The following is an 80,894-nucleotide window of genomic DNA, read 5'->3' as shown; positions in this document are numbered from 1 at the left end:
GCGCTTCGGGTAAGGTAGCCGGATCGAGCTTTAGGCGTATAAGCGCAACGTCCCTTAATCGATCAATTTGTATGACGTGACCATCGATGGCATTTTGGGATTCGCCCTTAAGGGACACAGAGATTTCTTTCCTGTTAGAATCCGGCACCACATGGGACGCCGTGACCACATACCCCTGAGAAGACACGATAAATCCAGTTCCATCATAGATGGTCGGCGAACCCTCTTCATCGACAGAGGACACCGTAATCCGCACGGTGCTGGCTAAGAGAGAGTCAGCAAGAATAGTGGCGTCCAAGGCGGCGGTTGCTTGTCTCGCAATCTTGGGGTCAGAGGAACCCGCAAGTTGCCTGAGTGCGTCTACAGAGGCCGCGCTGGCAAAGTTTTGAGCAAGCTCGGTCGCCAATTTTCCATCACCCAATGAAGCTATTGAGAGCAATGCTCCTTTTTGTTCGCGGCCTTCTCGGGAAACTAAGTGAGGAAAAAACTTCTGAACTATTTCTACTCTTCTTACTTGAATACTTGCTTCCTGGTCGGCGCGTTGTGACGCCAATTCGCGATTGTTGTAAGTTGCAGTTGCGAAGATTCCGATCAGTCCAATCAAAAGCCCTGATATCAGAGTTGCTGAAGCAGAAATTTTGTCCCAGAAGTCTTTCTTCTTTGCGACTGTTCGGGACTGAATTTCTGAAATTGCCGAAATGATATGGTTTTGTTTCCCACGCTGGTCCTCCTCAAACGCTTGATGCAATTGACAATATACTTTGCTTGGCAAAGCCTCATTCTCACACCGAAGTGCATTAGTATCGTGGAAAAAGCATCTGGGCATTATTCACACAAAATTTGTTTTGAAACTCAAACACATTGTAACAGGCTGTATCCTGCCCGTCGCCATAATATTCGAGCCGCCTATGAGGTGGCGGCCCAAAGGAGACATCCAGCACCCAATCGAGATGCTGCGGTCGCAGCCCGCATTGCCGCCATTCGCCGCACTAGCGAGAAAGGAGGCCTGTCGAACTCGGAGTGAATACTGGGACGCTGGGCGACCAAACCGAAGAGTCAAGCAACTAAATCGACCAACCTCATTCGAATTTCACCAGAACCTGGCAACTGACGCTACACAGTAGCGTCAGTGTCGATTGGCAAGACTCCCTCTATCCCTTTGGTTTGCCGATACAAGCTACGTCGAATGCGGGCTTTCGAATAGCCTGTAGAAACCGTCGATTTGGGCTCGTTGCAGACCTCGAAGCAGAAGCAGCACAAGCCCCTACCCCTTTTCCACGACCTATCCAACGGCCCATAGCTGCCGTCCACCCCACATTAAACTGCTGCGGCCGTAGCTCGGATTGCGGACAATCGGCGCAGCGCAGATTCATAGTCGTGCACGAACTCGCGGTCTGCGGGACTGTCCGGACTATTGCACCTACCGCTCTCACTCGGGCAACAAATACGGGCTACTGTAAAACACGTTATGCTCGGAGCGGGGGCATGTGTTGAACCGGTCTTGAGGTTCCGTGCTGTCTCTCGGGCACCTGTCATAGCGCATGCGGGAAAGGACAAACGCCGGTGTAAATCAAAAGGGCCGCACAATAGCGCCTGGTCCAGCAGTCGGATGGTGAAGAGAAGGGAGCGGTGATCTGATCTTTCGCTATCCAACCTTTCGACCCTGGCTCCAAACCCCGCGCAGCAAGGGCGTTTGGGCGACCGTGCGCACACGCAGGATATCACCGCGCAGTCCTGTCTGCAGCGCTCCCCGGTCAGCCAGTCGCGCGGCCTTGGCGGGGTTGGCGGACACCGTGGACATGGCGCGGGGCAGGTCATCCCAGAGACGGGCCAGATGGAAGGCCGACAAAAGCAGAGCTGACGGAACGTAGTCGGACGACACGATGTCCAGAAGATCGGCCTTGGCCAGCTCTTCCGCCGCAACATTGCCGGAATGCGAGCCGCCCCGGATCAGGTTTGGCGCGCCCATCATCACCGCAATGTCGTGATTGCGGCAGGCTTCGGCCGCCTCAAGCGTCGTTGGGAATTCCGCAAAGCCGGCACCGTTCTCAGAAGAGGTTGCGACATGTTCGGCGGTTGTATCGTCGTGGCTTGCCAGCACAGCGCCAAGACGGCCCGCCTCGGCGACGGCCCCGGCTTCGTGCTTCTCTCCAAAACGGTCCTGAAGGCGCAGCAGGTTTTCGACATGATCGGAAAACTCCGCATCATTCATACCGCGCTTTTTGGCGACATAGGTCTTCAGCGCGGACAGATCCCGGAACTGGCGCTGGCCGGGCGTGTGATCCATCAGGCTGACAATGCCAACCCTGTCTTCCGGGTCAAAAGCGGCCAGTTCGTCCAACAAAGAGTCCGAACAAATCTCGGCCCGCAGGTGCAGGAAATGACTGATCTTGAACAGCCCTTCGGCGCGCGCGGCCAGCAGCTCATCGGCAAGTTTACGGGCGTAGTCGATGTAACGCCCTTTGCCAGAGTGGATCGAGCCCACGCGCATGGCGTCGAACACGGTTGTGATCCCAGTCGAGGCCAGCTCGGCATCATGAGCGATCAGAGCAGGCAGATGCGGCCAGTCCACTTCCGGGCGCGGTTCGATATGGCGCTCGACGTTGTCGGTGTGAAGCTCGACCAAGCCGGGGATCACCAGATCGCCTCCGCAATCCACAGCGCCTGTTGGGACGCGGTCGCCTTCCGTAATCTGCGAGATCACACCATGTTCGATTGTTATGGACCCGACAACCACCCGATCCGGCAACACAAGTTGCGCATTGGCAAGGCAAAGATCACCTGACATGTCGTTGTCACAAGACGTCGTCAAAGTGGACGCGGAGAAAGGGGAATTCATGTCATATTCTCGATTTGCGATTTACTAGGTGCCGCCGCACGGACCGTTGGCCGAGTTCGGCGCGGCCTGGCTGGGCTAGGATATTGCGCGGGGCGTTGAGGTCCCTCAGCCCGATCTGCCTGATTTGCATGACATCACGATGACACCGCGCAAATACGGGTTTCACGGCACGTTGAAGCCGCCCTTTCGATTGAAGGCGGGCAAGACGTTTGACGCTCTGGAAACGGCCACATCGGACCTCGCCACATCGCTTGCTCCGGCCTGTTGTGATGGGCTGGAGTTGACGCGGCTGGGCCGGTTTCTGGCATTGACTCCGAGTGGTGATTTGGGGCCGTTGCAGCGGGTGGCCACGGCTTGCGTCCGTGAGCTTGATGGGTTCCGCGCCCCCGCCTCGGAGGCCGAGCTTGCCCGCCGTCGCAAGGCCGGGCTTAGGTCCCGGCAAGACGAGCTGTTGGTGCAATGGGGCTACCCCTATGTGATGGAGGAGTTCCGGTTTCACCTGACCCTGTCGGGCCGGTTGTCCGAAGACGCGCTTCCGCAATGGAGTGAAACACTGCGGCGGCATCTGCCGGATCTGCCCACGCCCTTTGAGATGGATCAGATCGCGCTGTGCGGCGAGCGGGGCGACGGGCGGTTCGAGCTTATCCATCGCTACACGCTTGCCGGTTGAAGCTGTGCCACGCCACGCGCAACCGTCTGTGATAGCGATCCGTCGTTGCAAAGATGGATCACCTCAAGGCCCGTCGGCAAAGGTTTTGAGGCCTGCGCAAGGCGCGCTGTGATCTCGTCTTCCGTCTCGCGCCCGCGGGCTGCAAGGCGCTGCGCTAAAGTTTCGGGCTTTGCGGTGATGTTCAGAATGATCAGCCCCGGAAAAGCGTCCGCACCTGCCAAGAGTGCCTTCCGCGAGAAATTCGCAAGACAATGCGTTCCTTTGTTCAACTGATAGCGCACGTTTTGCGGGATGCCGTAGTAAAGACCGTGCGCACCCCAATGGACGGCAAAGGCGCCGTTCGCGGCCATGTCCTGAAACTCGGGCACGGACACAGCGTCATAATCCTCGCCGCCCTGATCTGGAGCGCGGGTGATCACGCGCCGCACGAGGTGCGTGTCAGGCATAACGTCGTGAATGCCGCGCATCACACTGTCTTTTCCCACACCCGATGGGCCGACAACGGCGATGAGGCGCCCTTGGGTCATGCGGCGATCCCTGGGGTAAAGTGGCTGACGTCAATCTCGCGATCGCAGACGCGGGCCCGGGCGGCTTCGTCATGAAAGATGCCAATGATCACCGCGCCGCGCGCTTTGGCCTGTTCGATAAGGGTCAGAACGACCTCGCGGTTGGCGGCATCCAGGCTTGCGGTGGGTTCATCCAGCAGCATCGCGGGATAGGAGAAGGCAAAGCCGCGCGCGATATTCACCCGCTGTTGTTCCCCGCCGGAGAAGGTCGTGGGCGAAAGGGACCACAGACGCTGCGGTATGTTAAGTTGTGTCAGAAGCGCTTTGGCCCGCTCTGCCGCCGCATCTGTCGAGGCCCCTGTAGCGCGCAGCGGTTCGGCCACCACATCAAGCGTGGGCACCCGTGGAACAACGCGCAGGAACTGGCTGACATATCCCAGCACCTTGCGGCGCAGGGCGATGATGTCGCGCGGTTCGGCTTGTGCGATGTCGGTATCACCGATGCGGATCTGGCCCGCCTGTGTCAGGTAGTTGCCATAGATCATCCGCATCAGGGTCGACTTGCCGGCACCCGAGGCGCCCGTCAGCGCCACGCATTCGCCCCTGGCGACAGCAAAGGACACATCGTTGACCACTTCGATCACAGCACTGCCCTGATTGTGCAATGTGAAGGTTTTTTTGACGTTTTTAAGTTCAATCATCGCTCAGACCTGCAAAACGGAACTGACAAGAAGCTGGCTATAGGCGTGCTGGGGGTCATCGAGTACCTGATCGGTCAGCCCTGCTTCGATCACGCGGCCCGATTTCATCACCATCAGGCGGTCGGCCAGCAGGCGCACCACAGCGAGGTCGTGCGTCACGATGATCGCCGAGAGCCCCATGTCGCGCACGAGGCCCCGCAGCAGATCAAGCAGACGCGCCTGCACGGAAACATCGAGCCCCCCGGTCGGTTCGTCCATGAACACCAGCCGTGGGCCGGTCACAAGGTTGCGGGCAATCTGCAGGCGTTGCTGCATCCCGCCTGAGAACGTGGTGGGCCGGTCATCGACGCGGGTTGCGTCAATCTCGACCCGCTCCAGCCAATCGATGGCCTGGTCGCGGATATCGCCGTAGTGGCGCTCGCCCACAGCCATCAGCCGCTCACCCACATTGCCACCCGCAGAGACGCCCATGCGAAGCCCGTCTCGGGCATGCTGATGAACAAAGGCCCAATCGGTGCGTGACAGCATCCGGCGCTCTGGTTCGGACATGGTAACGGTATCGCGCGGCCCATCCATGCGGGTGTCGAAAACCACCTCTCCCACATCCGGGGCAAGATGCCCGGCCATGCAGTTCAGCAGCGTTGATTTCCCTGACCCGCTTTCACCCACGATGCCCATAACCTCGCCGGGGTAGAGATCAAAACTGACGTCAGCACAGCCAATATAAGAGCCATAGTGTTTGGTGACGCCCTGAACGGACAACAAAGGTGTCATGCCGCGTCCTTTCCCTTGTGGCCCGCCGCCCGACGTGCCTCGCAATAATCCGTGTCAGAGCAGACAAACATCCGCCCGCCAGCGTCATCGATGATCACCTCGTCAAGATAGCTGTCTTGCGCCCCGCATAGCCCGCAACAATGCGCCGCTTTGGAGGCCTCGAACGGGTGATCTTCAAAATCCAGGCTAACCACCTGCGTGTAAGGAGGCAGAGCATAGATACGCTGTTCCCGGCCCGCGCCAAACAGTTGGATCGCGGCCATGTCGCCCAGTTTTGGGTTATCGAATTTCGGGATCGGCGAGGGATCCATCACATAGCGCCCCTCAACCCTGACCGGATAGGCGTAGGAGGTGGCGATATGGCCATGGCGGCTGATATCCTCGTAGAGTTTCACATGCATAAGCCCGTATTCTTCAAGGCTGTGCATCTTGCGCGTCTCGCTTTCGCGGGGCTCAAGAAACCGCAGCGGCTCGGGGATGGGCACCTGATAGACAACGATCTGACCCTTGCTCAGCGGTTCTTCGGGAATGCGGTGACGGGTTTGGATCACGCTTGCCTCGGCCGTGGCCGTGGTTGTCTCGACCCTGGCTGTCCGCTCAAAGAACGTGCGGATTGAGACCGCGTTTGTTGTGTCATCCGCCCCCTGGTCGATCACCTTGAAGCAATCCTCGGGCGTCAGAACGGCGGCCGACACCTGAACGCCCCCCGTCCCCCAGCCATAGGGCATCGGCATTTCGCGGCTGGCAAAAGGCACTTGATAGCCCGGAATGGCGAGCCCCTTGAGGATCGCGCGACGGATCATCCGCTTGGTTTGCTCGTCCAGATAGGCAAAGTTGTAACTCTGATCAGTCATAGCATCCCCCGTTGCTGCAGATCGGCTTCAAGCCGTTGTGGCGACGTGAAATGAATGCCATCCATCCCCACAGCGCAGGCCCCCGTCACATTGCCCAAACTGTCATCAACGAAGATGCATTGCTCCGGGGCCACGCCCGCGCGCTCGCACAGAATGTGGAAGATGCGCGCCTCAGGTTTGAGCACGCCTTCGCGCCCCGAGATAACCAGCGTATCGAAGGCGTCTTCCAACTCGGGCTGTGCCTTCAACCCTTCGGGCCAGGTTTCTGCCGACCAGTTGGTGATCGCATGAACGGGCACAGATTCCGATCTCAGGCGATGCATCAGCGCCCAGCTGCCGTCGATCTTGTCGGTTACGGTTCGGGCATACTGCGGCACGTATTGCGCAAACAACGCCCGATCCTCGTTATCCGCCAGTTCAGCGGCAAGATCGGCAAACCGCGCGCCACCATCTGCGCGCAAGTTGCGCGCTTTGAAGTCCGTGCGCGCCATAAAGGCCTCGGCCTCGGCTTGCGACCCCAAGGCATCCACCCAGGCCAAATGCGGTTTCCACGTCACCAACACACCGCCAATGTCAAATATCACGTGCCGCTCTGTCATTCCGCGGCCTCCTGAACCTGATCCGCGCCCGCCTCGTGACGCAGTTTACGGACCAGTTCCAGCTCGGACTGGAAATCCACGTAATGGGGCAGCTTGATGTGTTCGAGGAACCCCGTCGCCTGAATGTTATCGGCGTGATAAAGAACGAATTCCGCGTCCTGCGCGGGCGCGCCTTCAAAATCCTCGCCAAGTTCTTCCCAACGCAATGCCCGATCGACCAAGGCCATGGAGATCGCCTTGCGCTCGGTCTGGCCAAAGACAAGGCCGTAACCGCGGGTGAATTGCGGGGGTTCGGTTTTCGAGCCTTTGAACTGGTTGATTGTCTCGCATTCGGTCAGCACCACCTCGCCGATCTCGACGGCAAACCCCAGTTCCGGGATGTCCATCTCGACAGGCACAGACCCGATCCGCAATTCGCCCACGAACGCATGGTTGCGGGCATATCCGCGCTGTGTGGAATAGGCGAGACCAAGTGTGAACCCCTCATCTGAACGCGTCAGAGCCTGCAGACGCAGAGCCCGCTCAGCAGGCATTTCAAGCGGTTCGCGGGTCAGGTCAGGCGGTGGTGTGTCGTCATGTGGGGCCTCTTCGATCAGCCCCTCGCGGTTCAGAAAGTCGGTCACATGAGGCACATCGCCCGGCTCGGTCGGCTGCGACGGGGCTTCGGGCACCTCGCCGTCAGCGGCCAGTTTGAAATCGAGCAAGCGATGTGTGTAGTCAAATGTCGGGCCCAGCACTTGCCCGCCTGGCAGGTCCTTGAACGTGGCAGAGATGCGCCGGTCACAAGCCATGGCTCCGGTATCAACAGGTTCGGACACGCCAAAGCGTGGCAGCGTCGTGCGATAGGCGCGGATCAGGAAGATCGCTTCAATCAGGTCGCCGCGTGCCTGTTTGATCGCCAGTGCCGCAAGGTCAGGATCATAGAGAGAGCCTTCGGCCATGACACGGTTCACCGCCAGGCTGAGCTGTTCGCGGATCTGCGCGACACTGAGTTCTGCAACATCCCTGTCGCCCCGGCGTTCTTCGGCAAGCCAGGAATGGGCGTTTTCAATCGCGCGCTCGCCGCCTTTGACAGCAACATACATCAAGACACCTGTGTCGTTCTGGGCAGCGCTGCGAGTTGGTTGCCGCTGGTAAAGATGAAATCAAGCCCCAAGGGAAAAAGGGCGCTATTGGCCTGGAGGGCCTCTGTCTCTGGAAGCGACAGATACGCATAGTCCTTGATGCCGGGGCCTTGGAGCGTTGCACCGGACGGGGCGAGCTTTGCCTGCTCCACGATCAATGTCGCCGAACGGTCCGGGTATTCGGAGGTGCCGATGGGATAGGCCGAGAGAGGCATCAGGGCCTCCCAGCTGCCGACCGCGAACATAGAATGCGACGGCCCGGTCAGTGGCGCACCAGAATGGAATGCCAACCATGCGCGCACCGCATCGCAATCCACCTCACCGGCCAGATAAACCGGCGTCTCGGTATCGCATAGCGTCAGAAGAACCGCACCTGCGGCCTTGGACAAGGGGGCTGGCGGCGCGGCGCCGCCAATGTCCTGGATCGTGCCGGGGCGGGCCATCGCCTCCATCACGCTGCGAAAGGCATGGGCCGATTGGACAGCCGGATCGGCAAAGCCGCCGGATAGGGTTTCAGCCTGCATCAGTCTTCTCCCCTGACCATTGTGAAGAAATCAACCTTGGTCGCGGCAGCCTTTGCGCCGCGCGCCGCCTTCGCGACCCTCTGTTCGTCTTCCAGCGGCTCCAGCACAGTTTTGCGCAGGGTGACCGCCGCATCTGTTTGCATCAGCGCATCGACAAGTGCTGCGGCTTCGGCATCCCCTTTGCGGCGGCCCTGAATGTAGGCATGACCCACCTCCCCGGTCGCCAATGTCAGCGCACAGCGGGTCACTGTCATCTCGCCCAGATTGAACGGTGCACCGGTGCCGCCTGCGCGGCCACGCACCATGGTGCTGCCGATCTCGGGGGCGCGCAGCCATGTAAAGCTGGGGGGGGTCACAGTCGCATCCAGCAAAGCAGCGACCCTGCCGTCTGGAGCCTTGGCCATCAGGCTCATCCAGGCTCGGCGAGGGGCGGTTTCGTCGAAAACATCTTTCATCTCGACAACTTTTCCATATACTATACAACTATACACATCTTATCAGATTTGCGCCCCCACGACAGAGGATTTTTGTGAAACTTGCGTGACAAATCCGCCAAAACTCCCGTCTGGAAGGCTATTGCCGATGCCCTGCGCGGTGATCTGGCCGAAGGGCGCTACATCCCCGGTGACAAGCTGCCCACCGAAGCTGCCTTGGCAGAGCGCTTTGGCGTCAATCGCCACACGGTGCGTCATGGTATTTCCACCCTGGTCGACGAAGGGTTGATCCGTACGCGCCGTGGTGCCGGTGCCTTTGTTGCCGCAACCCCGACCGATTATCCCATCGGACAACGGGTGCGGTTTCACAAAAACCTGATCGCCGCAGGCCGAAGGCCGGAAAAGCGCGTGCTGGATGTGGAACAGCGTGCGGCGACAACGGGCGAAGCCAAGGCCCTGGATATCGCAAGCGGCGACACGGTCTGCGCCTATCACGGGCTGTCCTTGGCCGATGGGCAGCCCATCGCCCTGTTTGAAAGCCTGTTTCCACTCGCATACCTCCCGGATATCCGTGCCGCGCTTGGCAACACCAGCAGAGTCACCGAGGCATTGCACGCGGCTGGTGTGTCTGACTATACCCGCGCCTCCACCCGTTTGACCGCCGTGCGCGCCACGGCCACCCAGGCACTGCATCTGCAACTGGCCGAAGGTGACCCGCTGCTCAGATCGTCCAGCGTCAATGTGGATGAGACAGGCCAACCGGTGGAATACGGCCGCACGTGGTTTGCCGGGGACCGGGTGACACTGACTTTGGAGACGTGAGCGCCCTGAATGTCGGGAATACTGCTTTGCGGGACTTAGCGGACCTTGGTCTTCGCAACACCAATGGCTGCTTTTAGATGCCCGACTTTCGCTGCATGTGAGGACGCTCTCAGTGCTTCATGAAATAGGAGAGCTAATGCAACGTGCAATGTGTCTAAAAATTTAATTGCTGTCAGAAAGTTGCCAGATGGTTTGATTTCCAAATCCACGGATTGCCTTTTCTCCGATGCTCTTAAGATCAAACGTGTCCTTGAGAACGTTTGCTACATCATCTTGCACCGTGATCTGCATGGGATCTGCAAATTCTTGAAGACGAGAGGCGAGATTAACAGCTGGGCCGAAAATGTCATAAACGTACTTCTGGATACCCACAACGGAACCAACAACTGAACCGGTAGACAGACCAATACGACACTGCCACTCATGTGGATGGCTTAGGTTGCGTCGCGTTAAATATCGCACAAAGCGGATGGCCGTGTTGGCGATTGCTTTGGCGTGATCTGGCGTTGGATCGGGCAAACCTGCGACAGTAATATAGGCATCTCCAATGGTTTTGATGCGCTCACAACCGAATTGTTCGCCGATGCGGTCAAACGCGCTGTAAATGTCGTTCAGCTCGGTGACGGTCACACTAGGGTCTTGGGACGCGACCATGTCAGTAAAACCAACAAAGTCGAGCATCAGGACAGACACAGGGTCATACATCTGCGGCGTTACCACACCGAAAGTTTTGAACTCCTCATAAACGGAACGGGGCATGATGTTGAGCAGCAGTTTTTCAACCTGCTCTTTCTCCCGCTTGATCTCGCGCGTGTTGCGTTCAACCATCATCGAGTAGGAATCAATCATTGATTCCAGCTCTTTAATGCGGGTGATGTTCTGACAGACCAGAACAAGCAGGTCTTCTTCCGCCGCCGTAAAATCAAGAGCAACCACCAGCGTTCGACGCTTCTTTTTGAATCTGATTTCGGACGTAAATCGCCCGGCATTTGTCAGGTCCGCTTGCATCGCATTTACGTCAAGATCGGGAAAAAGTTGCTGGAGTTGGGTCTGCTGTGCATCGCCACCGAACCATTCATCAAACGTATCGTTTCGGAAACCGAATTGGAGCGTTTGACGGTCCAGCAATGCAACACCAACACCAATGGCACGGAGAAGTTGTTCGTTTATTGCTTCAATAGTCATAGGTCACCTAACAATGAGTGGGCGGCGTTTCTCAAACTCTGCAATCACTACTTCGATGTCCTCGGCTGTCATGCCATGCTGAGACAGAGTGCCTCTAAGCACCTCTTCAAGTTCATCGAAATGCGCGTCGGTGATGGAGAGATGAGAATGCAATTGGCGCAGTTGATTGTCCGTGTAAGACGCAGGACCACCCAGTAGCGATGCCATAAACTTGGTTTGATGATCGACAATCCGAGACATATCAACGTCATCAAAAAAAGGGCCGATCTCATCATTGTCCAGAAGCGTGTCGTAAAAGGAAAGTACGATCCTACTGATCTGCGAAAACCCTCCGTACTTTTCGTAGAGTGTGCCTTCAGCCATCTTCATTTCCTTTCGACCAGAGTTAGAGCAAAGATGCGCCCCCTCAGTTTGAGACTACAAACCCTCTCTGGACAAGTTAAGCCTATCTATCGCCAACAGCTTAGTTGCCCTTCCGGCTGGGAAGCCAGAAGGGATTAAGGATACGTATCAGTGATTTAGTGGCGTTTGATTATTACTTCGACATATTCAGAAGAGATGCTCAGGGAACCATTGGTTGAGGTGTCGAATTTTTCAACAAGCGCCAAGATGTCGCTGCGCAGTGCGGCTTGTCCGACTTCATCCAAAGCATCAAAAGCCTTTTGCATCGGGCCATAGAAGGTGCGGAAGTAGTCCAAGAAGTGTTCAGCAGACCGGTAGCGGAACAGAAAGTTCTTGGGCTGGAACGATGCGATATCGCCCATGGTGCCAAATGTCTCATCCACCCACTCCCGGCTGCCCCACAATACTGGAGAGCTGACCCCGGCAGGCGGTGGCACATGCTTTGCGATAGTTTTAAAAAGCTGGCCGATGAAGCTTTCTGGTGTCCAGTTGGCCATGCCGATCTTGCCACCAGGCCTCACCACGCGTTGCAGTTCCGCAGCCGATTGCTGTTGGTTTGGCGTGAACATAACCCCGAAAGTGGACACGACCGCGTCAAACGACTGATCTTCGAACGGCAGGCTCTCTGCGTCAGCGACCTTGTAGTTCACAAACAGACCTTCTGCTTTGGCCCGATTGCCACTGGCTTCAAGCAACTCGGCGACATAGTCCGTCGATGTCACGTTGCTAAAGCGCCGTGCAAAAGCCAGCGTCGCGTTGCCGTTTCCGGCTGCCACATCAAGGATTGTGGCGTCAGCAGGCATATCCATGGCTTCGGCAAGCTCTTCGCCCGTAATTTGCAGGGTTACTCCCACTTTGCTGTAGTCCCCGGACCCCCAGGCGACGTTCTGTTTTGCCTTGATCGCTGTGTAGTCGGTTACCGGATTGATTGTTGTATGCGCGCCCATGATATTTCTCCTTTGGGTGTTTTGCTGGTCCATCACCAGCGGTTTCTTAGAGTGTTGCATTCAAGGAATGCGGTCGTGTTATGCAGCCACCAGACTTGGCCAGCTACAGGTTGCGGTTGGCCGCTCAGCGCTGGCCACATGCTCGAAAATGCGTGAGTTGACCCACTCTGGCTGGAAGATCGGTGCCATATGACCGAGCTCAGGCAGCAGTGCGATACGCGCCGCAGGGAGTGCTTTTGCTATAGCGACAGCTACGTGCTGGGTCAGTTCCGGGGATTCCAGACCTGTCATCACCAGTGCAGGCATCTTCAATATAGAGAGATCAGCCAACTCCCAAGTTTCCGCGAACCCGTTGGCAAAGTCAGCCCGGATTGAAGAGATCGCACCGGCAAACGTCTGTTTGGAGGCAAGTAAGAGACGATCCCAAAACCCTGCACCATTCCAGAAGTCCAGGAAGCGCTCTAGGCCTGCAGATGTATCATCGTCCTCTGCGGCCGCTGTCACCAGCGCTGCAACCTTCTGGATCTGTTGAAACAGAGATTTATCCGTGCTGTCCCCGTTCTCCAGAAAATGGAACGTCGCGGGTTCGTAGAGTGCCAGGCTTTTGACAAGGTCAGGGCGCGTCAGTGCGACCTTTATAGCAACTCCACCGCCGTTTGAGTGGCCCACGAGATGAACAGCGCGCCCGAACTTTTCGATCTCCCGGATCACTGGGGCTGCGGAACACGCAGCACCGTTCAGAGAGGCGTCACCGGTCAAAGGTGCGCGGCCACAGCCCGGCAGATCAAATGCGTAGACATCAAATCGACCATCAAAGTCCGCTTTCAATTGGCTCCATTGGCCACTGTTTGATACAGAGGAGTGCAAGGCGACAATCGGTGCATTGCTGTGTTCTATTGGTCGAGATGAAAAAGTCATGTGCTAATCCAAAGTGCGTTGGCGATGAACAATAACTGGCCCTTCAATGTTTCAGCGGGATGTCGGATTCGGGTGCACAGTGTTTCAGTTGTTGCGCAGCGTGTTTCCGCCTCGGTTCTGCTAACTGCCTTCCAAACATGACAATTTTCAGTCGTGTCTGGCTTGAGGTATGCGCCTGTGAAACAATTGAAACACAAGAAGGCGATTTTGAAATGGCATTGAAACAATGCTGCCTTAGACAATCGGGATGACGATGGACATGGCCAACGATCGTGAAGAAATCAAACGAGCGCAGGACCTCCTGCGTGATGCAATTGAATCTCTCAAAGAAGGGTTCGCCCTATACGATGACAACCGCTGCCTTGTAATGTTCAATCAAAAATACGCTGAAATGAACAAAAGCGTTGCCCATCTTCTGAAACCTGGTCTGGATTGGGAAATCCTAATGCGCGAAACCGCGCGCAAGGGCCTATATGCCGACGCTGTGGGTAACGAAGAAAAGTGGGTGTCTGACAGGTTGGCTGGAGGCATCGAGTTCATTCAGGACTTTGAACTGACCGAAACAGACGGCCGCACCTACTTGATTTCTGTTCATCCCACACGATTAGGTGGCTTTGTCGTTACCCGAGAAGACATCACAGCCAAGAAACAAGCGGAGGTCGAAGAGCGCGACGGAGACCTTCTGATTAGAAAGGTGCTGGATGCCAGTGCCGCCATTGTGACTATGGCCCGGATTGGGGATGGCCAAATACTCTACCGAACCCCTGCGGCACTTCAGATGTTTGGACCCGCAAAATCTGCGCGAGAGCATTATGTCAATCCAGAACAGCGTGCGGATTTCATCACGCAGCTTTTGGTCGATGGGCGCGTAGATGATTTCAAAGTCGATCTTCTCAATGCCGACGCGAAAGTCTTTCCAGCATCCATCTCTTCGCAACTGATCGATTTTAAGGGCGAGGAAGTCATCGTCACCAGTATAATTGACCTGACCGTCCAAAAGGAAGCTGACGCTCTGATTAGACAGGTCATGGAAGCGTACCCGGCGGCTATTAACATGACCAAAGCAGACACAGGGGAGGTTCTTTTTGCAACGCCAGACCTTGAAGCGCTGTTTGGCCCTGCAAAAAATTCTGGATCGTACTACGCGAACCCGGCGGATCGCGAACGCTATTTGGCGGACCTTCGACAAGCCGGGGCTCTCAAAGATCGACGCATTGAATTTGTTGATGCGAAGGGACGGAAATTCTGGGGGGCGGATTCGTCACGCCTCATCGAATTTAATGGTGAAGAAGTCATTGTTTCCAACACCCGCGATTTGACTGAGGAATTGGCGCTCTCTGACGAGCTGGCCAAACAAAAGGAACTGCTGTTTCAGAATGAAAAAATGTCAGCACTTGGGGAACTGCTTGCTGGTGTAGCCCATGAACTCAACAACCCGCTCTCTGTTGTTGTCGGTCATTCGCTGATGCTGAAAGAAGAGATCGCAGATCCTGACGTGATGGTTCGGATTGATAAGATCAGCGCCGCTGCAGAGCGATGTGCCAAGATCGTCAAGACATTCCTAGCGATGGCACGGCAACAACCCAGTAAGATTGAACAGGTCGATGTTGCCAGCGTAATTGAAACAGCGGCAGATGTTGTGGGCTATGGCAGTAAGTCAGGGGACATCAGCATCATGCAGGATATTCCTGACAATATGCCGCTCATTGCCGCTGACGCAGATCAAATCACGCAGGTCATCATCAATTTGATCATCAATGCCGAGCAGGCGCTAACGTCGTCTGGTTGTGGCGACCATATCAAAGTGTCGGCCAGATCACAGCCTGACGCAGGGATGGTTGAAATCACCATCCAAGACAACGGTCCTGGTATTCCTGCCGCCATTCGCCCCCGCATTTTTGAACCGTTCTTCACCACCAAGGAAGTAGGTGAAGGCACGGGGATTGGTCTCGCATTCTGCCACCGGATCATTCTTTCGCATGGCGGACAGATCCGCCTCGATCAGACTGATGGTTCCGGCACATGTTTTCGCATCACGCTACCCAGTGCTCTCGGTCAGCGATCAAAACAGGACGAGCCCACTCAACCGGTCAGTACGCCTGAAAGCCACAGAGCGTTGATTGTGGATGATGAGGTAGAAGTCGGCGAATTGAACGCAGAAATTCTTAGAAAAGAAGGCTTTGAAGTTGATTTCGTCACCTCAGGGGAAGAAGCGATCAGCCGTCTCGGCTCAATCCACTACGATGTTTTTCTCAGCGATCTTAACATGCCGGGTGTCGATGGGCGCCAAATATACGACGCTTTGGTGACTCACTTCCCAAAGATGTTGAGCAGGACTGCCTATATTACTGGTGACACGATGGGACAAAGCTCTCTGGGGTTGCTCAGCGAGTCTGGCCTTCCTTATCTCGAAAAACCGGTTTCACCAGCGGAACTCAGAGATCTTGTAGGCAAGCTGCTCGCCGACCAGAAGGAACGATCAGATGGATAGTCAGAATGCTCACATCTTGGTGTGCGATGATGAAGTCGACCTCCGCGAGATGCTGCAGGAGTATCTGGGCAAACGAGGATACAAGGTATCGGGCGCCTCTGGCGGCAACGAACTTCGCGAAATTCTGACCGTCCATAGCGTCGATGTCATCATTATGGACATCAATATGCCAAAGGAAGATGGTCTTTCAATTCTAAGATCCCTTCGTCCAGAAGACACGACACCTGTCATAATGCTCACCGCAGCCGGTGACGTCGTTGATCGGATCATTGGCCTTGAAATGGGGGCCGATGACTATCTTGGCAAACCTGTCGACTTGCGAGAGCTCGAAGCTAGGATAAAGGCAATTCTTCGGCGCGAAGCAATCAGCGGTTCGACGAAGGTAGAAAAAAATACTACGAACCGCGCTTTGTTTGGCGACTTCGTTTTGGACAAAGACGCAGCAAAGCTATTTGCGGCTGATGGATCCGAAGTCCAATTGACAGCCATGGAATACAGCCTGCTAAAGGTTTTTTCAGAAAACAAGGGGCGCGTCCTGAACAGGGACCAACTCTTAGAGCAGGCGCACGACCGCTCTTGGGACCCATTCGACCGTAGTATCGATATCAGAATCTCCCGATTGCGCCGGAAACTTGAAGCCAATCCTGGAAAGCCGGAAATCATCAGAACAGTGCGTGGCATCGGTTACTTGTACGATCCAGCTTAAAGTAATTTCAGATGGCTAAATCGTGCACAGGTGGCAGCTCTCCTCATCGCAAGTAGGTATCAACAAATGTCCACTAAAGGCCGCGATTTCTAGGCACTGCCCTCCCGCTTCCCAAGAACGGACATTCGCTGCGGGACAGAGCGTCGGGAATTGGGCTCAGAGCGGACATCAAATGCCGTGCAAACAGCCAGACTCTGACTAGCCCCCGTACCGCTCCAGAAACGCTTCGGCCTCAAGCGCGCGGAAATCCTCGAGGGCCAGTCGAAGCGCGTCGTGGGGCCAATCCCACCAGGCCAGCGCGATCAGGCGATCCGCGATCTCGCGCGGCTGGCGCAGGCGAAGGGGCTGCGCTGGCGTGCCGGCGACGATGGTATAGGGATCGACGTCCTTTGTTACGACGGCACCGGCGGCCACCACCGCGCCATGGCCCAATGTCACGTCCGGCTTGATCATCGCGGCCGCGCCAATCCATATGTCATGGCCGATATGAGTGATCCGGGATTTTCTATGAGCAAAGAACTCTTCGTCATGCACGGCATCGTCCCAGTAATCCCCCGAGCGATAGAGAAAATGGTGGCAGGATGCCGTGTGCAACGGGTGATCCGACGCGCCGATGCGCGACAGGGCCGCGATATTGGCGAATTTGCCGATCTGCGCATTGGCGATATCAGCATGGCGATCGCAATAGCTGTAATCGCCGAACACCGAATGGGTCACGCGACTGCCTTTGCCGATCTCCACATAGGCGCCGAATGTGCTGTCGGTAATCTGGCAATCGGGGTGGATAACGGGGGTGTCCTTGGAAAGCCGCGCCATCAGTCTTTCCGCCCGATCAGCTTGCCGCGCAGCCAGCCCGAGAACCAGTCCATGAACATCACCATGACCACAATCAGAACAATGTAATAGGCAACTTCCTCCCAGTCCTTTTGCGTCTGGATCGCCTGGGTCAGCATCAGGCCGATGCCGCCGCCTGTGATCGCGCCGATGATGGTGGCGGACCGGGTATTGGATTCGAGGAAATAGAGGATTTGCGCCAACAGCACCGGCACCACCTGCGGGATCACGCCAAAGCGATACCGTTGCAGCGGCTTGGCCCCGGTGGACGCCACCCCCTCGATCTGTTTCTGGTCGACGTTTTCCAGCGCCTCGGAAAAGATTTTGCCGAATGTGCCGGTGTCGGTGATCAATATAGCCAGCGCGCCAGTCAATGGGCCGGGCCCGAACGCGCGGGCCAGCACCACCGTCCAGATCAACGCATCCACCCCCCGGACAAAATCAAACAGGCGGCGTGTGGCGGCGCGGATCAACATGATGGGCGAGAAGCGTTTGGCGGCGAGGAAGGCCAAGGGCAATGCGATGATCGCCGCCCCCATTGTCCCCAGGAACGCCATCAGAATGGTTTCGCCAATCGCCCAGGCCACATCTTTGTGCCGCCACATCGCGTTGTTCCACCAGTCCGAAACGGCCCCCACGATGTTTGAGCGGGTCGGGTCCAGCCGCTCGCCAAACAGGATCGTTCCGACACCTTGCCCATGGTACGGGCTATCGAGGGTGAACCAAAACAGCTCCCATCCTGGAAAATAGTTGAACACCTCGGTGCGCGCACCGGTCAGCGTGATGCGCCCTTCGGATGTGGTGATGCCGATGCGCCGGTCCGAGGCCGAGATCCAGTCAGGCAAATCCTCGGGAAGGTTGCTTGTCAGGCTGCGCCCCTCGGCTTGGACTTCGATCATTGGGAAGCCGGGGATCTCGATCTCGGTCCGGTTGTCAGGCAGGTAGCGCACGATGTGATCGCCACCAAGGTCGATGGTCAGCACCTCGTCCCCACTCACCCAATCGGGGCGCATACCCTCGGGGTACATGCCTTTGCGCTCTCCTTCGACGGCATAGGAAATCTCGCCCGAGCGATTATCACGCGTGACATGGACCTTGTGCGACCAGCTGTCGGAGGCCAGCGTAACCGCGTTGTCCAGATTGGCCCGCTGCGCAAGACCCGGCAGGTCGAATGCGAAGAAGATATAGACAAGGTAGAGGGCGATCACTGCTGGAATGCCGAACCCGATAAGGCGTTTGCGCTGGAACAGCTTTTCGGCGGCCAGTTTGGTGTCACTCAAATCCATGGCGGTCATTGGCCTTGCCCCTCGGTCAGTCGGTTGCGATAGCGGCTGGAGACCTGATCGAAAAAGACGATGGTGCCAAACAGCAGAATGAAAATTGCGCCTGCCTCATCAAAGCGACCAGGCCCCCAGGCCATGGCGTTACGCAGTTCGTAACCAATGCCACCGGCGCCGACAAACCCCAGGATGGCAGACGCGCGGATGTTGATCTCGAACCGCAGCAACGTGTAGCTCACGTAGTTCGGAGCAACCTGCGGCAGCACGCCGAGGAGCATGCGTTGCGACCATGTCGCCCCGGTGGAGGCGAGCCCCTCGACAGGTTTGATATCCGTATTCTCTGCGACTTCCGAGAACATCTTGCCAAGCGCGCCCGCGGTGTGAATGGCAATGGCGATCATTGCAGGCACCGGGCCGCCACCCAGCACGAAAATCAGAACCAGCGCGATCACGATTTCCGGCACCGCGCGCATAATGTCCGAGATCCGGCGAAACAGCGGGATCAGACGCGGCCATTTGGCAAGACCGCGCGTCCCCAGCAGCGACAGCAATACGCCGCCAATTGTTCCGAGCAGGGTCGAGACAGCGGCGATGTTGATGGTTTCTACCAGTGCGGGGAAATACTTGGCGATAAGGGCAGGCAGGTCCGCCCGCTTCGCCCAGGCCTCGGACAAGACGTCAGCGGGATAGTCGCCAATGTTATGCAATCCTTCCCAGAAGCCGCCGGCGTTGCGCTCATCCGCAATGTTGAAACCCGACACCATAAGAACGACGAAGATCAGCAGTGTCAGCCCACCATAGAGCCTGCGACGCTGGACCTGTGCCATATAGCTGGATTGAAGGCTGTCCACGCTTTGCGGCGCAGTGTTGAGCGATATGTCTGCCATTCCGACCCCCAAGCAAAGAAATACCGGCAGCCCCCAAGGGCTACCGGACACGTCATGAAAATGGCTTAGCCGCCGATTTTGGCTTTGCGGGCGTCGATTACGGACAGGTAAGTGTCATGGGTCACCGGCTGGAAGCCGAGCGTGTCGCCAGCCGCGACGCCATAGGCGCAGTCCGGGTCTTTTTCGAAAAGACCGTCGACCAGAGCGGTCATCGTGGTCTTAACATCGGCAGGCAGGGCCTTGCGCAGAACGATGGGACCTTCGGGGATGACGTTAGACTTCCAAATTTGCACCATGTCGTTCATGTCGACCAAGCCTGCGTCAACTGCTTTGCGCAGCGCGCCAGAGTTGTAGCCGTCTTCCCAGTTGCCCTGCCCGTCAGCCCAGGTCACGCCGCCGTCAATGTCGCCATTGTTCACGGCAACGATGGTTTGTTCATGACCGCCGGTAAATTTGACTTCACCGAAATACTCGCCGGATTCCATGGTGATCCCGTCTTTATACTGGGGAATTTCAATGGAGGGGATCAGGTAGCCCGAGGTCGAGTTCGGATCGCCAAAACCAAACACTTTGCCTTCCATTGCGTCCAGGCTGTCGATGCCGCTGTCTTTACGGGCAAAGCCGATCGAGTGATACCCGATCGAACCGTCTACATTTACCTTGACCAGGACCGGCTCGACTGCCTCTGCATCCTGCAGATAGGTGGCCGCATAGGACGACGCGCCCAACCAGGCCATGTCGATGGTGCCACCCAGCAGGCCCTGGATCACACCATTGTAGTCGGCAGGGGCAAACATCTTGGTTTCAACACCCAGAGCTTCGGACGTGTAGTCGGCCAAGCATTGATAGGAATTCATACGGTCCTGTGCGTTCTCGCCGCCCAAGATGCCAATGCGGAATTCGGTGATGTCTTCGGCAAATGCGCCGGTGCTGAGGGCGGTGGTGGCGGCAAGCGCCAATGCGAGGGTCTTTTTCATCGTTGTCTCCCTTGGGTTTGATGAAGATGGCCCGCGCGATGCGCGGGTGGATACTGGCTCAGACGTAGGCTTCCGCTTCGCGGACCTCGGGCCTGTCCAGTGTTTCGATTTCGGTTGATGTGGCCGCTTCGGAAAAATCAGCACCCGCGCCATAGATGTCGCGTGCCACGCCAGTGGTCAGTTGGGCGGGCGTTCCATCGAAGACGATCCGGCCGTCGCGCATTCCTATGACCCGGTCGCAATAGCGCCGCGCCGTATCCAGCGTGTGCAGATTGGCGATAACCATGCGGCCATCTTCTTCGTGGATCGTGCGCAACGATTGCATAACCACTTGCGCATTCATCGGATCAAGCGAGGCGATGGGCTCATCGGCCAGAATGATCTTGGGATCCTGCATCAAAGCACGGGCAATGGCGACCCGTTGCTGTTGGCCGCCAGACAGCGCTTCGGCACGTTTGGAGGCCTGTTCGGCGATCCCCAGACGATCAAGAATTTCAATGGCTTTGTGAATGTCGGATTGCGGATAGAGGTTGAACATCGTCGCGAAGGTCGAGCGCCTGTTCAGCGTACCGTGCAGCACGTTCGACACCACGTCCATTCGGGGCACCAGGTTGAACTGCTGAAAGATCATGGCACATCGAGATTGCCAGTTGCGCCTGGCCGCACCACGAAGTGCTGTGACATCCTCGCCCTCAAAGGTGATCGTGCCGGATGTCGCATCGCTGAGACGATTGACCATGCGCAGCAATGTGGATTTGCCCGCTCCGGATCGCCCGATGATCCCAATCATGGTTGGTTTGTCGATTGATACATTCGCGGTAACTACGGCTATCTTGTCACCAAACCGCTTGGTCAGTTTGTCAATTTGCAGCATATCGCCCCCATGTCTGAGAGGCGGATAGGCAACCAAGACGACAGCCTTATGACCGTTTTGATTCAGTTTTCTGACAACTGCACTGCAGAAATGTGACACTGATCCAAACGCGGTGATCGCCCCGATGCGTGTCACTTTAATCAAGCGATTAGAACGAGTTATCCACAGGCCGTCTTAAAGTTGTTACATTTTAAGTTCACAGCAGATAGGCTTGGGACATGGTCAATCGTTTTGCCTTTCTTCTCTGCGCCAGCGTTGCGCTGCCGACCTTCACACATGCACATATGTCGGAAGTCAGCTGTGATGACAGCGCGCGAATGACCAAAACACTGAAAGAAGTTATGGGGGCCGAGCGTCAGGGTATGGGCTTGCGCGATCCGGAAACGATGCTTGAAATCTGGGTGACCGCCCGAAACGGCGATTGGTTGATCGTGCAGAATTACGCAAATGGCACCTCCTGCATCGTCGCTATGGGGGCGCATTGGGAGGGCTTGCACGCGAACCCGGCATAGACGGTTTGGGAATAGTCCTGAAGCGCTGCTTACGAGGAGACGCTTCGGGTGTCTTTGTGGGTATCTGAGTGCGCGTGTTACTCAGCCGCCACGGGTTTGGCCCAGTCATCCCAAGCGGTGCCAGCGGTGAATATCGGCCCATCCCAGGCAAATGGAATTTCATGAATGGTCGTGGTGTTGTCGCGCGCGATGATCACCGAATAAGACGGGGCCATCGGAGCCCCCTGCAACAGGTCCTGCTCGGACAGGTCAGGCAGGGATTGATTGCCGGTGGAGCGGACAGAGGCAAAGGATATACCGCAATAGGTTCCGTGGACCGGTGCGTGGACGTGCCCGAAATGGATATAGTCAATGCGGGCGCGATACGCGGTCAATAGATCGGCCAGCGGCGCGCGGTCCTCGGCAACCAGGGCAATCTTGTCCTCTGCAGGCAGGCCAATCGGCATCGCGTTGTGGTGCATGAAAATCCGCGCGCGGGTGCTGGCCTCAAGCTCGCCTGCCAACCAGGTGCGACGCGCGGCACAGAAATGCCCGGCATGAGTGCGTGGGCTGGTGGTATCGAGATAGATCAGGCGGGTGCCCTCGACTGTTTCGGCGTAGTTGATGAACCCGTTGGGGTCTTTTGGATGCGCCGGGAAGGCGGTCAAGAAATTCGCACGGCTGTCGTGGTTGCCGATCAGCAGACGCACCGGACAACGCAGATTGCCCAAGGCACTCTGCAGCGCGGCATAGGCTGCGGGTTCGCCCCAATGGGCCAGATCGCCGGTGATGATGATCCGCGTGGCATCGCCGTGATGGGCGCGCACATCGTCAAGGGCTTGTGCAAAACGCCGGTGGGGGTTGAGCCCGCCCATACGTTCGCCGGGAACGGTCAGGTGAATATCTGAGATATGGACAAGTTTCATTGAAGGTCTTTCTTCGCAAAAGTCTGGCCGCCCCAACACGGGGCGGCCAGCACGGGGCCTCAGCCGTTGGGCAGAAGGTCGGCAACTTCTTCGACCAGTTCCTGCTGCAGCTCTTTCATATCGGTGGCGTCGCCAGTGACGATGCGTTCGATTCCGTCATAGATCACCTGCGTGATGGCCAGACCGTTGTCACCGGGATAGGCCAGCCAATCGCGCAACAGCGGCAGTTGGTCCAAAGCCGTTTGCTTGTTCGGGTTCTGCTCATAAAAATCAGCCAGAATGATTTCATTCGCAGCCTTGTTCGGCGGCATGTAGCCCGTGGTCTTGGCCACTTCCGCAGCGCCATCACCCGAGGTGATGTATTTCAGCCAGGTCCAGGCCGCGTCACGTACCTTCGGGTCATCCGACGTCGACGTCAGCATCGCCGCGTTGCCACCAGCAGGCAGGCCCATCGGTGTGCCATCCAGACCCGGGAACGGGCCGGTGACCAGTTCGAACTCGCCCTGGCTGCGCTCGACCGCGCCCAAGGCCGAGGTGGACCAGAACATCATGCCGATGTCGCCCGCCGAGAAAGACGCCAGCGCCGCCTTCCATTCCAGGTTCTGCATCTGGCACTCGGTGAAGATCTCTTGCATCTGCTCAAGCGCCACAAGTGCCTCGGAACTGTCCAGCGTGACACGACCGTCTTCAACGATGGCCTTGTCCTGGCTCCAAAGCAGGGCTTGCACAAACCAATTGCCGGTGATGTTCCACCCCCAGAAGATCGGGTTGTCGATGCCGTTGGCTTTCATCGTCTGACAGGCCGCGATCACGTCGTCCCATGTCTGGGGCAATTCTTGGATGCCGCCTGCGCGCAGGACATCCATGTTGTAGTAACCAACCGGCAAAGAGATGGAGAACGGCAAGCCATAGACCGTGTCATCGAAAGTCGACAGCGACAGCATGGCCTGGTGGTAGCCGTCTTTCTCGAAATCCGCCTCGGCGTTGATGAAGGGCTCCAGCGATTGCGCAATGCCTTTGTCAATCAGGGGGGCCTGACGATTGAGGCCCTGCATCGTCACATCTGGCAGATTGCCCGCCACTGCCTCGCGCAGAACGGTGTTTGTGGCGTCCTCATAGGATTCATAGGTGGCGCGGAACTTCACTTCGATATTTGGATGTGCCTCTTTAAAGGCGGGCATCATCGCCTCATAGGTAACGTCAAAGAGGTGGCTGTAGGGATAGGCGAACTCGATCGTTACCTTTTCCTCGGCAAAAACGGCACTGGCAGACAAAGCCAAGACCATAGCAGATGTGGTCAGTTTCATTAGGTTTGCTCCTGTTGTCGAGGACGTGCGGTTTCCAGATTGGCAGGCCCCGGTGATTGTCCCCTTGCGGGGCTATGGGTAGGGCGGGAGCGATCCCGCCTTACTTCATTCCAGACAATGTGATCCCCTCGATAAAGCGGCGCTGTGCGATCAGAAACGCGACGATCAGCGGTGTGACAATGATGGTGGCGGTAGCCATCATCGGACCAAAAAACGACCCGTCCCCGTCACCCTTGAATTCGCGCAGGCCCAAGGGGGGCGTGAACAGATCTCGGTTCCCGGTCACCACGATGCGCGGCCAGAAATAGTCGTTCCAATGGGCGACGATGCTGAAGATCGCAAAGGCCAGTAGCGCCGGGATGGCCGTGGGCAGCATGACGCGCCAGACAATGGCAAGCTCGCTCATTCCATCCATGCGCGCCGCATCAATCAGGTCATCCGGCACGGTCATAAAAAACTGGCGCATCAGGAAGATGCCAAAGACCGAGATCGTCCAGGGCACCACCAGTGCCGCATAGGTGTTGGTCAGTCCCAGCTTGGCCAGCATGATGTAAAGCGGCAAGGCAATGGCGTGAACCGGGATCAGCAGGCAGAACAGCACCAGCCCAAACACCGCCTCGCGGCCCCAGAACCTGAGCTTGGCAAGCGCATAGGCGGCAGGCAGGGCCACGACAATCTGGATCAGAAAGATCGAGACTGTGACAATCACGCCGTTCAACAGATAGCGCATCAGGGGCGCCTCGGTGAAGGCCTTGGTGTAGTTGAACACAACCGGGCGCATCGAGCATGCGGTCTCGGTCTCGGCCTGCAGAGCGGCCTGAATGCCCGCATCATCCTGTCCGGGAAAGCGCGCCCGCGCCGCATCGATATCCGCGCGGTCCGGCTGGCGCAGCGCCACGCAGCGCGGATCAACCATCATCTCTTGCCGACCAAAGAAGCCGCCGACCCCCCGGTCAATCTCGCCCGGACTTTTGAGCGAATAGCTGAGCATCATATAGAACGGTGCCAGCACGATAATCGCGCCGAGGATCAGCACCATATGTTTCCACCAGCCCCGTGTCATCCGTAATGCACCTTTCGTTCCACCAGCCAACGCTGGATCAGGGTCAGGAACATCACGAAGACCAGAAACAGCATGGTGATGGCTGACCCGATCCCGATCAGGTTCTGTTGCACGCCTTTCTCGAAGATGGCGAACATCATCACATAGGCAGATTTGTTGGGCCCACCGCCTTGCGGCCAGAAGGCCTCGATCGTGTCAAAGACCTGAAAGGCGCGGATGCACGAGATGGTGACCACGAAGACGGTCGTGGGCCCCAGCGCAGGCCAGGTGACCAGCCAAAACTTCTCCCAACCTGACTTTGCACCATCCATTTCGGCGGCGTGGTAAAGCTCGCGATGCACCGAGGTAAGCCCGGCCAGATACAGCACCATGTTGAACCCGAACCCTTGCCAGATGCCGATGAAACACACGACCCAGATGGCGTAATCGCGATCGCCCAGCCAGAGCGGGAAGCCCTCCGCGCAGCCATTGGCAAAGAAGGGGATCACCTCGAACCACGTCCCACAGGCCATGGCCAGCGTGCGGTTCACCATGCCAATCGTCGGGTGCAGCATGAATTCCCAGGCAATTGCCATGGCAAGAAGCGTCGCCATGACCGGCAGGAAATAGATTGTCTTGTAAATATCCCCTATCCGGCCCAGCGAATGCACAAGCAACGCTGCGCCCAACCCCAAACCAACCGAAATCGGGACAACCGTCACCACATAGGTGAATGTCGCGATGAACATCTTTTCATAGGTCGAGCGGGTGAAAAGCCGCTCGTAATTCTGCGTGCCGATCCAATCGAAACCGGGATTGCCCAGTGAGTAATTGGTGAAGGACAGAATGCCGGCGACAATCACCGGGACCAGCAGGATCGATACCATCAAGGCAAGCGCCGGGGCCGTCAGCCCCCATGCCGTCCGCGCCTGCCTGTTTTCCGGCTTGGCGGGGAGAGCCGCGACTGCGTCACTCACGGCCATATCACGCGACCTCGCTTGTCACGCCAGCCATGGCTTCGATCTTGCGCAGTCGCTTTCCGTCGGCGTCAAAAGCCATTGCGGACCGCGTGTCGAAGGCCAAACCGACTTCAGCGCCAAGCCCCAGCATCTGCCGTTCCGCGGGCGTTGCGCGCAACGTGACCCGCATCGCGTCGTCTTCTAGCGCGATCTGGGCAAACACTTCCGAGCCGAGGTTTTCGAAATGCGCAACCCGGCCCCGCAGACGCGGCGCGCTTTGCGTCAGATGCAGCGCCTCGGGCCGCAGGCCAAGCTGCATGACCTGAGGGCTGTCCTGCGTTACGTGCCAATCCAAGGACCTGCCAAAAAGAGAGAGGTCCGAGCCGTATCGCTCAAGCGGAAGGATATTGATCTTGGGCGAGCCGATGAACTCGGCCACGCGAATATCGTCCGGGTCTTCGTAGATGATCTCGGGCGCGGCACATTGCAGGATTTCCCCGCCCATCATAACGGCGATCCGGTCAGACATGGTCATCGCCTCAACCTGATCATGTGTCACATAGATAAACGTCGCGTTCAGGGCGCGATGAAGCTCGGCAATCTCGGCACGTGTTTGAACGCGGAGTTTCGCATCAAGATTTGACAGCGGCTCGTCCAGCAGGAATGCAGCCGGGTCACGCACCAACGCCCGCCCCAAGGCCACGCGTTGACGCTGGCCACCGGATAGCTGTCCCGGTTTGCGATTCAAAAGCCCACCAATCTCAAGCCTGTCGGCAGCGCGTGCCACAGAGGTTGCGATGCTTTGCTTCTGGCCCCGCGCGCCGGGCATGAGACCGCCAATAACCGGCAGGCGCTGCAGACCGGTCACCTCGCGCATGCGTAAGGGTACAGCAATGTTTTCCGCCACTGACAGATGCGGGTAGAGCGCATAGGACTGAAACACCATGGACAGGTTGCGATCCGCAGCCTGCATTCCTGTGACATCCATGTCGCCAATTGCGACAGTGCCGCCTGTCGGCGCTTCAAGGCCGGCGATAATCCGAAGCAGGGTGGATTTGCCACAGCCCGATGGTCCGACCAGTGACACGAACTCGCCATCCGCGATATCCAGCGTTATGCCTTTGAGAACGGGCGTTTCGCCAAACTGCTTCGTAACCGATGTTACCTTTAGATTTGCCATCTGATCCCCCCTCGGCACTGGGAAGAGATAGGCGGGCCGCACTTAACTTTTGTGACGTCATATTAGTGAAACCGATAGGCCCTATGGGTGGCGTGAAAGGAACAATCATGCACCCGAACCACCATCAGTTCGAAGCTTTCGCCTATGTCGTCCGAGAAGGCAGCTTCTCGGCAGCTGCCGCCCGGCTTGGCGTGACGCAGTCCACAATCACTCAGCATATTGCCAAACTTGAAAAGACCGTTGGCACGCTGTTGCTCTTACGCGGCCGTGACGGGGTCGAGTTCACGCCCACCGGGCAGGAGTTTTATGATCTTGCCGATCGTATGGTCGCCCTGGACGCGGAAGTCTCGGAACGGTTGGAAGGCTACAACGCCATGCGAGAGGGCAGACTCAAAATCATCGGCAATGCGCCACAACCCGCCTTAAAGATCATTGCCCGGTTCCGGCAACACTTTCCTGATATCCGTGTTGATTTCGGCCTGCATGACTGGACAACCGCCACAACGATGATCCGCAACAGGTTGGCCGATGTCGGCCTGATCACCGATGCGCCGGAACACGATGCGTGGGATCGCATCCATATCGAGCAAGCGCAATATGTGCTTTACTGTCCCGCGGATCACTGGCTTGCGCAGCAGGGCGAGGTATCGTTGAGCGATCTGCAACAGGAGACGCTGATCGTGCCGGAAAAAGGTTCGCTGACACAGCGTTTGCTTAGTCAGACATGCAAGAGTCATGGGATTGCGCTGACCCGAACTGTCACCATGACAACCTTTCCTCTGATGTGCGAAGCCGTGCTTCAGGGCATTGGTGTGGCCTTGTTTCTGCGCAACAGCAGCCTGATTCAGGACAACATCGCCCAGGTCGCCATTCGCGAGATGCCGGACGCCCAGGATACATATCTGATTGCAACCAAGGACCGCACCCGTTTGAAACTGGTGGCGGAATTCATCAACGCTGCTGTTGCGTGAAAGAATGGCGACTTGATCGCTGCGGGCCAGCAAGAAGACTCGCGCCCTTGCGCCGATCTTTGCGCTGCGCGCCCATGCGGCAAAGGTTTTCGACCTACGGTTTGGGCTCATTGCCGATCTTGGAGATACCGCTGCATCATCTGATAACATGATCGGCGACCGCTCAATGTCCACTTTGTCGTCGGCTACTATGTTTTTCGCAACTGCAGCGAACGACAGCTTTCCGCCCATTTTCTAGAAAAGCAAAGTGTTCTGGCCAAAAAAGTAAAGGCGCAGCCAGCTCCGCCGCACTTGTTTTGGGGCCAGCGGGATTTGGACAAGCCAAACGCCCCTGGCCATCAGGGGTAAGACGCTGCCTTCCCCCTCGGGCAACCCTATTAGACAACACCGTGTCCTCGGCTGCGCCTGCGGGTCGCACCACTATTGTCGAATAGCATTGCCTCGCCCCATCCGCGTTCGCCACTTGGCAGATTAGCAGGAACAGGCGCCTTCGGCGTCTGATCTGCAAATCAGCCCTGATTTTCCCAATAGGGAAGTCAGGATCATTGAAATCGGTCTAGGTGCTGGATGAAGGAAGTGAGGCGAAAATGGCAAGGTTCTGTCGCTGGTGGCAGAACTATGTGTCGCCTGCCAAGGGTTGTGGGGCGACACATAGTTTTGCCATTCCCTCGCATATAAGGCATTGATTTCAAACACACGAGATTTTCTTTGATGCACAAGACTTGCCATTTGCGACTCAAAGCCCTTCCATCCCATCAGACGATACAGACAGGCATCTCTGACTTGTGAACCATAAAGTGCGACTGCGAATTCTTCTCGAGCCTAGCTGCAGAGCACAGCATTTGTAGTGATCGTCTGAGTTGGAAAAGGTCGCTTCGACTGAAACATTTTGACGCTGATGACCCCTCGGTCATCGTTAGGATAAAGGAGGCATTCTTGGTGATCTCAGTCATCGGCAAGGATTTGTCGCAGCTATTAACCGTCTTTGCAGCCCCGTTCCTGACTGCTGTCTTCACCATTAGTGCCAGGTCCGAAACGGTTGTGCCGCGTTATTCTGACCGATGACGTCGTTGAACGAGTTGAAACCCTACGGACGACCGATGCGGCTATCGCTTCGGACTACAAAGCGTTGCTTGCAGCCGCTGAGGCTTATTTGGATAGACCCACGATTGTGGAGGCGCTCAGAACAAATGAAACCAATTTGCAAAACGGGCTTGTTGGGTTTGATCAGAAGCCGGTTGAACGCCTGACAACGCTTGGCATGGCGTGGCGACTAACCCGTGACAAGCGATATGCAGATCGAACCAAATTGGAACTCCTGCAACTTGCAGACCTGGAAACTTGGCATCCGGAGCACTTTCTGGGCTTAAGCAGAGTGACGTTGGCGGTTGCGCTCGGCTACAGTTGGATCGGTGAAACACTTGACGAAAACGAACACTCCGCAATCAGATCGGCCCTTATCAACAAAGCGCTGAACGAGGCCAATAGGATCTATGAGCTGGACAAGGTCTATTTCGACAAGGGATGGGTTGTACCGCAGCGTTGGGTGCATCCGACGCCGGTTCCAACAACGTTGCCGGATGGTACTGCAACTGCAGATATCACTTGGCCAGTCGCGTCGTTTAATTGGAATATCATCTGCAATACCGGAATGATCGTCGCAGCCCTTGCGGTCTCTGAAGCTGAGCCAGAGCTTGCGACACAGATTATCGAAAGTGCTCAGACCTCTCTCCGAAATGGGTTTGCCATGTTCGCTCCGGATGGGGCGTGGCCAGAAGGACCCATGTATGGCGCGTTGTCTGCGCGGGATGCGGCCATAGCGATTACGTCTTTGGAAACTGTCCTTGGGCACGATTTTGATTTGTCTAAAACAGACGGAATTGCGAATTTTGGTGACTATCTTACACATGCGACGGGGCCGACCGGCATGTTGTTCAACTACGGCGACAGCGACACAAACACGGATCTGGTTGCTTTGACATGGCTTGCATCGCATTTTAACCGGTCTGACTACAACCTTCGTGTCGCCGGCTCCAAACCTTCTTCACACATTGCGCTGGATTTGATCTGGCGGCAGAATTCCAAGCCTAAGCCGGTCGACGGACGGCAACATTCATTCTGGTTTGGTGGGCTAGGACTTGTGACGATGAGGACGGCTTGGGATGACCGGCAGGCAACCTATGTCGGCTTCAAGGCGGGGCCACTGCGCAGTCACCACAATAACCTCGATGCGGGAACATTCGTTCTTGAAGCCGATGGCGTGCGATGGGCGGTTGATCTTGGGATCGGAAACTATCACTTACCGGGTTACTTCACCGACAAGCGATTTGACTATTATCGCACCGCCACCATCGGTCAAAACACACTGACCTTTAGCTCTGCTAATCAGCAGACGACCGGTCGCGCCCAGATCGAAGAGTTTGGGCAGTTTCCTGATTTCACCTTTGCAATCGCAGACCTTTCAGAACCGTATGCCCAGCCCGTGGGTGCAGTTAGACGCGGCATTGCCTTGATCGAAGGAAAAACGGTCTTGGTTCAGGACGAAATTAAAGGAGGCCATAGTGAACCTGTATCCTGGACCATGCATACCGATGCGCAGATACATGTTGATGGGCAGACTGCTATCCTGCGTAAGGATGGCAAAGAGCTATTGGCGCGCATTCTTTCTCCAACAGAGGGCCGTTTTACTTTGCGTTCAGCGGATCCTTGCAAAACACCGTACAACTCGGATTGTGCCGATCAGAACCCCAATACCGGTGTCAGCAGATTAATGATCGATTTAGGTGTTCAAAACGCCGACACCCTTCAAACGATCGCCGTTACGTTTGAAAGCATCAAGAGCGCAACTGACAAGACAATTGTCCCGCTTAGCGAGTGGCGGTTGCAGGCGACTCTGTCGAGATCCGACCCGAGCGAATAGCGCTGTTTTCAGGTGCCGGGCATCATCTGATCATTCGGTTCGGCTGGAGTGGCTACACACCCAGTTTCCAAGCGTCACATGTGTTTGGCACGAGGTCTCAGGCGGACCAGATACTCTCTAAGCGCCTGAAACGCGGCGTACAAAACCGGGATCATCAATAGTCCCAGCGTACTGTCGAGTATCATGCCGAACAGGACGGGATAGCCAATCGAAACCCGTGCCGCTGCACCTGCCCCGCTGGACAACACCAGTGGAAGAACCCCGACAATAAAACACAAGCCAGTCATTGTGACAGGCCGGAACCGGATCTCTGCTGCTTTTAGGGCCGCATCACGAATGCTTGCGCCGGACAGGCGCTGCTGGTTTGCGAACTCAACAACCATGATGGCTTTCTTAGCGGCCAAACCAATGAGCAACACCATTCCCACTTGGGCAAAGATATTGCTGGTCAAAAACGGAAACAGGGCCAGAGGTATCAGCGCGCCCAACAACGCAAAGACTGTCGATGTAATGATCGATAAAGGCAGAACCCAGCTTTCGTACAAAACCACCAAAAACAGGTAAGCCAGCACAAGGGCAGAGAGCATAATGTAGGGCACCAAATTCTGAGACTTCACTTCCTCTTGCGTGACACCCGACCATTCGATCCGGAACCCGTCGGGAAGTGTTTTGTCAGCTATTCTCTGCATCGCTGCAATTCCTGCACCCGAGCTAATATCCTCTGCAAGTTGCGCACTGATCGACGCTGCTGTGAAAAGGTTGTAGCGGGGGATCGCATCTGGCGCGAGGACCGGTTCGCTGCTTACGAAATTTCGAAGTTGCAGTGAGTCGCCCGCGCTGTTTTTGACATAGATATTGCCCACGTCATCCAGCGTTTGCCGATATTGGGCATCAGCCGAGATAACTACCCAATAAACCCGCTCGGACAGAATGAAGTTATCGACAAAATACGTGCTGAGATTGGCCTGCAACGCTGTGAATATATCTGAAACGTTAACGCCCAGCGCCTCGGCCCGATCCCGATCCAGCGAGAGCCGGTATTGCGGCGTCTGCCCTGAAAAACTGCCATGTGCCCGGACAAATTCTGGAGCAGCATTCAATGCTGTTACAAAAGCACTCATCACCGATTCCAGCTTTTCACCATCGCCTTTTTCAAGGTCCAGAAGTTCGACTGAAATACCGCCTGTTGACCCCAAGCCGTGAATGGTGGGAAACGGAAAAACATAGCTTTCGGCCTCGGGCAACGTGGCAAGTTGCTGGTCCAAATCCTGCATTATGGCATTCCAATGCAGGTTCGGGTTTTTTCGTTGATGCCAGGGTTTGAGTGTCACAATCGCCATACCAGCGTTTGAGCGGCCACCAGCCAGCATACTTGCACCGGACACTGTGGTCACTGTGTCCACTCCCGCAGTCTTTTCGATAATAGCGCCAGCCTTTGCCATGAAAGCCTGAGTGCGCTGGAGCGACGCACCTTCGGGCAATGCCATAGCCGCCAGCAAGACACCGTTGTCCTCTTGTGGGATTAAACCGGTTGGGACGGTTTTGAAGAGATATATCGTTCCGCCAACGGCTGCTGCAAAAACAAACAGCGAGATCGCGAGGTATCGCAGCATGAGCACTACGAGACGCATATATTGCGTTCTGATCCATAAAATCACTGCAGGAACAAAACGTAGCAAGCCAATCGGCTTGGCCCCAGACTTCAAGACCATGGCACACAGCACCGGAGCAAGGGTCAGCGCATTCACAGCGGACAGCACAAACGCGAAGATAATTGTCGCAGCAAACTGATAGTAGATCGTTCCGGTTACTCCGGGAAAGAAGCATACCGGCACGAACACAGCGGCAAGAACAAAGGTGGTTGCGATGATAGGCCGGTTAACCTGCGACATCGCCTTCAAGGTGGCCTCGCGTGGGTCCAGGCCATCTTCGTTCAGGATGCGTTCGGCGTTTTCAATGATTATGATCGCGTCGTCCACCACCAGCGTGATGGCGAGCACCAATGCAAACAGCGTAATCATATTTGCGCTGAACCCGATGGCATAGATCAGAGCAATGGCACCAAGCAGTGACACCGGGATCGCAATGGCAGGGACGATGGTTGCTCGAAAACTCGCCAAAAAGAAGAACGTCACTGCGATCACCAAACCCGCTGTGAGCGCAAGGGTTTTGAGAATGTCTTCTATCGACACGCGAACAGCATCCGTCACGTCGTAGGTAATCTCGTACGAGACACCGTCAGGGAATTTTTTGGAAAGCTCCTCCATCAGGGCGTGAATGCTGTCCGATATCTCCAACGCGTTGGCCGTGCTTTCCTGATGCACAGCAATTGTTGCTGTGTCCTGACCATTCAGTTGCGACGACCCGGCATAAGTGGCAGAGCCCAGTTCGATCCGGGCGACATCTTCCAGTCTCGTGACTGATCCGTCTTCGCCCGTCGACACGATGATCCGTCCAAATTCCTCTGCTTCCCGCAACAGACCTTCTGCGCGCAACTTGAACTGAAAATCCGTTCGTGCCTCTCCGAATGGTGGGGCTCCGACTTGTCCAGCAGCTGCAACGACATTCTGCTTTTCAATGGCGTCTGCTAGCTCTGCCGCGGTGATATTCAGCGCAGCCATGCGAACCGGATTGATCCAAACCCGCATGCTGTATTCCAACTGACCAAATTGCGAAACGCCGCCGACGCCTGGCAGGCGTTGCAGGGGATCATGCAGGAACTCGGCCGCATAGTTGCTCAGATAAAGCTCATCCCGGGATTCGTCTGGAGAAGTCAGGTTGATCACCAGGATCATGTTTCCGGATTGTTTTGTGACCTCGATGCCCTGCTGTTGAACATCCGATGGTAATTCCGCACTGGCGAGCGCGATCCGGTTTTGCACCTCAACTGCAGCGACGTTGGGATCTGTTCCCAGTTCAAACGAAATGTTTAGGTCATAGCTGCCATCATTCGAACTCTTGGATTGCATGTACAACATGCCCTCGATCCCGTTCACACGCTCTTCGATCGGCGTTGCAACAGATTCCTGAATAACCTGCGCGTCGGCACCAGGGTAATTGGCCTGAACATAAATCTGCGGCGGAGCGATGTCGGGATATTCCGAAATGGGTATAAGTCGAACACAGACCGCGCCAAAAAGTACCATCAAGATCGCGACAACAGCGGCGAAATGCGGCCTGTTGATGAAGTAGTGAGAGATCAATCCCTTACCTAACTCTGGCTGTCGACTGGTTTTACGACCAAGCCATCGTGAATTTTTTGCAAACCTTGCACAACGACCCGGTCACCTTCCTTCAGCCCTGACTTAACCTGAGTTCTGGTCGCGGACTGGGTGCCGATTTCGATGTTCATACGATGAACAGTGTTCTTGCCATCAACGGAAAACACAAAGTAACCCTGCTTGTCGAATTGTACGGCATTGCGCGGCACCGTCAGTACCTTCGGGTCTTCCGAGCCACTCAGGGAAACAGTGACAACTTGTCCAGGGATCAAACTCCCGTCCGGATTGGCAAATGTAGCCCGCAACTCGACGGTGCCCGTGTCCTGACCGACACTATCGCCGACGTAGGTGACTTTGCCATCCGAGGGAAAAACGCCACCATCAGCCAACGTGATCTGCGTCGACAGTTTTATATCGCTCTGTGTGATGGAGCCGTTTCGACGTTCGCGCAGCAACACAGGTTCGCTGACAAAAAAACTCACCAATATTGGATCGATACTTGAAACTGTCGCAAGAACTCCACTGTCGGAATCAACAATATTGCCCGCATCGACCGCAGACAATCCGATCCGTCCGTCCAAGGGGCTGACAATTTCGGTATAGTTGAGATCTATTTGTGCGATCTTGAGATCTGCAATCGCTTCATCCACAGCCGCCTGACCTTCGGCATACGTCGCTTTGGCGGTATCCAGAATAGCTTGCGGAATATCGCCTTTGTTAAACAATGTTTGTTGCCGGTCCAGGTTTGCTTTGTCGCTTTGTGCCGAGGCCTGAGCGCTGTTTAACGCGGCCTGTGCGCTGTCAACGCTTGCTGCGTATTTTCTCTTTTCGATCCGGAACAGCACATCGCTCTTTTTAACGGTTCCGCCTTCCGTAAAATTGACCTCTTCGAGAATACCCTCAACACGGGCCTGCAAATCGACGCTCTGATCAGCAACGACGCGTCCTACAAATTCATCCTGTTTCTGCAGCTCTTGCATCGTTGCCCGAGCTACAACCACACTTGGCGGCGCAGGCTTTGACTGCGCACTGGCGAGACCCGCCAAACCAATACCAATCAGGGTGCAAAATAACAGGTTCGTCGTCTTCATCCGGTGCTCGATCATCCGCAGTTACATAGCCGCAAGATTACTATTCATGGCTCTTTGAATCTGCGCAACGTAAATATTGTTTGGCTGGGTGGCCGATTTACTAGCGCTCATCCACAGGCGATTTTTATGGCAAACCACCAAACGGACCAGTGTAGGGCTCACGCCAACTGTCGATGAACATGACCACATTATCCAGTGATGGCATCTCATCACCCTGGATCACGTTGTAGCTGTATGAGACTCTTTCCCCTTCTATCTCTGGGGACGAGATTTCGATGATCACCACATGGGATTTGCCGTCAACCTCACCCGACAACGCTGCGTTTGGCGGGTTTGCGTCAAAACTGTCTTGGCCTGTGCTCCAGACATCAAAAAAGTGATCGCGTGTAATGACGCCTGCACTGCGATAGGGCCGGTCTGAAAAGACCGGCACTTCATCATCGACGCCGTATAGAACCAGTTTTCCATCTGCGAGTTCTGCTTTGCTTGCGGATTCAACAAATAGGTAGGTTTTCTTATCCGAGCCATCGGCATGCGCCATCGACGCGATCATCGCACCTGTTCCGACAAGTGTTAGAAGTAATTTCCTCATGCTCATTCTCCGCAATTCAGATGATCAGTCCTGTCTTTGCCTGCTGTCGAAACATCGCAGCAGGATGTTCGGGTGCTGGACTAAAAAACCTGCGAAACACGTACTACGCTGTGAGACCCCCATTCAATCTTTGGGTTAAATTAAGAATAACTAATTCGTTCTTGGCGTGAAAACCAATCATACGAAACAGGGGCAGGTGGCCGGCTTGACGCCGCACGAATATGTTCTCCGGTCAAATGGAGGCCAACCTGAACACGGCTTCCCCAAAGGTGCAGCCTTCAAAGAAAGCAGGTCAACCTTCCCCTCTGCAATCGCGCGCGCCAATCGTCATCGATTGGTTTTGTGCCCTGGACCTAGTCGTCAACAGGTTCAAAGTCCGACTGACTCCCTCCCATTCCTAATAGTTGGGTTGCGGCACCAATTGAATTCACCAGTTTTACATCCAAAAAGCTTGTGTCGATCACAACATATGGGTTTTTGATGTCACCTTGGTCTTCTCCTTCGATAATGCTGTACTGATAGCTGATCGATCCCTCGCTCAGTACGGGCTCACTTAATTCGACGATCAATGAGACTGGTTTGCCGTCATCCAACTGACCAACCAAAGCGGCATTGGGCGGATCAGAAGCAAAGCTGTCCTCTCCCTCGCTCCAGTGCTTTACAAGTTCAGCGACGGGGATCATGCCCGAAGCACGATGCGGTCGATCCGAAAATACGATAATGTGCCGATCTGAGCCCGTCAGTGTTAGAGTATCATCCGCGAGTGTCGCTTTATCTGCATGCTGAACAAACAAAAAACTTTCAGGCCCGTTCTTATCCTCCGATGTTTGCGCCGCGACCGTAGTCGCGATCACGCTCGCTATTATGGCGGTTCCAAAAAATCTGACTGACGTTTTCATTTCTTACTCCCTAAGTGGCGTGCTGCATTCGGATAGAGGCGAACAGACGTGTAAATGAAGAACATGGTTCTAATAACATGTTCGTTCCCATTAAGTGTGCGTGGCCAGTCGCGTGTTTCAAGAAACATGAGGCAGCCTTAACCAAACAACCATGAATCGAAATCGAAATCCTGTAAAAACCCGCATCATGAGCTCAAGCCGAACAACCGCCATCGACCGAACTGGATCTTGCAACAATATCGACAAGCGGCGCGTTTTGTTCGAATTCCTGAAGTCTTGCTGGGGATGCGGTAATCCAGTTCGTGTAGTCCTTCAAAACGCGCAACTGGGAGTCAATTCGCACCTTTTCGCCCAGACGATCAAAATTGTCTTTCCAGTAGCGCAGCGTCGGCAGAGATTGTGGCCTTCTGTCTCGTATGGACTGTACTTCGTACCCGCAATGTCGCAATAGCGCGCACAATTCAAGCGGGGTGGACACAGCCGAGGACAGACCAAACGTTGGTCTATAAATAGCGTTTCCATCACCCCATGCATTTGATGAAATAATGATCTGGCGACACTTAGATTGCAGGCGTTTAAGCAGTTGCGCTTTCTCTACTATGTGTTCAAACGACTCAAGAAACAGAACGGTGTCAAAAGTTGCCTCTGTTTCGAACTCTTCCAGGTTCATATGGTGAGCGTTGAGACCGAGATTCCGGCAATATTCTGCCTGCATGGACGAAATAGTTATCCCGGTGACATTGCATCCATGTTCTCTGGCGAGCAGGCCAGCGGGGGCGCCCCAGCCGCAACCTGCATCCAGCAAGTTGCTGCCGAAGGGAATCGCGCTGTAGAAATTCCTGACAGTCTGGCGCAGTGCCTCTGCCGGATCTTCTGTATTGCTGAAATCGCCGAAATGATAGTGCAGGTCATCACCAATAACCTGTTTCCAAAGGGAAATATCGTTCTTAGAATAGAACGCATTAAGGTCCGTCAGCGTATTTCCATCATACTCCACAAAGTCACAGAATATCTTGCAGCAGGTCAGGTCAAGCGAATTGAGCGTAAGGCGAACTTGCCTGTGGTGTTATCAATCATTCCGCGCAATAGTCACATCAATACCCGCCAGCACATTCATCAGGAGGCCAAAGATGCAAAGTGTTTTGAACCCAATTGGTAAGGAATGGCTAAAGGCACGGGTGATGGCGTTGCTTGCTGGCCTGGCGTGCTTGTCAGTCTCAGTATCCGATGCATATGCAGAAGCACCAGATCTTAAGGGGGAATGGATTGGCACCGAGGTTGAGGTGGTCGTCAATTGGGAGAACAATTTTAGCCACAGCGAGGCCTATACGAACCAGAAACTCTTGGTGAATGATCAGAATGGTGAAACTTTTGCCGGTTCACTGGAGGCCATTTTCACCAATCCAGAAACCAATGAACAACAGAATGTATCTCTTCCTTTCGTTGCCGTGATGACGGACGATGACAGTTTTATGATGACAACTTCTGGTCAGTTTTCTGCCGTTGGCTCGATCATAGATGAAAATGAGATTGATCTTAGGTTTGTGACAACCGGCGTTTATCATTCTGCAGGAAAATACACACTCAAGCGCAAGTGATTTATTCTGTCAGAACTTTGCGGCGGATGTTCGAAACCGTCGCCAGAACTGATGTCCTAAGTTGTGATTATTGAGCGCTTCAGATCAGGTGTGAAACTTGTCAATGACCGTATAACGGGTCCTGGCGGCGAGGTTCGTCTGCCTCGGGGTTTTCCCAAACTTGAGAAAATGTGCCGAGCGCTGGCAACAGTCGGGTTGGCCGAAAACGAGGGGGCCGTTGACGACCCCGAGCAGATTGCAGTCTGTTTGCATTTGAAAGAACGGTTCAGGTCTCGGCGCTGGATTCAGTGGGTTCTGGTCGACGGAGACTCTTGCGACTTAGCCACATTCGAACCATTGAATAGTGAATTCCGCCCTGGCGATCCACATGATGTCACCGGCCAAAGACTATCCCGCTTTAGTTATGTCAAACGCGACGGCGCCGGTTTTGTGATGCTTAGTCCCGAAACTGCCTGTCAGATGACGCTGCGATCCGATGAGGTTTTGAAGCGCATTTGGCATTTATCATCTCCATTGGATGGCGGACAGGCAAACGAGCCATTGTTCGTAGCTTTGGGTCAGTTCGGTTTTCTGGAACCCGGTTTGGCTGACGAACCCGTAGAAAGAGCAAGCTGGGCGTTCGCCGATGCGATATTGCATTCCAGCAGTCGCCGAGGACTTGATGAGCCCATCGTCGGCGAAAACACCGACCTTCAAGAACAATATCCGGCCCCGCAAGCGCACTTGGTGCCGACCGGAAAAACGCACGCGCTTACTCCTGCTCACGGTAAAACCCAGTTGGCGACTGAACGCAGACAATCGTGTCGAAATTGGCAAGCGAGCCCAATCCCACTACCCTTAGTGTCCTCATTCTTGCAACGTCTGAGCGCGGTCCACGAGAGCTTCGTTGCCGGTGGTTTGGAGCGGCTGGACAAACCGATCCCCGCCGCTGGCAGTATTCATGAATTGGAGTGGTACATCGCCGTTGGCAACGTGTCAGGTCTGGAACAGGGTCTATTTCGGTATTGCGGATTTGAACACACGTTGGACGCCGTTCCCGACTCTGCCGATGCGGCTGCTGAGATGCTCCAAAACGCGGGTTCATCGATGGGTGGTACCGCCGAAGTTCCGCCCGCATTGATAATGCTTGCGACGCGGATGCCCAGAATCGCCTGGAAATATAAGGGTATGGCATACCGCCTGACATTGTTGAACGCGGGCATCGCACTAGACGCAATGTACAACACCGCAACAGAGCTAGACCTCGGTGGATGCGCCATCGGAACAGGAGATCCACGCCCCTTTCAGCGGGTGACGGGCCTGTCGTGGTTCGAGGAATCGCCGGTTGTCGAATTCGCGTTGGGACTACCAAAATGAAATGGTGGCGCAATACAAGGGATGCTCTGATACGACGAACGCCAATTGTTCCTCAACTGTCCGCGCTGGATTGTGGAACAGCGGCGCTGGCCACGGTCCTGAAAAACTACGGCATTGAAGCTGCATATTTCGACCTATTTAACGAGGCTGGAACATCCCGTGATGGAACCAGCATTTCAGGGTTGCTCGATGCCGCAAAGGCACACGGGCTTGACGCAACAGCCCGCCGATGTACCGCCTTGGAAGCGTTAACTGCCCCGTGCCCGTCGATTGTCTTCTGGGGAGGCGGTCATTTCGTAGTATTGGAAGGTACTATTGGGAACCGGATTGCCATCAATGACCCACAGTCAGGAAGGCGCTTGGTTTCCAAATCGGAATTCGGCAACTTATTTACCGGGCGACTGATCGAATTTTCCCCTCGCAAGGTAACACTATCCTCGCATTGGTCGCGCTCATGGCATTGGGGTCGCCTGTCTCGCACAGTTGCCTTTGCCGCAGTATTGTCGCTGATTGGAATCGCATTCGGATTGATTGGCTGGATGCAACCAAAACCGGGCCTTATTGATCCTTCACTGGTTATTATGAGGAACGGACTGATCGTGGCTTTTGCCGGGTTCATTGCCTTGGCTGTTTTGGGGATTATCCTCCCCAAAGAAGTCTCAGAATCGTCCGATGCAGCCGGAAACACTGCAGTTTTGCCTTTGAATTTACTGCAGTTGATGCCATCCGGCTTCTTTTTGCCAAAGCTGCGCGAAACCCGGCTCAGGTCGTTCATTGGATGGCTTTCTTGCGGACTAATAATGCCCATTGCGTTTGTCGGAATAGTTCTTGAACACTCGGCCAGGATATCGGTCCTTGTGATCGTATTTTTGTTGGCATTACTAAAGATTTTTGCACAACAAAAACACTTGGCTCGGACCGCCATTGCCAGCACTGGCTTACTAAGACTTCGAGCACAATTCTCTGAGATCTTTACCAATACAGACGAACTTCGGCTGCTGCTGCGCAACAAGGCATTCACATCGACGTTCTGCGATTGGCAAAAACGTAGATTTCGCGAAGTTCAACGACTTTCCAACTTACAGATGATTAAATGCGCTTGTCTGGGCCTTGTGGGAGCACTAGCGATCGCAGTCTCAATGATATCTGATCAGGCCAATGTATTTGTGGGATGGCTAGGTTTGAGTTCATTTAGCCTGCTAGCCGCAAGCGTATTGGTTTTCATTGGGCAGTCTTCTGAGATCGACCCAACACGACAACGCGCAATTGCTCAAACCATCGGTACTTTTTCCTTCAGTTACGGGCATCAAGAACCCACGGAGGTCAAAAAGCCAAAGGACGCAGGGCTGCAAATGCGGGATGTGACCTTTGGATTTGATCCGAATGCCCCGCCGATCTTGTCCGGCCTATCGCTGTCCCTTGCGCTGCGCGACATCGTTGCCGTAACGGGCCCCAAGGCCAGTGGCAAAACCAGTCTGGCCCGCCTGGCAGTAGATCAGTACCTTCCCAGCAAGGGTCACGTTACCTTTGAAACATCTTCAAAACAGCCAGCCCGCGTCAGTTATCTATCTGAAGATTCGGTTCTGTTGGGATCGATCGAAGATATTCCTGACGACTTGATCGAGGAATTTGGAATTTCCGAGTTTCTAGATCGGGATGGGTCAGGACCTCCTGAGCTATACGACTTGATGGCAACCATCAGCCGAGGTGAGCGGCAGCGCCTTTCGATCGCCTACTGCCTGTCCCAAGAAACTGATCTTCTGGTTCTTGATAATGCGATGACCTGTATTGCTCTGGCTGATATCGCGCAGATTATCCGAGCCCTGCGAAAACGGGGTGTGACCTGCCTGATCCTGTCAAACCAGTGGCCTCTGCTGAGGCTTTGCGACCGTGTCGAGCTGCTCAAAAGTGGGAGGCTTAAGTCGCTTGGCGCGCCGAAAGAACATACATCGTATGAAGCCCTTCTGGCGGAACCAATTGGTACCAACACGTGATATCCTTTCGTCACTTAACACTGATCTGTTCGCTGGGGATTGCCTGCTCTTTGAGCATGACTTGTTTGGCTTTCTGTCTGGGTGGCTGGCTGGATCAAGGGATCTCGGACGACGTGTCACTTGGCACTGCAGCAATTCTCTTGACGGCACTCATCGCGCCAGTCGCTAGCCTTAAACTTGCCGTTTCCTTTTTTGAACGGCAAGCACTAGAAGCAAGGACAGCACCAACTGTAAACTTCGGCGAACGCTCCAAGCAAAGTGATTTGACCCGATGGGCACAAAAGATAGTGGTCAACGAGGATGAAGAAGGTGTTCGTGTGGGCATGACCTTCATCTCTGCCTACTCCGTTGCCTTGGCGGGCACAGCCTTTTTGATTTTGATTTATTTCGGTAGTTTGGCGGGGCTACCGCTGGTGTTAGGCATCTGCGGTATCCTCTTCCTTGCTTTCAGGGCTAACCAGTGCTCTTTGGCTTTTGGCCGAACTGCTGAGACACTTGCGTTGACTGCAACGCTGCACCGTACGCGTGAGCTACAGTCCCGGCTTTCCACGGGGCACACAAGTTCTGCCAAGCTAGGTTCACGAAATAGATCCAGTGCCAACGCTGTAGACGTAATTCCACTGATCAACGCAGGAGTAGCAGGGTGTGTATCGGTACTTTTGGTCGACTTAAGCGCCCCGGGCGCAAACACTGAGTTGTTTTTGACAGCCAGCGGGGTCATAGGGCTGGGGATTGCTTCGCTCGTAACAGGTCCTGCAATTGCGGCATCTACGGAACTGTCCAAGTCGACAGCTGCAGACCAAAACACGTTGCCTGAGCCAAAAGCTTTGACGCCTTATGTCTCGCTGCGCAATGTCTCCAGCACCTATCCGGGTCAAAAAAATCCAGTTTATAAGGGGCTCAATCTAGACATACCCCCAGACAGCTTTATTGGGTTTTGCGGTGAAACTGGATCGGGGAAAACCACACTCTGTCGCACTTTATTGGGGCTTCTTGATCCGAGTGAGGGGGAAGTTCTCTATGGAAATCCAGGATTGCCCCGTAAAGCTGTGCAAAAGTTCCCTGACAACTACCTGCACGGTTTGGTTGATGATCCACCGCTCGCGCAGATGAGCATCGAGCAGATCATCTCGAACTATGGAACTTTGCCAAAACAACGCGTGTTGGCCGCTGCGACTGCAACCGGACTTATTAATGACATCGCGACCTTTCCGTTGGGATTGCGAACCAATGTAGGGTTTAACGGGTCGATGCTGTCCAATTCGCAGAGACAGCTATTATCGTTGACCGCGGCGGTTGCACTGCGACCCTCAATCCTTGTCCTCGACAACCCAGTGTCGGCGCTACCTGACATGGAGCGCGCAAGGCTGATACTTCGCGTGAAACCCATGGTAAAAACTTTGATCGTGACCTCAAACTCGATCAACGTGCTGAACTCGGCAGATGCCATATTCAAGATTTCGAACCGAATGATCATCAAAGCCTGAGGTCGAAGTTAATTTTTACTTAGAAGACTCGCCAATAGATTGCAGTTTTGCAGGTCGTGGTGTTACGCTTTGATTTAACCAGCAGTATTCGCTGACACCGCTTTGGAGGAACCAGCACATGAACAATTTTGGACGCGACGACGGTATAAAAATGGGCCAGATAGTCGCCCGCTGCTGGTCCGATGAGGATTTCAAGGAAAAGTTCAAAGCTGATCCGAAATCAGTGCTTAAAGAATACGAGGTCGAAGTCCCTGGCGATATCGACATCGAAATCCTCGAGAACAGCGAATCCAAACAGTATTTTCTGCTGCCATCCTCTCCGCTAGAGGCAGAGATTGGCGCAGGGGACGTCAATCAGGTGTATGGCGCGAATTCCTGGTGCCGCTGAACGGATCCACAAACTAATCTAATCTCGGCATCTCGGTGCCAATTCGAGGATTCGTTATGCCAGAGTTGAACGACCGTCTCGATGTCCACTCAATCTCAGCGCAGGACGTCGAAAATTTCAACGCTGACGGCGCCGTTTGCCTCAGAGGGATCATATCAGACCAATGGCTCGATGTTCTGGGTTGTGGAATTGAACGAGGGTTGGAAAACCCTTCGCCGTTCCAGAACATCCGAACCCGCCCCGGCCATTTCGGCCGGTACGTGACAGACACTTGGGTCCGGCATAATTTTGATGAGTTCAGGACCTTCTGTGACGACTCTGGGATCGCAAAGATCGCTGCCAGGTTTCTCGGCCTCGATCAGGCTCAGTTTCTGTTCGACTCATGGATTACGAAGTATCCCGGCACCATGATGCGGACGCCCTGGCATCAAGACACCGGCATTCATGGCAGCAGCCTGATTATCTGGATCCCACTTGATCCGATGAACAAAGACACAAGTCTGGAGGTAGTTCGCGGATCACATGCCTGGGGTCGCCACTATCACAGCGAACGCTTTGACGATGTCATTGCTGAGGCAAAGGCCGAAGGTAAACGCGCCGCTCCCGGACAGCGTGAGCCTGAGCGTATCCCGGATATCGATCGCCATCGGTCAGAATATGATATCATTTCCTGGGATGTAGAGCCGGGCGATTGTCTGATCGTCAACGCACTCAGCGTTCATGGCGCACCCGGCAACTACAGCACAACGCCCGTGCGCCGATATTCTTGCAGGTGGATGGAACCCGGTGCACTGTTGGCACCTCACGGGGATTGGATTGCTGAGCACTTGCTACAGCTTTCGACCGGCGCCCCCAAACTGCAGGGCGCGATGGAACCGTTTGACACCGCGATGTTCCCCGTGCTGCCGGCCAAAGCTGATGCCTGAGATCGCCGCCGATACCGTTGAACGCTCTCCGGTTCAGTTAAGGCCGCGCGACCTTGAAGCCTTCAATGAAGACGGTGCCGTTTGTTTGCGGCAAGTGATCGATCATGACTGGATCGAATACCTGAAAAAAGCGGTCCAGACCAACCTGTCCAACCCGTCTGAATACTTTACTCGTTTCACCAGACCAGGCGATTTGGGCGGCTATGTCATGGATTTTTGGGTGCGGTCCCATACGCCCGACTTTGATGAATTCCTGCAGGGGTCAAATATTTCACAGATCGCAGCGGATTGTGTTGGCTCTGCACAGGCTCGGTTTGTATTCGACTCCTGGATTGCAAAATATCCCGGTACGCTGACCCGTACTCCCTGGCATCAGGATTGGGGCATTCTTGGGTTGAGCTTTGCAATATGGGTTCCACTGGACCCCACGCCTGAGGGCGCATCACTCGAGATCGTTCGCGGCTCACACCTTTGGCACAAACAGTTTTATGAAGAGAAATTCCAACCGGAATTTGATGCCGCCCAAACAGACATTTCGAACCCCGATGGATCTTCGCCCGAACCAATGCCTGATATCGATGCGGAACGTGACCAGTACGATATCATGCGCTGGACAATGGATCCCGGGGATTGCCTGATCTTCAACAGCCTCTGTATCCACGGTGCGTACGGCAATCCGTATATGCAGCCTGTGCGCAGATATATCAGTCGATGGGCTGCACCAGATGCGGTTCTTGCACCGTCGGGCAAGTTGATCGCCGAACGTATGCGCAAACAGTCCGGCGCATCATTTCCGATCCGGCAAGATGCGCTAATGCCGTTTGAGGGCGATGATTTTCCATTGCTGCCCAAACGCGGTTAACTGCAGTTGGTCCTATGGCACCTAATGAAACCACCACCTGAATAAGGCCGATGCATACGCTTTGGCCTGAACCTGTTCACCGTCAAGCAACGTGACTTTGATATGATGGAACTGCCTGTCGCAGATGGGAACCTGTATTGCCCCTTGCCGCAGACCATCCCTTTTTTCCAGGTATGCCCAGTTTTCCTGACCTGTAGAGATCGCCGTACGCCCAGGAAACGACCTGATCGCTTTGCGTTTCTCCGGGTGGCACAGTCCCTGCTGTTCCAGTGTTTCAAGTAAAAGGTCGTCCGCATTGCCTTGTTGAAGGTTGCCGTCGGGGGCGTAAAGTTCGACCCCAAGGGTGTTTTCGGCGCCAATCTCGCACCCCACCAAAACCCGCTCGACCATCGAACCAAATGTATTGTCCAACCACACAAGCCCTTTGCTTTGGCTTTCAAAGCCAAAGGCCCTGAAGTAAGAAGCCGCAGCCTGAATAGTTTCGAAACGAAAAACCAACCGAACTCTGACATCCTTCCGCCCCGTCATTACTCCGCACAGTACATAAGTCTGCGGATCAGAATAAGCAGACAGCATTTCAGTCAGTCGCTTTCGAGAACCTTCAGACATATGTGGGCTTAATACCGTTGCCGCGGTGCAAATCGATGTGATTTGATGCGGCGTCAATCTGTCCGCAGCTTTCGCTATGGCTCCTTCAAGTAATCTGGGCGAGAAATAGATGCTGGCGCGACTAGATTGCGGATCAATTAGGTCATGCTCCAGCCAAATATTGTCAAACTCGGATAACACATTCGGCAAACACGGCTCAGTTGCAGCCCGCCCCGTTGGGCTCTGATCAAAGAACTTACGATTCCCAAAACCTGTTGCATAGCCGACGGACAGGTCGAAGCCGGGATCAGATGTTCCAAGAGGTATCTCAATCCCTAGCGGTGGTGGCACCCAGTGTCCAAGTTGCACCTCTCCTAAACGGCGATGTGCTAGCGATAGCGCGCGCGCATCAGCGATCTCCGGGCGCAAGGGATTCAGCGCATAGTCTAGGTAAGGGGCGTAGGTGCGTATATCCTCTGCTGTCATGCAAAATAAACCACGGGGTTGAGATCACGTTCTTCAGTTGGCTGGTCCTGCCACCCCAGAGTGACCGGAACGTCGAACAACCGCCCTGGCGCGAACCGATTGTGGTAATGCCGCAATCCGGGTGCGAAAACTCGGGCAACCGGGAAACCCACATCTGGGCGTGTCAGATCAACCGCCAATACTTCGATTTCATAGAGCGCAAGATGGGATACCAACGCTTCAACATCGGCTTTCAGTTCCCTGCCGCCATCCATCGCCGGAGATGGTGCTGGAACCGCGTTCTCAGCTGGGGTCAGGTACGGATGACTGGTAATTGTTGCTGTCTCAAACCATTTCTTGACGTGCGACATCCGAAGCGCCAAGCGGGAATTCGCTGCCTCGCTGCAATAGACATCCAATTGAACCAATTCACTGGCCGCGCGGGATGCGGCGATGGACGCGTCCAAATGTGCGCCGAACCCAAAAGTTACAGCACCACCCGTTTCGGCGTCCCACGCAACAGCTCCAACAACCGGAATTCGAAGATCGTTGGTAAGGTCGATGAAGGACAGATTGCGGCCTTCGCCGCGCAGGTGAGTCGCAAGTGTATCGATTTGTGCACCAACAACATCGCTGACGCGTGACAGGTCGAATGCCGGCCGACGCAGACGGTTATACCACCAAATCGCCAGTGCATCCCGTTCGATCAGTTCCAGAAGACCGTGTAGAATGGCCTCTTCCAGCACATTCCCGGCAGCACACCCGTTGGAGTCGGCAAGATAGAAATCATGGCCCGTGACGGGGACATCGTAATAGCAGACTGCCGTTGGCAGCAGAGCCGCACGTTGGTTGGTCAGTGACCACACGCCCGTCCATTTCGTATCTTTTGCTACGTCAAATGGTTCCGGAATCCAGAACGGTGCTTTCTTTGCATTGGCATCTCTGTTTGCATACTGCGCTTGACTGTATTGCTGGATAACATCGGGATGTATCGCCTGTTCGGTCAGGTCGTCGAAACTTGCCTGGATAAAAAGCTCATCGCCGCGAAATGTTCCGCTATAGCGCTCCACTGCTTCGGCAAGGCAGCCGGTACTGGCTTGTCGATGTGAAGGGCCTTTGCCTCCTGCCCCCAAAGACACGTCGAAATTCAGAGCTGTTGAATCCTCTCGCCACGGGGTGACTTGACGGCACTTCGCAACATGATAACCGCCCCGTTCGACAGATTCCGGCTCCGCCGGAATAATGCCGCTGATCGGGCTAATCAAGCGGCTCAATCGTTGATAGGTTTCGTCCGGGCTGCAAAACCGGTGACCACCTTCGGCGAAGAGAGATCTAGGCCGGTACACTAGTTCGATATCGGCCGCATCGAGAACATTACTTCGCTGATGACATTCCGTGTTTTTTCGCGGTTCGCCACATGTGCGACAATTACGGCGCACCCGCACCGGATGTTTCCCGGCCTCAAGCGTTATGGGATCAAACGTAAGAACCTGATCCGCCAGCCTTCGATTGCCATCTGATGCCATCGCCAAAACAGTTTGCGTCGCGATCAACCTGCCCGATTGTTGGGTATCGCCGGTCCAAGCATTGACCGCGCTAGGCAATTTCAATTCTGACCCCGCACGGGCGGCGAGCTTCTCGCGCCCGTTGTCTCGCAATGACCGTGCCAGACAATTCCAGCAAGATTGGCAACTTCCATCAAACAAAGGCCCGATCCAGACTTCCGACCCGGTCGGCTTTGCCAGCATCCATGGGATTTTGCGACGACGCGCCTCGGCATCCAGCAGGTCCAACTCCGGTCGCAGGTAGCAATCCGTCAAAACAAGCGTCAGATCGTGTTCACCAAAATTCGAAACCTTAACTGCTGCGATACCCTTTTCCTGCAAGTCGCTGATTACGATCCGACAAACTTCAGGCTCAAGCGAGCCAAGCAACAAAATACCAACTTCCTGCCTCAAAGCAGCTTTGACCGCGATTGCATTGATTTCAGTTCGATCCCAAAAACCCGAAATTTGAGGCTCAATCAACCCAATGGTATCATCCGTGATTCCCTGGTCGTGTAGCTGGCGGATGGCGAACAGAACACGCTCGGTCGTGTGCTGATCGGAGAGCGACTCTACGATTTCACGAATAGAGGCCCGACCATCAATTTTGGGCAGCAGGTCCGAAAAAATTCTTCCGTTCAACACTCGGGTTTTGTTTTCGGATACCACCAATATCTGTCCCGGCGCTGTTTGGTGAAACGATAGATGAGAACGAATACGCAGTACTGAATTTCGCTCGGTCTCAGGCGACGGATTGTTTTTTCGTCCGGCAGCTTTATCCATCTTGCTTTTAGACCGCTTTTTTGTGTTCTTTACACGGTAATCGTCGAGGCTTCGTGTTGTCAAAGATCACAAAACCACCCTATCGCGCCAGCGCTATCTGCCTAAAATGATTGGGTTCTCATATCTGCGCCGATTTCAACTGATCAACTTGAGTTTACAGAAAACAGGAACCAAATCCGTTGCTGGCATTTTTGGAAACTACCGCGCAGCCCATGAATTTCAACACGAAGCAGCAACCGAAGCGCTTTCCGCCTACAAAAGCGGCGAACTCAACGAAAACGAGGTGCGTGCCTATCTGGCTACACGCGACGCTATAGGACAACTTGAGGTCGACAGCACCAGTTTCAACACCTGGTTCGCAGAGCAGTATGTCGACCTTTTCCCAGGCGCGCGGTTCCTGATCATACTGCGTCATCCGATCGAATGGCTGGATTCCGTGCTAACACATATTCAACGCGATGTTTTTCACACTGCACAAACAGATCAACCTTACCCGGATCGGTTCAAGCGGCAGGCGGAACTGGTCGTGAGTTCATTCTCGCCTGAGGCGTTTCTTGATGATGAGCAGTTGATCAAGGCACTGCCGGAAATATCAAAAGGTCTTTTAGTTCATTGGCAGGAACGGAATACGCATCTGATTAACACGGTACCTGTAGATCGGAGGCTGGTTCTACGAACAGACAGATTGTCGGCTTCGATACCCCAGCTGGCGCAGTTTGTTGGTGTACCTTCCAAAAACCTGATTGCCCAACAAAGCCACTTGCATCGCAAGCCAGATCACCCGACGACCCTAGATAGGTACAATGTCAAAATAGACACTGACGATGCTTTGGAGACTTGGCAAACATGGCAGAACACCGTGTTTTTCAGTCAGGACACAGCCAATTCAATTTGATGAAAACGTATACTGGAAATCTTGTGTGATGTCGGTCTTGACGCCAATAGACCAAGACCAGTCCACTCCCGAGCCGGCACCATAGGCTGAAATCTTCACTTCCATTTGATGACCGGGCAATACTTCGATTGCTCTTGGTCCGATTGGAAAGATCACCTGTCGCCAATGGGTTCGAGCGGCATGTGGCCCTGTTGGCAAGCTGACACCAGGCGCTACTTCGGCATCAAACCAAAGGGCCACGCCATGGCACAAGCCTTGTTCAGAAAACTGCAGCGTGATCGTTTCTGCCAAAGACCCACTAGAGACTGTGTGCATATCCAATACTGCAACAAGTTGGGGTTCGCCAATCAGTTCTTCGGGCTTGATATGGGCCCAGAACCTCTCTTGTGCAGACGGGTTTACGAGGCCGTGAAAACTCAGGTCGCAGATCGACTGAGAAAAGAAAGTGATCTGCTGAAACCTTTCTGATGCGCGCACGGGTGCCGCCATGATGCGTACGTTTCCTGGCAGCATGATTCCTTCAGGTTTTAACACTCTGTCCCGCAACCCAATCAGGGGCTGCAACATGTTCTCTTCCAACGCCGCATTTCCAAGCCATTCGGATATCAGAACATCCACCGCCTCAGGCAAGTCTGCCGTTCGGGCATCTGTTCTAAGGAATGTAATCCGGTCTTCAAATCCATTCGCTTTACAAAGTTCTGCGGCAGTCTTGATGAAATTGCTGCGGTCGATGGCATAAACCTTGCTCGCACCTGCCCGGCACGCCAACATAGCAAGCACACCGCTGCCGGTTCCAAAATCGCAAACGACATCGCCAGGTTTGACGACGTTGAAAATCGCACGCTGAAAGGTGTCCATGCGTATTCGGTCGCTCAGCATTCTGAAGTGCATCCCAATTTGATCGTAGCCGTGCAACATGAAATCCTTGTTCAGATATGCTGTTTTTCAGAATTGAATCCGATACTTGCACATAGTCTCTGGTAAATGAAAGCTGCTAGAATACAGGTACCGAAATCCTTGACAACGGATAGGGATGAAATCGCCATCGGTCGCGATCTCCAGTAGAAACTCGAGCAGCCGATGCCGCAAGGGCATCATCTCAGACAGAGAGCCTCAAAAATTTTGCTACAGAACCCGAACAAGCGCTTTGGCGGGTTGCAAGCTAATGCAATTTAATGCGCACGCTGGCCAATAAATACTGCTAGGCTCCAGCCTCATTGATTTACAGCCAGAATAGGACTGTAGCCGCGAGCGCGATGGCGGAGAGGAAGACCTTGGGGCGTCCCAGACTGTCAGTAACGGCGTGCAGTTTCGTATTCATGCCACCCTTGGTGCGCCCTATCAGCCTGCCACGCCCCCCTTTTTCAACCACAGGCTGGAAGCCGTGCGGTGCGCTTTGAGGTATGTTGCGTCAATCATGATGGTTTTATGAGCGGTTCCCTCTGCAGCCAGCCCGTTCATGATCCGAGCGAACACACCGATATCGCTCCATCGTTTCCAGCGATTGTACAGCGTCTTTGGCGGCCCATATTCACGCGGCGCATCGGACCCACGTAACCCATTGCGTTGATGAAAATAATCCCACTCAGCACGCGTCGATCATCAACCCTCGGCTTACCATGGCTCTTTGGAAAGTAAGGCTGAAGTCGCGCCATCTGCACATCCGTCAGCCAGAATAGATTGCTCATGTTATACCCCTGAAACTCACGGGCATGAATCACGCAGGCGGGATAACGGCAGCCAATTAATAGGTCCAGAACCTAGATCCCATCATGGCTGATCCTCCCGCTTGTTGGCAGAATTGAATCAGTAGTTCATGTCTCGATCAAGCCAGAGTTTTTCAACAAAATACGCCTTCTACGCAAAAGCTAGAGGTCGAACAACAAAATAGGTTCGGTTGCTTGCCCCTACCCTGCCCGCCTGATGCCACCAATTTAAACTCCGGGTTTCAGTAATCCGCGCCCTGCCGGGTATCCCATAGACGCAGAATTTCTATCTGGGTGGGCATTACACGATAGAACAGTGTGAATGGGGTTCGCGGCACTGAAAGCTCCCGTATGTCTCGGCGTGTGTCACTCGGGTGACCTGCATAAGGGTTGGCTGCAAGAGTAAGCTGAAAGGCTTTGGCTGCCCGATCCCCATTGAAATGGTCAGGCGGAAATACTTGAACAACATAGTGGAACAGGATCACCGTTTCATCAAAAGACGAACCCGTCCGATGCTCGGCTTCAAGACTTTTGCTTCGGCTTCGGCGACTCTCGCAGGCATCAAAGTCGCGCACATGATCCGTAAAGGCCAGTTCACACCAGGGCTCTGCCCGTTTCGTCAATTCTCCGAGTTGGCAATCTGAACCTGAAGCCATCGCAGTTCTGTTTGGGTGACCTAAAACTTTGCAACGAAACCCTTAAGGTCTCTTTTAGTTAGAGTGCTGTACCCATAATGCGCATAAATGGTATAAAGTGCGCACAACACCAAAGGTAAGAAATCCGTTCCATCCGACGCCAACCACGCACGTTGCGGAGCCGCAGAAACGTCTGGGAGGCTAGGTGATCACTCGAAGGCGTCAGGCTCCATATCCAACCAAAAGGCGAAGATTGCTGTCGCATTCAGGCCTGATCGCCAACCATGCGCCCGGAAGTGCTCTCGATCCAGATCGTTGTCCAATCCGGCAAGGAACAGCCGCTTGTCTGCATCTCGCTGTGTTGGGTTTCGCCGCGAAACCAGATCCTCGACGATCGCCAATTTGCGGGAACGCTCCGCTCGTTCTGACGCCCGCGCCTCGTAAGCCTGATCTTCCTGGGCCTTTTCAACCTCTCGTTCACGGGCGGCTTCGACCGCCTCGGGACTGGGCTCGGGTGCGGTTTCATTCTCCGGCGCTTTGTAGTCATCCCGCAATGCAGCTGAGAGATATCCGAGTGTTGACTTAATACCCCCCTGCCCGCTGACATAGTCGAGCTTTTGCTGAACATAGTCTTCACCATGTTCAGCTATCCATTGCCGCGCCAGCCTATCCGACACCCCCTGCTCGCGCAGTGTCTTGTATATCTTCAGGTTCCGAACGCCGTCACCATCGTCAATCTCGAACATCGCCTTCTGCGGATTGCCTTTGATCAGGAACCGAATGTCGGTAACGGTGCGCCCCTTCTTCTTGAACTCCGGTTCAATTAGAATGTCCGAGCTCTTGTTCACCTCAGCAACAGCAGGTTTGATGATCTTGGCATTGAGATGTTTGAAACTGCCGTAGTAGTCGCTTCCATCCACGCCCATTAGTTTTCGAAAAACATCCAGCGCCCACCATCCCGTCGATCCGGTACGCACAAATCGGTAGCAGTTTTCGTACAATGCCAAGCCGTGTCCGGAACTGAAGTTCCGCTGGATTTGAACATTTATCAGCGCGTAGATCTTCGGATCGTAAAGTTTCTGCGCAAGCGCAGGGGAATACGCATACTCGCAAACTCCGGCCTTGAGTTTTGCGAAACTAAGCAACGACGAGACGCCCCATTCCTGACGGCCCTGTTCGTCCAGCATATCCCATTCTGCTACGGTCTCGGCCAGAGCCCTAAGGCTGGCGCGTAGCGTGTCAAAGTCGTTCGAATTGTATCCAACCATCATCGCCAAAGTCCGAGCGTCGATGGTGTGGGTTTGTGCGGACGTTAGCGCATCATATGCATTCAACAGAAGGACATTGGATAACTTGCGCTGCAATAGCGTCAGCTTGCCGCTAATGTGAATTGCAGCAACGTTCTTCTTCACTGTTTCCCGGCGCAATGCGCCAGAAAGCTGATCCATGTCCAATTGTGTATCCGGCATGATTCTGCCTGGCTGCTCGTTTTGATATTTCTGCCACGAAAGGTACCCGTTGATCAATCTCAATTGGGTGCCCAAATACAGGATCACATGAATCCCGTAGACAGGTACCTTATTCCGAAAGTGCTCGACTTATCCCCAGGCAACTGGTCGTGGGGGTTCGGAGACCGGCTGTTACGCAAGAGCACAACATCCAAGAGAGAGAAGATTAGGGTCTGATTGGTGCAGATTCTTAACAACCTGAGAATCGGAACCCTTCTTCCCGGATTCTGGCCCCTACCCTCCTGTAGATGGGCACCTTTTATCCTGTAGATGGGTGCTCCAGACACTGAAAACAGGTGCCATACTAGGCGCAAATAATTGTTAAATAAAGATATTAACGTCCTAAAGACTCTAAACTCTCTAAAGTAAATAAACTATTTGTTGCGTCGTTTTCTTCGATTTTAGGAAGTTTCGCCACGAAACCGGTCTAGGCGTACACCTACTGTGGAAAAACTTGAGAACAAGGATAGCCGCCGGGCCAAATGTTCGCTACATTCCGCAATATACGCCGACAAGGCGAACATTACCCGAGGCATCGACAGTGAATAAATCCAACCAACCCCCGCTACCGCCATATCTGAATCTGGATCCGGAAGTGGCGGCGACAAAGTTACCCGATCCTATTGGCACTTCGCGATTCGCAAAAGCAGCGACGTTCTGTGCAAAGGGCCGAGAGGACCTAGCGCGCAGAGGCTACGCTCCGGATGGAGAAAAGCGTTTGCGGCGATTTTCAATCTGGGAGATCACCAAATATCTCATCCCTGTTGCACCCGCCCATCTTCGACGTGTCCTCAAGGCGAATCCCGATCTTCCTCAGGGTGAGGGAGAGGCCGGCTCCAAGTGGTTCACGTTGGAAGAAGTGCTCACCCTACGAAAGCATTTTGCGGCAGAGGGTGTCAGCACGAAGGAATATCTTCCTTATCGCCCTGATGGTTTACCGGCAAAGGTCGTCGCTGTTGCGAACTTCAAGGGCGGCGTCGGCAAGACCTCAACAGCGGCCCATCTGGCTATGTCGGCGGCTTTGGACGGCTATAAGGTTCTGGTCATCGACTTGGACAGCCAGGGATCGATGACTTCGATCCTCGGAGGGCAGGTTGCCGATGAATGGCAAACGGTGTTTCCGTTGGTTGCAAAGGACTATGCCAAGGCTGTTCAGGAGGAAAACCGGGTACGCTCAGCCTCAGGTCAGCCAGAGATCCCGCTCGACGAAACCCTGCAGGAGGCATTGACCACCCTGCCCCGCGACGTCATTCAAAAAACCCACTGGCCCAATATCGATCTGATCGGTGCGCAGCTGAACCTGTATTGGGCCGAGTTTCAGATCCCGGTTTGGCGCATGGGATTACGTAGTTGGCCCTTGTGGGATGGGTTGACCAATTTTCTTCAGGACGAAGGTATTCTGAACGACTACGACGTTGTGTTCCTCGACACTCCTCCTGCACTTGGGTACCTAACGATCAACGCTCTGGCTGCGGCGGATATTTTGTTGGTTCCTCTGGGCGCTTCATTTCTGGAATTTGATTCCACAGGCCGCTTCTTCGATATGCTCTACACCACGTTTGCCAGTATCGAAGATGGCGAGAACTCTGCGCAACGCGCGGCGGGTTTACCGGAACTAAAGTTCGAATGGGATGTAGTACGGGCCATCATCACGCGGTTCGACGCCAGCCAGCAGACAGATATGGCCAACGTCATTCAGGCCTATTTTGGTGATTTTATGAACGCATACCGGCAGGACTATACGGCCTTGGTCGGGCAGGCGGGTGAACAAGTGAACGGCATTTACGAGGCAGACTATCGCGACTTCAACCGAGAAACTTATGTGAGGGGCCGAGAGACATTCGACCGGACCTACGCAGAATTCAAAGAGGTTCTGATCGGATGTTGGTGGCGCGATGCTCAGATGGGAGGAGAAGCAGATGGCTAAACGCAGAAGACTGACCGCCCCGGATACGGCGGAATTGGAACAGCTCGAGGCGGGTTTCGCGGCGAAACCATCGATCAGCCCGTTTGAGACGACGACAACACCACCGATAGCCCAGGTTGCAGCCGAAGCCGCGTCACTGAACGGTATGGTGGCCGTTACGGATCGCGTGGCTTTGGCCCAGGATCAGGGGGACGCCGCGCGCTGGCGCCATGCCGAGAACGCAGGGCTTGTCGCGCAAAACCTGCCTTTGGATCAAATTGATGCCGACTTCATCCGGCGCGACCGGATGGTCGAAGACGAAGAGGCCATGGCCGAGCTTCTGGAATCCCTGCGTGTTCACGGTTTGCGAACGCCCATCGAAGTCACGCCCGATGGTGACGGTTTTGGCCTTATCTCCGGCTATCGTCGATTGGACGCATTTCGGCGGCTGTCAGAAACAGACCCCAGGTTTTCCCAGATACCAGCTTTTGTTCGGCAGGCTGGGACGGGGCAGGGGGCTTACGTTTCGATGGTCGAAGAGAATGAGCTTCGATCAAATCTCAGCCCCTACGAACGAGGCCGTATCGCGGTTCTTGCTGCGGGGCAGGGAGTCTTCGACACGACTGAGGCTGCCGTGGATGTTTTGTTTGCCGCTGCATCCAAAGCCAAGCGGTCAAAGGTACGCAGCTTTGCGGTTGTTCATGAGGCGCTAGGCGATCTTCTAACGCATCCAATTGCTCTGACGGAAAAGGCAGGCCTTAAGCTTGCATCCGCCCTCCGCGATGGGGCGCAATCAAAACTTCGTCAAACTCTTGCGTCAGCAGAAGTGTCGGATGCAAAAGAAGAGTGGTCGTTGTTGGAAGCGGCCTTGAAAGACACGCCTGAACCAACCGAAGCCAAGGCTCGCGGTGGGCGGCCACAAGAAATTCAACGATTGGCTCCGCAGCCTTTGCCGGGAGGAGGAGAGATTTTGGCAGAGGTGTCATCTGGCGAAATGCGGATTCGCATCAAGGGGCGTGAACTGAGGCCCAAAGACGCGGAGCAACTGATCGCAAAAATCTCGAGTTATCTGGCTTAGTTTCGTCGCGAAACCCACAGCGCCTGACGAGCTCTCCGGTTCATTGATATCAATGTCGGCGCTGAAAGCATGAAACGCTGCTTTAACCACACGCCAGAGCAAGTTAAGCGACTACCCTATCGTGCGCAAAATGCGCAAATAATGATCATTAAATGATTGAGGCGACTTTAAGAGAGGGCTGCACCCAGAGTTCCCTGGCAACCATTATTAATGGCGGGTTCTGTCGCAAACTTTTTTGAGGGCAGCTTAGGTGAAGCTGATGAGTTGATTATCCTGCCAGTTGGATGAATTGCTGAAACGGACGGAGTCCAGGTGTGAATTGACCTTTGCGGATCATGTTGACCAACTCTATTCCCGCCAGGACGGATGCAGCTGAAGCGAAAGACTTGAAGCCCAGCATGGGTCTGATCCTTCGTTTGATGAAGCGGTGATCCTGTTCAATGATGTTATTGAGGTATTTCCGCCTGACCATATCGATCGGGATCGGGCAACCAAAGCCTTTCAACATCTTGTTGATCGCCTTGATGCCAGCAGTGTTGGCCCCGCTTTTGTCGATGACGATCTTGCGTGGCAATCCGTTCACTTCTAGCGCGCGGGGGAAGAACTTCGTCGCAGCAGCCTTGTTCCGGCGCTCGGACAACATGAAATCAAGGGTTTTGCCGTGTTTATCGATCGCTCGATAAAGATAAACCCATTCGCCTTTCACTTTCACATAGGTTTCATCCATGCGCCGCGAACGGTCTGCGGGACGCTTTCTATACCGCGCTGCTTCAGCAACGAGGCCTGCATATCGCCTGACCCAACGGTTTAGCGTTGCATGATCCAGATCAACGCCACGTTCCGCCATGATTTCCTGCAGATCCCGGTAGGAAACACCGTATCGCAGGTAGAAGAAAACCGCGTGCAAGATCACGTCTTTGGGAAAATGTGCGCCCTTGAATGAAATCGTCACGGCTTGCTCCTGTCATATTCCAACACGCGTTACCAGAACTGCGTTCGATCTGACAGATGGGGACGGAGTTTGCGACAAAACCGTTTGTAGTCGCTGAACAACACGGTTCACTCTTGCGGCTGCTAACAATGACGACGGATGTAGTTTATAGCGATGGCGCGCTGCCCGGTGACCGCATCCAAAACCAGATCCGATCTTTCTATGCCGAGGGCATATCTGAAGGGACATTCGTGAAGGGAGATGTCGCCATGATGGCCGCAATGGCGCACGGCCTGGTCGAAGGCGCCATGATGCAAGCGATGCGAAGCGACAACGTAGAGAGGGCCGAGGCCACTGTTCAATTGTCGACAGTGATGAAGAACGCATTTTTGGCGCGTTAGTGAACCAGACATACAAAAACGGAACTGAAGATGTCGGTCTTGTCCGTGTTGTGGTCTGCGGCGCACCTGAGCGTTGCGCGTTGCTAGCAAGGCCTGCTTGGGGAGGTTGCGATTCAGCACGAGACATTTGGTTAGTGCCTGGATTGGGTCGGTTGTCGGATTTGCATGTCTTCGCGCGTCCTTGCACCATGTGACTAATGCACGGAGGCGAAAATGATTTACGCAATTACAATCTATGGGGAACCGGGCGTGTTCGAAGCGCTGCCCAAAGATCGCCAGGATGAAGTGATGTCGGGACATGGCGCGTTGCAATCGGCGTTGGCAGACCGGGGGGAGTTCGTGTCGATGAAATTGATGCCTCCAACCTCTGCCGTGATGGTCCAACCAGCCCCATCTGAAGGCGCGGCGCCACTGATCACCGATGGCCCATTCGCCGAGACGAAGGAGAATTTCCTTGGGTTTTATGCCGCCGATTTCAAAGATCTTGATGAAGCACTAGACTACGCCAAGATGATCTCATCCCCAGTCGCACGGCTTGAGGTGCGACCGGTTGCCTGGGCTGGCGGCGCGATCTCGTCGGAATAGGTCATGTCTGACTGGCTTGAGGCCACATTCGCCCTGCTCCGCCCGCGTGCCCTCGCGGCCCTGACCCGGTTGTTTCGGGATATCGACATGGCCGAAGAGGCGTTTGCCGACGCTTGCCTCAAAGCGCTGACGGTCTGGCCCAAAGACGGGGCACCTCGGGATCCGTTGGCGTGGCTGCTGACGACCGCGCGTAACTCGGGTCTTGATCATGTCCGCAAATCACAGCGCCGTGCGGCAATCTTGTCACGCCACATCGAGGAGTTTCAGCCGATGCCCGCCGAAACGCCGGCTCCGGACGAGATGCGCGATGACGTTTTGCGGCTGCTGTTCATATGCTGCCATCCGGAACTCGACCGACGGGACCAGATTGCCATTGCGCTGCGGGTGGTCCTGGGGTTGAGCGTGGAAGAGATTGCCAGCGGATTTCTGGTCAAGCCCAAAACCATGGAGCAGCGGATCACACGGGCCAAAAAGAAAATATCGTTAAGCCCGGTCGCCTTTGAAACGCCAAGCCCGGCGGAAAGAGGCGCACGGTTGGGCGAAGTTTCCTTGATGGTCTACCTGATGTTCAGTGAGGGGTGGTCGACCTCGGCCGGTCCTAAGCAAATCAAGCTTACTTTGTGCGACGAAGCAATCCGACTGGCCCGTCTGCTTGCGGCACTGTTTCCGGCAATGGGAGAACAGGCCGCCTTGCTGGCGCTTTTGCTGTTTCAACACGCCCGGCGACATGCGCGCATTGACAGGGGCGGAAAGCTCGTCGCGTTGGACGATCAGGATCGCGGCCTTTGGAACCGTGCGGACATCGCCGAGGCGACAGGCCTTTTGCAGAAGGCCAAGCGGACTGGTCATCACGGTGTCTATATCGTCCAGGCCGCAATCGCTGCGACACATGCCCAAGCGGCTTCGGCTGGGGACACGGACTGGGCGTCGATCGAAAGCCACTACGCTGCCCTCTATGCATTGCAACCGACGCCTGTGGTCCGACTTAACCAGATTGCCGCTCAGGCCAAGCTGTACGGCGCGCATCATGCGTTAAAGGCGATGGAGCCATTGGCACAGGATTTGTCCAGCTATCGCTGGTTTCACGCAATGCGGGGTGGGCTTTTGCAGGAAACAGGGGATCACCTGTCAGCGATTACTGCCTTTGAAACCGTGATGGCACTCGGCCCAACTGCCCTCGAACGTGTTGCGATCACGGAAAAAATCGCGATCAGCCATAAAAATTTGCGCAACGTGTAGGGATCGCTTCGCTTCGCGCGTCCTTGGATCAGACTCGTATGTGGCGGGCGTAACCAAGGGAGATACACATGAGTATTCTTGAGATGACCACTGTCGGAAACTCTGGATGGATCGGGCATTCTGGCCCCGATCAGGCCAAAGCCAAAGCGTTCTATCAGGAGGTGCTTGGCTGGACCATCAACGACATGCCAATGCAGGACGGGTCAAGCTATTCTGCCGCTGTCGTGGGCGAAACTGCCATTGGTGGCTTCTCCCCAATGCCAGAGGATAACGGAAGCTGGACGATCTTTTTCACCGTGGCGGACGTGGATGCCAGCGTCGCTAAAGCTGAGGCCAAGGGCGCTAGGGTCGTTCAGTCCGCGATGGATATGCCGGGGGTCGGCCGCATGACCACGCTGATGGACCCCCAGGGCGCGCGGTTCGCGCTGATCACCTATGAAAGCATGGCGTCCTGAGTTTGATCTGGAAAGGAAAGATCAGATGGAACAGTTTCCGCAAATCGCGCTGGTAGTCACAGCCGTTTTTGTTTTGATAAGCATTCCGATGGCCATTGCTGTTGGCGTGCGTCGTACCAAGACCGGGATTCCTTTGCTTCATGGCGAGGATGAGAGCTTGTTGCGGCTGATGCGGGCACATGGGAACTTCATCGAGTACGTCCCACTTGCCTTGCTGGCCCTTGCAGGGGCAGAGATCGCGGGAACCGCGCCTTGGCTGGTCGCTGCCTGCGGTGGAGTGCTGCTGCTTGCGCGCCTGATCCACTATTTTAGCCTCAGTGCTTCTGTGGACGGCAAAGGGCGCGCGGTTGGGGCGGCGCTCACGACCTTAACCATGTTGGTGCTTGCGCTGGCGATCCTCTGGCAACTCTGGACGACCAGCTGATGCCCGCGGATGAAACGCTCAACGCCCGCATGCGAGAGGCTTTGGCCGCGCATGTGGGCATTTCCGAAAAGCGGATGATGGGCGGCCTGTGCTTCTTTTTGAACGGCAACATGCTTTGCGGTGCGCGGCGACACCAAGACGGCGTAGGACGGTTCATGTTTCGGGTGGGCAAGGTGAACGAGAGCGCCGCTTTGAAAGACCACACGGCCCGCGCCGTGATCCACGGAACCCGCAAACTGGGTGGTTTTGTTCGTGTGGATGAACCAGATTGCGATGACAAAGCTTTGTTGCGTTGGCTGCACCTTTGCCTCGAACACGCCGCAGCGTTACGGAAAAAAGACTGAACGGAGGATAGTGAGGATAGTATGGCCCAATTTGACTGTTTCTCTCCTGAGGCGGTTGGTTTCCTGCAAGATCTGAAGGCCAACAACACGAAAGATTGGTTTGCGGCGAACAAAGCGACTTATGAGACCCACCTGAAAGCGCCCAGCAAGCAGTTCGCCGACGATATGGCGTTAGCCCTGGGTGACCTGACTGGACAGGATCACGGAAGCAAAATCTTTCGGATCTATCGCGATGTTCGATTTTCTAAGGACAAGACACCCTATAACGCGCATCTGCACCTTGCCTTTATGTCGGCTGGGCCAGGGGTTCAGCCGCCGATGTGGTTCTTTGGGCTCTCTCCTGAAAAACTGTCCCTCGGTTGCGGGGTTTTCCACTATGACAAAGGGGCGTTGGACGTCTTCCGTGATGCGATGGCGGGGCCTCTGGGGGCAGAGTTGATCCAGACCACCACTAAGATGCGAGGGCGGGGTTTCCGGATCGGCGATCCGGAATTGAAACGTGTTCCGTCCGGTTTTGATAAGGATCATCCCCATGAGGATGCGTTGCGGCGCAAAGGCTTTTCGGTTTGGATAGACGCCGAGTCCCCTGCCTTTGTTCTCGAGCCGAACCTGACGAAACGAACAACCACCATGTTTGCCGAGCTCATGCCGATTTTCCTGCTGCTTTCCCGGATCAAGTAGCCCCAGTTATGCGCACTCAGCGATTGGCGGTATGACGGGCCGCGCTGTGGCGTAAGTATCTACCGGCTAAAGTCGAGATTGAGCCGATGATGCGCTAAATTTAAGGTTGGTTCCGACCTCTCGTAACCGGGCTTCTACACAGCAGCCAAACACTTCGAACTCGACAACTCGATTTGTTGGTGGGAAATTATGTTCTTGCGGTTTCGCGAAAACGAGGCAGGTTTTGCAGATTTCCATCAAAACACATTTGTTGTATTCTGCAGAGCAGCCTTGCGATCTCCTGCTGCAGATTGAGGCTGTGACCGATGCCGAACAGGATTGTACCGGCACAGAATTTGCGATCCAGCCGGAAGTTGCATCTCGTATTGTTCAGGGCGAAGAGCAAGTTGGACAACGACGGTGGATCCACGTCGAGCGTAGTTTTGAATGCCTGTATCAGACATGCGTTCTAGTGGACCGACCGGCTTTAGAGCTGGGGACTCTACATGTCACTCCGCTTCCTTTGATACCTGGCGATGTGACAAAATTCCTAATGCCGTCAAGATATTGCAATCCATCAGATTTCATCACCTTTTCGCAAAGGAGGTTTGGTGTTGAGCCGGGCGGTGAAGTTGTCCTCGCGATGTCTGAATGGATTAAGCGCAATTTCATTTATGACAATGGTGCAAGTGACTCCTCAACCAACGCCATAGACAGCTTTACCAAGCGCCGGGGTGTCTGCCGGGACTACGCCCATGTGCTAATAAGTATGGCGCGCGCCGTAGGGATTCCCGCACGGTTTGTCAGTGCCTACGCTCCGGATGTTGTGCCTCAGGATTTTCATGCGGTGGCCGAAGTCTATCTTGGGGGTCAGTGGCATTTAGTTGATCCAACTGGCATGGCGCAGGTATCTGAGATTGTTCGCATCGGTATCGGTCGAGATGCCGCTGACGTGTCGTTTATGACATCCTATGGCCGTATGGAGCTTATTAAGCAGTCAATTCAGGTGTCTCGCCTTGGATGAATCACAGAAAACGACGCGCTGTATTGCAAGTTGGTACACAACCGCTACCATGCTTGAATGCCTTCAGAACGACAATACTTTGATGAGATGCTTTTGGGTTCAGATAACGTGCGAGTACCGTACGCCGAGTATCAAAAGTGGTTTGCGAACGAAGATCCGACGCGCCTTTCGAAAAAATCTAAAGAAGCTGAAGCGTTCTTTCGACGAACGGGAATTACATTTAACGTTTACGGTCAGGCTGCGGCTCAGGAACGTCTGATCCCGTTTGATTTGATCCCGCGTATTATTGCGAACCGGGAATGGACGAAGTTGTCCAAGGGGATCGAACAGCGCGTACAAGCGATCAATGCGTTCCTGCACGACATCTATCATCGGCAGGAAATTCTGCGGGCGGGTGTTGTACCCGTCGAACTGATTTCGCGTAACGAAGCGTTTCTGCCGCAGATGATTGGCGTCACACCGCCCGGCAGTGTCTACACCCATATTGTTGGGACCGATATTGTCCGAACTGGCGAAGATGATTTCTTTGTTTTGGAAGACAATGCGCGCACACCGTCAGGCGTGTCTTACATGCTCGAAAATCGGGAAACGATGCTGCAGATGTTCCCCGAGCTGTTCAGCCAGATAAAGGTTCAGCCGGTAAGCGATTATCCAAAAAACCTGCGGCGCTCGCTCGCCGCGTGCGCGCCGGACAACTGTACCGGCAAGCCGACTGTGGCGATCCTGACACCCGGGATTCATAACAGCGCATATTTTGAGCACTCCTTTCTGGCCGATCAGATGGGGGTTGAGCTGGTTGAGGGTCATGACCTGCGGGTGGTCGATGGTCATATCGCGATGCGTACGACTGAGGGATACAAAGTCATTGATGTGCTCTATCGCAGGGTCGATGACGACTACCTCGATCCACTAAACTTCAAGCCGGAATCCATGTTGGGCGTGCCCGGTATTATGGATGTCTACCGCGCCGGTAACATCACGATTGCCAACGCGCCCGGGACCGGGATCGCAGACGACAAGGCGCTTTATTCGTACATGCCTGAGATAGTCGAATTCTACACCGGCGAAAAAGCAATCCTGAAGAACGTGCAGACCTGGCGATGTTCAGAGACTGACTCTCTTGCCTATGTTCTCGAGCATCTGGCAGAGTTGGTCGTCAAAGAGGTGCATGGATCGGGTGGTTATGGGATGCTTGTTGGTCCTGCGGCAAGCAAGAAAGAGCTGACAAGCTTTGCGGCCAAGCTTCAAAAGAACCCGTCAAATTACATCGCCCAACCGACCCTCTCGTTATCGACAGTGCCAATCTTTGCCAAAAAGGGGCTTGCTCCGCGGCACGTTGATTTACGGCCCTTCGTGCTTGTTTCTCCCAAAGGCATCAGCATCACACCCGGCGGGTTGACGCGCGTGGCCTTGAAGGATGGGTCGCTGGTTGTCAATTCGAGCCAGGGTGGCGGCACCAAAGACACATGGGTTCTGGAGGACTAGCGAGATGCTTGGAAAAACCGCTGGTGGCCTCTACTGGATGTTTAGGTTTTTGGAACGCAGCGAAAACACGGCTCGTCTTGTGGAGGCAGGGTTTCGCATTGCCTTAACACGGTCAAAAGATCCTGCCTCGGAATGGAAATCCGTCGTGACTACTGCTGGGGTTCGCAGCAGCTATGATGCGAAATACGATGGCTATATGGCCGCGAACGTTGTGGATTTTCTGCTGCGGGATACCACGAACCCGTCCAGCGTAATCTCGGCCATTGAAAAAGCGCGGACCAACGCTCGAATGGTTCGAACAGCTTTGACCACCGAAGTTTGGGAAGCCGTTAACGAAAGCTGGATGGGTCTGAAGGAAGCGCTGAAGAAGCCCATTAGAGAGACTGAACTACCCGCCGTCTTAGGAGAGATCCGCCGCCACAGCGCCTTGGTCCGTGGAGCTATGCAAGGTACGATGCTGCGCAATGATATCTATGATTTCACCCAAATTGGTACGGTGTTGGAACGGGCTGACAACACAGCACGGATCATAGATGTAAAATACTACACGCTGCTGCCGACAGCTAGTTTTGTCGGTTCTGCGCTGGACAATGTGCAATGGGAAACCATTCTCCGGTCGGTTTCTGCACACCGGTCGTTTCGATGGCTCAACAGCGATGAGATGACGCCGGCGGCGGTTGCCGAATTTCTTATTCTTGACAGTCGCTTCCCGCGTTCGCTGTCCTTTTGCAGTCGAATTCTGGAAGAGAACCTAAACTATCTGGCCAAAGATTATGGTATCCGCTTGCCTTGTCATGAAATGATTGATGCCCAACGCGATAAGCTTCGCCAGCAAACGATTGACACTATTTTTGACGAAGGTCTGCATCAATTCATCACAGCATTTATCCGCGACAACAACGCTATCGGGCAGCAGATCGAGCAAGACTATAGGTTCATTGGATAGGCATCTGGCACCATGAAGCTGAAAATCACACATACGACAAGTTACTCTTATGACGTCCCGGTCTCATATGGCTTGCAGCAGGTTAGGTTGACCCCTGCCACCAACCAAAACCAAACGGTTCTGGACTGGAATGTTGAGATCTCGGGTGGGGCGCAAGAGCTGACTTTTCAGGATCAATACCAAAACCAGACAGTGTTGGTTCAGGCCGAACCCGGCGCAACCGAGGTCTGTGTTCAGGTCTCCGGCGAAGTAGAGACACACTCATCCGACGGGATATTCGGTAAAGTGTATGGAGCTGCACCCCTTTGGCACTTTGTCCAAAGCACACCTCGCACGATTGCAGGAAAGGGCATTCGAAAGCTTGCCAAGTGTATTCGTGGCGATGCCGATATACTGAGCGATCTACACGAGCTGTCAAAGGCTGTTCTGTTGGCCGTTCCTTATGGCGAGGCAGACACAGAGGCAGGGACCAGTGCAGAAGAGGCCCTCGCAGCCGGCGGCGGCGTGTGTCAGGATCACGCGCAGATCTTCATCTCGGCAGCCCGTACTGCGGGTGTTCCAGCGCGATATGTCAGCGGCTACCTGATGATGAACGACAGGGTCGAGCAAGAGGCCAGCCATGCATGGGCCGAAGCGCATATCGATGGTCTTGGATGGGTTGGATTTGACGTTTCCAACGGCATTTCGCCGGATGAACGCTATGTCAGGATCGCGACTGGCCTTGATTCACGCGAGGCAGCGCCCATTACGGGAGTCCGCCTTGGGCCTTCTGCTGAATCGATGATTGTGTCACTGCAGATTCAGCAATAGATACGGTGCCATCACTTCGCTGTTTCTATTCCATACTGGACCAAGATAATGACTTACTGCGTTGGACTTCGCCTGAACAAAGGCTTGGTCTTTATGTCAGATACTCGCACAAACGCGGGCGTCGACAACTTCTCCGTCACGAAGAAAATGTTCACGTGGAGTGTTCCGGGCGAAAGGGTCATTACATTGATGACTGCAGGCAATCTTGCCACCACGCAAGCCTTGGTGAGTCTTCTTGATGAGCGATCCAAAGTCGTCGCCGAGCGCAACCCGACGCTTCTTGAGTTGCCGACGATGTTTCAGATCGCACGCCTGGTCGGGGCCACTTTGAAAGAGGTGATCAGCGACAGCAGGCCGGATGGGCAGGAAGCATCATCGAAATTCAAAGCATCGGTTATTCTGGGCGGCCAAGTTAAAGGCGGCGCACCAACATTGTTCATGATCTATCCCGAAGGCAACTTTATCGAAATCACCGATGACAACCCTTTCTTTCAGATTGGTGAAGCCAAATACGGTAAACCCATTCTCGTAAGAGCCTACGACCCCGACATGAGTTTCGAAGATACCATCAAACTGCTGATCGTCTCCTTCGATTCAACAATCAAGGCGAACTTATCCGTAGGGTTACCGCTTGATCTTCAGGTTTACGCTAAGGACAGCTTTGACGTTATCAATAGCCCGCGGATCGAGGCTGATGATGAGTATTACCAAGCCGTTTCTACCGGTTGGAGCGATGCGTTACGCAATGCTCTTATGCAGTTGCCGAGTTACAAGGCTCGATAGGCTCTGGTTAGCAGGGAGTGTCGCGTCGCAAAGAGATGCGACGAGGTCTTTGCAACTTGAACTAGATCGAATTGCTGGGATCGGTGGAATTTTGGAGCAATCATCAGAAGGCCAAAGGGACCGCAAATGTTGTCGACTTGACGCTCATATAGTGAGCTGAACTTCTGCACCCTTGACCAACGTCTGCCTTAGGAAAGCCGCACCGCAGTGTCGATGGCAGTGGTCAACCTCAAGATCCTGTACTGTGCTGTCCGTTTTCGTGTAACCAATTAGAAGTTGCACAGCGCATAGATGGCCCGTTTCTTGTATATCTGAGTTACCTTGGTTCGTCTCCTAGAATGCGTTCCGTATGCGCTCGTCTCAAGTCCAATAGACTTCACTCGGTCTCGGACATTCCGTGCATACTGGCGGGTCAAGATGTGCAGGTGCTCATGAAACCGTCCCGGCCAAAGGTATTCGCGCATTGAGTAATCTCTGCGGGGCCGCTCTCGGAGTTTTATCTGGCCAAGGTTGCGCCCCATCACTGGGCCTCATCGGCATCGAAGATCGGGTCAATCACAATAACCAGGCGTGTTTCGCCCGTACCTGAGATAGGTGGCGAGCGGTGCAGCAGACCAGAGGGCGGGTTCTGCGGCCAATGCGTCCCGCGCATGACCATTGGCGATCCGGTGCCAACAGTGAAGACCCGTTTTGGGTCTTCGCCGTCCAGCGAAATGCCATATTGAGTTCCCGTACCCCGATAAGTGCAGCTCAATCGGGCATAGATCGCATCTACGTGGAATTTGCGGCACGCGTTTGTGGTGATCGCGTCCAGGCGAAGGCGAAGATATGGTGCGCGCATCACTTCCGCAAAACGCGCGGCTAGGTCCGAGATATCCTCTTCAAGCCACGCGCGTTCAGTGACATCTTCCATACCCGCGATTTCAAACAGATGCCTCACTTTGTCTTTCACAGCTTCTGGGCGCAGAACGAGGCGTGCTTTTGGCAGTTTCAATGGATCCAGCGTATCGATCCATGTCTGAAAGTCTGAGGTTAGCTGACGGCGCCAGATTGTTGCTGCACAACCGGGCATTGCAATCTTCGCCAACCCGTCTGGTGTGTCACTGACGCCAACTCCTACAGCTGCGTTTTTGATTTCAGTTTGGACGTAGCTCATGCGGCATCCTCAACACGACGCCACAGGGGGAATGGATCGGGTAAGTCTTCTGGAAGGTTATCAGGGCTTGAGGCAAGGGATTCGGGCAGGAGGCAGGCGTTTAGCTTTGAATTCAAAACTGGCCAATCGATACCGGCGCCAATGAATACAATTTCTTGTCGCCGGTCGCCCCAGGGTTCCGCCCAATGCTGTTTGATGTAGTTTTGGGCCGACGCATGCTCTGGCCATCTTTCCTTTGGCACCGATGCCCACCAGGTTCCGATTGGCTTAACGCTCGATAGCGCGCCAGCAAGCGAGAACTCGGCAACCCAAGCAGGTCTGGATGCGATCCAGAAATGACCTTTGGCGCGGATGACACCGGGCATTTCGCCGTTCAGCACGTTCAGAATTTTCTCTGGCTCAAAAGGTCGGCGGGCACGGTATACGAATGAAGAAACACCATATTCTTCCGTTTCCGGAACGTGGTCGGCAAAGCCGTAAAGCTCCTTTGCCCACATCGGATGTTCGTGGGCGACATCAAAGTCGAATAGCCCGGTATCCAGGATCGCTGAACTTGCAACCTCGGAATGGTTCGTCTCGATGATTTGGGCGTCGGCATTCAGGCTGCGAATGATCTTGCGCGCGGCATCGGTGCGTTCGGGACCCGCGTCTTCCACCTTGTTGAGAACCACGACATCTGCAAATTCAATTTGGTCGGTCAGAAGATGGACCAGCGTGCGTTCGTCCTCTTCCCCAAGTGTTTCGCCACGGTCGCTTAGAAAATCATGGCTGGAAAAGTCGTTGAGCAAGTTCACCGCATCCACAACAGTAACCATAGTGTCGAGGCGGGCGACATCAGACAGGCTCTTATCGTCTTCATCACGGAAGTCAAAGGTAGCTGCGACCGGCAACGGCTCAGAGATGCCGGTTGACTCGATTAGCAAATAGTCGAACCTTCCTTCAGACGCCAGGCGTCTTACTTCAGCTAGCAGGTCGTCGCGGAGAGTACAGCAGATACAGCCGTTGGACATCTCGACCAGGGTCTCGTCGGTGCGGCTCAGCTCAGTCTCCGCACGCACAAGGTCGGCGTCGATATTCACCTCGGACATATCATTAACGATTACAGCGACGCGCCTGCCTTCGCGGTTGTTAAGCACGCGATTCAACAGGGTGGTTTTTCCGGCCCCAAGGAAACCGGACAATACGGTGACGGGAAGACGGGTATCAATCATGGTTAAGAAACACTTCCTCTTTTGTGGCGATTTCTGGCTGATGGGCACGCAGCATGTCGAGGCTTCGCTGCAACTCGGGGCGGTTGAGGTCTCGGGCAAAGACCACAATGCGCGAGCGGTGGTCTCCGCCGTTCCAGTTCTTCATCGGGACCGGCGGGTCGAATATGTGCTGAACGCCATGGAAGACAAATGGCGTTTCGACGCCTTCCAGAAAGACGATGCCTTTGACGCGCAGAATGTCTGGCCCTCGGAGCGCAATCAGCGTGTCCAGCCAAAGGTCAAAAGCCACGTCTTTCAACGGCGCGTCCAACACAATCGAAGCCGAGCTTATCCGTATATCATGTGGCGACATCACCAAGGGCGACAACTTGGGTTTGGAGATGCTTGAGAGGTCGTTCAGTGGGGCTAGTTCAGGAGGTGAATCAGGTGTTGTCCACGCAATCACATCTTTCGGCTCTATGTTCTTGCGTAGGCCGCTCCGGCCCCACAGCTTTTCGAGCTTGAAACGACCATCAATCGGTCGTTCGATCTGCGCCGTAGGGTTCAGGCCACTTAGACGGTTTTCAAACGCGTCTGCTGCCGTAGGTGTGACTAGATCCGTCTTACTGAACAGAATGAGATCAGCCATCGCAACTTGCGAAACGGCTTCGAACTGCGCGTCCAGTGTTGCGGGCCCATTGGCCGCATCAACGACGGTGATCAACCCGTCCATGCGGGTGGTCCGTGCCAGGTCGGGGTCGACCAAGAGTGTCTGGAGAATTGGGCTAGGGTTAGCTAGCCCGGTCGTTTCGATGATGATCCGTTCAAATCTTAGGCTTCCGTCATCTCGCCGTTCGACTAAGTTTGCTATTGTGCCGGACAAGTCTCCTCGAATGGAGCAACATAGGCAGCCGGATTGCATCAACACGATCTCGTCTTCAACGGACTCGATCAGATCGTGGTCCAATCCAGCTTCGCCGAATTCATTCACAATGACTGCGATTTTTCCGGCGGAAATCTCGGTCAGCGCTGCGTTCAATAGCGTCGTCTTGCCCGCTCCGAGGAAGCCTGTCAGAACGGTAACTGGTATCCGCCAATCCGTTGTGTCATCGGCGCCATTTGCTGCATAGGAAAACACTGCCATCTCCATTTGTTATTATGTGATATCATAACATAATTTTAAACGAAAGGCCGAAAAGCCCAATTCATCGTGGCGGCTGAAATCGAGAAAAATGGCGGCCAAGCGATGTAGGAGTGCTCAAACTGAGGGCGTCAGGGACACCATTGATACTTGAACTTCGGCAATACGCGCCGGGCGGCGGTCGGATGTGTCTCGGGCTGAAATTGCACCCGAAGCAGGGAAGTCGAACGTGCCCGCGAAACACTGAGTTGCGTCGTGGAACATAATGAAGCTGCCGCCGCCGAACAGGTTTAAGCGTCGCGCTCGTCACGCGCGATGTCGTCTTCGCGCTCCGCATCTTCCTCGTGGTCGTCGGGTATTGCCAAGTTGTTTGCCTGACTTGACCGGGTTATCTGCGGGTCACTAGCACTCCGAGCGACGTGCAACGCCAAATACGGTACTCTATTTCCTTTTGTGTCAACCGTTGCTTGATTTTTTGTCGCTTGTTCTGCACAACTATAGCGACACGGGCCTGTACGCCATCATGGCCGGTGTTCGGGAAAACGGCGGCGCGATCGATAGCGTCGATTCCTTGATTGGGAATGGTGGCGTTGATATCAATGGGAGGTCTAGCATGAGCGTTGAAAACCTGAAGGAATATGCCCGTCGTTGCGCCGCAGATGCTGAATTGCGCGCCAAGGCCAAGGAAATCGGCGCCACTGATTTGGACGGCCAGATCGCACATGCCGCATCCATGGGTCTGACGTGGACAAAGGACGACATGAATGCCTACCAAGAAGAGATTCAGGCCGATGGCGAGCTTGGCGAAGATGACCTTGAGAAAGTTGCCGGCGGCGTCGTGACCACCACCGCAGCAGCGGCAGCGGCAGTTGTTTCCGCGGCCGCCGCAGTGGTTGGAACCGCGACTGCAGTCACCACCACAACAAGCGGCAGCGGCTGGTAACAGATTGGCGCAGCCTTTGGGCCGATTGCGTTGTATGCAAGATCCAAGCTGGGGGACCGTTTGGTTCCCCAGAGATTGATCGCTTAACTGCTAACGATGGCTCCACGCGCAGCTAGAAGTCGCTCGACGTCCGACGTGCCGGGATTGAACCCATATTGCCTAGGCAATGATTTCGGGAGGGCTTCAGGTTTGGCTTAGTTGCTAGTGCGGTCAAGGCCACCTGCTATTTGAAATGGGCAGCAGGAGCGACCTGGCAATGCCAGATCGGCGTACTGATGGTACTTACTCTACTCGCCACAACCGTTGCTTGATTTTTATTGCTTGTTCTGCACAACTATAGCGACACAGGTCCGCGCGCCAACATGGCCGGTGTTTGCGAAAGCGGCTGTTTATGAACAACTCCGATTGCAGGAATGAGCATGGCGGCGTTGATGTCGATGGGAGGTTTAGCATGAGTGTTGAAAATCTGAAGGAATATGCCCGCCGTTGCGCCGCAGATCCTGAATTGCGCGCCAAGGCCAAGGAAATCGGCGCCACCGATCTGGACGGCCAGATCGAACATGCGGCCTCCATGGGTTTGAATTGGACCAAGGACGACATGAGTGCCTTCCAGGAGGAACTCCAGGCCGATGGCGAGCTTGGCGAAGATGATCTGGAAAAGGTTGCCGGCGGCGTCGTGACAACCACCGCGGCAGCCGCGGCTGTAGCTGTGTCCGCAGCCTCGGCTGCGGTAGTCGGGAGCGCTGCCGCGGTCACCTCTACGACATCTGGCAGTGGCTGGTAGTACATTGGTGCAGCCTTCGGGACCTGCTAAATTTCAACGCGACCCTTCGGGCAATTGTCCGGAGGGTATTTTGTTACGCGACAACGAGACGTTCCAGCGTTGGGACCTGCCTCGGAGCGGATCGCGCGACCCAAATCAGTCTGGCAAGAGGCGGCCTTTCAATTGCGTTCTGTCAGACATCAACAAAAAGACTCACTATGCCGCTCGCTGATTACGGAAAACTATATCTTTCGCCACTCGAACCATCTCTGCGCGCGCCCCAGTCTGCTGCGGAAGCCATCTCGCAATGGCGCGAGGAACTCACTCGTGGCCACCGGCTGCGTGTACGGGGCAGCGGCCATAGTCTGAGTGGCGCAAGCCTGCCCAGAAGAGGAGAAACGCTGTTTCTGACCCATGGCCTTGACCAGTTCGAAGTTGTGGAACCCGACCTTCTGCGGGTCGGGTGCGGTGCGATCATGTGGGATATCCGCGATTTCGTAGCCGCTCATGGAGCGAGCTTGCCGGTTTTTAATGGTGGATGGGCCGGCCCGACTTTGGGTGGCTATGTCAACGCCGGAGGCATGGGATTGCGCGTGCCACCAACCACCCGAGAGGCCGCAACGCGCGGCGAGTCCAATGACGGTTACGTCTCAATCTCGGAAACACATGGCGGCTTTTGGGCCCATGTTGAGGCTCTTACTCTGATTGATGGCTGCGGCGAGCTGCATAATTTGACGCCAGAAGACTCGGATTTTTATTGGATATTTGCCGCAATGGGACAATTTGGTTTGGTCCTGGATGTCACCTTACGGCTTCAGGCCATTCCGGGCGTCACCAATCAATTTGCGGTTGGTCAATCGGGCAAAATTCCGGTCACCAATCCGCTCAACCCATCCGAAACAAATGATCTGCCGGGGGCGGATGGCATCGACTGGCTTTATTGGTTCTCGGCCATGGTTCCGATCGACGAAGAAGGTCGATTCTGGTCGTTGCTCGGAGATTGGACCAACCGGCATTCCGCTACGCTTGAACCCAGTGGCGGTTGGGTCGGCCCATCGCTGAATGGAGTGCCCATCGGCTTCCGGTATCTTGTCAAGCGACGTGCGCCAGTGCCCCCGCTGCTGTACCCGAGGGACGAAGACTTTGTCCTTATGGGGGTGATGGCGCTTTGCCGCGGTATCGGCAAGCCGGAGGTGGAAACTGCGCTTGTCGAAGCCGAGCAGGACTTTGTTTCATCCATTGTTGACGCAGGCGGTCGCCTCTACGTACAGGCCGAGAATCTGAGCCGGTCGCTAGACTATGCGGACTATTACGACGCAGAGACTTGGGCGAAGTTTTGTGCTTTGAAGAACAAGTATGATCCGCAAGACCTTTTGAATATCGGGGAGTTGCAGCGATCGAAAGAGACGGAGCCTGTAACCGTTGCTCAGATTCGCAGGCTTGCTGCTGCCACGCAGCGTGTTTTGAATACACAGCCCGGTTAGGTTTGAGAGGCGAAAATGGACGAAGTGGAAACAGCAGATGTCGCGGTGATTGGGGGTGGCCCCGCCGGATCGGTGATGGCAGGTCTGTGCGCCAAGGCTGGTCTGTCCACCGTCCTTCTTGAACGTGATACCGGGCCGCGTTACCGCATCGGTGAATCATTGTTGCCAGCCACGCTGCGACAAGTCTTGCCCCTGATCGGTGCACAGGACGCCGTCGATGCCGAAGCCTATACTGCGAAGCGCGGGGCCACATTCTGCTGGGGCGCTGACAAACAGGACATCTGGACCCTCGCCTTCGGCCCCGACCAAGCCGACGATCCCCCTGTTGCCCTCAATGTTGATCGCGCAAGCTTTGATGAAATCCTTCTGTCCAGCGCGCAGAATTGCGGCGCAACGCTGCGCCGAGGGTATGACGCAGTTTCTGTCGGCGACGGTAACACCCAGCAAGGTCGCAGCGTGACCTACTCCCACCGAGAAAGCGGTAAGCAAAATACGTTGCGTGCTCGATTTGTTGTGAATGCCACTGGACAGATGCGCCTGAATATCCCGGAATTGGATGCGCGCGAGCATTCGCAGTTCTTTCGTAAAGTGGCGGTTTGGGGATACTGGACCGGCGGGGGGCGCCTTGATGCTCCTCTGGATGGGAACGTCTTTTTCGAGACCTTAGAAACCGAGCATGGGACAGCCTGGGTGTGGTATATTCCCCTGCGCAACGGATTGACCAGCGTGGGCGTGGTTACGCCGCGCGACTGCCTGGCCAAACTGCGGGTCGACCCCCGAGCAGGTTTGGCAAACTGGCTTGCGACATGCCCACGTATAACCGAACTGCTGCGCAATGCCACACCGGCAAAGCATACGCCCTACGATCAAGTGAGTCTGTGCGCGGATTACTCTTATGCATCCAACGCTTTCAGCGCGCCGGGCGTTCTGCAGATCGGTGATGCCGCCTGTTTCGTAGATGTGCTTCTTTCGTCAGGTGTGCATCTGGCGACCTACGGAGCGCTGTTGGCAGCCCGGTCGATTAAGGCGACGCTCTCTGGTGCGGTACCGGAAGATATTGCCATGGCCGAATACGAGAGCCGCCTGCGACAAGAATTTTCCGTGTTCTACGCTGGGCTTTCGGGTCTCTACGATATGGATAAGCGGTCGCAGGATTATGTCGGCTGGCTGCGCGCCTTGTTGCAGAACAGCAACGGGGTGCTTATGGAATGGGGCCAGACATTGGACAATCCCGGTGGTCTGAATGTTGGTGGCTCATCGTGTTCCGGCGCAGACCTGCGCACACAGGCACAGAGAAATCTGACCATGATGCGCGGGTACAATTCCTATCAATTGGCTTATGACGGCCCGCCAAAGGCGACGCCCATTGCCGCCCTCCCTGCGATCCGCAATTTGTTGGCAATCGATGAGCGTGGCGAATGGATCATGCCTGCTCACACGCCGCATACACGCCCGCTCGCCGCCTCGGATGCCTGAGTAGAGGTGAACCAGTTATCGAGTAGCTGGTGGCCGATGTCGGGCTTTGGCTCTGACGGAGACGCATTGAGTTTTGCAACCCGAGGCAGAGTCTATTCTTGGGTCATAAAAAAGGGCGGATGTGCTCCGCCCTTTACAAACTGTCTGTCTGTCAGGTTACCAACCGCTACCGGTCGAGGCCGACGTTACTGCAGCGGCTGTGCCAACAACGGCTGCCGCTGCGCCAACAACGGCTGCTGCAGCCGCGGCCGTGGTGGTCACAACACCACCGGCAACTTTTTCCAGATCATCTTCGCCAAGCTCGCCATCGGCTTGGAGTTCTTCCTGGAAGGCGGCCATGTCTTCCTTGGTCCAAGTCAGACCCATGGATGCGGCATGTGCAATCTGGCCGTCCAGATCGGTGGCGCCAATCTCTTTCGCCTTGGCCCGCAAATCGGGGTCGCTTGCACACCGGCGTGCATATTCCTTCAGGTCTTCGACACTCATTGAATTGTCCCTTCTCATGTTTTGCCACGAGTAAATAAATACCGGGTCCGTGACCGGACGCACAACTAAACCAAATGGCCTTGTTCTTTTCACACGAATAAATTGTACCGAGGACCCATCAAAAATCAAGCGTCGTAATTTGAAAGCCGAATGTTCTTGCCCGATCATCGGGCGCACAGTGAACGCAGCCGCCGTCTGCATGGTGTGGCAAACCCGTTTCGACTAACCAGGAAAAATCGCGAATGATCCTAAGCAAAGGTTGCGCCTATCCGGACACCAGAGACGGTCCTTCGGTCACGAGAGAGACCACATTGGCCTCTCCATCGAGTCCGGCGTTGGTACGCAGAACTGAATCTGAGAGGATTTCCTGCAACCCTGCGAAGGCAGCCGCCCCGGATGGTTGGGTGAAAACCGCGGATGTGGCATGAGAAGACTGAAGATCATTCATTGCTTTGAGAGCTACGAGGTCGGAAATGGCCACGGCGCCAAAAAGTCCGTCACGCAGGATTTCCCAAGCCACGCTGGACGGTGTCTCGCACGCGAGACAAGCCATCGAGGTCGTGGCTCCTTCGGGAACGCTCCTAATATCCCCAGCCTCCAAACTGGCGACAACAGGCGCTACGTGAAGCGGTTCGGCGGTGATAATGCGAGGCATCTCCGCACCCAGTCTGGTGGCAAACCGCGCCACTACGCCAGCCGCCAATGAACCAACACCCGCTGGTACCAGGACATGTGTCGGTGGTGATGGCATTTGGTCGAGGATTTCGTCTACGATCCGTCCATAGCCAAAGAGCGTCAGATAGGGGATTTCCTCGCATCCCGGACGGCCTGTGTCGGAAAATTCGACAGCGCCCGTGCGATGGGCGTCTTCGGCGGCATCTGCAATCGCCCGGTCATAACCACCTTCGACCGCCACAGTCCGCGCGCCAAACTGCGTGATCCGATCAAAGTTTTCTTGCGGCACGGATGCAGGCATAAACACGGTCGCGGCAACGCCCAGACCTTGCGCGGCCCATGCAACAGCGCGACCATGGTTGCCATCGGACGCGCAGACGAACCTGTCCGCGTTTGCCAGGTCCGGCTTTGCGGCCAGTACCCCAAGAACACCGAGCGCCTTGAAGCAGGATAGGCCCTCATCCGCAAAGCGTTTGCCTTCATTCTTGATCCAGCATGTTACATGCCCGTCGCTGTTGTGCTCGTCTGCGATTAGAGGGGTTTGCGTCATCGCTGGATGCTTTGCGATGGCCGAAAGGATTCTGTCGGATTGCGCGGCGAACACCGTTCCGGGCTGCGCGGGCGACCAATGAGCGTTCCGAGAGTAGGCTTTTGACGAACCGATTTGCACAACTGAGCGCTCCTAGAGGGATGTTTGAAAATTCTTCTAGCTGTCATTTGGGGGAAGCTATACAATCTAAAATAGAAGCAAGCACAAAATTGTGAATAATGCGCGCTGTTTGGCCGATGGATCAGAAGGTGACATTTCAGATGTTGAAAGCCGAAATCCAGCTCGCCAACACACTTTCGGCTGTGCCGGGCTTGCTGGACCAACTGGATCGGACACTTGCCGCGATGGATGTGCCTGATGCCGACGCATTTCAGGTAAAGCTTGCGTTGGAAGAATTGGTCACCAACGCCATAAACTATGGGTTTGACGCGGGGCAGACGTCACAGCTTGAGGTAGCCCTTCAACGCCAGAACGAAGACCTCATTTGTGAGTTGAGAGATCATGGCCGGATTTTCAATCCGTTGGACGTGGTCGAGCCAGACGTGACGCTGGATGTTGACCATCGCAAGGTTGGCGGGCTAGGCGTGTTTTTCGTTCGTCAGGTCATGGACGACGTAAGCTATGAAAGAGCCGGCAATATGAATGTGATGCGTCTGCGCAAAACGTTGGGCCGTGAAGGCGATTAGGAAGGCGAAGACAATGATGCGTGTGCTGGTTGGGAGCTTTGCAGCAAGGCTCATCGCCTATCTGGCGGTGGCATTTGCTATTGCTCTGGCCGCGGCAGTCGCCTTGACGATAGCCAAGCTGTCCACCGCACTCACTCAGGCGGTTGACGGGCGCTACAGAATTGTCGCGACGGACCTGCGTGCCAATATCGAGACCGGGGTGAATTTTGGCCTCGCGGTCGAAGAGATCGTATCCAATGTATCGGCGCAGATTGAAGACAAGCTTGAGTCCGACGCCGAGATTTTGGCCATTCGGCTCATTGCTGAGGATGGTCAGGAAATCCTCGCGTTGCAGTCGCAAACAGAAGACCGAGAAGGCGCACAGGCAGAAGATATCGCAACGGTATCCGAACCGATCATCAACTCATTCGGAGCCGAAGTGGGGCGTGTGGAAGTTTCCTACGACCCGAGGGGAGCACAAGGTATTCTTGCTGAGTCCGCCCGCATTTTGGCCTTGGAAGCTGCCGCATTGCTTGCGGCCTGCGTCGGTGTGATCGGAGTAGCCAGTCTGATGGCCGCGCGGCGTATCGATCAAAGGTTGGACCGGCTGACGATGCAGTTGGAAAATGACATGTCGTCCGAGACGATGGCCGAGGTAAATGGCGATCAACTGGATCAATTGGCGCAAAGCGCCGTGCAAGCCTATCGCACCAGCCAAACAGAGCTGGATGATCTGGACGGAGAGTTGCAGCGTTTGTCCTATCCGGCGCAGGTAGCCGAGCCGGGCAAGGGGGTGACCTGATGGATCAAATGTCCAGACGTTTTACCCTTTTTATCCTGTCGGCGGCGGTTCTATGTCTGGTTGTGTCCGTAAGCGCCTTGGGGCTTCGCTCGATCGGGTTGCTTGAGCGCAATGTGCGACCCATTCTTGAGACCAATGCGCTGGTCGTCACCGAACGCGTGCGTGACAGAATCGAAAGCGCCGTGGCGATGGGGATACCCTATGAGGCGTTGGCGCAGGTGGACGAGTATCTTGATCGTGCGCTGGAGGGTAGCCACGGCATTTCAAGCATCGTTCTGACGTCTCCCCGTGGCGTGGCCATGTATGCCTCGGGCCAGGCGCAATCGGATCCTAACCAAGATGGGGTTGATACCGAAGCATCGAGCGGTTCGGAGCAGGCGGAGCCTGATCGTATGCGGGACCGTGGTTTGCAGGTTTTGCCTGCCGGTATGCAAAGCGAACTGCTGCGCTGGCTGTCACCGGGAATGTCCACAACGGGAAGCCTAACGCAGAGTGATACGACCGGAGATGGCGTTGTCGTCCTGCCGTTGCTGACCGCTGATGGAACAGAGTTCGGGCAGATCGTCACGCGTATTGACCAAACCTTTGTCGCGCAGCAGCTGCTAGATGCGGCGGCGGATATCTTGGTCATGGTCTTTGTTGCTGTCGTGTTGGCGGTCGAGATTTTGCTGGTTGTGACATCCGCCAGCATCAGCAGCCCGTTGGCACAGGTGGCGAGGCTGCTCAATGCGCTTGTGGGCAGAGATTTCCGTCGGTTGGAAAAACCGGCGGGAGGGGTTTCCATGCGTCGTGCGATACGGGCAGGAAATGCTCTTTTGGAAACGCTGTCGACTCGGATGGCGGATACAAAGGCGCGCATTGAAACCGGCCTTACTGACGCCGCTGATGCGGATCGGATGCGCACCCGCCTTCGAGCCGTTGGCGAGTTTGTAGAGGGCGGGCGCAACAAAATTGGCACGGCAGCCCACCTGGCGGGTGTGCGCGGTGCCGCGTTCTTGTTCGTGATGACTGAAGAGCTGACGCGACCGTTTCTGCCACAGTTCATCTCGGAAGTGCTGGGCAGTGGGCCTGCACAAGGTTTCGACGGGTTTGACAGCACCATTCTGATAGCGGTTCCGATATCGGCCTTTATGTTGGGGGCCGCGGTGGTCGGAACGCTTGCGGCTGGCTGGGCCGATCGGGTCGGGCGCCGGAATGGCTTTATGATAGGGGCCGCACTTGCCAGCCTCGGCCTTGTGGCAACCGCCTTTGCTCCGAGCCTCGAGGTTCTGATTTTGGCCCGTACTGTTTCAGGGGTTGGCTACGCTTTGTGCTTCTTGTCATGTCAAGGACAGGCGATAGATCAGACCACAACAGCCAACCGCACACGGGGCATGTCTGTGTTCGTGGGCGGCATCATGGCGGCAGATGTCTGCGGGCCGGCGATTGGAGGCATTCTGGCAGAACAGTTCGGCTTTAAGCCGGCGCTTTTGCTCGCTGCGGCGTTGGGTGTGCTCAGCATTCTGCTGGCGATGCGATTGTTGGACGGGCGCAACGATGAAGCGCAGTCTTACAAGTCAACGCATTTTGGATTTGAACCCAAAATTATCTTTGAGTGCATGAGCCAGCCGCGCTTTGTAGTTGCTGCCTTGCTTGCAGCTTTGCCCGCCAAACTTCTGCTTTCAGGCTTCTTGTTCTTCCTAGTCCCCCTGCTCCTGACCGATATTGGGGCGACGAGCAATGAAATCGGTCGCATCACGATGTTGTATGGGGCGTCGGCGCTGATCCTTTTGTCGCTGTTCTCTCGGCTATGCGACAGGTTCGGGCTGCATGCTTTCATGGTGAGCGTCGGAGCCCTGCTGACGGGATGGGGGTTGGTACCTTTGGCCTATGGCGCCACGGTTTCGGCAGTGGCGTGGTCGGTTCTGATCCTTGGCGTTGCACAGGCCATGAGCATTTCGGCGCAATCGGCTTTGTTTACGATTCTGGCAAAACAGGAGATCGAGACGTATGGGCCGGGTCGGGTCTTGGGTATCTATCGCATGACTGAACGGGCCGGGTCGGTCATCGGGCCTCTGCTTGCTGGTGTTCTGTCACAATATTGGGGGCTGGCAGGTGCGGCGGCAATTTTAGGCGGGTTATCCGTTGTCACGGGTACCGGTTTTGCGGCCTTCTTCCTGGTTTCGGGCTTGCGGTCCGAGGATGATGACCTGAAAACGCGCGGCACAAGGGGGTACGATGTTGAGGCTGTGTGATATACGCGTTGCTCTTGTGAACTGCTGTGCCCTGGTGTTGGCGATGCTGTTCGGTACCGGAAGTTTGCAGGCGCAAGACCAGATGCAAAACCTTTGCGAGCGTCCGCATATCGATGGCGTGCCCCATGTCGTGATGATTTTGTGGCGTGGTCCCACAACCGTCGAGCAAGGGGTTCAGGCTTATTTTGATAGTCGTGATCTGAAATTCAATGTTACCTGCCTCAGTGCGGATCGGGACAGCTCGCGTTTCGTGCGGCTTGTTGAGCAGGCGAAAGAGCTGGAGCCCGATCTGCTGTACACGTGGGGGACATCTGCAACCTTGGCTGCGGTAGGCACATATGACGAAAAAGGTGCCGCGTTTCCGACATCGCAAACACCGGTTCTTTTCACGATGGTATCCTATCCGGTTCAGTCTAAAATCGTGCCGGATTTTGCTGGTAGTGGGCGAAACCTGACAGGCAGTTCGCATACCGTGCCATTGGAATCCCAACTCAAGGCGATGCTCGCTTATCGTGACGTGGACCGGATTGGGATGATCTTCAATCCACGAGAGGACAACTCGGTCCTGAACATGCG

The 80,894-nt window shown here is 55.0% G+C and carries 77 protein-coding genes and 4 pseudogenes (1 of these 81 only partly in view); 38 read left to right on the top strand and 43 right to left on the bottom strand.

Annotation, left to right across the window (positions count from 1 at the left end; all coding sequences use genetic code 11):
* Positions 1-772, bottom strand: a 772-nt coding sequence (locus Q1B21_RS17595) for a serine protease (RefSeq protein ID WP_299891551.1), incomplete at its 3' end; no start/stop codon positions are given.
* Positions 773-1,645: 873 nt separating this feature from the next.
* The gene (locus Q1B21_RS17590; protein ID WP_299891549.1) at positions 1,646-2,839 is read right to left on the bottom strand and encodes an alpha-D-ribose 1-methylphosphonate 5-triphosphate diphosphatase; all 1,194 of its coding nucleotides are present in this window, start codon (positions 2,837-2,839) and stop codon (positions 1,646-1,648) included.
* A 139-nt stretch (positions 2,840-2,978) separates the two neighbouring features.
* Between Q1B21_RS17590 and Q1B21_RS17585 the strand changes: the two genes are divergently transcribed.
* On the top strand, positions 2,979-3,509 hold the full coding sequence (locus Q1B21_RS17585) for a DUF1045 domain-containing protein (RefSeq protein ID WP_299891544.1): 531 nt from the start codon (positions 2,979-2,981) through the stop codon (positions 3,507-3,509).
* Here the strand turns inward: Q1B21_RS17585 and phnN are convergent.
* The 8 genes from phnN to phnG are packed head-to-tail and all read right to left on the bottom strand — an operon-like array spanning position 3,491 to position 9,046.
* On the bottom strand, positions 3,491-4,036 hold the full coding sequence (phnN, locus tag Q1B21_RS17580; RefSeq protein WP_299891542.1) for a phosphonate metabolism protein/1,5-bisphosphokinase (PRPP-forming) PhnN: 546 nt from the start codon (positions 4,034-4,036) through the stop codon (positions 3,491-3,493). The genes Q1B21_RS17585 and phnN overlap by 19 nt on opposite strands.
* Entirely contained in the window at positions 4,033-4,716 is a 684-nt protein-coding gene (phnL, locus tag Q1B21_RS17575) for a phosphonate C-P lyase system protein PhnL (protein ID WP_299891539.1), read from the bottom strand. Before phnL ends, phnN begins: the two co-directional genes overlap by 4 nt.
* A 3-nt stretch (positions 4,717-4,719) precedes the next feature.
* Complete coding sequence (gene phnK, locus Q1B21_RS17570) at positions 4,720-5,490, bottom strand: phosphonate C-P lyase system protein PhnK (RefSeq protein ID WP_299891536.1); 771 nt, start codon at positions 5,488-5,490, stop codon at positions 4,720-4,722.
* Positions 5,487-6,344 (bottom strand): alpha-D-ribose 1-methylphosphonate 5-phosphate C-P-lyase PhnJ, encoded by an 858-nt coding sequence (locus Q1B21_RS17565; RefSeq protein ID WP_299891533.1) that lies wholly within the window; start codon positions 6,342-6,344, stop codon positions 5,487-5,489. The genes phnK and Q1B21_RS17565 overlap by 4 nt, the downstream gene beginning before the upstream one ends.
* Positions 6,341-6,943 carry an HAD family phosphatase gene (locus Q1B21_RS17560; RefSeq protein WP_299891530.1) on the bottom strand — a complete coding sequence of 201 codons (603 nt, stop codon included), beginning with the start codon at positions 6,941-6,943 and terminating at the stop codon, positions 6,341-6,343. Before Q1B21_RS17560 ends, Q1B21_RS17565 begins: the two co-directional genes overlap by 4 nt.
* Positions 6,940-8,028, bottom strand: a complete 1,089-nt coding sequence (locus Q1B21_RS17555; RefSeq protein WP_299891527.1) for a carbon-phosphorus lyase complex subunit PhnI — start codon at positions 8,026-8,028, stop codon at positions 6,940-6,942. The genes Q1B21_RS17560 and Q1B21_RS17555 overlap by 4 nt, the downstream gene beginning before the upstream one ends.
* A complete protein-coding gene (gene phnH, locus Q1B21_RS17550; RefSeq protein WP_299891524.1) occupies positions 8,028-8,591 on the bottom strand; it encodes a phosphonate C-P lyase system protein PhnH in 564 nt (187 codons plus the stop codon). The genes Q1B21_RS17555 and phnH overlap by 1 nt, the downstream gene beginning before the upstream one ends.
* Positions 8,591-9,046: a phosphonate C-P lyase system protein PhnG gene (gene phnG, locus Q1B21_RS17545; RefSeq protein ID WP_299891521.1), complete on the bottom strand. Its 456-nt coding sequence runs from the start codon at positions 9,044-9,046 to the stop codon at positions 8,591-8,593. Before phnG ends, phnH begins: the two co-directional genes overlap by 1 nt.
* An 81-nt stretch (positions 9,047-9,127) precedes the next feature.
* On the opposite strand from phnG, the gene phnF reads away from it, so the two are divergent.
* Positions 9,128-9,847: a phosphonate metabolism transcriptional regulator PhnF gene (gene phnF, locus Q1B21_RS17540; protein WP_299891518.1), complete on the top strand. Its 720-nt coding sequence runs from the start codon at positions 9,128-9,130 to the stop codon at positions 9,845-9,847.
* Between the two features lie 162 nt (positions 9,848-10,009).
* On the opposite strand, the gene Q1B21_RS17535 is transcribed toward phnF, so the two are convergent.
* The 4 genes from Q1B21_RS17535 to Q1B21_RS17520 form a co-directional block, all read right to left on the bottom strand.
* Positions 10,010-11,032, bottom strand: a complete 1,023-nt coding sequence (locus Q1B21_RS17535) for an adenylate/guanylate cyclase domain-containing protein (RefSeq protein ID WP_299891515.1) — start codon at positions 11,030-11,032, stop codon at positions 10,010-10,012.
* Between the two features lie 3 nt (positions 11,033-11,035).
* Entirely contained in the window at positions 11,036-11,395 is a 360-nt protein-coding gene (locus Q1B21_RS17530) for a group 1 truncated hemoglobin (RefSeq protein ID WP_299891513.1), read from the bottom strand.
* Positions 11,396-11,550: 155 nt separating this feature from the next.
* Positions 11,551-12,381: a class I SAM-dependent methyltransferase gene (locus tag Q1B21_RS17525; RefSeq protein ID WP_299891510.1), complete on the bottom strand. Its 831-nt coding sequence runs from the start codon at positions 12,379-12,381 to the stop codon at positions 11,551-11,553.
* Positions 12,382-12,459: 78 nt separating this feature from the next.
* Positions 12,460-13,299, bottom strand: coding sequence for an alpha/beta hydrolase (locus tag Q1B21_RS17520; protein WP_299891507.1), 840 nt, complete (start codon positions 13,297-13,299; stop codon positions 12,460-12,462).
* Between the two features lie 259 nt (positions 13,300-13,558).
* On the opposite strand from Q1B21_RS17520, the gene Q1B21_RS17515 reads away from it, so the two are divergent.
* Positions 13,559-15,790 carry an ATP-binding protein gene (locus Q1B21_RS17515; RefSeq protein ID WP_299891504.1) on the top strand — a complete coding sequence of 744 codons (2,232 nt, stop codon included), beginning with the start codon at positions 13,559-13,561 and terminating at the stop codon, positions 15,788-15,790.
* Positions 15,783-16,496 (top strand): response regulator, encoded by a 714-nt coding sequence (locus tag Q1B21_RS17510; RefSeq protein ID WP_299891500.1) that lies wholly within the window; start codon positions 15,783-15,785, stop codon positions 16,494-16,496. The genes Q1B21_RS17515 and Q1B21_RS17510 overlap by 8 nt, the downstream gene beginning before the upstream one ends.
* 198 nt (positions 16,497-16,694) lie before the next feature.
* Here Q1B21_RS17510 and Q1B21_RS17505 read toward each other — a convergent pair whose 3' ends face one another.
* The 5 genes from Q1B21_RS17505 to phnC form a co-directional block, all read right to left on the bottom strand.
* Positions 16,695-17,312: a chloramphenicol acetyltransferase gene (locus Q1B21_RS17505; protein WP_299891497.1), complete on the bottom strand. Its 618-nt coding sequence runs from the start codon at positions 17,310-17,312 to the stop codon at positions 16,695-16,697.
* Entirely contained in the window at positions 17,312-18,625 is a 1,314-nt protein-coding gene (gene phnE / locus Q1B21_RS17500; RefSeq protein ID WP_299891494.1) for a phosphonate ABC transporter, permease protein PhnE, read from the bottom strand. Before phnE (Q1B21_RS17500) ends, Q1B21_RS17505 begins: the two co-directional genes overlap by 1 nt.
* A complete protein-coding gene (gene phnE, locus Q1B21_RS17495; RefSeq protein WP_299891492.1) occupies positions 18,622-19,497 on the bottom strand; it encodes a phosphonate ABC transporter, permease protein PhnE in 876 nt (291 codons plus the stop codon). The genes phnE (Q1B21_RS17500) and phnE (Q1B21_RS17495) overlap by 4 nt, the downstream gene beginning before the upstream one ends.
* A 65-nt stretch (positions 19,498-19,562) precedes the next feature.
* Positions 19,563-20,474 (bottom strand): phosphonate ABC transporter substrate-binding protein, encoded by a 912-nt coding sequence (phnD, locus tag Q1B21_RS17490; RefSeq protein ID WP_299891489.1) that lies wholly within the window; start codon positions 20,472-20,474, stop codon positions 19,563-19,565.
* A 58-nt stretch (positions 20,475-20,532) separates the two neighbouring features.
* On the bottom strand, positions 20,533-21,348 hold the full coding sequence (gene phnC, locus Q1B21_RS17485) for a phosphonate ABC transporter ATP-binding protein (RefSeq protein ID WP_299891486.1): 816 nt from the start codon (positions 21,346-21,348) through the stop codon (positions 20,533-20,535).
* A gap of 218 nt (positions 21,349-21,566) precedes the next feature.
* Here phnC and Q1B21_RS17480 point away from each other — a divergent pair, with 218 nt between their 5' ends.
* Positions 21,567-21,860 carry a hypothetical protein gene (locus Q1B21_RS17480; protein WP_299891483.1) on the top strand — a complete coding sequence of 98 codons (294 nt, stop codon included), beginning with the start codon at positions 21,567-21,569 and terminating at the stop codon, positions 21,858-21,860.
* 77 nt (positions 21,861-21,937) lie between these two features.
* Here Q1B21_RS17480 and Q1B21_RS17475 read toward each other — a convergent pair whose 3' ends face one another.
* From Q1B21_RS17475 to Q1B21_RS17455, 5 genes are all read right to left on the bottom strand, one after another.
* Entirely contained in the window at positions 21,938-22,765 is an 828-nt protein-coding gene (locus Q1B21_RS17475) for a metallophosphoesterase (protein WP_299891480.1), read from the bottom strand.
* Between the two features lie 59 nt (positions 22,766-22,824).
* Positions 22,825-24,072, bottom strand: a complete 1,248-nt coding sequence (locus Q1B21_RS17470; protein WP_299891478.1) for an ABC transporter substrate-binding protein — start codon at positions 24,070-24,072, stop codon at positions 22,825-22,827.
* A gap of 100 nt (positions 24,073-24,172) precedes the next feature.
* The gene (locus Q1B21_RS17465) at positions 24,173-25,135 is read right to left on the bottom strand and encodes a carbohydrate ABC transporter permease (protein ID WP_299891475.1); all 963 of its coding nucleotides are present in this window, start codon (positions 25,133-25,135) and stop codon (positions 24,173-24,175) included.
* On the bottom strand, positions 25,132-26,097 hold the full coding sequence (locus Q1B21_RS17460; RefSeq protein ID WP_299891473.1) for a carbohydrate ABC transporter permease: 966 nt from the start codon (positions 26,095-26,097) through the stop codon (positions 25,132-25,134). Before Q1B21_RS17460 ends, Q1B21_RS17465 begins: the two co-directional genes overlap by 4 nt.
* Before the next feature lies 1 nt (position 26,098).
* A complete protein-coding gene (locus Q1B21_RS17455; protein WP_299891471.1) occupies positions 26,099-27,253 on the bottom strand; it encodes an ABC transporter ATP-binding protein in 1,155 nt (384 codons plus the stop codon).
* Positions 27,254-27,360: 107 nt separating this feature from the next.
* Here Q1B21_RS17455 and Q1B21_RS17450 point away from each other — a divergent pair, with 107 nt between their 5' ends.
* Together Q1B21_RS17450 and Q1B21_RS17445 are read left to right on the top strand one after the other, a co-directional pair.
* On the top strand, positions 27,361-28,224 hold the full coding sequence (locus tag Q1B21_RS17450; RefSeq protein ID WP_299891468.1) for a LysR family transcriptional regulator: 864 nt from the start codon (positions 27,361-27,363) through the stop codon (positions 28,222-28,224).
* 1,039 nt (positions 28,225-29,263) lie between these two features.
* Positions 29,264-31,144, top strand: coding sequence for a heparinase II/III family protein (locus tag Q1B21_RS17445; protein ID WP_299891466.1), 1,881 nt, complete (start codon positions 29,264-29,266; stop codon positions 31,142-31,144).
* 74 nt (positions 31,145-31,218) lie between these two features.
* Here the strand turns inward: Q1B21_RS17445 and Q1B21_RS17440 are convergent, their stop codons facing one another.
* The 5 genes from Q1B21_RS17440 to Q1B21_RS17420 all read right to left on the bottom strand — a co-directional run bounded on the left by Q1B21_RS17440 (position 31,219) and on the right by Q1B21_RS17420 (position 37,944).
* The gene (locus Q1B21_RS17440; protein WP_299891463.1) at positions 31,219-34,347 is read right to left on the bottom strand and encodes an efflux RND transporter permease subunit; all 3,129 of its coding nucleotides are present in this window, start codon (positions 34,345-34,347) and stop codon (positions 31,219-31,221) included.
* Positions 34,348-34,355: 8 nt separating this feature from the next.
* Complete coding sequence (locus Q1B21_RS17435) at positions 34,356-35,456, bottom strand: efflux RND transporter periplasmic adaptor subunit (protein ID WP_299891461.1); 1,101 nt, start codon at positions 35,454-35,456, stop codon at positions 34,356-34,358.
* 124 nt (positions 35,457-35,580) lie between these two features.
* Positions 35,581-36,048, bottom strand: coding sequence for a hypothetical protein (locus tag Q1B21_RS17430; RefSeq protein ID WP_299891458.1), 468 nt, complete (start codon positions 36,046-36,048; stop codon positions 35,581-35,583).
* 353 nt (positions 36,049-36,401) lie between these two features.
* Positions 36,402-36,947, bottom strand: coding sequence for a hypothetical protein (locus Q1B21_RS17425; protein ID WP_299891456.1), 546 nt, complete (start codon positions 36,945-36,947; stop codon positions 36,402-36,404).
* Positions 36,948-37,140: 193 nt separating this feature from the next.
* A complete protein-coding gene (locus Q1B21_RS17420) occupies positions 37,141-37,944 on the bottom strand; it encodes a class I SAM-dependent methyltransferase (protein ID WP_299891453.1) in 804 nt (267 codons plus the stop codon).
* Positions 37,945-38,077: 133 nt separating this feature from the next.
* Between Q1B21_RS17420 and Q1B21_RS17415 the strand changes: the two genes are divergently transcribed.
* From Q1B21_RS17415 to Q1B21_RS17385, 7 genes are all read left to right on the top strand, one after another.
* Complete coding sequence (locus tag Q1B21_RS17415; protein ID WP_299891450.1) at positions 38,078-38,545, top strand: hypothetical protein; 468 nt, start codon at positions 38,078-38,080, stop codon at positions 38,543-38,545.
* 90 nt (positions 38,546-38,635) lie between these two features.
* The gene (locus tag Q1B21_RS17410; protein WP_299891448.1) at positions 38,636-39,901 is read left to right on the top strand and encodes a SagB family peptide dehydrogenase; all 1,266 of its coding nucleotides are present in this window, start codon (positions 38,636-38,638) and stop codon (positions 39,899-39,901) included.
* On the top strand, positions 39,898-41,895 hold the full coding sequence (locus Q1B21_RS17405; RefSeq protein WP_299891444.1) for a cysteine peptidase family C39 domain-containing protein: 1,998 nt from the start codon (positions 39,898-39,900) through the stop codon (positions 41,893-41,895). Before Q1B21_RS17410 ends, Q1B21_RS17405 begins: the two co-directional genes overlap by 4 nt.
* A gap of 56 nt (positions 41,896-41,951) precedes the next feature.
* The gene (locus tag Q1B21_RS17400) at positions 41,952-43,382 is read left to right on the top strand and encodes an ATP-binding cassette domain-containing protein (RefSeq protein WP_299891554.1); all 1,431 of its coding nucleotides are present in this window, start codon (positions 41,952-41,954) and stop codon (positions 43,380-43,382) included.
* 118 nt (positions 43,383-43,500) lie between these two features.
* Entirely contained in the window at positions 43,501-43,770 is a 270-nt protein-coding gene (locus tag Q1B21_RS17395) for an NHLP leader peptide family RiPP precursor (protein ID WP_085823175.1), read from the top strand.
* Positions 43,771-43,826: 56 nt separating this feature from the next.
* A complete protein-coding gene (locus Q1B21_RS17390; protein ID WP_299891438.1) occupies positions 43,827-44,696 on the top strand; it encodes a phytanoyl-CoA dioxygenase family protein in 870 nt (289 codons plus the stop codon).
* A complete protein-coding gene (locus Q1B21_RS17385) occupies positions 44,689-45,558 on the top strand; it encodes a phytanoyl-CoA dioxygenase family protein (protein ID WP_299891436.1) in 870 nt (289 codons plus the stop codon). Before Q1B21_RS17390 ends, Q1B21_RS17385 begins: the two co-directional genes overlap by 8 nt.
* 21 nt (positions 45,559-45,579) lie before the next feature.
* Here the strand turns inward: Q1B21_RS17385 and Q1B21_RS17380 are convergent, their stop codons facing one another.
* Positions 45,580-46,632 (bottom strand): hypothetical protein, encoded by a 1,053-nt coding sequence (locus Q1B21_RS17380; protein ID WP_299891433.1) that lies wholly within the window; start codon positions 46,630-46,632, stop codon positions 45,580-45,582.
* On the bottom strand, positions 46,629-48,938 hold the full coding sequence (locus tag Q1B21_RS17375; RefSeq protein ID WP_366525415.1) for a TOMM precursor leader peptide-binding protein: 2,310 nt from the start codon (positions 48,936-48,938) through the stop codon (positions 46,629-46,631). The genes Q1B21_RS17380 and Q1B21_RS17375 overlap by 4 nt, the downstream gene beginning before the upstream one ends.
* 148 nt (positions 48,939-49,086) lie before the next feature.
* Here Q1B21_RS17375 and Q1B21_RS17370 point away from each other — a divergent pair, with 148 nt between their 5' ends.
* Positions 49,087-49,833, top strand: coding sequence for a sulfotransferase (locus Q1B21_RS17370; protein ID WP_299891428.1), 747 nt, complete (start codon positions 49,087-49,089; stop codon positions 49,831-49,833).
* On the opposite strand, the gene Q1B21_RS17365 is transcribed toward Q1B21_RS17370, so the two are convergent.
* The 3 genes and pseudogenes from Q1B21_RS17365 to Q1B21_RS22375 all read right to left on the bottom strand — a co-directional run bounded on the left by Q1B21_RS17365 (position 49,825) and on the right by Q1B21_RS22375 (position 52,024).
* Entirely contained in the window at positions 49,825-50,712 is an 888-nt protein-coding gene (locus Q1B21_RS17365; RefSeq protein ID WP_299891425.1) for a 50S ribosomal protein L11 methyltransferase, read from the bottom strand. The two genes, Q1B21_RS17370 and Q1B21_RS17365, sit on opposite strands and share 9 nt — an antisense overlap.
* A 379-nt stretch (positions 50,713-51,091) precedes the next feature.
* Positions 51,092-51,521 (bottom strand): annotated as a pseudogene (locus tag Q1B21_RS17360) (IS5 family transposase); the annotation flags it as partial.
* A gap of 260 nt (positions 51,522-51,781) precedes the next feature.
* Positions 51,782-52,024: a type II toxin-antitoxin system RelE/ParE family toxin gene (locus tag Q1B21_RS22375; RefSeq protein WP_366525414.1), complete on the bottom strand. Its 243-nt coding sequence runs from the start codon at positions 52,022-52,024 to the stop codon at positions 51,782-51,784.
* Here Q1B21_RS22375 and Q1B21_RS17355 point away from each other — a divergent pair.
* Positions 51,974-52,183, top strand: a pseudogene (locus Q1B21_RS17355) (DDE-type integrase/transposase/recombinase); the annotation flags it as partial. The gene Q1B21_RS22375 and the pseudogene Q1B21_RS17355 overlap by 51 nt on opposite strands.
* A gap of 200 nt (positions 52,184-52,383) precedes the next feature.
* Here the strand turns inward: Q1B21_RS17355 and Q1B21_RS17350 are convergent.
* Positions 52,384-53,643 (bottom strand): replication initiation protein, encoded by a 1,260-nt coding sequence (locus Q1B21_RS17350; protein ID WP_299891423.1) that lies wholly within the window; start codon positions 53,641-53,643, stop codon positions 52,384-52,386.
* 580 nt (positions 53,644-54,223) lie between these two features.
* Between Q1B21_RS17350 and Q1B21_RS17345 the strand changes: the two genes are divergently transcribed.
* Entirely contained in the window at positions 54,224-55,609 is a 1,386-nt protein-coding gene (locus Q1B21_RS17345) for an AAA family ATPase (protein ID WP_299891420.1), read from the top strand.
* Positions 55,602-56,666 carry a ParB/RepB/Spo0J family partition protein gene (locus tag Q1B21_RS17340; protein WP_299891417.1) on the top strand — a complete coding sequence of 355 codons (1,065 nt, stop codon included), beginning with the start codon at positions 55,602-55,604 and terminating at the stop codon, positions 56,664-56,666. Before Q1B21_RS17345 ends, Q1B21_RS17340 begins: the two co-directional genes overlap by 8 nt.
* Before the next feature lie 268 nt (positions 56,667-56,934).
* On the opposite strand, the gene Q1B21_RS17335 is transcribed toward Q1B21_RS17340, so the two are convergent.
* Positions 56,935-57,618, bottom strand: coding sequence for an IS6 family transposase (locus Q1B21_RS17335; protein ID WP_299891414.1), 684 nt, complete (start codon positions 57,616-57,618; stop codon positions 56,935-56,937).
* Between the two features lie 128 nt (positions 57,619-57,746).
* Here Q1B21_RS17335 and Q1B21_RS17330 point away from each other — a divergent pair, with 128 nt between their 5' ends.
* The 12 genes from Q1B21_RS17330 to Q1B21_RS17275 all read left to right on the top strand — a co-directional run bounded on the left by Q1B21_RS17330 (position 57,747) and on the right by Q1B21_RS17275 (position 66,753).
* Positions 57,747-57,998 carry a hypothetical protein gene (locus tag Q1B21_RS17330; RefSeq protein WP_299891411.1) on the top strand — a complete coding sequence of 84 codons (252 nt, stop codon included), beginning with the start codon at positions 57,747-57,749 and terminating at the stop codon, positions 57,996-57,998.
* 213 nt (positions 57,999-58,211) lie between these two features.
* Entirely contained in the window at positions 58,212-58,583 is a 372-nt protein-coding gene (locus Q1B21_RS17325; protein ID WP_299891408.1) for a YciI family protein, read from the top strand.
* A gap of 3 nt (positions 58,584-58,586) precedes the next feature.
* Positions 58,587-59,822 (top strand): sigma-70 family RNA polymerase sigma factor, encoded by a 1,236-nt coding sequence (locus Q1B21_RS17320; RefSeq protein ID WP_299891405.1) that lies wholly within the window; start codon positions 58,587-58,589, stop codon positions 59,820-59,822.
* A gap of 68 nt (positions 59,823-59,890) precedes the next feature.
* Positions 59,891-60,277, top strand: a complete 387-nt coding sequence (locus Q1B21_RS17315; RefSeq protein WP_298934691.1) for a VOC family protein — start codon at positions 59,891-59,893, stop codon at positions 60,275-60,277.
* A 25-nt stretch (positions 60,278-60,302) separates the two neighbouring features.
* Positions 60,303-60,701, top strand: a complete 399-nt coding sequence (locus tag Q1B21_RS17310) for an MAPEG family protein (RefSeq protein ID WP_299891401.1) — start codon at positions 60,303-60,305, stop codon at positions 60,699-60,701.
* The gene (locus Q1B21_RS17305; protein ID WP_299891398.1) at positions 60,701-61,045 is read left to right on the top strand and encodes a TfoX/Sxy family protein; all 345 of its coding nucleotides are present in this window, start codon (positions 60,701-60,703) and stop codon (positions 61,043-61,045) included. The genes Q1B21_RS17310 and Q1B21_RS17305 overlap by 1 nt, the downstream gene beginning before the upstream one ends.
* A gap of 21 nt (positions 61,046-61,066) precedes the next feature.
* A complete protein-coding gene (locus Q1B21_RS17300) occupies positions 61,067-61,726 on the top strand; it encodes a DUF2461 domain-containing protein (RefSeq protein WP_299891395.1) in 660 nt (219 codons plus the stop codon).
* Between the two features lie 223 nt (positions 61,727-61,949).
* Complete coding sequence (locus tag Q1B21_RS17295; protein WP_299891392.1) at positions 61,950-62,729, top strand: transglutaminase family protein; 780 nt, start codon at positions 61,950-61,952, stop codon at positions 62,727-62,729.
* Between the two features lie 57 nt (positions 62,730-62,786).
* Entirely contained in the window at positions 62,787-64,214 is a 1,428-nt protein-coding gene (locus Q1B21_RS17290; protein WP_299891389.1) for a circularly permuted type 2 ATP-grasp protein, read from the top strand.
* A 4-nt stretch (positions 64,215-64,218) separates the two neighbouring features.
* Positions 64,219-65,160, top strand: a complete 942-nt coding sequence (locus tag Q1B21_RS17285) for an alpha-E domain-containing protein (protein WP_298934696.1) — start codon at positions 64,219-64,221, stop codon at positions 65,158-65,160.
* A gap of 12 nt (positions 65,161-65,172) precedes the next feature.
* Entirely contained in the window at positions 65,173-65,970 is a 798-nt protein-coding gene (locus Q1B21_RS17280) for a transglutaminase family protein (protein ID WP_299891385.1), read from the top strand.
* Between the two features lie 48 nt (positions 65,971-66,018).
* Positions 66,019-66,753 (top strand): peptidase, encoded by a 735-nt coding sequence (locus Q1B21_RS17275; RefSeq protein WP_299891382.1) that lies wholly within the window; start codon positions 66,019-66,021, stop codon positions 66,751-66,753.
* 144 nt (positions 66,754-66,897) lie between these two features.
* On the opposite strand, the pseudogene Q1B21_RS17270 reads toward Q1B21_RS17275, so the two are convergent.
* The 5 genes and pseudogenes from Q1B21_RS17270 to Q1B21_RS17250 all read right to left on the bottom strand — a co-directional run.
* A pseudogene (locus tag Q1B21_RS17270) lies at positions 66,898-67,211 on the bottom strand (hypothetical protein); the annotation flags it as partial.
* A 62-nt stretch (positions 67,212-67,273) separates the two neighbouring features.
* Positions 67,274-67,909 carry a DUF1826 domain-containing protein gene (locus Q1B21_RS17265; protein ID WP_299891379.1) on the bottom strand — a complete coding sequence of 212 codons (636 nt, stop codon included), beginning with the start codon at positions 67,907-67,909 and terminating at the stop codon, positions 67,274-67,276.
* Positions 67,906-69,120, bottom strand: a complete 1,215-nt coding sequence (locus Q1B21_RS17260) for a GTP-binding protein (RefSeq protein ID WP_299891376.1) — start codon at positions 69,118-69,120, stop codon at positions 67,906-67,908. Before Q1B21_RS17260 ends, Q1B21_RS17265 begins: the two co-directional genes overlap by 4 nt.
* A complete protein-coding gene (locus Q1B21_RS17255) occupies positions 69,113-70,237 on the bottom strand; it encodes a GTP-binding protein (protein ID WP_299891373.1) in 1,125 nt (374 codons plus the stop codon). The genes Q1B21_RS17260 and Q1B21_RS17255 overlap by 8 nt, the downstream gene beginning before the upstream one ends.
* A 153-nt stretch (positions 70,238-70,390) precedes the next feature.
* A pseudogene (locus Q1B21_RS17250) lies at positions 70,391-70,519 on the bottom strand (zinc transporter); the annotation flags it as partial.
* Between the two features lie 334 nt (positions 70,520-70,853).
* Between Q1B21_RS17250 and Q1B21_RS17245 the strand changes: the two are divergent.
* The 4 genes from Q1B21_RS17245 (at position 70,854) to Q1B21_RS17230 (ending at position 74,906) form a co-directional block, all read left to right on the top strand.
* Positions 70,854-71,183, top strand: coding sequence for a Nif11-like leader peptide family RiPP precursor (locus Q1B21_RS17245; protein ID WP_299891370.1), 330 nt, complete (start codon positions 70,854-70,856; stop codon positions 71,181-71,183).
* Between the two features lie 451 nt (positions 71,184-71,634).
* Positions 71,635-71,967 (top strand): Nif11-like leader peptide family RiPP precursor, encoded by a 333-nt coding sequence (locus Q1B21_RS17240; protein ID WP_298934713.1) that lies wholly within the window; start codon positions 71,635-71,637, stop codon positions 71,965-71,967.
* A 197-nt stretch (positions 71,968-72,164) separates the two neighbouring features.
* Entirely contained in the window at positions 72,165-73,430 is a 1,266-nt protein-coding gene (locus tag Q1B21_RS17235) for an FAD-binding protein (protein ID WP_299891366.1), read from the top strand.
* A gap of 15 nt (positions 73,431-73,445) precedes the next feature.
* On the top strand, positions 73,446-74,906 hold the full coding sequence (locus Q1B21_RS17230; protein ID WP_299891364.1) for an NAD(P)/FAD-dependent oxidoreductase: 1,461 nt from the start codon (positions 73,446-73,448) through the stop codon (positions 74,904-74,906).
* A gap of 156 nt (positions 74,907-75,062) precedes the next feature.
* Here the strand turns inward: Q1B21_RS17230 and Q1B21_RS17225 are convergent, their stop codons facing one another.
* Both Q1B21_RS17225 and Q1B21_RS17220 read right to left on the bottom strand, forming a co-directional pair.
* Complete coding sequence (locus Q1B21_RS17225) at positions 75,063-75,392, bottom strand: Nif11-like leader peptide family RiPP precursor (protein WP_298934716.1); 330 nt, start codon at positions 75,390-75,392, stop codon at positions 75,063-75,065.
* A gap of 265 nt (positions 75,393-75,657) precedes the next feature.
* On the bottom strand, positions 75,658-76,617 hold the full coding sequence (locus Q1B21_RS17220) for a pyridoxal-phosphate dependent enzyme (RefSeq protein WP_299891360.1): 960 nt from the start codon (positions 76,615-76,617) through the stop codon (positions 75,658-75,660).
* A 260-nt stretch (positions 76,618-76,877) separates the two neighbouring features.
* On the opposite strand from Q1B21_RS17220, the gene Q1B21_RS17215 reads away from it, so the two are divergent.
* The 4 genes in view from Q1B21_RS17215 to Q1B21_RS17200 are tightly spaced (at most 43 nt apart) and all read left to right on the top strand, a layout consistent with a single transcriptional unit that may run on beyond the window.
* Positions 76,878-77,303, top strand: a complete 426-nt coding sequence (locus Q1B21_RS17215; RefSeq protein WP_299083829.1) for an ATP-binding protein — start codon at positions 76,878-76,880, stop codon at positions 77,301-77,303.
* A gap of 13 nt (positions 77,304-77,316) precedes the next feature.
* Positions 77,317-78,084, top strand: a complete 768-nt coding sequence (locus tag Q1B21_RS17210) for a hypothetical protein (RefSeq protein WP_299891356.1) — start codon at positions 77,317-77,319, stop codon at positions 78,082-78,084.
* A gap of 8 nt (positions 78,085-78,092) precedes the next feature.
* On the top strand, positions 78,093-80,318 hold the full coding sequence (locus Q1B21_RS17205; protein ID WP_299891353.1) for an MFS transporter: 2,226 nt from the start codon (positions 78,093-78,095) through the stop codon (positions 80,316-80,318).
* A gap of 43 nt (positions 80,319-80,361) precedes the next feature.
* Positions 80,362-80,894 carry the start of an ABC transporter substrate-binding protein gene (locus tag Q1B21_RS17200; RefSeq protein ID WP_299891350.1) on the top strand. 550 nt of this gene lie beyond the right edge of the window, so 533 of the gene's 1,083 nt are visible here — the first part of the coding sequence; its start codon is at positions 80,362-80,364; its stop codon lies off the right edge, out of view.

Source organism: uncultured Ruegeria sp., from assembly GCF_947504215.1.
Taxonomy (GTDB): domain Bacteria; phylum Pseudomonadota; class Alphaproteobacteria; order Rhodobacterales; family Rhodobacteraceae; genus Ruegeria.
Note: the sequence above shows the minus strand (reverse complement) of the source record. Positions and strands in the feature narration are given on the sequence as shown.

Excerpts from the sequence above, each read along its gene's own strand:
- Q1B21_RS17590 (WP_299891549.1), bottom strand. The coding sequence starts at position 2,839 with ATGAATTCCCCTTTCTCCGCGTCCACTTTGACGACGTCTTGTGACAAC.
- Q1B21_RS17585 (WP_299891544.1), top strand. The coding sequence starts at position 2,979 with ATGACACCGCGCAAATACGGGTTTCACGGCACGTTGAAGCCGCCCTTT.
- phnN (WP_299891542.1), bottom strand. The coding sequence starts at position 4,036 with ATGACCCAAGGGCGCCTCATCGCCGTTGTCGGCCCATCGGGTGTGGGA.
- phnL (WP_299891539.1), bottom strand. The coding sequence starts at position 4,716 with ATGATTGAACTTAAAAACGTCAAAAAAACCTTCACATTGCACAATCAG.
- phnK (WP_299891536.1), bottom strand. The coding sequence starts at position 5,490 with ATGACACCTTTGTTGTCCGTTCAGGGCGTCACCAAACACTATGGCTCT.
- Q1B21_RS17565 (WP_299891533.1), bottom strand. The coding sequence starts at position 6,344 with ATGACTGATCAGAGTTACAACTTTGCCTATCTGGACGAGCAAACCAAG.
- Q1B21_RS17560 (WP_299891530.1), bottom strand. The coding sequence starts at position 6,943 with ATGACAGAGCGGCACGTGATATTTGACATTGGCGGTGTGTTGGTGACG.
- Q1B21_RS17555 (WP_299891527.1), bottom strand. The coding sequence starts at position 8,028 with ATGTATGTTGCTGTCAAAGGCGGCGAGCGCGCGATTGAAAACGCCCAT.
- phnH (WP_299891524.1), bottom strand. The coding sequence starts at position 8,591 with ATGCAGGCTGAAACCCTATCCGGCGGCTTTGCCGATCCGGCTGTCCAA.
- phnG (WP_299891521.1), bottom strand. The coding sequence starts at position 9,046 with ATGAAAGATGTTTTCGACGAAACCGCCCCTCGCCGAGCCTGGATGAGC.
- Q1B21_RS17535 (WP_299891515.1), bottom strand. The coding sequence starts at position 11,032 with ATGACTATTGAAGCAATAAACGAACAACTTCTCCGTGCCATTGGTGTT.
- Q1B21_RS17530 (WP_299891513.1), bottom strand. The coding sequence starts at position 11,395 with ATGGCTGAAGGCACACTCTACGAAAAGTACGGAGGGTTTTCGCAGATC.
- Q1B21_RS17525 (WP_299891510.1), bottom strand. The coding sequence starts at position 12,381 with ATGGGCGCGCATACAACAATCAATCCGGTAACCGACTACACAGCGATC.
- Q1B21_RS17520 (WP_299891507.1), bottom strand. The coding sequence starts at position 13,299 with ATGACTTTTTCATCTCGACCAATAGAACACAGCAATGCACCGATTGTC.
- Q1B21_RS17515 (WP_299891504.1), top strand. The coding sequence starts at position 13,559 with ATGGCCAACGATCGTGAAGAAATCAAACGAGCGCAGGACCTCCTGCGT.
- Q1B21_RS17510 (WP_299891500.1), top strand. The coding sequence starts at position 15,783 with ATGGATAGTCAGAATGCTCACATCTTGGTGTGCGATGATGAAGTCGAC.
- Q1B21_RS17505 (WP_299891497.1), bottom strand. The coding sequence starts at position 17,312 with ATGGCGCGGCTTTCCAAGGACACCCCCGTTATCCACCCCGATTGCCAG.
- phnE (WP_299891494.1), bottom strand. The coding sequence starts at position 18,625 with ATGACCGCCATGGATTTGAGTGACACCAAACTGGCCGCCGAAAAGCTG.
- phnE (WP_299891492.1), bottom strand. The coding sequence starts at position 19,497 with ATGGCAGACATATCGCTCAACACTGCGCCGCAAAGCGTGGACAGCCTT.
- phnD (WP_299891489.1), bottom strand. The coding sequence starts at position 20,474 with ATGAAAAAGACCCTCGCATTGGCGCTTGCCGCCACCACCGCCCTCAGC.
- phnC (WP_299891486.1), bottom strand. The coding sequence starts at position 21,348 with ATGCTGCAAATTGACAAACTGACCAAGCGGTTTGGTGACAAGATAGCC.
- Q1B21_RS17480 (WP_299891483.1), top strand. The coding sequence starts at position 21,567 with ATGGTCAATCGTTTTGCCTTTCTTCTCTGCGCCAGCGTTGCGCTGCCG.
- Q1B21_RS17475 (WP_299891480.1), bottom strand. The coding sequence starts at position 22,765 with ATGAAACTTGTCCATATCTCAGATATTCACCTGACCGTTCCCGGCGAA.
- Q1B21_RS17470 (WP_299891478.1), bottom strand. The coding sequence starts at position 24,072 with ATGAAACTGACCACATCTGCTATGGTCTTGGCTTTGTCTGCCAGTGCC.
- Q1B21_RS17465 (WP_299891475.1), bottom strand. The coding sequence starts at position 25,135 with ATGACACGGGGCTGGTGGAAACATATGGTGCTGATCCTCGGCGCGATT.
- Q1B21_RS17460 (WP_299891473.1), bottom strand. The coding sequence starts at position 26,097 with ATGGCCGTGAGTGACGCAGTCGCGGCTCTCCCCGCCAAGCCGGAAAAC.
- Q1B21_RS17455 (WP_299891471.1), bottom strand. The coding sequence starts at position 27,253 with ATGGCAAATCTAAAGGTAACATCGGTTACGAAGCAGTTTGGCGAAACG.
- Q1B21_RS17450 (WP_299891468.1), top strand. The coding sequence starts at position 27,361 with ATGCACCCGAACCACCATCAGTTCGAAGCTTTCGCCTATGTCGTCCGA.
- Q1B21_RS17435 (WP_299891461.1), bottom strand. The coding sequence starts at position 35,456 with ATGAAGACGACGAACCTGTTATTTTGCACCCTGATTGGTATTGGTTTG.
- Q1B21_RS17430 (WP_299891458.1), bottom strand. The coding sequence starts at position 36,048 with ATGAGGAAATTACTTCTAACACTTGTCGGAACAGGTGCGATGATCGCG.
- Q1B21_RS17425 (WP_299891456.1), bottom strand. The coding sequence starts at position 36,947 with ATGAAAACGTCAGTCAGATTTTTTGGAACCGCCATAATAGCGAGCGTG.
- Q1B21_RS17415 (WP_299891450.1), top strand. The coding sequence starts at position 38,078 with ATGCAAAGTGTTTTGAACCCAATTGGTAAGGAATGGCTAAAGGCACGG.
- Q1B21_RS17405 (WP_299891444.1), top strand. The coding sequence starts at position 39,898 with ATGAAATGGTGGCGCAATACAAGGGATGCTCTGATACGACGAACGCCA.
- Q1B21_RS17400 (WP_299891554.1), top strand. The coding sequence starts at position 41,952 with ATGACTTGTTTGGCTTTCTGTCTGGGTGGCTGGCTGGATCAAGGGATC.
- Q1B21_RS17395 (WP_085823175.1), top strand. The coding sequence starts at position 43,501 with ATGAACAATTTTGGACGCGACGACGGTATAAAAATGGGCCAGATAGTC.
- Q1B21_RS17390 (WP_299891438.1), top strand. The coding sequence starts at position 43,827 with ATGCCAGAGTTGAACGACCGTCTCGATGTCCACTCAATCTCAGCGCAG.
- Q1B21_RS17385 (WP_299891436.1), top strand. The coding sequence starts at position 44,689 with ATGCCTGAGATCGCCGCCGATACCGTTGAACGCTCTCCGGTTCAGTTA.
- Q1B21_RS17380 (WP_299891433.1), bottom strand. The coding sequence starts at position 46,632 with ATGACAGCAGAGGATATACGCACCTACGCCCCTTACCTAGACTATGCG.
- Q1B21_RS17375 (WP_366525415.1), bottom strand. The coding sequence starts at position 48,938 with ATGGATAAAGCTGCCGGACGAAAAAACAATCCGTCGCCTGAGACCGAG.
- Q1B21_RS17365 (WP_299891425.1), bottom strand. The coding sequence starts at position 50,712 with ATGCTGAGCGACCGAATACGCATGGACACCTTTCAGCGTGCGATTTTC.
- Q1B21_RS17350 (WP_299891423.1), bottom strand. The coding sequence starts at position 53,643 with ATGCCGGATACACAATTGGACATGGATCAGCTTTCTGGCGCATTGCGC.
- Q1B21_RS17340 (WP_299891417.1), top strand. The coding sequence starts at position 55,602 with ATGGCTAAACGCAGAAGACTGACCGCCCCGGATACGGCGGAATTGGAA.
- Q1B21_RS17330 (WP_299891411.1), top strand. The coding sequence starts at position 57,747 with ATGACGACGGATGTAGTTTATAGCGATGGCGCGCTGCCCGGTGACCGC.
- Q1B21_RS17325 (WP_299891408.1), top strand. The coding sequence starts at position 58,212 with ATGATTTACGCAATTACAATCTATGGGGAACCGGGCGTGTTCGAAGCG.
- Q1B21_RS17320 (WP_299891405.1), top strand. The coding sequence starts at position 58,587 with ATGTCTGACTGGCTTGAGGCCACATTCGCCCTGCTCCGCCCGCGTGCC.
- Q1B21_RS17315 (WP_298934691.1), top strand. The coding sequence starts at position 59,891 with ATGAGTATTCTTGAGATGACCACTGTCGGAAACTCTGGATGGATCGGG.
- Q1B21_RS17310 (WP_299891401.1), top strand. The coding sequence starts at position 60,303 with ATGGAACAGTTTCCGCAAATCGCGCTGGTAGTCACAGCCGTTTTTGTT.
- Q1B21_RS17305 (WP_299891398.1), top strand. The coding sequence starts at position 60,701 with ATGCCCGCGGATGAAACGCTCAACGCCCGCATGCGAGAGGCTTTGGCC.
- Q1B21_RS17300 (WP_299891395.1), top strand. The coding sequence starts at position 61,067 with ATGGCCCAATTTGACTGTTTCTCTCCTGAGGCGGTTGGTTTCCTGCAA.
- Q1B21_RS17290 (WP_299891389.1), top strand. The coding sequence starts at position 62,787 with ATGCCTTCAGAACGACAATACTTTGATGAGATGCTTTTGGGTTCAGAT.
- Q1B21_RS17285 (WP_298934696.1), top strand. The coding sequence starts at position 64,219 with ATGCTTGGAAAAACCGCTGGTGGCCTCTACTGGATGTTTAGGTTTTTG.
- Q1B21_RS17280 (WP_299891385.1), top strand. The coding sequence starts at position 65,173 with ATGAAGCTGAAAATCACACATACGACAAGTTACTCTTATGACGTCCCG.
- Q1B21_RS17275 (WP_299891382.1), top strand. The coding sequence starts at position 66,019 with ATGACTTACTGCGTTGGACTTCGCCTGAACAAAGGCTTGGTCTTTATG.
- Q1B21_RS17265 (WP_299891379.1), bottom strand. The coding sequence starts at position 67,909 with ATGAGCTACGTCCAAACTGAAATCAAAAACGCAGCTGTAGGAGTTGGC.
- Q1B21_RS17260 (WP_299891376.1), bottom strand. The coding sequence starts at position 69,120 with ATGATTGATACCCGTCTTCCCGTCACCGTATTGTCCGGTTTCCTTGGG.
- Q1B21_RS17245 (WP_299891370.1), top strand. The coding sequence starts at position 70,854 with ATGAGCGTTGAAAACCTGAAGGAATATGCCCGTCGTTGCGCCGCAGAT.
- Q1B21_RS17240 (WP_298934713.1), top strand. The coding sequence starts at position 71,635 with ATGAGTGTTGAAAATCTGAAGGAATATGCCCGCCGTTGCGCCGCAGAT.
- Q1B21_RS17235 (WP_299891366.1), top strand. The coding sequence starts at position 72,165 with ATGCCGCTCGCTGATTACGGAAAACTATATCTTTCGCCACTCGAACCA.
- Q1B21_RS17230 (WP_299891364.1), top strand. The coding sequence starts at position 73,446 with ATGGACGAAGTGGAAACAGCAGATGTCGCGGTGATTGGGGGTGGCCCC.
- Q1B21_RS17225 (WP_298934716.1), bottom strand. The coding sequence starts at position 75,392 with ATGAGTGTCGAAGACCTGAAGGAATATGCACGCCGGTGTGCAAGCGAC.
- Q1B21_RS17220 (WP_299891360.1), bottom strand. The coding sequence starts at position 76,617 with ATGACGCAAACCCCTCTAATCGCAGACGAGCACAACAGCGACGGGCAT.
- Q1B21_RS17215 (WP_299083829.1), top strand. The coding sequence starts at position 76,878 with ATGTTGAAAGCCGAAATCCAGCTCGCCAACACACTTTCGGCTGTGCCG.
- Q1B21_RS17210 (WP_299891356.1), top strand. The coding sequence starts at position 77,317 with ATGATGCGTGTGCTGGTTGGGAGCTTTGCAGCAAGGCTCATCGCCTAT.
- Q1B21_RS17205 (WP_299891353.1), top strand. The coding sequence starts at position 78,093 with ATGTCCAGACGTTTTACCCTTTTTATCCTGTCGGCGGCGGTTCTATGT.